This is a genomic window from Streptomyces marianii, from assembly GCF_005795905.1.
Taxonomy (GTDB): domain Bacteria; phylum Actinomycetota; class Actinomycetes; order Streptomycetales; family Streptomycetaceae; genus Streptomyces; species Streptomyces marianii.
The window spans coordinates 7,314,070-7,429,412 of sequence record NZ_VAWE01000001.1; the positions used below are offsets into that span (position 1 = coordinate 7,314,070).

Sequence of the window (115,343 nt, forward strand, 5' to 3'; positions counted from 1 at the left end):
GCGACCCGGCTGCTGGAGGCCGGAGTCCCCACGTACGTCGACAAGCCCCTCGCGTACGAACTCGACGACTCGCAGCGGCTGGTGGAGCTCTCCGAACGGACCCGCACCAGTCTCGCGGTCGGCTTCAACCGGCGCTTCGCCCCCGGGTACGCCCAGTGCCTGGAGCACCCGCGCGATCTCATCCTCATGCGGAAGAACCGGGTCGGCCTCCCCGAGGACCCCCGCACCCTCGTGCTCGACGACTTCATCCACGTCGTCGACACCCTGCGCTTCCTGCTCCCCGGGCCGGTCGAGCACACCGGCGTACGGGCCCGGGTCCGCGACGGGCGCATGCACCACGTGGTGCTGCAGCTGTCGGGGGACGGGTTCACCGCCGTCGGCATGATGAACCGGATGAGCGGCTCCGCCGAGGAGATCCTCGAGGTCTCCGGACAGGACACCAAGCGTGAGGTACTCAACCTCGCGGAGGTCGTCGACCACAAGGGCCAGCCGTCGGTGCGGCGGCGCGGCGACTGGGTGCCGGTCGCCCGGCAGCGCGGTATCGAGCAGGTCGTGCTCACCTTCCTCGACGCCGTCCGCGCGGAGAAGTTCCTCAGCGCCCAGGACGCACTGGCGACCCATGAGCTGTGTGAGCGGGTGGTGCGGGAGGCACTGGAGCAGGCCTTCTGAGGGCGCGCAGCCCCTCGGCCGCGCAGAACGCCCCCAGCGCGGCCAGCGCGCCGTACACCGCCCAGTCCCCGAACCGGGCGTACGGCGTCGTGGCCCGGGCGAGCGGGATCTCGTAGACGGCCGCGGCGCTCTCGTCCGTACCGAGTCGGGGGCCCAGCCGCTCCCCCTCCGGCCCGTACACCGCGCTCACGCCCGTCAGGGTGGCGTGCACCATCGGCCGCCCCGTCTCCGCAGCCCTCAGCGCCGCCAGCGAGGCGTGCTGAGCGGGCGCCCAGCTGTCCTGGAACGTGGAGGTCGCGGACTGCGCCACGAGGAGTTCGGCGCCGCTCCTCGCGAGCCTTCTGCTCATGTCGGGGAACGCCGACTCGAAGCACACCAGCGGCCCCACCCGCAGCCCTGCCCGGCCCTCGTCGCCCGGCAGCACCATCACCACCTGCTCGCGGCCGCGCATCCGGTCCTCGCCCGCGGCCCTGCCCACCGACGTGGCCCAGCCGAGGATGGTGCGGAACGGCACGTACTCGCCGAACGGCACGAGCCGCATCTTGTCGTAGCGGTCGCCGGTCGGGCCGCCGGGACCCACCAGCACGCTGCTCTTGTAGATGCCCGGCCGGTCCGAGCGCCGGGCGTCGACGTTCACCAGCACCTCGGCGCCCACCTCGCGGGACAGCGCGGCGAGCCGCGCCGCGAGGTCGCGCCGCGCCGCCAGATCCGCGCCGACACTGCTCTCGCCCCACACCACGAGGTCCAGCCGCTGTCCCGCCAGCTGCCGGGTGAGCTCCTCACTGCGGGCGAATCGCCGCTCCGCCCCGCCCAGGCCGTTGAGGACCCCCGGCTGGACGACTGCCACACGGATCACCCCGCCCGGCCGGTCCGGTCGCGGTGCCCACAGCCATACCGCGCCCACCGCCAGCGCGCAGGCCGAGACGGCCGCGACCGCCGGGATCCGCGCGTGCGGAACGGCCACCAGCACGGCCACCGCGCTGTTCACCGCCACCACGAGCAGCGTCACCAGCCAGACGCCGCCCACCGAGGCCAGTCGCAGCGCCGGCTGGACCTGCCACTGGCTCGCCCCCAGCAGTCCCCACGGCCCGCCCAGCCCCTCCCAGGACCTGACCAGTTCGATCGCCAGCCAGCCCGAGGGGACGACGACGACCGCCACCGCCGCCCGCCGGGGGGAGGGACGGCCGCCCAGTGCCGTCCGGACCAGAAGTCCCCACGGGGCCCACAGCAGCCCGAGCAGAGCCGCCAGGACCACGATGAAGACATGCAGGTTCGGCATCAACCAGTGGTGCACGGCGATCATGAAGCCGGTGCCGCCGAGCCAGCCGTCCAGAGCGGCCCGGCGGGCCGTGGGAGCGGTACGGACGAGCAGCAGCCACGGTACGAGCGCCACGTAGGCGAACCACCACAACCCGGGGTCGGGGAACGCGAGGGCGGGCAGCGCGCCCGCCGTCACCCCGGCCGCGCCGCGCCACCACGGCGACGACAGCAGCCGCGTCAGCTGCTCCCGCCGGCCCACCGGAATCCGCATGCGGCGCCTCCACGAGAGCGATGTCTGTCTCCAGTGTGAGGGAGCGGCCCGCGGCCGGGACAGGCCACGTCGATCATTCGGCCGCGCGGAGGAACGCGGCACGCCGCCACTTCTCGTGCACGGTGACCGAGCTCAGCCGCCAGCCGTCGTCCCCGCGTGCCAGCTCGAACGAGTAGCGGCCGCCGGCCACGAAGTCGTCGCCCGACTCCAGCCGCATCGGATTGACGTAGTCCGCCTGCACGTCCGCCCGGTCTCCCGGGCAGCCGTCCACGTCCCGCAGACGTACTCGCCGGTTCACGATCAGATGCTGGCGCACGGGGAACAGCCGCATCTTCTTCGCGAGCCAGCCCGCCACCTCGGCCGCGGGTCCCTCGACGCCTCCGGCGCCGCGGTAGTCGGCACGCCCGTCGCGGGTGAACAGTGCCCGGTAGGCGGGCCAGTCGGCGTCGTCCACGGCCACCGCGTACCGGGTGACGACTTCGTCGATGGCCAGCCGGTCCATCACGGTCGCGAGATCCACGCGCTGCGTCATCGGCCAAGTGTCGGGCAGCGGGGGCGTGGCGCCAAGAGGCCCGGCACGGTCAGGAGCGGGGAGGCGGGACCGGTTCGCCCCGGCGCACCGCGCCCGGGGCACGGGCGGCGGGATGGTCGGCGAGGGCGGCGGACTCCAGTCGCCAGGGGACGCTCGTCACCATCACACCGGGCGTGAACAGCAGCCGGCTCTTCAGCCACAGTGCGGACTGGTTGTGCAGCACGTTCTCCCACCAGTGGCCCACGACGTACTCGGGGATGAACACCGCGACGACATCCCTCGGGCTCTCGCGCCGGATCGACCGCACGTACAGCAGTACCGGGCCGGTGATCTCCCGGTAGGGCGAGTCCAGGACCTTCAGCGGGACATCGATCCCGGCCTCCTCCCACTGCCGCTTCAGCTCCGCTGCGGACTCCCGGTCGACGGCAACGGTCAGCGCCTCCAGCCGGTCCGGACGGGTGGCCCGGGCGTACGCGAGCGCCCGCAGCGTGGCCTTGTGCAGCCGGGAGACCAGAACCACCGTCAGGACCCGGGAGGGTGGCGCGAGCTCCTTGCGAGGGTCGGTGACCGCCAGTTCGGCCGCCGTCGTGTCGTAGTGCCTGCGGATGCCCCGCATCGTCACCCACAGCACCGCGGCCGCGAGGACGGCCAGCCAGGCTCCCTCGGTGAACTTGGTCAGCAGCACGATCACCAGCACCAGTGCCGTGATGACCGCGCCGGTCCCGTTGACGACCCGGGACGTGCGGTGACGGCGGCGCAGCCGGGGATCCGTCTCCGTGCGCAGTTCACGGCCCCAGTGCAGGACCATGCCGGTCTGACAGAGCGTGAAGGAGGTGAACACACCGAGGATGTAGAGGTGGATGAGACTCGTGACGTTCGCGCGGTAGGCCCACAGCAGTACGCCTGCCACGACCGCGAGCGCCAGGATGCCGTTGGAGAAGGCGAGCCGGTCACCCCGGTTGTGCAACTGGCGGGGCAGGTAGCGGTGCTGCGCGAGGATCGAGGCGAGCAGCGGGAAGCCGTTGAAGGCGGTGTTGGCGGCGAGGATCAGGACGAGCGCGGTGGCGGCCTGGACGTAGAAGAAGCCGAAGCTGCCCTCCCCGCCGAACACGGCGGCGGCCAGTTGCGCGATGACGGTGCGCTGGGTGTAGTTCTCGCAGTCTGGCAGGCCCGTCAGCCGGCAGGGGTCGTCGGTGACGCGGACGTCGGCGACGATCGCGAGCGTGGTGACGCCGACGAACATCGTCACGGCGATGAGCCCCATCGCGGCCATGGTGGCGGCCGCGTTGCGCGACTTCGGCCTGCGGAACGCGGGCACGCCGTTCGAGATCGCCTCCACGCCGGTCAGCGCGGTGCAGCCGCTGGTGAAGGCCCGCAGGACCAGCATCACCAGGGCGAGACCGACCAGGTTCGCCTCCGCCGGGACCGGCTCGATCCCGTACTGCGCGGTCGCCGCCACCGGAGGATCGCCGAGGAGGTAGCGGAGCAGTCCCGTCCCGCACATCAGGAGCACCCCGGCGACGAACAGATACGTCGGCGCGGCGAACGCCCGGCCCGACTCGCGCACTCCGCGCAGGTTGACCGCGGTCAGCAGCCCGACGAAGACCAGTGCCATCGGCACGCGGTACCCGGCCAGCGCCGGCACCGCCGAGATGACGTTGTCGACACCGGAGGCCACGGACACGGCCACGGTCATCACATAGTCGACCAGCAGCGCCGCGGCGACCACGAGTCCGGCCGAGGACCCGAGGTTGGTCGAGGCGACCTCGTAGGACCCGCCGCCGCTCGGGTAGGCGTGCACCACCTGGCGGTAGGACAGCACGACCACGGTCATCAGGAACACGACAGCGGCCGCGATCCACGGGGTGAAGTGCAGGTACGCCAGCCCGCCCAGAGTGAGGACCAGCAGGATCTCCTGCGTCGCGTAGGCCACCGAGGAGAGCGGGTCCGAGGCGAAGATCGGCAGCGCCAGCCGCTTGGGCAGCAGCGTCTCGCCGAGTTCCTCGCTCCGCAGCGCGCGGCCCAGGACCAGCCGCTTGAGGAACGCCGTCACGTTGGACACGGCGCGAGGTTATGCGCGGGACCCGCCACGGCCCCGCCCCGCCGCGCCGTGGCGCGGCGGGGCGGGGGTGTCATGAGCCCGCCCGAGGGAGCGGCGGGGGCGCGCGAGGTGCGCCGCCGGACGCCGTCGCCGTCCCCGGAGGACCGCCGGGTGTCAGCCCGCGGACTCGCCCGCGTGGGGGCTCAGTACGTCGGTGCCGACCAGGATGAAGATCGGGCAACAGCGGTGTGCTCCACTGCCCCCCTGATCACCTCCGTCCAGGACTCGAGCGCTTTCCGAGCCCGGGCCTCACGGAACTCCAGCAACGCGATCAACGACGGCACCGCACACCTACAGGGCACAGCCAACCCACGGGCAGGGACACGGGTCATCTTCGGGCAACTCGTGAGACCAACCGCCAAGACCACCTGCCTCGCAGCGTGACGACTCACAAAATGTGCGCCAGAACCCCACGTACACAGGTGATGGAACGGCCACCGACCCACACCTCTGCATCCTGGGCCTCGATGGTGACCATGCCCTGCCGACCAAGACGGCCGCCCTGCCCGGCGCGGTAACGGCGGGGGGCGGCGCCGGTGCGGATGAGCCACTGGGCGATACCGGCGTGCAGACTTCCGGTCACCGGATCCTCCGGTACGCCCGCGGGCATGGCGAAGGCTCGGACCTCGAACGCGACGGGTGAGCCCTCGGGGTAGGCCCCGACCACGCCGAGCATCAGGTCGCCCATCCGACGGTCGTCCGGATCCAGTGCCAGGACTTCCCCGGCTGTGGCCAGTTGCACGGCAGCCCAGCCCGGCCCGTTGTCCACCCACTGATGGGCGACGATCCGCTCCCGGCTGATCGCGAGCCCCCGTGCGATCCGGTCGAGATGCGTGGAGTCCAGTGGACCGTCGCGCTTGAGGTCCGGCGCACGGAAACTCAGGCCGGTGCCGGACCGCCGAACCTCGATCAGCCCGAGCGGACACTCCTGGACGAGCTTCCCCGGCGACCTCGGGACACCGCCCGCCTCCAGCCACGCGTGGGCGGAGCCGAGCGTCGGGTGGCCGGCGAACGGAATCTCGCCGCCCGGGGTGAAGATGCGCAGCCCGTAGTCGGCCTCACCGGAGGAGGGCGGTACCACGAAGGTCGTCTCGGAGAGATTGGTCCAGTTCGCGAGCCGGGCCATGTCTTCGTCGCTGATCCCCTCACCGTCGAGGACAACCGCGACGGGATTACCGAGAAGGGGCCCGTCGGCGAACACGTCGACCTGGGAGAATGCCCGGGTGCGGGGACTGGCCGGGGCCGAGGTCACCGGCCCTCCACCAGGATCAGGTCCATATGGGTGCCATCACGCAGCGGGACGATGTCCCGGTACTCGGGAGACGTGTACCACTGCCGGGCCTGGTCGGCCGTCGGGAACACCATGACCGACAGGTGTGTGGGCCGCCAGTCGCCTTCCAGCACCTCGAACTCACCGCCTCGGATCATGAACTCGCCGCCGTACAGTTCCAGCGTCCGGAGCACCTTCGCCCGGTATTCCGCCATGCGTTCCTCGTCGCCGATGACTCCGACGTTGCCGATCAGCAATGCGGTCATACGCTCACTCCGTCGTCTCCAAGGGGCTAGCAGGTGAAGTCGGTGACGGTACCGATGCCGAGGCGCCGGGCAGCCCGTACGACGGCGAAGCCGGACGCGACGTCCTGGGCGGCCATCCCCAGCGACTTGTAGAGCGTGCGCTCGGCCGGATCCGTACGGCCGGGGTGCTTGCCGAGCAGCACCTCGCCGATCTCGGGCAGTGGCCGGTCGGCCGGTACCAGGCCCGCCTCGACCGGGGCGGCAAGTTCCGAGGACTCGCGCAGAGCACCTTCCCTGCTGTCCACGAACACCGTGCAGGACGCCACCGCCGCCGCGTCGAGTTCGCGCTTGCCGGGCACCGAGGAACCGACCGCGTTGACATGGGTTCCCTCGGCCAGGTGCCCGGCGCTGACCACGGGCTCCGCCGTGTCCACCGTCGTGCACACCAGGTCCGCGCCGTGCAGCGCCTCGGCAGGGGATCCCCTCAGCTCCACGTCGATGCCGGCCTCCGTACGCGCCCATGCGACGAACTCCTCGGCGCGCGTCGCGCCCCGGTTCCACAGCCGTACCCGGCGCAGCTCCCTGACCTCACGGAGCGCGAGAAGGTGACTGCGGGCTTGGGTGCCGGCACCGATCAGAGCCAGGTCACCGGCATCGGGCAGGGCCAGCGCGTCGGTTGCGACGGCGGACGCGGCAGCCGTACGCAGCGCGGTCACCGCCGCCCCCTCCAGCATGGCCAGCGGCTGACCGGTCTCGGGGTCGAACACCACCACCACACCCACGTGCGTCGGCAGTCCGCGCGCCGCGTTGCCAGGAGCGTGCAGCACGGCCTTCAGCCCGTATCCGGAGTCGGACTCGCCGATGACATGACAGGGCATGGCGGCGAACAGTGACGTGTCACGTCCGGACGACAGGACCGTGCGCACGGGCTGGACGACTTCGCCCCCGCTGTAGCGGCGCATCACGTCGGCCACCACCCGGTACGCCTCAGCCACCGGTAACGCCTCTCGTACCTGGTCTCCACTCAGCAGCAACATGGAGTCGCCTCCTGGCTCGTCTCGTGCGTCATGGCGCTCATGCCGTCCGCGCTTCCGTTTCGGCCCGAACGAACACCGACCAGACCATCAGGATCGGTCGGGTGTCGGAGATGAATTCCAGGCCGTGCAACTCGGCCGACGGAACGGTGGTGAGCGCGAGGTCGGCGGTGCCGTCGGTGACCGCCTGGGCGGCGGCACTGGTCGAGGTGGAGTGGATCACCTTGTAGGTGGTGTGCCTGCGGGGCAGCAGCTGGCTGATGATCGGTTCGGGCGCGGGATGGGTCGCGATGGTGGGGGAGTCCGGCACCGCTGCGTTGGGCGGCACGGCAATGCCGTACAGCGGTGTGTCCATGACGAACACGTGGGTCAGTGCCAGGCCGGGGTCCATGTAGAACTGGTTGACGGCACTGTAGGCGTTGGCCACGATCACGTGCGTGACCTGGCCGTCACGGAGCGCGGCTCCCGCTTCCTCATACGTGTCGAAGAGGTGGATGGGGGGTTGGGACCTGTCGGATCCGGAGAGGCGTATGAAGTGTCTTGCGGCGGCCTCGCTGCTAGTGCCCTGCGGTCCGAGGGTGCCCACAGCGGACACCAGGTCCGAGTCACGCAGGAGTGCCGTGAAGCTCAACAGCGTCATGCTTTGCTCCCTGCGGGCTGGCGATGTGGTGGGGCGGGGGTGCCGTCGGCTTCCGGGACGTTCACGGGAAGGCGCCATTCGGGATGGGCTCCGTCGGCATGCCGCGTGACCGCGTCGTAGAGGTCGGCGAGTCGGCGGGTGACCTCACCGACGGCGCCGTTTCCGATGACTCGGCCCGCGAGACCGACCACAGGGACCACGCCGTTGCCTGTGGAGGAGAGGAAGACCTCGTCAGCGGTGAACACGTCCGACGGGCTGAGCTCACGCTCAAGGACCTCCGTACCGGATTCCCGGCACAGCGTGATCAAGGTGTCCCTGGTGATGCCGGGCAGGATGTCGCTCGTACCGGGCGGCGTGAGGACCCGCCCGGCGGCCACGGCGAAGACGTTCGCGGTGGTCGCCTCGGCCACGTGTCCTGAGCCGTCCAGGAGCAGTGCGTCGTCGTAGCCGGCGGCACGGGCCTGGTCGGAGGCCAGCGCGCTGGTCACATAGCCACCTGTGATCTTGTGCTGGGTGGGCAGGCTGTCGCGGGGCGGACGCCGCCACGTGCTGAGTCCACAGCGTGCCTCCTTCGCGATCCCGTAGGACGGGAAGCCGAACGTGGTGATGGACAGCCCGTCGGAGACGCCCGCCAGCGAGACGCCGGGAGGCGTGTCGGGCAGCAGGGCGAGCTTGTGCGCCAGCGGCCGTATGTAGACGTCGGCGTCGTGGTTGTTGCGCCCGATCAGCTCAACGGTGATGGCGATGAGGTCCTCGACCTCGGTGGGGATGTCGGTGATGCGCAGGACCCGGCAGGCACGCAGCATGCGTTCGTAGTGCTCGCGCACCCTGAACAGCTGCAGAGACCCCCGGTCGGAACGGTAGGCGCGGATGCCCTCGAAGGTGCCGGTGCCGTAGTGCAGAGCCTGGGTGGACAGGGGCAGCCGGGGCTCGGCCGCATGGACGAACTCGCCTCGGTCGTAGGCCCACGTCCCGAGTCCCATCCTCGGCGCCGGGCGCCGCTGCGAGCCGGTTGCGGTGTGGTCCGGGTGTCGGGTGGTCATCGAGCCCTCGCCGCCGCGATGCGCTCGGCCGATGTGTTCTCGATCGAGGACTCTGCACGCAGGTCCACGACCCGGGCGGCCTTCCAGCTCACCATGGCACCGGTACTCGTGATGGGGCCGGGAGAACCGGACGTGACCGTCAGAGGGGTGTCCAGCTCCCGGCGGCAGTCCTCTACGGCGTCTTCGAGGGCGTCCGAGTGGTCACCTTCGGGGCCGGCCTGCAAGGTCAGTGACAGGATGTCTGTGCCGAGGGCGTCCTGATCCACGGTGATCTGGTAGTCCAGGCAGCCTCGGAACCGACGCAGCAGCAAGTCTTCGAGGTCGTATCCATCGACGAGACGCCCGTTGAGGCGGAGCCGGTCACGTACCCGTCCGACGGCCTCCAGCGCCGGGGCCGGCACGGTGGCTTCGGGGTCGGGGTCGGTCATCCGGACCAGGTCGCCGGTGCGGTACCTGATGAGGGGTTTGGCTCCCGTGTAAAGGTTCGTCACGACAAGTTCGCCACATCGAACGCCGTCCGCGTCCGGGGCCACGGGCTCGGTGCCCTCGGGTTCGATCACCTCGTAGTGGTTGATCAGGGGGGCGGTGCGCAGCGCACCGTCCGCGGTGGCCGCGGCGAGCACCGACGCCTCCTGCGAGGCATAGAGGCAGTTACGTGCCTCGGCACCCCACACCTGGCCGATGTTCCGCAGCAGACTGGGGGACATCAGCTCGCCCGTGAGCATCAGTATGTCGAGCGAGAAGTCCCGCTTGGGGTCGAACCCCGCTGCCACCGCTTTCTGAGCAAGGCTCATGGCCATGCCCGGAGTGCAGAACAGCCCGGTCAAGGGCAGGGAACGCATGAGCTCCAGCGCGCGGTCGAAACCGACGAGCGGAGAGTGCGGCCACATCTTGGCAACCCCGTGGCCCAGGTTACGGCAGACATCGCCGAAGGTGTCCCCGGTCGCGTGGAGTTCGGTGGGACCCGAGACCCCGATGACCTGGTGGTGCCCGTACCGGGCAAGAACATCGCGATAATACGCGGTGAGAACGCTGTTGTTGTGGATGGAGTCGGAGTTCGTGCGCGGGCACGGCGTCGCCACTCCGGTCGTGCCGGTGGTCTCATAGAAGATCCAGGCCTGGGAGACCGGCAGGGACAGAATGTCGAGCTGGGCCTTCCTCAGGTCCTCCTTGGTGGTGAACGGGAGGATCCGCAGGTCGTCGATACCCAGTGCGGAGACCTCATCGTCGGTGAGATCCGCCAGTCTCTCCCGGTAGAAGGGGGATTTGGCCCGTACGTACGTCACGACTTGGCGCAGTCGCCGCGTCTGATGGGCTTTCAGCCTCGCCGCATCCCACTCCCCTGCGACAAAGGCGTCGAAGTGGTCGCGCAGCTCACGTGTGAGAGCCCCTGCTTCGGGATCGTATTCGGTGAACACCCGGGTCTCCAGTCGCTCGATTCGTAAGGAGTGGTTCACGCGTCGTTCAGATCGACTACCACCCAGTCGGAGATGCGCCGCCACAGCTCCACCGAGGCACGGTGAAAACTGTTGACCTGATACTTTTCCAGGGCTGCCGCATCGGGCAATACGCCGATCACGGCGAAATCGTAGGAGATGTCACGATCGACTGTGTTCCAACCCGTGCGCCAGGCAAGAAGCTCGGGAACGTGGCGTCCGACATCTCTCGCATACTTCTCGGCCTCAATGACCGCCGGTGAGCCCCGCTCGAAACCGTCTTTGAGTTTGAAGAGAGCTATATGAGTGATCATCGACACCTTCACGCAGGCTGGAGTGTGCGGTTTGGTCCCTTTGGGGCAAGGCCTTAACGGCAGCTGCCGCAGCTTCCCCTTGCGGTGATCATGCCGACACAACCGGTGTCAATCAATCGCATGTTGTCGATGGTGTGGATCGAGGAATTGAATGCCCCGTGCAACACGCCGCTCCGGTCACCGATATGGCGATGCGGCTCAGGGGGGACGCAAGGTGGGGCGGAGGAATCGTGCGTCGGCGGCTCACGTGAGGTGCCGACGGAGCCCGGCACGGTGGGTTGATACGCACCACCGTGCGCGACAACATGCCTGAGCGTGTGGCAGGCATGCTTCTTGCGGGTGCGACGTTGCGGCGCCGCGACTCACATCGCGCGCAGCGCTGGGATCTGACTCCTCGACGACAGCGGGGGCACCCTGCCGAGTGGTGCAGCCGTATGGACCGCGCGGCTCCGATCAGAGCCGTGGTGGCGGCTGCCGGCCGGCTCGCCCTGCCGCGTGCGTGAAGCTCGTCGGCGTCAGCGCCCCGATCCGGCGCGGAGGCGGCTGCATCGCCCGGCCGACCTGCAGAGACATGAACTCCGCGCCGCTACACCACTCGACAGGACGCCATCGCGGCAGAGTTCACAGGGAGGCGACCGGGCCGTCCGGTTGTTGCCAGCGCTGTGCGACCATCTCGCGGCTCAAGTCCTCCGTCTCCTGTTCGGAGAAGCGTTCGAAGCCGTCTTCGGTGATCACCGCAACGACCGGGAAGATCCGGCGGCTCAGGTCCGGGCCACCGGTGGCCGAGTCGTCGTCGGCGGCGTCATAGAGAGCCTGGAGCGCGGCGAGGGCCGCGTCACGGCGGGACATACCCGGGCGGTAAAGCTTCTTCAACGAGCCCCGGGCGTGGGGCGATCCGGAGCCCTCGGCGTAGAAGTCGCGCTTCTCGTACGGACCGCCGGTGACGTCGAAACTGAAGATGCGGCCGCGCTTCCCCTCGGGGGCGGACGGCTCGTATCCGGCGAGCAGCGGAACCACGGCGAGCCCCTGCATGGCCTGCCCGAGGTTCTGCCGGACCATCGTGGCCAACCTGGTCGCCTTGGCGTTGAGGGTCATGGGGATGCCCTCGATCTTCTCGAAATGCGTCAACTCGACCTGATACAGCTTCACCAGGTCGATCGCGAGTCCCACGGTGCCGGCGAACGCGACCGCGGTGTAGTCGTCCGTAGGGTGGACCTTCTCCAGGTCGCGCTGGGCGATGAGGTGCCCCATCGTGGCCCTGCGGTCACCGGCGATCAACACTCCGTCGCCGTAGGTGAGCGCTAATACCGTGGTGCCGTGCGGCACTTGGTCCGGCGCGGCCCGAACTCCCTCGGGCAGGACAGGGTGCAGGCTGAGCAGCTCCGGCCGGTGGGCGCGGACGAACTCGGTGAAGGAACTTCCAGGGGCGAAGAACTCCGCGCCCAGGCGGCCATCGGACTCGTACCCAGTCATGCTTCGCCTCCCGAAACCCAGCGGTCGATCAACTACTACCATGAGCGGCTCGTCTGGCGCACCGGCGTCACCGACGACCTACGGACCGGCCGCGCGCAGAACCCGGACGCCTCCGCCCGCTCTCCGCCGCACGAGCGGCCACCGCCGGCCGAGGCGTGGAGCCGGCGCCCGCCCGACGCGACCACCGGGCCCTGACGAAAAGCGGGACCGAACGGCATTGGCCCGGGCACCCGTCAGCAGAATTCATGCGGGGATCGAGGATCACATAAGGCGTTCCTGTGCATCGATAAAGCACGTTTGGAGATCGACTCCGGATGTCGGATAGTAGGTGCACCAGCCCCTAATTCCATGTTCGGCATGTGTTGGTCCTCTGGAAAGGGAGACCATGGCTACGTTGCTCGATTATTTCCACTCCGCGCTCTTTCAGATGGTCGACAATCCGGAACTCCGACTCCAGCGCAGCACTTCGGAGTCGGAGCAGAAAGGAATCGAGCTGTGACGGTCACCACAGGGACGTTGCACGGGAGGTTGCTGGAGTACGCCGCCCAGGCCCCGGAGACACCGGCGATCTACTCCGACGCGGGCGTGATGACCTACGGGGAGCTTGACCGGCGATCCGCGCTTCTGGCCGAGCAGCTGGTGGTGGAAGGCGCGGGGCCTGGAGTACCGGTCGGCATCTGCGCGGAGCGGACTTCGGACCTGTTCGTCGCCATTCTCGCGACCCTCCGCTCGGGCGCCTGCTATCTGCCGCTCGACCCCAAGTACCCGGACGAGCGACTGGCCTTCATGGTGGCGGACAGTGGCACTCGCCTGCTCCTGTCCACACCCGCGTCGGCGGACCGCTGCCCGGCCGGCCCCAAGGTGCTGGTGCTGGGAGGATCCGTCACCGTGGAGCCGCGGTCCGGCTCGACGCGGGCCCCCGCCGTCATGGCTCCGGCCGACACCGCGTATGTGATCTACACCTCTGGTTCCACGGGCCGGCCCAAGGGCGTACCGATCAGACACAGCAGCTGCGCGGCCATGCTGTCCGAGGCCGACCGGATCTTCGCGGAGTGCGATCTGAGTGGTGTGGCCGCCGTGAGCTCGATCTGTTTCGACCTGGCTGTCATGGAGATCTTCGTGCCGCTCTCCCGGGGCGGCGGTGTGGTGTTGCTGGAGAGCGCGGTCCACCTTTTCGAGAGTCCGCATCTGCACCGGGTGACACACATCAACACCGTGCCGTCCGTCATGGGGAGCCTGCTCGACGGAGGCAGCATGCCGGACGGGCTGCGGTCCGTGGTCCTCGGGGGCGAGGTGGTACGCCGCCAGCTCGTCGACCGGGTGTACGCCGAGTCGAAGGTGGAGCGGGTCTTCAACGGGTACGGCCCCACGGAGGGCACCGTCTTCTGTACCTTCAAAACGGTCCCGCGCGACGAGACCGGCGAGCCGTCCATAGGCAGGCCCAGTTCCACCGCCCGGATCTACGTCCTGGACGACGGACTGCGTCCCCTGCCGGAAGGGGAGCCGGGAGAGATCTACCTCGGCGGCGACGGCCTGGCCCGGGGCTACCTCAACCGGCCGCTGCTGACCGCAGAACGTTTCGTACCGGATCCGCAGCTGGTCGGCGAACGCATGTACCGCACCGGTGACATAGGCCGTTTCCTGCCCGGCGGGGAACTGGAGTTCATCGGCCGTGCGGACCACCAGGTGAAGGTGCGCGGGTACCGCATCGAACTGGAGGAGGCCGAGTCCTGGCTGTCCGGGTGCCCTGAGGTGCGGGCGGCGGCGGTCGCGGTCCACGCGCGCGAAGGGCAGCCGAACGCGGGTTCACTGGTGGCCTACGTCGTGCCGGACGAGCCCCGGGCGGTGGACGCCGAAGGCAAGGACGTCTGGTTGGACGAAGCCCTCCAGGCCCGTATCACCAAGAGGCTGGGGGCGTCGCTGCCCGACCACATGGTGCCCGAGAAGGTGGTGTTCCTCGCCGAGCTTCCGGTGTCACCCAACGGCAAGCTCGACCGGGCGGCGTTGCCCGAGCCGCCCGCGGCGGTCGCGTCCGCGACGAAGGAGCCCGCGAGCACCCCGACCGAGGCGGCTCTCGTCGAGCTGTGGGCGCAACTTCTCGAACGCGATCCGAAGACGATCGGTATCCACGACACGTTCTTCGACCTCGGTGGGGACTCGCTGCTGCTGATCCGCCTGGCCAAGCAGATGACCAGGCGGTTCGGGAGGAGGGTCGGGGTGGCGGATCTCTTCCGGTTCCGTGAGATCACCGCACTCGCCGACTGGCTGGACAGCGGTGACGATGCCGAGTCCACAGCGATCACCGAGGCGAAGCGTCGTGCGACGAACCGGCGCGCCTTCGTACGCGGCCGGGGCCGGCAGTCGGCCCGCTGAGCCCATCCCGTGCACGACCCCCGGCACGCACAGGAGGTTTTCACGCCGATGACAGTGATGTCGTTTGAGCACCGTATCCACAGGGCGAGCAGCCGCGACCTTCTCGAGGATTCCGTCCGCCGCCCGGAGCGGGTCCGGGAGACAGGCCGGTGAGCGCCGGCTCCTCCTCGGTCCGGGCCGGCCGGAGCGGCAGAACGCAACCGGCCGACGCCAGCGTCGACCTGGGCGACCCCGCCACGTTCGCTGAGCACGATCTCTCCGAGTTCTGGCGAGGGCTGAGAGACACCCGCCCCGTCCACTGGAACCCGCCCACGGGAAAACGCCGCGGATTCTGGGTCCTGTCACGCCATGAGGACATCATGGCCGTGCATCGCGACGACGAGACCTTCACCTCTGAGCGGGGCAACGTACTCGTGACCCTGCTGGAGGGCGGCGACGCGGGGGCGGGCAAGATGCTCGCGGTCACCGACGGCCCACGGCACGAGCAGTTGCGCAAGGTCCTGCTGAGGTCCCTGGGACCACGTGTACTCCAACCCGTTGCGGACGCCGTGCGGGCGAACACTCGTCAGTTGGTCCGGGAGGCGGTCTGTCGTGACGAGTGCGACTTCGCCCTCGAGATCGCCAGCCGTATCCCCATGACCACCATCTGCAATCTGCTGGGCGTACCCGAGAGTGACCGCGACTTCCTCCTGAAGCAGACGAAGACCGCGCTGAGCGCCGATGACGACGGAGTGGACGAGACGGAGTCGGCGATGGCGCGCAACGAGATCCTGCTCTACTTCCTGGACCTGGTGGAGGAACGGCGAAGCGCCCCTGGTGAGGATCTGATCAGCACGCTGGCCGCCAGCACGGTCGACGGGGCCGGACTGAGCGACGAGGACGTCGTGCTCAACTGCTACAGCCTGATCATCGGTGGCGACGAGACCAGTCGGCTGACCATGATCGACAGTGTGTCTTCGCTCGCCGCGCACCCGAAGCAGTGGCAGCGGTTGAAGAACGGCCTCTGTTCGATCGATACGGCGGTGGATGAGGTACTGCGTTGGGCGTCCCCGTCGATGCACTTCGGTAGGAGCGCCGTGCGGGACACGGAGATCCACGGCGTCCGTATCGCGAAGGGCGACATCGTCACCCTGTGGCATATCTCCGCCAACCATGATGAACGGGTCTTCGACCGACCCGAGGTGTTCGACTTGGGACGCCGGCCCAACAAACACATCTCCTTCGGCTATGGCCCGCATTTCTGCGTCGGCTCCTATCTTGCCAAGATCGAGATATCTGAACTCCTGATGGCGCTGCGAGACTTTGCCCTGGACGTCGAACAGACCGGCGACGCGCTGAGGGTCCACTCGAACCTTCTGAACGGCTATCACAGCCTGCCGGTGCGATTGCGGCCGGACCATTCTGGACTGGCACGCGACAACGACGCGAACGAGGTGAAGCGATGACGGGCAATCCGTTCGACACGGATGACGGTGGCTGGCAGGTGGTCACCAACGATCAGGGGCACCATGCTCTTTGGCGCCCGTTCCTGGAACTCCCGGCCGGCTGGAATCTGGTCTTCTCGGGTACCGGCCGGGAGGACGCACTGCATTACATCGAGCGGAACTGGACGGTCCTCGGCCCGGTGGGGAGCTGAAATGTCTCAAGAGCGTGTAGCGCGAGACGTGCATGCTGTAACAGAGTTTCTGCTTTCTCGTGTCGTTGAACTGCTGGACGTGTCCAGAAACGAAGTGAATCGCTGGGTACCGGTCCACCGTTACGGACTGGACTCGATGAAGTCAGTGGCTCTTGCGGCGTCGCTGTCCGAATTCCTCGGCTGGCAGGTTCCGGCCACCTGGATCTGGCAGTACCCGACCGTCGACGAGCTCGCCCGTGCGCTTGTCGACGGCCCTCGTGCGGCCGAGCCCGCCCCGAGCAACGATCGCCGGGTGGGATCGCACGAACCCATCGCGATCGTGGGCATCGGCTGCCGGTTCCCGGGCGGACCGGACCCGTCCTCGTTCTGGCGCCTGCTGGTCGAGGGCGGCGACGCTGTCGGACCGGTACCGGCCGCGCGGCGCGAACTCCTGAACGACAAGGTGCGCTGGGGCGGATTCATCGACGGGATCGACCAGTTCGATCCGCTGTTCTTCGGCATCTCACCCCGCGAGGCCGTCCAGATGGACCCGCAGCAGCGCCTGATACTGGAGCTGTCCTGGGAGGCGCTGGAGGACGCGGGCATCGCGGCCCACAGCCTCGTCGGCAGCGACACCGGAGTGTTCATGGCCTCCTGCTGGGGCGACTACGCCGCATTGGCGCACTATCGCGGTCCCGACGCCCAGATCACCCCGCACACCGCGACCGGTATGCACGACGGCATCATCGCCAACCGCGTCTCGTACGTCCTCGGCCTGCAGGGCCCGAGTATGGCCATCGACGCCGCCTGCGCCGGATCGCTCGTCTCGGTGCACGTGGGATGCCAGTCGATCTGGTTGGGCGAGAGCGATCTGGTGCTCGCCGGCGGCGTGAACCTGAGCTTCGTCTCCGACTACTACACCGCCATGGACGCGATGGGCGCGCTCGCTCCGGACGGCCGCTGCAAGTCGTTCGACGCCCGCGCCGACGGCTACGTCCGCGGTGAGGGCGCCGGCGTCGTCGTACTCGCCCCGCTGAGCGTGGCGCTGGAGCGCGACCTGCCGGTGTACTGCCTGATCAAGGGCAGCTCCTCCAACAACGACGGTCTGAGCAACGGCATGACCGCGCCGAACCCCCAGGCACAGGAGAAGATGCTCCGCACCGCGTACCGACGGGCGGGTATCGCACCGCACCTCGTGGACTACATCGAGTGCCACGGCTCCGCGACCCCTCTCGGCGACCCGATCGAGGCCAACGCCATCGGCGCGGTCCTGGGCGGTGACCGCGCGGATCCGCTACGGCTCGGTTCCGTCAAGTCCAACGTGGGGCACCTGGAGGCGGCGGCCGGCATCGTCGGCCTGGTCAAACTGGCGATGTCGATGCGGAACGGCGTGCTGCCGCCGAGCCTGCACTACACCGCCCCGAACGCGCAGATCATGTTCGACGAGTACAACCTCACCGTCCAGGACCGGCTGACACCGTGGCCGCGCCGGTCCGACGCGCGCCGGGGCGGCGTCAGCTCGTTCGGATTCGGCGGCGCGATCTGTCACGTCGCCGTCGAGGAACTGCCGCGCCCCGAGAGCTCGCTCCTCCTGCTGGCCGCGGACTCCCGGGAGGCCCTGGCCGCGCAGGTCGAGGCGCTGCGTGACGAGAACGGCCTGCGCGCGGTCTGCAGCCGGGCACCTGGCGACGGCGCCTTCCGGCTCGCGGCCACCGCCCGCGACATGGCCGAACTCAGGACACGGCTGGACGCCTTCGCCGACGGCGCGACGGCTGCCGGGCTGAGCGTCGGGGAGAAGACCGGACGCAAGCCGCGGGTGGCGTTCCTGTTCTCCGGCAACGGTTCGCAGTGGGTGGGCATGGGCAGGCAACTGCTCGCCGGCATGCCCGTGTTCCGCCGGTCCATGATGCGCTCCGACAAGCGGATGCGGGAGTTGCTGGGCTTCTCGCTCGTCGACCAGATGCTGTCCACTGACGGCCGCATCGACGACATGGACGTCTTCCAGCCGTTGCTGTTCTCCATACAGGTCGCGCTCGCCGACGCCTGGCGCTCGCTGGGTGTGGAGCCGGACGTCGTCGTGGGACAGAGCGTCGGCGAGTTCGCCGCCTCCCACATCGCCGGCGCGCTCGACTTCGACGACGCCTCCCGCCTGGCCGCCCGGCACGGCCGGCTCCTCCAGCAACTGGCAGTCGGACGCGGCGACGGCATCGTGGTCGCGACCGCCGCGGACGAAGTCAGGCAGTACCTGACGGGCCGACTCACCGTCTCCGGCTACAACGGCCTCAACTCCACCCTGGTCACCGGCACACCGCAGGAGATCGACGACCTCGTCCAGCTGCTGAACGAGAAGGGCGTCACGAACCACCGGGTGCGGATGGGCCACGCCCCGCACTCGCCACTGGTCGACCACGTCCTCGCCCCATTGAGGGCCGAACTGGACGGCATCAGGCCCCGGACCACACGCATCCCGATGATCTCGACGGTCACCGGCGAAACGGTCGACGGCGCGGAGCTCGGGCCGGACTACTGGGCGGACAACCTGCGCCAGGAGATCCGGGTGGTCGACGCCCTGACGCACCTGCGCGACCACGACGTCGACGCGGTGATCGAACTCAGCCCGCATCCAGTCCTGCTCAAGTCGGTGTCGGAAATCCTCCCGGTGACGACGCTGCCCTCGCTCCGGCGCGGTGCCGACGAAGCCGAGACCCTGCTCGGCTCGCTCGGCACCCTGTTCACCGCGGGACTTCCCGTCGCGGCCCATCCGTTCCTCGCGGGTGACCGTGGGCGGCACGTCGCGCCGAGCCGGGGTGACGTCGCTGCCGACGAGCAGGTGCATCTCGTCCCCGTCTCGGCGCACACGGAGGCCGCTCTGGCCGACACCTGCCGAGAGTTGTCCAACCATGTCGAACGTGACGCGGGCCTGCGGGTCGGCGACCTCGCCTACACGCTCGCGACCAGGCGTACCCACCACGGCCGGCGGACGGCGCTGTTCGCCCGCAACCGTCAGGACGTCCTGGAAGGACTTGCCCGGGTCGCCACCGGTCAGTCGCATCCCGATGTCGTCACCGGCACGGTCTCCGGCAACGTCGACCGGCGGGTGGCGCTGATGTTCTCCGGCGGTGGCACGCAGTGGGTCGGCATGGGCCGGGAACTCATGCGCTCGCACGCCGGGTTCCGCGCTTCGATGGAGGCCTGCGACGCCGCCGTGCGCAGGGCCGGCGGCTGCTCGGTGCTCGACGAGCTCGCCGCCCCGGCCGACGAGTCCAGGTTCGAGGAGATGGACTTGCAGCAGCCCGTGCTGTTCGCCTTGCAGGTCTCGCTGGCGAAGGTCTGGCTCGAGTTCGGCATCCAGCCGACCGCGGTCGTCGGGCACAGCCTGGGCGAGGTCGCTGCCGCATGCGTGGCCGGCGCGCTGTCGTTGGACGACGCCGCCCGCGTCGTGGTCGCCCGCTCGCACCTGCTCGAACGGAAAGCGGACCGTGGCGCCATGATCTCGGTCGATCTGCCGGAGGAGGAGCTGCTGCCGAGGCTCGCCCCGTATGCCGAGCACGCGGCGATCGCCGTGGTCAACAGCCCCACCAGCGCGGCGGTCTCCGGCTCGCCCGAGGCCGTACGCGCCCTGGAGGCCGACCTTCAGCGGGACGGGGTCTCGACCAGGAACATCAGGGTCGAGCGGCCGGTGCACAGCCCCGGCATGGATCCGCTGATCGAGCCGCTGCGCGAAAGCATCGACGGCATCACCCCCCTGGCCAACACCATTGAGTTCCGTTCCACGGCCCTGGCCGGGACCGTGAACCCGGTCACCGACGTCGACTACTGGGTGCACAACCTGCGCAACCAGGTCCGGTTTGCCGAGACGATCGGTGCGCTGGTCGATGAAGGCGTCAGCACCTTCATCGAGATCGGCCCGCACGAGACGCTCCCCGGCGCGGTCGAGGAGATCGCGCTGACCCGGGGCGCCCAGGTGCACGCGATCAACTCCCTGCGGCGCGGCGAGAGCGACGTACGCTGCCTGCTGGGGGCCGTCGCGTCGCTGTACGTCAGGGGCCTGCCGCTGACCTTCGACTCGTGGTTCGCCGACGACGTCGAGGTCGTGGAAACCCCGCTGGTGCAGTGGCAGAGGGATCGCTACTGGCTGGACACCGCACCGCGCCGCGAAGTCGCGCCGGCCCCGGCCGCCGAGACCGTGGCCGACGTCGACGTCAAGCCGGTGGAGCATCAGCCGGCCGCGGTCAGGCCAGTGGGGGAGGTCGTCCTCGCCGAGCTCGCCGACGCGCTGGGCGTCCCGGTGAGCAGGCTCGACGAGAACGCCGGCCTGCGCGACTTCGGCCTGGACTCGATGCTGGCGATCCGCCTCGTCAACAGGTTGCAGGCACTGTACGGGCAGCGCGTGTCGCCGGTGGTCTTCCTGGACGGTCGACCGATATCCGAGGTCGTCGCCCACTGCGTCGGGGTTGCCGGTGGGGCGACGTCGGCCGTGGCGGCCCAGCCGGCCCCGACGCCGGTACCTGAGCCGGTTTCCGCGCCGACGCCCAGGGCCAGGTCGTCACAGACGTTCCTCGACGACCTGTCCGAGCTCGACGCCGAGGAGCTGGTGGACGAACTGAGCGCGCGCGGGCTGCTCGACCCCATCGACGCACCGGCGTCGGAGCAGCTGCGTGCCGACGGTCTCGGTCTGGAACTGGCGCCGACGTCACACGGCCAGGCCTCGCTGTGGTTCATGCAACAGGTCGACCCGGACGCGGTGCCATACAACTTCATGGTGGCCGCCCGGATCCGGACCCCGGTCGACGAACAATTGCTCGACAACACCATACGGGCCGTCATGGAGCGGCATCCCGCGCTGCGCACGGTCTTCGTCGAGGCCGGCGGCCGGCCGTACCAAGTCGTCCTGGACGAACCGGTGTACGAGTTCATCGTGGTGGACAGCTCTGACCGGGACGACGAAGAGGCCCGCGAGAAACTGGCCGAGTACGGGCACCTGCCCCTCGACCTGGACAACGGGCCGTTGGTGCGCGTCGTGCTGATGACCCGTGGGCCGGCGGACCACTACCTGCTTGTGCTCGTGCACCACATCGCGTCGGACGCGGCGTCGGCAGATGTGATGATCCGTGAGATCCAGGAGTTCTACGAGGGCGCCGACTCCGCCGCGAGCAATCCGGTTCCCCCGTACACGGACTTTGTCGAGTGGGAGCGGGAGTGGCTGGCCGGCCCGGCGGCCGACGCGGCACTGGACTGGTGGTCGCGGCAGCTGGCCGACCCGCCCGCCCACGTCGACCTGTCCACCGTGGAGCGCCCTCCCGGTGTCACCTACGAGGGCCGGGACCTCACATTCCACTGGAGCGCCGAGGAAACGCGTCGGCTCAAGGAGTTCGCGCTGCGCGAGGGAGTGTCGATCAGCACCGTCGTGCTGGCCGGCTTCTTCGCCACGCTCAACCGGGTGGCCGGCGTCAAGGATTCCGTACTGGCCACCGCCATCGCCCAACGCGGCGAGCCCGGCTGGGAGTCAGCCATCGGCTACTACCTCAATACGGTGCTGGTGCGGGCGAAACCTGCCGGCGAGCGCAGTTTCCGGGACCTGCTGGGTGAGGTCCACGCGTTCTCGCTCGGCCTGCTCGAGCACATGAACTACCCGCTCGACCGGCTGGCATCCGTCCTGAAGCCGCTCAGAGCCGAGGGCCGACCGCCGTGGTTCGACATCGCGGTGAACTGGCTGTCGTCGGACGCCTTTCCCCGCGCCACCAGGCTCTTCCACGGCCGGGGCGACACCCTCGCACCCGACAGCGCGCTGCCGCTCGAACCGCTGCCGGTGCGCAGGCACATCGCCAAGTTCGACCTGGAGATCTCGATGGCCGACATCGGCGGCGAGGCGTTCGGTCACGTCCAGTACAAGCCCAGCTATCTGGAGAAGGAGACCGTGTCGGAGCTCCTCGCGCTCTACCGCACTGTGCTCTTCGACTCGATGGCCCAGCCCGACCTGGCACTGAAGGACATCGCGCCGAGCACCACACCTGAGGAAGCAGGCCAGTGACGGAAACCTCGTACTTCACCAGACCCCTCAAAGCAGGAGCCTTCCATGTCCGACAGCCCTGAGCAGGACTACGACCCGGGTGACGTGGCCATCATCGGTATGTCCCTGCGGGCGCCCGGGGCCCGCACCAAGGAACAGTTCTGGCACAACCTCATACACGGCAGGGAATCCGTGTCGATCCTCGACAAGGACGACATCCACGTCGACGAGACCTTGATCCACAGTCCGTTCTACGTCCCGGCCTGCGGCGTGCTCGACACCTACGACAAGTTCGATCCGTCGGTGTTCGGCATCAGCGACCGGATGGCCGCCGCGATGACCCCGGAGAACCGGCTGTTCCTGGAGAGCGCGTGGGAGTCGCTGGAGGACGGCGGGTACGACCCGGATCGCGTCGAGGGCGAGGTCGGCATCTACGGTGCCAACAACGCGCAGACCGCCGCGCTCTACAGTTCCCCGCCGGACCGGGTGTCCGTCGGCCCCGAGGCGATGGAAGCCGGCGCGGCGTGGTCCCCGGACACCATGACGTCCAACGCCCTGTACTACATGGGGCTGAGAGGTGAGGCCGTGACCCTCGCGGCCGTCTGCGCCGGCTTCCACTATTCGGTGCACATGGCCTGCCAGTCGCTGCTGCTCGGCCAGATCGACATGGCGATCGCCGGTGGCGCGATGGTCCGCCTGCCGCACCCCCGCGGTCATCTGTGGGAGGAGAACCGCATCCTGTCAAAGGACGGACACTGCCGTCCGTTCGACGCCAACGGCACCGGCACCGTGCTGTCCAGCGGTGTTGTCACCGTGCTGCTCAAGCCGCTGGCGGAGGCCGTCAAGGACCGCGACCACATCTATACCGTGGTCAAGGGTTCGGCCGTCAACAACAACGGTGTCAGCGCGGTGGCCTACGGTATGGCACAGCCTGAGCGGCTGAGCGCGTGCATCGCCAACGCCATGCAGGTCGGCGGCGTCACTCCGGACACGGTGTCCATGTACGAGGCCAATGCTCTCGGTCTGCCGATGACCGACGAACTCGAGGTGCACGCGGCGAACATGGCGTTCGGCAAGACGACCGGCACCACCTCGATCGGCGGGGTCAAGGGCAATGTGGGCCATGGCGGTGTGGTGTCGGGCGGCTTCGGCGCGATCAAGGCCGCGATGGCCCTGTACCACAAGAAGCTGCCGGCGACGATCAACCTGACCGAGGTCAACGAGGACATCGGCTTCCCCGGCACCCCGTTCGTGCCACAGTCCGGGACGGCGGACTGGGAGACGGAGTCCGGCATCCGCCGTGCGGGCATCACCTCGATCGGCGGCGGTGGATACAACGCCCACCTGGTGCTGGAGGAGCCGCCGAACGCCGCCGAGCGCGGTCCCGAGTCCGAGGGCAGGCCACGACTGGCCACGCTGTCCGCCCTGGACGACGAAGCGCTGGCCGCTCAGCGCGCACGGCTGAAGGACTGGCTGGTCGCCCATCCCGAGCTGCGGCTGGACGACATCTGCTTCAGCCTCAACCTGGGCCGCAAGGTGATGGACCGCCGCTGGGCGGCCGTGGTCCGCAGCCGTGCGGAGCTGATCGCGGCGCTGTCCGACGACGCCCCCCGCGGACTGGCCACCGAGACCGCAGCCGCGCCGCAGGCGAACGTGGACTCCTTCCAGCGCAACGACAACGGGATCCTGCCGTCCGGAAACGATGGACAGGCGCTGTCCGAGCTGGCCGCCGCCTGGGTGACCGGCCAGCGGGTGGACTTCGCCTCCCTGCACCCGGAGGAGGCAAGCCACCGCGTGCCGCTGCCCACGTACCCCTTCCGGCCGCGCCGGTTCTGGCGTACGAACTGGTGACCCTGAGCGGACCACATGCACGCCATCGGGCGTCATGAGGACCAGCTCGCTTCCTCGCACCACCTGTGGCACACGCCGCCGATGCCCGCCCGCCGTGCCGCCGGCGGGCGGGCGCCGACGCCGGTTGCGGACATGGCGACACCAGGCGCGGGCGTCGAGCCCTGTCCGGACCACCTCCAAGCCGGGACCCGCCTGTGGCATCGGTCCATCTGATGGACAACCCGTGCTGAACCGATACCCGACCAGCGACCGCCGGGAGCGCAAGTGAACATCTATATTTCAGGACGAGGGGGATTCGCGGTGGAGGTCGCGGACGCCCTCCTGGACGCAGGCCACAAGATGGTCGGCGCAGCCGCCCCCCGCCTGCGCAGGGGGCATTCCGACGAGAGCAACGCGATGTCCTGGGACCGCCTGCGCGCCTGGGCGTATCCCAGGGACGTCCAGTGGACGGACGCGGCCGAGCTACGCGCGATGCACATCCCGGACGGAGTGGACATCATCGTCGCCGCGCATTCGCACGCTTTCATCGGCCGCCGGACCCGTGCCAGGGCCGCCGTCGCCACCATCGGCTATCACCCGAGCCTGCTGCCGTTGCACCGCGGCCGGGACGCCATTCGCTGGACGATCCGCGACGGTGACAAGGTGACGGGCGGCAGCGTCTACCACCTCACCGAGCGTACGGACGCCGGCCCCCTCGCCGCCCAGGAGCACCTGCTCGTGCCCCCGGGCTCGACCGCGCAGAGCCTGTGGCGCGAGCACCTTGCCCCGCTCGGTGTGCGGTTGCTGCTGCGGGTGGTCGCCGACCTCGCCGAGGGCAGGCGGATCGAGGTCCCGCAGGACGAGAAGCTGGCGACCTGGGAGCCGGCGATGGACTCGGCACCGCTGTTCAAGCCCGAACTCATCGCGCTGCCCGGAGCAACGCCCGTCGACAGCAACAAGTGGGCACTCTACGCACAGTGAAGTCCCGCACCCCGCTCAGGCGGTTGCCGGAGTGTAGAGCTGCTGGGCTGTCATGCGAAGGGCTGTCACGAAGTTGCGCGCACGCTGGGTCGGTACGGTGCTCCGCAGCATCTGCACGCCTATGGACAGGTGAGGGATGTCGTCGGTGATGGCCACCAAGGCGATCCGGCTGCCGTCCGGTGTATCCATCGACTGGGGCCTGTGATGGGTCAGCATGAATCCGAGCCCGGCCCCCGCCAAAGCACGCATGGCCTCCGTTCCAGTTGTATAAATAACTCTGGGCATGGGGACATCTGCTTTTATGAAGGCACTCTCCACATACGCCTGAATTCCGGTGGAGGAAGGTACGTCGGCCATCAGGATCGGATACTTCGCCAGATCGGCCAACGAGACCGTACCCGAATCGGCCAACGGATGACTCTGCGCGACGAGCGCGTACAGCGCGGGCGTGACTACTTCCGTGAACCTGGTCTCCTCCGACGAGGTGATGCTGTAGGTGACTGCTAATTCGCAGGTGCCGTCCAGTAACAGGTCTATGGGTGAGTGGACGTCGTGGACTTTTACCGTCAGTCGGGGTTGGCAATCGGCGATTCGGGAGATGGTCCGCAACATCAAGAATGAGGTGATCGAGTAATATGATGCGATGTCGAGGCGCCCCTCGGACTCGTCCTGGAGCCTGCTGCTGTAGCGATTCAGGGCGTAGGCCTGCCTGAGGATCGCCCGCGCGTCGTCAATGAGCAACTTCCCGGCCGAGGTCAGACTGACTCCCTTGGCGTGGTGGCGCACGAGTAATTGGTTCGCCAGCTGTCTTTCCAGTCGCTGGATCGCGGCGGACACCGCGGACTGGGACGCATGCAGGCGCTCGGCGGCTTCGGAAATGTTTCCCGTCTCGGCAATGGTGACGAAGTAGAGAAGTTGGGTGAGGCTGAATTCCGGCCGATCCCCCATGCGAGTGATCCTTTCTTTTCCAAGTGGAGCTTGGACCACTGCTTTCCGTGACGAGAAAGACAGGAGTCCGATACGCGTGAACATTCAAATGCCAGCCCTGCCTGGTTGTCTACCGGCGGTATATCCGCACGGGTGAATTTGGCCGGTATCCGCCCCTGCGGGGCGGAGGGGCGGCATGACGACTTCGCTCCTGTTTAGAGGTAGGTACCAGTTTTTCACGGTATCGCAACACAAATAGCCGTGATCTTCTGGATAATGACAAAAGGGGGCGGCTGTTCGTTCTTGGTTGCTGGCCGTTTAGCGAGGATTGGACGGATTGAAATTCTCTCGTTCCGTATGCGGATCGGCCGGGTTCGGCGGATTGGCCGGATTTCGACGCTCGTTCGGTCGTCGCCTGGTCAGCCAGGAACTGCCGACCACGGTCCGGTGGACGGGAAACGCCCCTGAAACCGCTGCCGCGCGGGTAGTCGATCACTTGCGCGGCAGCGGCTTCAGGGGCGGTCGATCTCGGCGGCCTTGACCCAGCGCCCCGTGTTCGGCGATGGTCGGCCGGTCTTCTTCAGGCCGTGCTCGCCCCACGGCCTGCCATGGCGACGATTACAGCTCCGAGTACACAACCGGCGCCGGCTGCGAGATAGGCGAGGTGGTAGCCGCTGAGCCGGTCATCGCTGGTCGCCGCGATCAGGACCATGACCGCCACTCCGATGCTGGCGCCGATCTGCTGGGCCACGACGTTCACCGCCCCGGCGACCGCGTGCCGTTCCGGCTCGATGCCGCTGAGCGCGGCGGACGTCATCGCGGGGAAGTTCAGTCCTTGGCCGATACCGCTGAGCACCATGCCGGGCAGCACATGCAGCAGATAGTCACCCTCGTGCGGTGTAGTTATCCACAGCGCGGTTCCCGCGCCGATCAGGACCAGCCCGACAGTCATCAGCGTGCGCGGTGCGTACTTGGTGAGCAGACGTCCGGTGACGAAGTTGGCGGTGAGGAACACGCACGCCGACATCGGCACCAGCGCCAGACCGGACTCGAGCGGAGAATAGTTCAGCATCCCCTGCATATACAGCGGCGCGAAGAACAGCATCCCGACCGAGGCCATGTACTGGAGGAACGCCGCCAGGCTCGCGCTTCGGACCGATGTCACCCGGAAGAGGTCGAGCGGAAGTGCCGGGTCCGCGGTGCGGCCCTCGCGCACGACGAAAAGCAGCAGGAACACCACTGCGAGGCAGAGTGAGGCCCCCGCCAACATGCCGCCCGTGCTCGCGCCGACGACCAGCAGGGCGAGGCCGATCGTGCCCAAGATCGCACCGGGCAGGTCCAGCCTGCCGCCGCGCCCGACACCCGCGGGCAGCCCGGCGCGCGTCACCGCCAGCACGGTCACTCCCACCACCACCGAGAACCACAGCACCGACCGCCAGCCGAGGAACTGGGTCAGCACACCGCCCAGCAGCACCCCGCCACTGAAGCTCGCCGCGCCGACGGCCGCGTACACGCCGAGCGCCCGGTTGCGTGCCGGACCGGCCGGAAACACCTCGGTCAGCAGGGCCAGTGCGGCCGGACCCGACAAGGCCGCGCCGATGCCTTGGACCGCCCGCGCACCGAGCAGCCACCCGATGTCAGGCGCCACAGCCCCGACCAACGCGGCCACCGTGAACAGGGCTATACCGAATTCGAACACCCGTCGACGGCCGAAAACATCGGCTAGCCGGCCGCCCACGAGCAGAAAACCGGCGAATGTCACGGCGTAGGCAATCATGACCCACTGGAGCGTGGTGTCGTCCAGGTTAAAACGTTTTCCGACCGCCGGAAGAGCGGCATTGAGCACCCCGAGACCACTCACATCCAGCGCGAGCGCTCCGGCCAGCACTCCAAGGGCCAGTCCCGCCCGGCGGCGTGGCATCACCTCGGTACTGGTCATGCGGCCCTCCCGAGGAAATGGCGTGCGGAATATTCGGATAAGGCGGCATCGGTACCCGTCACGAGCCGCTCCGTTGTGCAGTGAGTGTGATCTTCATATCGAGTCACTTTGCAGTGTCACTCGCCCGCTGTCCAGTGCCTCGTGATCCGGTTTCTGCCGGTTCGCATTGCTTCTTGATGAGCCCGTTAAATATTCGGAAATTCGATGCGACGGATCGACTTCTGTGATGCTCCCGAACCGGCTTTCGATCTGATTGGGGTTTTCTCAGCGAAATGATCTTCGCGAAGAGGCTTGCACCGCGCCGATCGGGCATGCGCGTGCTGGCGGCGGACAGCCGTGAGGCGGTTGCGGCCTTGGAGCGGTGGACGGGGTGGCGGTCGGCGATGACGTGGACCTTGCGGCTGGCCTGGCGGGCGAGCCGGTCGAGGAAGGCGGTGAACACCCTGGCGGTGAACTTCTCGGTGAACACGGTGAAGTACACGGTGCCCCGCCCGGCGATCGCGGACATGATGTTCACCTTGAACCGCCGGCCGCTGACCTTCACGACCGGGGTCTGCCCTTTCGGGGCCCAGGAGGTGCCGGGGGGGGCGGTGTCCGAACGAAGTCCGCACTGGTCCGCCCAGGCCACGACCGCGTCCTCCTCCTTCGTCCGGGCGACGATCCTCGGGTACTCGCCCTCCAGCCACGCATCCACTTTCGCCTGGTCCTGCCGGTACGAGCGCCGGTCCGGGCGCTGCGGGGAGAAGCCCTGCCGGCGCAGCCACTTGCCCACACCGTGCTCGGTCATCACCACCCCGGTGACCATCCGGACCAGCTCGGCCACCAGCGGCCGCGTCCACAGCGGGCCTCCGATCAGCAGCTCCTCCGGGATGTAGTCGGCCATCGCCTGGAACACCACGGCCCGCTCCTCGGGGCCGATCCGCTCTCCCGGCCCCGGACGGCCAGTCCGCCGCACCGCCGGGGCCTCCCGACCACCCGCTTGATACGCACGCCACCAGGTCCCCACCGACCGCTCGGCGACCTGGCACATCCCTGCCGCCTGCCGGTACCCCTTCACCTGCCCCGACTCCAGCGCGGCCACAACCCGCAGCCGCACCACTTCCCGCCCCGCGGGCGTCACCCGCCGCAAATCCCCAGCCCCAGTCACACCCTCACCAGCGAACCAGGCAACACCACAGCTCCTCCTCAACATATCGTGTGAATGAGAGGTCCTGATTCTGCGCGACGTGACACGGCACCGCCGTGTATCCATCCCCTTGTCCGACACTCCGAGAAGGAGAGCCGATTTCATGCAGGCTGTCGACCCCGACCTGTGGATCCGCCGCTTTCACCCGGCGTTACCCGCGCCCGCCCGACTCGTCTGCCTGCCGCACGCCGGTGGTGCGGCAAGCTATTACACGCCGATGTCAAAGATGCTCTCGCCGGGCGTCGAAGTGCTCGCCATACAGTATCCGGGCCGACAGGAACGGCTGTCGGAAAGGCGCCGGGAGACGGTCGCCGAGCTGGCCGACGAAATCACCGAAGTGCTCCGGCCGCTGACAGGCCAACCGTTGTATCTGTTCGGCCACAGCCTCGGCGCGACCGTGGCCTTCGAGGTCGCGCGGCGCATGGAAGCGGACGGCATCGAGCTTGCGCACCTGTTCGTGTCGTCGCGGCGGGCACCCGACCTCAATCGCAACGAGCGTGTCTACGAGCGCGGCGACCAAGAACTCATCAAGCAGATAAGGTCGTTGTCCGGCACCGCGCCCGACGTCTTCGACGACCCGGACATGACCGCGATGGTGCTCCCTGCGATCCGCAGTGACTACAAGGCCGCGGAGACCTACATGTACCAACCGGGACCGAAACTGACCTGCCCGGTGACGGCGCTGATCGGCGACGCGGACCCGATGGTGTCGGCCGAGGAAGCCACCGCCTGGAGCCAGCACACCGGGGGCGCCTTCGAGTTGCGGATCTGGCCGGGCGGGCACTTCTATCTGGACGCGCATGCCACGGACGTCATCGCAAAGATCACGGCCGCCATGGTGGCAACGTGAACATTCACCGGGTAGTCGGGGTGTGACGGTCGTTCTCGCTGCGTGATGTGGGGCGTCGGGCACGGGGCAGGGCTTCGGCTTGGTCGCGTGACGCGCGGTTCGTGGTGGTCCGTCAGGTGAGTGGCGGGGCCGGAACGTGACAGGCACGGCTTCCAAGATCATGGAGTTCTCTACGCCCCGTGATCCGAGTGGAAGACCGTGCCTGCCGACGCATCATCGCTGATCCCGCCTGCCCTTGGCCAACTGCGTGAGAAGCCGCAGGTCCGACCTGCTGAGGTCCCGGGCCTGCTGGAGCGGCTGGCCGAGGTGCCGGACCCGCGTGATCCGCGCGGGGTGCGCCACCGCCCGTCCGTCGTGCGCGCGCTCACCGCGTGCGCGGTGCTGGCCGGAGCGACCTCGCTGCTGGCGGTCGGCGAGTGGATCGCCGATGCCCCGGCTCACGTGCTCCAGCAGGTCGGTGCCCGGTGAAACACCGAAGCCGGTAGCGGCGCTTGAAGGCCCACGTCCCTTCGCGCTGCGTCCGGCATCCGCGCGGCACGCGTCCTCGGGGTGCGAGGCCGGCCCTCTCGCCCTCGGATCCACCACGATGATGGCCGGTGTGGTGGCATGCAACGTCATCATCGTGAGCTCCGGCAGTCCTACTGCCCGCCGGAGCTCATCGGCCGGGTCACGGCCACCGCGATGTTCGTCAACTTCTGCACGATCCCCGTGGGAGCGCTGCTCGGCGGCGCGATGAACACCCTCCTGGGCCTGCGGCCGACGATGTGGCTGGTCTGCCTCGGCCTCTGTGCCACCACCGGCATCCTGCTCTCTGCACCGCTGCGGGGTCTGCGGGACCTCCCGGTCTCCCAGCGGGTTCCGGCCGCCTGACGGGGCCACACCTCCGGAACCCGCCGGTCGCCATCCCGGCCGATGTCAGCGCCTGCTGGACACCCCGTAGTACTGGAGGTCCTGCACCCCGATCGTGCTCCGCACCGGATAGCGGGTGCTGACGGTGCTGACGGTGTCCGCTCCACGGCGGACCACGGCCTCGGTGCGGCCGGGGCCGAGCGGCAGGGCCCGAACGTACGGTCCGGCGGGAGCCGCGTAGACGTGCGGCACCGTGCCCACGCGCGCGGAGACCGTGGCGGGCGCGGTGAGGAAGGTGAGCAGTTCCACCTGGTCGCTCGCCGGCGCGGTACCGGGGCGGGGGCGCATCAGCAGGCGGTGGGGCACGCTTCCGGCGGCGGACGTGAACTGTACGCGGGAGGTGACGTACAAGGTGTCACGGACGATTCGGGGCCAGGTCCCCGTCTTGAAGCGGGTGAGGTAGTAGGAGGAGATGTCCAGGTAGGTGTGGCCGTTGTGCAGTGAGGGGGCGAACTGGCTGCCCTCCGAGTAGTCGTTCCAGGTGGTGAGCTGCACCCAGTCCGCCCCGTCGGAGATCGCGTGGTTCCACGTCGAGCGCAGGGTGGTGGTGTTTCCCGCCTCGTCGTACACGCCCTGGTTGGGCCGAGCGTCCTGGACGGACACGGCCTGCATCCACTTCTTGCCCAGGGAGTGGGCGAGTCGGATGTCCTCGGGGACACCGTCCTGCTGGGTGTGGCTGCGATTGCCCCAGGACGAGAACACCTCACTGATCGGTGCGAACCGCTCCGCGTTCGCGCGGAAGTCCAGGAAGACCGGCACGAGCGCGGTGCCGATGCCGTGCTCTCCCAGCCGGGCGATGACCTGGCTCCACCAGGCGGGGTCCTGAGCCTCGGCCTTGAACGGCGAAACCACCAGGCGTCCGTCCGCCAGGCGGTACGCGGACGGGGAGGCGGCGAGCACGGCCAGTTGGTCGGCGAGGGTGCGCGGATCCGTGTCCAGGGAGGCCATGTCCGGCATCAGCACGATGCGGAATCCCGGGTCGACGCGCTGGGCAGCGCGCAGGAGCAGCTCGACCCGCTCGCGGTTGGTGCCGGACAGGGAGAGGATGTCGACGGTGAATCCGTCGATGCCGGCGTCCCGGGCCGTCCGCACCTCCCTTTCCAGGTTGCCCAGCTGCCAGTCGCCGCCGCTCGGCTGCACGGGCAGCGGCCGGTCCCGCAGCAGGCCGCCGTAGGCCGAGTGCTTGCCCTTCTCGCCATGGGGCGTGAGGTAGTTACGGGCGTAGTAGTCGCGTGCTGCGGGCTCATTGTCGAGCGAGAGCGGGTAGGGCGGGAAGTAGTGCGCGAAGACCAGATGCGGACTCCCGCGCAGCACCTCGGTGGCCGGGAGGTCGAAGGGAAGCGCCGGGCTCGGCCGCCTGGAGGGTGCAGGAGTGAGCTCGGGGTCGGGGGCAGGCTCGGTCGGCCCCCGGCTCGGCTCAGCGGAGGGGGGCGGGACGGGGGACGGGAGCGTCTCCCGGTCGGGGGTCGGCTCGGTGGCGGCCGGGCTCGGTCGCGCGGCGCGCGGCGCGGTGGCCTCCCGGCCGCCGGCCAGCCCGACGCCGGCACCGGCGCCGAGACAGATGAGTAACAGGCCCAGCAGGGCTCCGATCACTGCGCGTCGTCGTCGACCGGACGGTCTTCGGTGGTGGTGGCGGCGCGCGGGACGATCCGGGTGTTCCGTCATGGGTGTCCTCCCGCAGGTGGGCCGCGGGGTGCGGCCCGGACTGGGACAAGCATGGCCTGTCGGCAGGGTGGAGCACTACAGAACGAGCTGCGGTGGCAGACTCGCGCCGTCGACTCAGTGCGTCGTGGCGCCGAGCCGGTCGGCGTCCTCGTGCGTCTCGACGTAGGTGTCGAGGGAGTCCTGCCGCATGGCCTGCCACAGCTCTGCGCCCGCGCTGTCGTCCAGGAGGACCACGGACTGTCCGGATATGGTGTCCGTCCCCTTGGCGGGGGCGTTCATGAACACTATGGAGCCGGGGCGTACGTTCCGGTTGTCCCACAGCAGCGTGCGCAGGTCGCCGTCGCTGAGCCGGTCGTCGACGCTCACGGCGGCGGTGAGGTCGTCAAGCACTTCGGTGGCCTTGGCGGGGTTGGAGAAGGTCGAGGGGCGCATGACCTTCCCGAGCAGGGTGCGCAGGAAGTACTGCTGGCGGTGCGTGCGGTCGAAGTCGCCACGGGGCAGGTGCTTCCGCTCGCGCACGTAGGTGAGGGCCTCGGTGCCGTTCATATGGCGGCTCGCACCGTCCACCACGAGGTCCACTCCGCCCACCGAGTCGGTGAGCTTCTTGAAGCCCTCCCAGTCGATGACGGCGAGGTGGTCGACGCGCACCTTGGTCAGCCGCTGCACCGTGTCGATGAGCAGGGGCGGTCCGCCCCAGGAGAAGGCGGCGTTGAGCTTGGACTTGCCGTGCCCGGGGACGTCCACCCACGCGTCGCGGGGCAGTGAGACGACGTACGTGCCGGAATGGTCCTCCGGGAGATGGACCAGCATCATCGTGTCGCTGCGCTGAGCCCCGTACTTCCACTGGGGGGCTTTGGCGTCCCGGCCCGTGGTCGGCAGATCGGAGCGGCTGTCCACCCCGACGAGGAGGAAGGTCCGGCCGCCGTGCGACGGCGCGGGTTGCTCGGCCTCGGGGATCTTCGTCGGGAAGACGCCGGAGATGCGGTCGACCTTCCCGGTGTAGTGATCGACCGTCCACCAGGCGATCCCGCCCACCATGAGCAGGCCCACGGCGAGCAGTGTCACCGCCCCGATGAGCACCCGGCGTGCGCGGCTCCGGCGCTTCGTGCGGCGCCGGGACGGTGTCCCGCCGACCTCGCCGGCTCCGGTGCCGCCCACGGCACCGGAGCCGGCGTCGTCCGAAGACCCGCCGGCCGGGAGCACGTCTGTCGCTTTGCTCCGGTCCGTCATCGCGGCATCAGCCGCCCTTCTGTCCCCCATCACGCACCCCCGTGTCGCCGGGATGCGTCCCCTTCCCCGTCGGGCGCACACTGTAGCCAGTACGTTCGATGTTCGTACAGAGTTCCACCGAGACTGGCACCCGGCGCGGCCCGCACGTTCGACATGCGGTTTCATATGGCCCAGTACCTGTCGGTCACGTTCACGTAAACGCGCCCATGCGTGCACAAGTTTGCCGTACCGTTCGCCATCGTGTCGCATGTTCGACGGATAGACGTTCGTGACACCGGTGGCTCGCGCCACCGAACGTGCCTGGGGGGGTACATGTGGGATGTTCAGACCGCTGATTCCGACCGATCGAGCGAGGCCCGGTGTCGGGCGCGCTCCTCGCTGTGGATGGGACGCAAGTCCCGGTGGTATCTGCCCGTTTCGGTGACCACCGACCTCGTCGGCGCCGGTGTGCCGGTGGGACTGATGTTCCTCGTCACCCACCAGCCGTGGGCCGTGCCGAGCGGCATCGTCGCGGGGCTCGCCTGGGCGGGCGTCCAGGCGTTCCGCTCGCGTTACGCGGCCCGGGCCATCGGCGAGGACCGGGGCACACTGCCGGTGCTCCACGACTGGTTCATCCTGCTGGGGGTCCTCGCGGTGGGGCACGCCGCGACAGGGGTGCGCCTGCGCGCGGCGCTGTGCCTGGCGGCACTGCTTCCCGCCCTGCTGCTGACCCTGGTGTGCCGCAAGGCGGTGCACCGTCATCTCGCGGCGAGGCGCCGCGGCGCGCAGGCGGTGGTCAAGGTGCTGGTGGTGGGCGAACCCACCGCGGCCGACGGTGTGACCGCGCACCTCGCCGCCCGTACCGACCACCCGTATGTGGCGGTGGGTGCCGTACCCGTGGGTGGCGGCGAGTTCGTCTCGGGAATCCGGACCGGACAGCGGCTGACCGCGACCGCGCCCCAGTGCGCGACGGAGGACGCCGAGTTGGTCGTCAGCGCGGTGCACCGGCTCGGCGCCGATCTGGTGCTGGTCGTCCCGGGCACCGCCCTGTCCGGAGAGCGGCTGCGCCGCCTCTCCTGGGGCCTGCATGACGCAGGGATCGAGCTGGTTCTGGCACCCGGCCTGGTGGAGGTGTCCGTCAAACGACTGGAGACCGGGTCGGCCGGCGGTATGTCGCTGCTGCGCGTGGCCCCGCCGACGAAGGACGGCGTGCAGCCGGTGCTCAAACAGATCCTCGACCGCAGCGCAGCCCTGCTGGGCCTGCTCGTCCTGGCTCCGCTGCTGCTGCTGATCGCGGCGGCGGTGCGGCTGTCTTCGCCGGGTCCGGTGTTCTACCTCCATGAGCGCATCGGCCTGGGCGGGCGCCCGTTCGTGATGTGGAAGTTCCGCAGCATGCGGGTCGGCGCCGACAGCCAGAAGGCCGCGCTGGCCCAGGAGAACGAGCACGACGGCCTGATGTTCAAGATGCGCCGCGATCCCCGGGTCACCCGGGTCGGGCACTGGCTGCGCCGTACCTCGCTCGACGAACTGCCCCAGTTGGTCAACGTCCTGAAGGGTGACATGTCCCTGGTGGGCCCACGGCCGCCGCTCGCCGACGAGGCGGCCCACTACACGCCGGTCGAGTGGCGGCGGCTGAGCGTCCGGCCGGGGATGACCGGACTGTGGCAGATCAGCGGACGCTCCGACCTGTCCTGGGACGAGACCGTCCAACTCGATCTGAGCTACGTCGACAACTGGTCGTTCACCAGTGACGTCGACGTCATGGCCCGCACGTTCCGCGCCGTCGTCGACGGTCGCGGGGCGTACTGAGGGCGGCTCCCGTGACCGCACAGCCCCCCGGCGCGCACGGTGGCGCGCCGGGGTCAGGGAACCGGCCGGAGCCGTCAGTGCCCGGGTCGGCCTGCGGTGCCGTCCTCGAGGCCGCCGCGCCAGTGCGCGTAGGTCGCCGCGATGCCGTCGCGCAGCGGGATCGCCGGCCTCCAGCCCAGCCCGGACAGCCGGGACACGTCGAGCAGCTTGCGCGGGGTGCCGTCGGGGCGGCCGGTGTCCCAGGCGATCCGGCCGGTGAAGCCGGTGACCTCGGCGACCGTCCCGGCCAGTTCGCGGATGGTCAGATCACTGCCGTAGCCGATGTTGACCGGCTCGTCACCGTCGTACGAGCGCAGCAGCACCGCGCAGGCGGCGGCCAGGTCGTCCACATGCAGGAACTCCCGGCGCGGCGTGCCGCTGCCCCACAGCACGACCTCGTCGCGCCCCTCGGCCGCCGCCTCGTGGAAGCGCCGGATCAGAGCCGGCAGCACGTGCGAGGTCTCCAGGTCGAAGTTGTCACCCGGCCCGTAGAGGTTGGTCGGCATCGCGCTGATGTACGCGGCGCCGTACTGGCGCCGGTACGACTGCACCTGCACGATCCCCGCGATCTTCGCGAGGGCGTAGGCCTCGTTGGTGGGCTCCAGCGGACCGGTCAGCAGCGCGTCCTCGGTGATCGGCTGCGGGGCGTGCTTGGGGTAGATGCAGGACGACCCCAGGAAGAGCAGGCGCTCGACGCCGGCGGCATGGGCGCCGGCTATCACGCTGAGCTGGATCTGGAGGTTCTCCTCCAGGAACTGCACCGGCTGTGTGCTGTTGGCCATGATGCCGCCGACCTTGGCGGCGGCGAGCACCACCGCGTCGGGGCGCAGCGCGGCCAGTTCGGCTGCGGTGCGCGCGGCGTCGCGCAGATCGAGTTCGGCACGGGTACGAGTGAGCACCTCGTGCCCGTCGGCGGCGAACCGGCGGGCCACGGCGGAGCCCACCAGGCCACGGTGGCCGGCGACGAAGACACGGGCACGTTCGGGCAGCAGCGATGCGGTCATGGGCCGGATCATGCCAGGCGTTGCGTGGTCCGTACGACCCCGTCGTCAAACCAGACGAACTTACCCGCAGCTCACGAGATTCCAGAGATGCCCGGATTTCACGACATACGGCCCGTGCACGGCGGGCGCAAGAACCGGATCCGCCCCCGTGGCGGGTCCGGCACGGAGGGGAACATCACATGACCAAGACCGCGCTGATCACCGGCGTGACCGGCCAGGACGGCTCGTACCTGGCGGAGCTGCTGCTGTCGAAGGGCTACCGGGTACACGGCCTGGTGCGCAGGTCGTCCAGCTTCAACACCGAGCGGATCGACCACATCTACCAGGGCCCGCAGGAGGCCGAGCGCAGCTTCGTGCTGCACCACGCCGACCTGTCGGACGGGGTGGCGCTGGTGAACCTGCTGCGCGAGATCCAGCCGGACGAGGTGTACAACCTGGGCGCGCAGTCCCATGTGCGGGTCTCCTTCGACGCACCGCTGTACACCGGCGACGTGACCGGCCTGGGTGCGCTGCGGCTGCTGGAGGCGATCCGGGCGAGCGGGGTGGACACCCGGATATACCAGGCGTCGTCCTCGGAGATGTTCGGCTCGACACCGCCCCCGCAGAACGAGGACACCCCCTTCCACCCGCGCAGCCCGTACGGGGCCGCGAAGGTCTTCGCGTACTGGACCACGGTCAACTACCGTGAGGCATACGGGATGTTCGCGGTGAACGGCATCCTGTTCAACCACGAGTCCCCGCGCCGCGGCGAGACCTTTGTGACCCGCAAGATCACCCGCGCCGTGGCGCGGATCAAGGCCGGCCTCCAGGACCGCCTCTACCTCGGCAACCTGGACGCGGTGCGCGACTGGGGATACGCGCCCGACTACGTCGAGGCGATGTGGCGGATGCTCCAGCACGGCGAGCCGACGGACTACGTGGTCGCCACCGGGGTCCCGGCCACGGTGCGGCAGTTCGTGGAGACCGCGTTCGCCCATGCCGGCCTGGACTGGAACGAGTACGTCCGCTACGACCCCAAGTACGAGCGCCCCAGCGAGGTCGACGCGCTGATCGGCGACGCGTCCAAAGCGCGCGAGCTGCTCGGCTGGAAGCCCACCGTCCTCGTGGAGGAACTCGCGCGGATCATGGTCGAAGCGGATGTCCGGCAGGTGGCGGACCAGCTGGCGGGCGCCTCGGTGCGCATCGACCGCTGACCGCTGACCTCCGGGCGCTCCGGGCGGGACGCCCGCCACGTCACGCCGCCCGCTGATAACGGTTGTGGAACACCGGTCCACGAAGACGGCGTCAACACGTTTAAATTGTCAAACAGATGCGTCAAATGCGTTCCGCGAAGTGTCATGCACTCGTAGAGTTCGCGCACCAACACGTTCGTACGGCCCGCCCCGACCCAGGGGGAAATAGGCGGGCACGTCAAAAGGCAGAGAGTCCGCGAGCGGGCTCAGAAGCCGGGGGGTACATGCACAGAAGAACAAGAGGGCGGATCAGCGTCGCCCTCGCACTGTCAGTGGCGGCAGCGGGAGGCCTCGGCCTGATCACGATCCTTCCGCGGTCCGCATCCGCGATCACCTCGCCCGTCGCCTTCACCGCCGACGACCTGCCGACCTGGCAGACCAACGGCATCGTCTGGACCCTGGCCGAGGCGAACGGCACCGTGTTCGCGGGTGGCACCTTCTCCCAGGTGCGCCCGCCGGACGGGGAAAGCGGAACCGCGCAGAACGCGCTGAACTTCGTCGCGCTCGACGCGGCGACCGGCGACCCCACGTCCTGCAAGCTGTCCTTCGCCGTTGGCAGCGGAACCGCGACCGTGCGGGCCCTCGCGGTCTCACCGGACAAGAAGACGCTGTACGCGGGCGGCTACTTCGGCTCGGTCAACAACGTCCCGGTCAGCAGCCTCGCCGCCATCGACATCGCCACCTGCACGCCCAAGGCGGACTTCCGCCCGAGCGTCCCCGCCACCGTGCGGGCGCTCGCGGTCACCGGCGACACCGTCTACCTGGGCGGCGACTTCACCTCCGTCGGCGGGGCCAGGCACGAGCGCTACGCGGCCGTGGACGCCACCAGCGGCGCGGTCAAGCCGTTCCAGGCCGATGTCGACGAGCCCGGCCGGGCCGTCGCGGTCACCCCTGACGGCAAGAACGTGATCCTCGGCGGTGACTTCTTCGCCGTCAACGGCGCGAACTCGCACGCCCTGGCCGTCGTCGACGCGACCACCGGCGCCAACGTCCGCACCTACCCCGGTTTCATCGAGAGCCGATCGGTGGTCAAGGCGCTCGACACCGACGCCACCGGCTTCTACACCGGCAACGAGGGCACCGGCGGCGGTGTCTTCGACGGCCGTATCGCGCTGGACCTGTCCACGATGAACCAGCGCTGGCGGGACACCTGCCTCGGCGCCACCCAGGCCGTCGAATCGTACGAGGGCGTGCTGTACAGCGCGTCGCACGCACACGACTGCTCCAGTGTCGGGGAGTTCCCCGACGGCCGCCGCCGTCACCTGCTCGCGGAGCCGACCACCGGCACCAACAAGCTGGGCTGGTTCCCGGACACCAACGACGGTCTGGCCGAGGGCATCGGCCCGCGCGCCATGGTGGTCTCCGAGACCTCGGACAACAAATACATGTGGGTCGGCGGCGAGTTCACCACCGTCAACGGCGCGGCGGCCCAGGGCCTGACCCGTTTCGCGTCCTCCCCGGACATCGGGGCGCCGACGGTGCCTGCGGTCAGCGCCGAGGCCCTGTCGCCCACCGAGGCCCGGGTCCGCTGGCGTTCGAGCTACGACCTGGACGACAGCAGGCTGACGTACAAGGTCTACCGCAACAACGGATCCTCGCCCGTGTACACGGTCGAGGGCGACTCCGTCGAGTGGTCCCGCCCGCAGCTCTCGTTCACCGACAAGAACGTCACCCCCGGCTCCACCTACAGCTACCGGGTGACCGCCACCGACGCCGCGGGCAACGCCTCCGGGCTGTCGTCCACGGTCACGGTGACGGTGCCGACCTCCGCCCAGAACTACCCGGCGCAGGTGCTGGGTGACGGCGCCAACCTGTACTGGCGCTACGACGAGTCCGCCAGCCCGTTCATCGGGGACAGCTCGTCGGGTGACCAGAACGGCGTCCAGGTCAACGGGCCCTCGCTGCGCCAGACTCCGGCCGCCGTGACGGGCACGTCCACCGCGATCGGGTTCAACGGCAGCAACGAGTGGGTCTACAGCGAGAAGCGGACCACGGTGCCGAGCCAGTACTCGATCGAGACCTGGTTCAAGACGACCACCACTCGGGGCGGCAAGCTGGTCGGGTTCGGCGACCGGACCACCGGGACCAGCGGCAACTACGACAAGCACGTCTACATGCGCAACAACGGTCAGCTGATCTTCGGCGTCTGGACGGGTACGGCCCGCACCATCACCACCCCGGACAGCTACAACGACGGTGCCTGGCACCACGTCGTCGCCACCCAGGGCGCCTCCGGGATGGCCCTGTACGTGGACGGCGTCCAGGTCGGCACGCTCGCCGAGACCAGCAACCAGAGCTACAGCGGCTACTGGCGCACCGGCGGGGACAACCTCAACGGTTGGCCGAACCGGCCCACCAGCTACCACTTCGCCGGCCAGATGGACGAGACGGCCATCTACCCGTCGGTGCTGAGCGCGTCCCAGGTGCAGAAGCACCACGCCCTCGCCTCGGCCGCGGCCGACACCGTGCAGACGGTCAAGGCGGCGGACGACACGTATGTCAACGCCGGTGCCGCCAGCACCAACTACGGCACCTCCACCTCCCTGGCGGTGCGCGGCAGCGCGGCGTACGAGACGTATCTGCGCTTCGACCTGCCGGCAGCCCCGGCCGGGACCGTGCTCAAGAGCGCGCGGCTCACGGTGAAGACCACCACGTTGAGCAGCGCGGGCAGCACGGACGAGGTCTCCGTGCGGCCGTTCACCGGAAGTTGGACGGAGTCGGGCACCACCTACGCCTCCAAGCCGGCCGTCTCCGGAACCGCGATCGGCACGCTGACCGGGATGACCGAGCTGTCGTCGCTCTACTCGACGGCGCTCGACACCGGGGCGCTCTCGCCGGCTCTGGGCGGCAGCTACGACCTGGCGCTCACGAGCACCGGAACGGACGCCCTGTGGCTGTGGTCCGGTGAGGCGTCGGCCGCGGAGAACACCCCGCAGCTGGTGCTGACCTTCGGGGCGCCGTAACCTCGCCGCCCCTTCGTGCGGGCCCGCACCTCCGTGTGGGCCCGCACACCCTCCGGGCCCGCACCTCCGTGTGGGCCCGCCTCCATACCCCGGGGCCCGCCGGCCCCGCAGGAGCCACCATGCACACTCGTATTCCCCGGCCTGTCCGGCGCGGCGCGGTCGGCGTCGTCGCTCTCACCGCGCTGCTCGCCCTCGCCGGTTGCAGCTCGGACGGCGACGCGGAGGCGAAGGCCAAGCCCACCCAGAGCACCTCCGGCAAGAAGGCCACCGCCACAACCGACTCACAGGCGAGCACGCCCTCCGAGGGCCCGTCGGCCCCGGCCTCCAAGGGCCCGGTCCTGCCCGACGCGAAACTCAGCCCGGCGACCGGCAGTTTCACCGCCAACGAGAAGAAGTACCTGAGCGGCCGAGTACCCGTGGACATGGACCCGGCCGCCGTACTCCAGACCGGCCAGGAGACCTGCCAGCGCATCGAGCGGACCGCCGCCCACGACAAGAACGCCGCGATCGGCGCGATCATCTCCGGGGACCTGCCGGAGGCGGACGCCGCGATCAAGCAGCTGTGCCCGAAGCAGCAGCCCCTGCTGGACGCCGCCGCGACCGGGTTCGCCGACGGCACCCGGAAGAACCCGGAGCCCGGCACCTACCAGGCTCTCACCACCGCCGCGGGTTGCACCTGGCAGGCGATGGGAGAGGAAGGCAAGGTGCTGGCGGCCGGCCCCGGCACGGGCGCCGGGAAGAAGGTGACGGCGGAGATCCCGGCCGGGACCCGCACGTTCGTCTCGACCGGTTGCTACGCCTGGCTTCCCGCGTAAGCACCGTCTGTCCAGGCGACTCCCCCCGGCTGAGCCGGGGGGAGTCGCCGCCTGTTCTGCCGCTCACCCGGCCACCGTGAACGGCCGCCCCACGCCCGCGTCGGCCGGCCCGGCGGTGAGCAGTTCGACGAAGCCCCCGGAAGGACCCCGAAGCCCCGGAGGGCCCTCACCCGTCCTGGGACCGCTCGTACACGTCGAGCAGCGTGCCGAGGACCGCTCCCATGGAGAACGTCTCGGCCGTCAGTTCGCGGGCCGACGCGGACGCGTTCTCGCGTACGGACGGCTCCAGCAGGTCGAGCACCGCGGGAGCGATACCGTCGGGACCGGTCACCACACGGCCTGCTCCGGAGCGGTCCACATCGCGGGCCAGGCCGTTGGAGTCGGTCACCACGACCGGGGTGCCCACGGCCATCGCCTCCAGAACCGACATCGGGAACGGCTCGTCGACCGAAGGCAGCACGTAGACGTGTGCCCGGCGCAGCTCCTCGGTCATCTGCGTCCCGGTCAGCGGTCCCGGGCAGCTCACCTTCCCGGCGAGTCCCAGCTCGTCGATCCGCCGCCGCACGGACGCGAGTTCGCCTTCGTCGGGCCCGGCCACCACGATGCTCGCGTCCGGGTGCCGGGCGAGGATCGCGGGTGCCGCATCCACCAGGTCGGCGGGGCGTTTGCGGGCCTGCAGGCGGGCCGCGTACAGGACGCGCGGTGGGCCCTGCGGGGCAGGTCCGTCGGGCTGCGCGGGGACTCCGTTGACCAGGCGGACGGCGCGGTCGAGCCCGGCTCCGCCCACCACCGCGTTCAGGTCGCGGAGTTCACGGCTGGTGAGGTGCAGCACCGCGTGGGCACCGGTCAGCACCCGGCGCAGGGCGACCGCGTCGAGCAGCCGGGCCGACAGCCGCTCGCTCGGGTCGACCATGCCGTGCGTCTGGAGGACCAGTGGCCGCCCGGCGCGCAGCGCGGCGAGCGCGACCGGGAGCGTCACCAGGTCCCGCGCCAGATGCACATGGACGACATCGGCCGCACGTACGAGGCGGTGCGCCCCGGCGAGGAGCGAGGGCGAGGTCAGGCCGCTGAATCCCAGCGGCAGTATCCTGCGCGCCCTGTACAGCCGGGCGGGCACGCCCTCGATCTCCTCGGGCAGCGGCGCCGGGAAGCCGTCGGCAAGCGCGGTGACGCGTGCGTCGTGTCCGCGTTCCCGCAACCCCTTGCAGAGGTTGAGGGCCACCCGCACCGGGCCTCCGAAGGCATGGGTGGTGCTGTGCAGGGTGACCGCGTGCAGCACTCTCATACCGGCTCCTCGACGGGCCTGCGTTGGTGGTCGGCGGTGTGCATGGTCAGTTCCGGCAGGTCCTTGTGGAGCACCGCTCCGGCGCCGACCACAGCACAGCGGCCGACCTTCACCCCGGCCAGCACCGTGGCGCGGGTGGCGATCCACGCGCCGTCGTCCACCGTGATCGGCCCGTTGCGGTACCGGAAGTCGGCGGCCCGGTGGTCGTGGCTGCCGGTGCACAGCAGTGCCTCCTGGGACACGCACACATGCGAGCCGATGGCGACCGGCTCCAGGTTGAGGATCCAGGCCCCCTCGCCGATCCAGGTGTGGTCGCCGACGGCCAGCTTCCACGGCCACAGCACGCGCACGCGGTGCCGGATGAGCACTCCGGTCCCGATCCGGGCACCGAAGGCACGCAGCAGAGCCGTCCTGACCCTGGCCGGGGTGAACCACGCCATGAAGACCGTGTTCATCACCGCGAACCAGAGCGCCTGAACGATTCTGCTACGTCCCTTGTCGTATCCGGCCAGTGTGAAGGCCGGGAGGTCACGCATCGATCCACCCCCAACGGCGTCCCCGGGACGCCACTCGGCCACAACTGTAGTAGCTGGGTGTTCATCGCAGGCAGCGCGTCCGTAGACTGCGGCGGGGATCTCTATCGGGGGCGGGGGCGGTGACGCCATGACGCAGCACAAGGACCGGGGCGCCGTGGCGGCGCCTGCGGCATACGGCCGGGACGCGGACGAGCCGGGTGCGCGGGAGTACTCCGCCATGCCGTCGTTCTCACCGCGCACCCTGCTCTCGCGCGCACTGTCGATCCCGCTGGTGCTGGGGTTCGCGGTGTTCCTCCCGCTGCTGGTGCTCGTACAGCCGGGCACCGGCCTGTACGACTCCGCGTTGTGGACGCAGTTCGCGCTCACGGTGTACTCGAGCCTGCGGCTGTCGGCGATGATCCTCACAAGCCGGCGCAAGCTGCTCGCGGGGTCGTTCTGGCTGTTCGTCTACATGGCGATGGGCGTGGCACCGCTCGTCCAGACCGTGCTCGGACGCACACCGACCCCGGTGGTCGGGGCGCGCACCGAACTGACGGAGGCCATCGCGCTCGTGCTGATCGGCTGCGTCGCCTTCGACATCGGCTCGCTGCTGGCCCGCCAGCGGCCGGGCCGCGAGCGGGACGACGGGCTGCGCACGGCGCTGGTGCACCGCCGCCGCCTGTACCTGCTGACCATCGCCGCCTTCGCCGGCTCGGCCCTCCTCATGGTCAAACTGGGCGGTCCCGCGGTGTTCTTCACCAGCCGGCAGGAGATCATCAGCAGCGTCCAGGACGCAGGTCTCTCCCAGGCGGACTCGCAGGCGGGCCAGGCCATCGTGCGCGGCTTCGGCACCGTGCCCGCCCTGATCGCCTGGCTGGCGTACACACGGTGGCTGGTGACCTCGCGGCGCGCGCGCCGCTCCGGCATGACCATCGCCACGTGGGTGGCGTTGACGGGGCTGAACGGTGTGGTCAACAACCCGATCTCCAACCCGCGCTTCTGGTTCCTGACCGTCCTCTTCTCGCTGCTGTTCACCGTCTTCCCCGTGAGCGCCGCGTTCTACCGCGTCGCACTGAGTCTGGGCGTGATCGTGGCCCTGATCGTGTTCCCGTTCTCGGACCGGTTCCGCTACGACGACGACAACTACCGCCCGCTGGAGACCACGTCCCCGCTGGAACCGCTGACCATCAAGGACTACGACCAGGTCGGCATGTTCGCCAACACCGTCACATACGTGCGGTCGGGGCGTGGCCACACCTACGGCCGCCAGCTCGCGGGTTCGGTGCTCTTCGCGGTGCCCCGATCCGTTTGGCCGGACAAGCCGATGGACACCGGCGTGATCGTCGGCGAGTGGATGGGAGCCGTCAACACCAACCTCTCGTCACCGGTGTGGGCCGAACTGTGGATCGACTTCGGACCGGTCGGCATGGTGGCGGGGTTCGTGGCCCTGGGCTACACCGCTGCGCGGGTCGACCGCCGCCACGCGCGGCGAGCGGTGCGCCGGTCGCCACCGGGCAGCCTGATCGCGCTGACGGTGCCGCTGGTCGCCGGGTACTCCTTCATCCTGCTGCGCGGGCCGCTGCTGCAGGCCTCTGGGCGGGTGGCGATCGCGGCCTGCTGCATCGCGCTGATCACCACGTTCCGGCAGGACCGGGCGGCCGGGTTGCGCTGACCGGGGCGACGGGCGCCATCCGGTTATGGCTCCGCTCATGATCCGCCGGACACGCCCTAGTAGTGTGTGAGGGTCAAAGCACGACTGGACGACGCGACCGGGAAGCGCGCAGCATCGTCGGTCTTCTGTCCCTGGATCAGGAATCGGGAAATCTCTGTGCCCACCTCCCCGGTGAGAATTCACCGCCACTCCGCCGCCTACTGGCAGGTCACCTTCGACAACCCGCCCCTGAACCTGATCGACCCGGAGGTCATGGCCGGCCTGCGGGATCTTCTGACCCGGCTGGAGAGTGACCGGGATGTGAAGGTTGTCGTCTTCGGCAGCGCTGATGACGAGTTCTTCCTGGCGCACTACGACGCGGTCCGGGCAGCCGAGATGCCCACCGACACCGGTCCCACCGGCCTGCCGCCCTGGCCGGACGTCGTGGTGCGCCTGGCACGGGCTCCCTTCGTCAGCATCGCCTGCCTGCGCGGCCGCGCACGGGGCGCGGGAAGCGAGTTCGCCCTGGCGTGCGATCTGCGTTTCGCCAGTATCGAGAAGGCGGTTCTGGGCCAGCCGGAAGTGGGATCGGGAGTGGTCCCGGGAGGCGGCGCGATGGAGATCCTGCCCGCCCTGGTCGGACGCTCACGCGCTCTGGAGATCGTCTTGGGCTCCGAGGACTTCGACGCCGCGACAGCAGAGCGGTACGGGTGGGTGAACCGGGCCCTGCCCGACGCCGAACTCGACGCCTTCGTCGACGGCTTCGCCTCACGGATCGCGCGCTTCGACCAGAACGCGCTGTCCACCGCCAAGGACATCATCAACCGCCGGTCGGCGCTCCGGCTGGAGGACATCGTGGAGTCCGGTCAGGCGCTGCGCACGGCCGCGGTCTCGCCGAACGGACGCGCGAGGCTGGCCGAGTTGCTCGCCCGCGGCATGCAGCAACGCGGACCGTTCGAATTCGACTTCGGCGCCGAACTCGGACGGGACGACAGTGCGTCAGGAGACCCGGCTCAGTGAGGCGTCCCGGGAGTGTGAACACGGAGGTTCATGCTGCGAGTGTGAGTGTACGCGCTCTCTGCTATTACTGTTCGAATTCGGCTGGTGAGAGCTATCAAGGCTCCGGCGCACGGGCGCCGGCCCTCGCCATCCGCCCGTGTGCCGCACGGCGGCCCTGCGGCTGCCGACCGACCGTGCCGCACTGGCCGTGACCAGGTGGTGTCGTTTCCGGTCAGTTTCCCGTTGGTTCGTCTTCGCGCCTGCTCACCTGTGATGATGTGGGGCGGGGGAGTCATCAGTGGGGTCTTGAGGTCCGGGGGGATCGATGAGCAGCACAGCTACCGGCACATCGGCGCTGACACAGTTGAAATCCGCGCAGAAGAGCGCGAAAGGGGTGTCGCTGTACTCGCGGTTCGTGAACCGGCCCGCAGGGCGGTATCTCGCTGCCGGTTCCCACCGGCTGGGACTCACGCCCAACCAGGTCACCTTGATCAGTGCGGCCTTCAGCTTCGCGGCGGTCCTGGCGGTGGCGTTCGCCCGGCCCACCTGGGCGGTGGGTCTGCTGGTGTGGCTCGGGCTTGCGGTCGGGTTCGCCTTCGACTCGGCTGACGGGCAGCTGGCGCGGCTGCGCGGCGGTGGGAGTGCTGCGGGCGAATGGCTTGATCATGTGGTCGACTGCGCCAAGCTCACCGCGCTGCACACTGCGGTGCTGATCGCGTTCTACCGGTACCCCGGGCACTTCGGGACCTCGGCCGACGGCTGGCTGCTGGTGCCGCTGGGCTTCCAGCTCGCCGCCGTCGTCACGTTCTTCGGGGGCCTGCTCACCGAGCAGCTCAAGCCCAAGGCGGCACCGGGGCAGACAACCGCGCCGTCCACTGTGCGGGCGGTGGCGCTGCTGCCCGTGGACCACGGTGTGTTCTGCCTGGTCTTCCTGCTGCTCGGCGGTGGCGGAGTGTTCCGCTGGGCCTACACCGGGCTCGCCGCCGCCGCCGTGCTCTTCCTCGTCGCCTTCCTCGTCAAATGGTTTCGGGAGCTGTCAGCAGTTCGTCGCTGAGGCGCGGCGGCCCACCGAGGGCGTCGATGGCACGGCGCAGTTGGGTGCTCGACGTGTGGACGGTGTACGGGAAGTAGACGACATCCACGCCCACCGCGGCGAAGTCGCGCTCCAGGCGTTCGCCCTTCGGTGTGTCACGCCAGTCGTCGCCCTTGAACAGCACGTCGAAGCGCACCTGCTTCCAGGCCTCGACCTTGTCCGGCACGGTCTCGACGAACGCGGCGTCCACGTACTGGATGCTGCGCACGATCTCCAGCCGTTCGACCAGCGGGATCATGGGTCGCCTGCCCTTGGCCATCTCGGCCATCTCGTCCGAGACGACCCCGGCCACCAGGTAGTCGCACTGGGCGCGGGCGTGGCGCAGGATGTTCAGGTGCCCGATGTGGAAGAGATCGTAGGCGCCGGGTGCGTAGCCCACGCGGTACCGCTCGCTCGATGGCACAAATGCCCCCCTTGTTCGTTGGTGTCCCCCCGCGCGCACCCGTTGACAGGAGCGCGCAGAATTTGACGATAGCGTTCATGCTGGGTGCGGGGAGAGTGAACAATCGGGTGCGACCTGGTTCACCTCCGAGCACCACGCGGGGTCAGGGGGTCCCGTGGGGTGTGAACATACTGGGGAGGCCACCGAGGCGGGTGGCCGGGGGGAAGGTTTCGTCGCGTGACACAGACCAATGGCGAGGACGGCGGGCGGCGGCTGCTGCTGGTGTCCACCAACTACGCGCCCGAGCACACCGGCATCGGCCCCTACGCGACCGGCATCGCCGAGCACTGGGCGAGCCGCGGGCATGACACCCATGTGCTCACGGGCCTTCCGCACTATCCGTCCTGGCAGCTCGACCCCGCCTACCGCAAGGTGTGGCGGGCCACCGAGCGGCGTGCAGGTGTCACGGTGCACCGCCGCCGGCACAGCATCCCGCCACGGCAGACCGCCCTGCGTCGCGGCGTGTTCGAGGGCTCGATTCTCGCCCACGGCCTGGTCGCACCTCCCCGCACCGGCCGGCTCGACGCGGTGCTCGCCCAGTTGCCCAGTCTCGCCGGGGGAGTGCTCGGCGCTCGGATCGCCGCCCGGCATCGGGCCCCGTACGTGCCCGTCGTACAGGACCTGATGGGCGCCGCCGCGGCGCAGTCCGGTATCAAGGGCGGCGGTGGCCGGGCCGCTGAGCTGGCCGAGCTCGCGGAGGCGTGGGTGCTGCGGCGGGCCACTCTCGTCGGCGTCATCCACGAGACGTTCGTGGACCGGGTACGGGCGATGGGAGTGGACCCCGGCCGTATCCGCCTGGTGCCCAACTGGTCGCACATACAGGCGCCGTCGGCGCCCCGGGCGCTTACCCGGGAGCGCCTCGGCTGGCGGCCCGAGCAGACGGTCGTCCTGCACTCCGGCAACATGGGCCTCAAGCAGGGGCTTGAGGTGCTGGTGGAGGCGGCCCGCCGCGATCCGGCCACCCGGATACTGCTGATGGGCGACGGCAACCAGCGTGAGCACCTCGCCCAGTTGGCCGGCGGGCTGCCCAATCTGGAATTCATGCCTCCGGTTCCTGACGCGGACTTCCCGGATGTGCTCGCCGCCGCCGATGTGCTCGCCGTCACCCAGCGGGCCTCGGTGCTCGACATGAGCGTGCCGTCCAAGCTGACTTCGTACCTCGCGGCCGGCCGCCCCGTGGTCGCGTCCGTCGCCGCGGAGGGCGGTACGGCCCGCGAGGTACTGCGCTCCGGTGCCGGAGTGCTCGTGGAACCAGAGGATCCGGATCAGTTTCTGTCCGCGGTGCGTAAACTCGCTCAGGATCCGTTGACGGCGAACGAGCTGGGTGCGGCAGGACCGCGCCATGTGGCGGCCCATCTGTCACGGGAAGCGGGTCTCGCGCGGATCGACGCGCTGATCGACGAGGCAATGGGGGGCCCTGGAAGGTGAGCCAGACACATGTCACGATCCGGGCGGAGGACGAGCCGGAGCAGTTGCGCGAGCAGTTCCGCCAGCTGCTGCGCTACCGCTGGCTGATCGCAGGCGGGGTCGGGGTGGGTTTGCTGGCCGGCGCATGGCTCGGCGTCACCGGCGCCGACAGCTACGCGGCCACCACCGATGTCGTCCTGCGCGCCCCCTCCAGTGACCCCTTCGCGCCGACCCTGTCGATCGACAAGGCGATCAACATGGGTTCGGAACGGCAGACGGCGCTCAGCCGCAAGGTCGCCGAGCGCGCCGCGAAGAAGCTGGGCATGGGCCAGGACGAGGTCGAGGGGCTCCAGAGTGGGCTCCAGGTCACCACTCCGCCGCAGACCCTGGTGCTGCACTTCACCTACAACGCCTCCGACCCGCAGGAGGCGGCCCGCCGCGCCAACGCGCTGACCGAGGCGTATGTCAGTCTGAGCAAGGAGCAGTGGGAGTCCTACCGCACGGTGATGGTCAAGAGCCTCCAGGACCAGCTGGATCCCATCGCCCTGCGCAACGACAAGCTCTCCAAGGACATCAAAGGGCTGTCCGACGGCTCCCGCGCCGACTCGCTCTACGCGCAGCAGGCCAACCTGCTCAATCGCATCACCGAGCTGAGCTCCAAGATCACCAGTCTGAAGGCGCTCGACATGACGCCCGGCAACGTGATCCGCGACGCGGTCCCGCCCGCGGCGCCCGACGGGCCGGGCCTGCCGCTGGCGCTCGGCCTCGGCGGGCTGGTCGGCGTCGGCCTCGGACTGCTCGTCGCCTGGGTACGGCTGGTCTTCGACCCCGCACCGCGTTCGGCCGGCGACGTGGCCCGCGCGGTGCGCGGCCCCGTGCTGGGCGCGTTGCCGCGCGGTTCCGCCGGTGCCCTGGAGGTCGGCCGTACGGACTCCCGGGCGGCCGAGGAGTACCGCTCGATCGCCTTCCGACTCGCTTACGACGAGAAGTTCGCCGACCGGCGGCGGGTGCTGGTCGTCGCCCCGCGCGGCTCCATGGAGGCGAGCGCCGCCGTGGCGGCCAACCTCGCCGCGTCCTTCGCGGAGACCGGCAAGCGCGTGCTGCTCGTCGAGGCCGATCTGCGCACCCCGTCACTTTCCGAACTCCTCGACGTGTCCACCGCGTCCCGGCCCCGCTGGAGCCGCGGAGAAGGTTACGGCGGTGGCGAGTACGGTGATCTCACCGAAGGGGAGTGGCCCGGCCGGGGCCAGCTCGTGGTCGACGCGGGCGAGTCCGGGGCCTTCGGCCTCATCCCCGGCGAACGGGTACGCAACGTCCCGCGCGCGCTGACCTCCGCCCGGGTCACTCAGCTGATCGCCGAGGCCGACGACCCCGACGCCACCGTGGTGGTCGTCGCACCGCCCGTGCTCGCCTACGCGGACGCCCTCGCGCTCGTCGACCGCGTCGACGGCGTGCTCATCGTCTGCGATCCACGCACCGTGCACCGAGCCGACCTCATCCGCATCCGTGAGCTGATCGTCGGCGCGGGCGGCACCGTGCTCGGCGCGGTGACGCACACCGAGCCGCGCCGGGGCGGAACCGATTCCCCTCCGCAGTCCGGCAGCCACCGGCGCCGGAAGGTTTCGGCTCCGGCTGACCGGGCGGCGCCGCCAGGGCGCCGCCCCGAGCCCGAACTCGACCCGCACACCAACCCCAGCGCCACGATGGCTCTGCGCACCGTCCGTTCCGGAGACCTGTGACCGCGCCCGGGGCGTCCGGCCAGGCACCGGACCAGCCGGAGGCGCCGGATCGGGAGTCCGATCCGCCGGGGACGTCCGAGTCGTCCCGGCAGCCGCCCGTGCCGCGGCGTGCGACCGCGGTGGTCGCCTCAGTGCTCGATCAGGCGGCGTCCAGTCTCACCAACATCGCCGTCCTGGTCATCGCCGCCCGGGTCTCCACCGCGCAGGGGTTCGCCGCCTTCTCGATGGTCTACCTGACCTTCACGGTGCTGCTCGGCCTCAACACCGCTTACGTCGGCCAGGTCGTGGTCCTCACCCGAGGCGAGGCAGCCGCCACCGGTGCCGCGTGCCGGTCAGGGGTCTCGTTCACCGCGCTCGCCGCCGTCGCGGGCGGTGCCCTGCTCGCCGCCGCCGGGGTGGCGACCGCCGTCGCCGGTGGGAGCTGGGCCGGACATGGCGGGGCCTTCCTCGCGCTGGGGCTCGTCCTGCCGCTGGTGCTGGTCCAGGACACCCTCAGGTATACGTTCTCGACCCTGCGACGCCCCGGCCTGGCGCTGGCCGCCGACACTCTGCGCCTGTTGTGCGTGGTGCCCGCGCTGCTGATCCAGCCGCAGCACACCGCGCCGGGGCTGCTCGTCGCCGTCTGGGGCCTGTCGGCCGTGCCCGCGCTGCTGCTCGGACTGCGCCTGCTGTGGCCACGGGTGCGCGGCGCCCGGACCGATCTGCGGCCGTATCTGCGCAGGGGCCACCTCGGGCAGCGTTTCGCGGTGGAGTTCGCCGTGGGCAACGCCTCAAGCCAGCTCGCCGTGCTGGGCCTCGGTCTGTTCGCGGCTCCGTTGGCGGTCGGCGCGCTGCGCGGGGCGTCCACCCTCTTCGGTCCGCTCAACGTGCTCTTCAACTCGGTGAACGCGTTCGGGCCGCCGCTGCTGAACCGCTTCGGGGGCCCCCGGGCCACCGCCCGCGCCGCGGCCGTGCTCGGCCTGCTGCTTTGCGCCGCCGGCCTCGCCTGGGGTCTGGTACTCCACGACCTGCCCGACGGTGCGGGGCGCCAGTTGCTCGGCGCCACCTGGCAGTCGGCGTCCAGCCTGCTGCCCGCCACGGGCGCCCAGTACGCGGTGATGGGCCTGGGCACCTGTGCTCTGGTGACCCTCCGGGTGCTCAGCCCGCGTGCCACCCTGTCGGTGCAGGTGGTGTTCTCGCTGCTTTCGGTCGTCCTCATGCTCGGCGGGTACCTGCTGAGCGGCTCCGCGCTGGGTGCGGCCTGGGGGCTGGCCGCGGGCTCCGCCCTGAAGGCGGTAGCGGCCTGGACCCGGGTCGTCCGGCTGCCCGCGGTGGAATGACCCACCGGCGTGCTGGCACCGGCTAACCTCGCGCTTTCACGAGCGGGTCTGTCCGAGGCGTGACCAAAAGAGCGAGGAGTGCCTCTGACCTGGGGCGACAGGGCTTGTCCAGGGTCCATGTCGTCGTCAGGAAAGCTGCACTCCTCAGGTGAAGAAGCGTACCGGGCTGTACCCACGTGTCCGCGTCGAGGGCGATGGTCGCGGGGCCGTCTCGCACTCCGGCGCCGTGCTACGTGTCGAGACGGCCCGCAAGGCAGGGCTGGACGCGGCGCTGTCGGCGGCTCTGACGCCGTGGCGCAAGGAGCGGGCGGTCCATGATCGCGGCAAGATCCTGCTGGACGTCGCGCTCGCGGTGGCCCTGGGCGGGGACTGCCTGGCAGATGTCGCGGTGCTGCGGGCCGAGCCGGCCGTGTTCGGGCCGGTCGCCTCCGACCCGACGGTCTCCCGCCTGGTCGACACCCTGGCTGCGGCCGGACCCAAGGCGCTGACGGCGATCCGCCGGGCAAGGGCCGAAGTCCGCGCACGGGCCTGGCGGTTGGCCCGCGAGGCGGCCCCGGACGTGGGCGGCGAGGTGATCGTGGACATCGACGGCGTGCTGGTCCCGGCACGATCCGAGAAAGAGCACGCCGCCAAGACCTGGAAGAAGACGTTCGGGCACCACCCGCTGTTCGCGTTCGTCGACCACGGCCGTGAGGGGTCCGGGGAACCGGTCGCCGGCCTGTTGAGACCGGGGAACGCGGGCAGCAACACCGCCGCCGACCACATCGAGGCCGCCCGCCTGGCGTTGGCCCAGCTGCCGAAGAAGTACCGGCGTGGACGCCGCACACTGATCCGAACCGACTCCGGCGGCGGCACCCACAAGTTCCTCAACTGGCTTACTGCACACGGAAGGTGGCTTTCGTACTCGGTGGGGATGACCATCACCGACGCCATCCACGCCGCTGTGCTCCGGGTCCCGGCCTCGGCTTGGACTCCGGCTGTCGAGCCGGGCGGCGAGGTCCGCGACGGCGCCTGGGTGGCCGAACTCGCAGGGGACGTCCTCAAGGGTTGGTCGAAGGGCATGCGGCTGATCGTCCGCAAGGAACGGCCGCACCCGGCGCGCAGTTGCGCTTCACCGACGCCGACGGGCTGCGGCTGACCTGCTTCGCTACCAACACCACCCACGCCCCGATCGCCCAGTTGGAGCTGCGGCACCGCCAGCGGGCCCGCGCCGAGGACCGGATCCGTGCCGCCCGCGATACCGGCCCGCGCAACCTGCCCCTCCACGACGCCGCGCAGAACCAGGTCTGGCTGGAGATCGTGCAGCTCGCCTCGACCTGCTCGCCTGGATGCCCATGCTCGCCCTGGCCGGGCCCGCCCGTCGGTGGGAACCCAAGCGTCTGCGGCTACGGCTGTTCTCCGCCGCCGCCCAGCTCGTCACCACCGGCCGCCGCCGCGTGCTCCGCCTCGCCCGCCACTGGCCCTGGACCAATGTGATCACAGGCGCCCTCGAACGGCTGCAAGCCCTACCGAACCCGGGCTGACAGCACCGAAGCCCTGTCCCGACGAGCACCCGACCACCCCCGGAGCCGTGGAATCCGGCGCCCACCCGGCGCGACAGCCGTGCGCTCGCCATGCCCACGCGCAGAAACACCGCGCCCGGACAAGCAAAAACGGCCCGTCAGTCAAGCTGACGAGCCGTCATGCAGGATTGAGGTTAGCGAGGTTAGCGGTCCACGGACCTCATCCCAGCCTCGTCATAGCGTTCTCCGGACGGCTCGGGGAGCTCAGCGTCGATGCGGGCCATATCGTCCTTGGTCAGTTCGACATCAACCGCGCCGGCGTTCTGCTCGAGGTAGCTGCGGCGCTTGGTGCCCGGGATCGGAACCACGTCGTCTCCCTGAGCCAGAACCCAGGCGATCGCCAGCTGCGCCGGTGTCACGTCCTTCTCTGCCGCGATCTCCTTCACCTTGGCCGCCAGCCGCAGGTTGGCCTCGAGGTTGCCGCCGGCGAAGCGGGGACCACTGCGTCGGAAGTCGCCCTCGTCCAGTTCGTCGAGGGAGGAAAACCGGCCGGCGAGAAAGCCACGGCCCAGCGGTGAGTAGGGGACGAAACCGATACCGAGTTCCCGGCAGGTGGGCAGAACCTCGGCCTCCGGATCCCGCGTCCACAGGGAGTACTCGGTCTCTACGGCAGTGATCGGGTGGACGGCGTGGGCGCGCCGGATGGTGTCCGCGCTCGCCTCGCTGAGCCCAATGTGACGCACCTTGCCCTCGGCGACCAGCTCCGCCATGGCGCCGACGGTCTCCTCGATCGGCACGTGGGGGTCGACCCGGTGCTGGTAGTAGAGGTCGATGTAGTCGGTTCCCAGGCGCGTGAGCGAGCCGTGGACGGAGCTCTTGACGTGCTCGGGCGAACCGTCCTGTCGGCCCACCGTGCTCATGTCGCCCGGCACCGCGTCGTCCATCCGGTTGTTGAACTTGGTGGCGATCACGAACTCGTCGCGGCGGCCTCTGATCGCCTCGCCGACCAGTGACTCGTTGGTGAGCGGGCCGTAGACCTGCGCGGTGTCGAGGAAGTTGATGCCGAGGTCGAGTGCGTGGCGGATGGTCGCGATGCCCTCGTCGCGGTCGGCGGAACCGTAGTAGGCCGACATGCCCATGCAACCAAGCCCAAGGGCCGATACCCGCAGATCTCGCAACCGACGCTGTCGCATGTGCGGCGCCCTGGCCTTCCGTGAGCTTGTGCGTTTGCTCTGTAACGTTCGGCACCCGGGGGTGGATGCCCATGCGTGTTCACGATAACTGAACGCCTCCACCAAGACACTGGACTTCAAGGGGGCCGCCTCATATTCAACGATCTACGGCGTCCAACTCGATGTGACCCTCAGCTTCGCCCCGGCCGGAGAGTCTTGGCCGCCCCTGTCGCATTTAGACGCCGGCGTGCCCGACGACGATGCGGCGGGAGGACCGGTGGCGGCGTATCTCGCGCCCAGCCCGCTTGTCGCCCTCCGGCGTCGTCCTTGGGCCTCTTCGGCAGGGCGATGACCTGACCGGGGAACTTGTCGGCCAGGGCCCGGCAACCCTCGTCGTCCTCGGCTTTCACCTTCGGATGGAGGCGAAGTTGCTCGGCAATGCTCTCGGCACGCGCGGCGGTCTGGTCGTGCACGCGCCTCGGCAGGTCGGCGCCGTTCCAGGGGTGCGGCACTGGTGGCCGCCTGGTCATCGCGTTGCTGCCGTCAGGGCTGTGGCGAGGACTGCGAGGGGGCCGTCCGACGTGTCGCTGTGGAGGACCTCGGTGCGGTGCACCAATCGTGGTGCGCAGACGGGGACCGGACTGAGACCGGGTATGCCGTCGATCGCCTGCGTGGGGAGCAGCGCGAGTCCGTGTCCTGCGGCGGCGAGGGCGAGGAGCCCGCGTATGTCGGTCCCTTCGTAGCGCAGGGACGGGCGATAGCCGTTGGTTCCGCTCGCGGTGCGCAACTGTGCGAGAGGGACTGCGGTGTCGGGTGCGTCGATCCATCGGGCGTCGGCGAGGTCGGCCAGGTCGAGGTTGGCCCGGTCGGCCAGCGGGTGCTGAGCCGGCAGCGCGACGGCCAGCGGTCCCTCGGTGACGGCCATCGTGGTGAGCGGGCCGATGTCGGGGAGGTGGAGCGGGTCGTTGGGGGCCGCCATGCCGTCGATCAAGCCGAGGTCCAGGGTGCCGGTCGCGAGTTCGCGGGTGACGGCTTCGCGGCCAAGGACCCGCACCGCCACCTCCAGGAGGGGCTGCGTCCGGCGGATGCCGGCGAGAGGGACGGTGAGCCGTGACGTCATGGCCAGCGGTGAGACACCGAGGGTGATGCGGGCGGCTGGTGCCGCAATCAGACGCGTGATGTCCGCGCGGGCGGCGTCCAGCCGCAGCAGCAGCGGCCCGGCATGCTCCAGTAGCCGGACGCCTGCGACCGTCGGAGAGACCGGACGCCGTTGCAGCAGGAGTGTTCCGAGGTCGTTCTCGAGCGCGGCGATGTGCTGGGACACCGCCGACTGTGTGTAGCCGAGCTCACGAGCCGCCTCGGAGAAGGAACCGCAGCGCGCCACGGCCACGAAGGTGCGGAGGAGGTGCGGATCCATGTCCATCAGTATTGCTTATCGAACCATGAATCTTCATCGTTGGTGCTGAACTCGATGGCTGGGGCAGGATGTGCGCATGCCTCAACCCGGGAACTTCTGGACAGCCCGTCTCGCCCTGGTGGGCGACCGCTCGCCCGGCGTGCGAGCCCACGCCCGTATCCCTGAACTCCTCGACGCCCTGGTCCAGCGCGACCAGCTCGCCCTGGACGCCTACTGGATTCCGACCCGGGAGGCGGAATCCGGCGGCTCCCTCGCCGGGTTCGATGCCGTCTGGCTGGTGCCGGGCAGCCCGTATGACAGCGAAGCCGGGGCGATCGCGGCCGTCCGCACCGCCCGTGAGGCGGGGATCCCGTTTCTGGGTACCTGCGGTGGTTTCCAGCACGCGGTCCTGGAGTTCGCGCGTGACGTTTGCGGGCTCGTCGGCCTTGAACATGCGGAGAACCAGCCGGAGGCCGAGGACTTGCTGATCGTTCCACTGGCGTGCTCCCTGGTCGGTCACGAGGGCGCGGTCACGGTAGAGGCGGGATCACTGGCGGAGCGTGTCCTGGGAGCCGAGCGGACCCTGGAGCGGTACCACTGCTCGTACGGACTCGGCACGCCCTATCTGGATGCGTTGCGCGCGCACGGTCTGCGCTTCAGCGGCACCGATGACGCAGGTGACGTGCGTATCGCCGAACTGCCGGGCCACCCGTTCTTCCTCGCGACCCTGTTCCAGCCCGAGCTCGCGGGCGACGGAACCCGGGTCCACCCGATCATCCGGGCGCTGGCGGCCGCGGCGGTCGAGCACGCCGCCAAGAGCTCGGCGCCCACGCACACGTGAGACGAGCGACTGCCCCTCGGGGATGGCGTGGCGCCGGTTCCCGGGCGGGCCGAGTGCGAGAGAGGGCACTGCGGAGACAGCCCTTCGCCGCGCCACCAGGGATCAGTTCCCCGGAAGACCGGGGGTGGTCCTGGCCGGCGCCGGAAGTGCGGCAGGAACCGGCAGAGTACGCGGTGGCCAGCCGTGGTGGGGTCGGCAACCCGACAGCGGCTACGCGCTCGTCTCGTCCGGGTCTGCGTCTGCACGTTCCACCGCACCGGCAAGCAGAGCTATCTGCTGATACGTGCAGCAATCCGCCATCTCGGTGCCGAGCTCCGCATGGCACCGCTCGCACGCCAGATTCGGGCCGTCCAGTCCAGCCGGCCCGCAACAGCCCGAGCGTCGCCCCTTGCCGAGAACCGGTTCCAGACCTCGCGCGTCTCCGGGGTACAGGACGAACGCGGCAGGGACAACCCCGGACATATCGATGCCCAGCGCCGCGTACTTACTCAAAGAGGCCTCCGGCTCGACCGCATACGTGCCCGGGGCCAGGCGAGGGGGGCATTCCTGCCCTTCGGGCATGCGGAAAGGCATCGGCGCGTCGTTCGCATCGGGCAGGGCGACCTCTCGCACAGCCCGACTCACGTGAGATCGGCAATGACGGCAGCGGAACACAATCACAGCACCATCCTCACATCCACAGGTCCGGGTGAGCCCCACCTGACATCGGAAACCGCCGACAAGGCGGCAGCCAAACTCTCGAAGCGTCCCGGATTCCATCGGCGCCGACGGAGATGCTGCGTAAGCGGCCTCCTCGCCAACGAGTTCTCGTCGCATCACTCGCTCTTGCGATGGGATCGGCTTTCGCGGCCTGGTACGCCGCTGGATGCTCTGACCCCAGGCTGCGAGGCGACAACCAGGGCTCTGTGCCGGGCAGCCGACAGGGACCAAGGGGGGCCTGCGCGGTCGGGTCTGCCCGGCGAGAGCCCATGTGGCCTGCGACGTAGCCGGTCGGGCAGCCATCGTGGTAGTCGTGTTCCCCAGGTCGGCGGCGCCGCTTCGACCTGGCTGGCGAGTGTTGTTGGCCCTTGCCGGTGGTGGTGGGTGGAAGAGGGGGACGCGTGGGGCGTGGGGAACGGGCGACGCTCGCGAAGGGAGCGCGACTGTATGAGGCGGCGCGGGCAGTTGCCGGCGACCATGACAGGGCGGTCGGGGCGGTACGGGAGGCTCTGAAGCCGATCCATGACGCCGAGGTGCGTCGGGAGCTCGAGGCCATCCCCGTCGCCCGACTGCAGGAAGCCACCGAAGCGCGGCTGCGCCTGGGCATCGTGGAGAGGAGCGGACTGCGCACGGTAGGCCGTGTACTTCAGGCGGGGCCGTACCGGTTGCGGCAGATACCCGGTGTCGGGCAGGTCACGGTCGACCAGCTCCTCGCCGCCGCTCGAAGACTGGCCGACGCCGCGCACGAGAGCGTCGCCGTCCACATCGACGTGGACCGGCCGGAGCCACGGACCACCGCCCTGGTCACAGCCCTGCACGTGCTGGTGGAGGCCGGCCCGGACGCCCGGCGCGCGGTCGACAGGGCCGCCGTCCTCTCGGCGCGACTCGGTCCGCTGCTGGCTGACGCTCAGCTGGTCGCCGGACGGTTCCGGACACTGCTCGCGGGCCAGGAGAAGAGGGCCCGGGCGCTGGCGGCCGTCGCGGAGATCCGGTCGCTGCTGGACGAGGCGGATCAGGCCGGGGTGCCCGGGCTGTTCGCCCAGGCGTCGGTGGATCTGCTGCGGGGACCTTCGAGCGACGTCGCGGCCTGGGTCGACTTCGAACTCCGCTCCGCCGAGTACTACAGCCTGCTGGCGGGGATCTCCGGGCGGGTGACCGACTCGGCCGCCTCCGAGGGCTTCGTCCCGGACGAGATCGCCGAGCGGGTGCGGACCCAGCGCCTCGACGACTCTCACCGGCGGGTCTCCCTGCGCGGCTACCAGGCGTTCGGTGCGCGCTTCGCCCTCGCTCAGCGCAAGGTGGTCCTCGGTGACGAGATGGGTCTCGGCAAGACCATCCAGGCGATAGCCGCGCTGACGCACCTGGCTGCCGAGGGGCAGAGCCACTTCATGGTCGTCTGCCCGGCGAGCGTGCTGGTGAACTGGACGCGGGAGATCGAAGCCCGCAGCACCTTGCGCGCCGCGCTTCTCCACGGCCCCGACCGGCACCTCGCGTTCGCCGACTGGAAGGGACGCGGCGGGGTCGCGGTGACCACCTTCGAAGCGCTGCGCGGGTTCCCCACCCCGGGCGGCGGAGAAGTCGGGATGCTCGTGGTCGACGAGGCGCACTGTGTGAAGAACCCGAAGGCCCTGCGGTCCCAGGCGGTCGCCCAATGGGCGGAGCGCTGCGACCGTGCCCTCTTCATGACCGGTACCCCGATGGAGAACCGGGTCGCCGAGTTCCGCAACCTGGTCCGGATGCTCGCCCCCGGCCTCGCTGAATCCATGGACGAGTGGGACGCATTGGCCACATCCGCTGCCTTCCGCAAGGCCGTCGCCCCGGTCTACCTGCGACGCAACCAGAAGGATGTGCTGAGGGAGCTCCCCAGCCTCCAGCAGACGGATGAGTGGGAGGAGTTGAGCGCCTCGGACGAGGACGCCTACTTCGAAGCCGTGCGCGCCGGCAATTTCATGGCGATGCGCAGGGCCGCATACATGCGTCCCGAGAAGTCGGCCAAGCTGGGACGGCTCCAAGAGATCGTGCAGGAGGCCCGGGAGAACGGTCAGAAGACGGTGGTCTTCTCCCACTTCAAGGACGTGCTGGGCGTGGTGAAGCAGGCGCTCGCCGACCAACTCTCCGACGGCCCGGCGGTGTTCGGCCCGCTCACCGGAAGCGTCCCGGCTGGACAGCGGCAGCGGCTCGTCGACGACTTCGCGGCAGCCTCGGGTCCCGCGGTGCTGCTGGCGCAGATCCAGGCGGCCGGTGTCGGTCTCAACATGCAGGCCGCCTCCGTCGTCATCATCTGCGAACCCCAGATCAAGCCGACCATCGAGCACCAGGCGGTGGCCCGTGCCCACCGCATGGGCCAGGTCAGGCCGGTACAGGTGCACCGCCTCCTCGCCACCGGCGGGGTGGACGAACGCGTGCGCGAGATGCTCGAGAGGAAGACGCGCCTGTTCGACGCGTATGTCCGCCGCAGCGCTGTGGCGGAGGCCACCCCGGACGCGGTCGACGCATCGGACGCCGAGACGGCGCGCCGGATCGTCGAGGAGGAACAGGCCCGCCTGGGCCTTACGGGCGGAGCGCCCCTGCGCCCTGAGTAGCCGGACCGGATGGCCGCCGCCGTGTCGAACCGTCACGCCCCCTCCTCGCCACGACACCGGCGGCACCGCCGACCGCGGGAGACCCGCGTGTTCACACGTGGGTGGAGTCAGGGCGTGTGTGCCGTCCACCGAGGCGTGTCGGGGGTCTGGTCGGCGATGGAGGAATCGACGTTGCTTTTGCGGATGGGAGGTTCTGGTGTGCTGCGCTGAACTCACCACAGGGGAAGTCCCCGGCGATGGTCCGCACCCGGATCGGTCCGGCGTCCCGCGGTGTGATAAGCCGCCGACGGGGTCCACGCGGCCGGACGGACCCGCGCATGCGGTCGACTGCGGCGGGTCGATGGCTCATGAGGAGCGGCGCCCCGGGCGGGCCCGCGCCCCCGCCGCTTGATCAGCAGCTGGACCATCTGAAACGGGTACGAGGGGTTCGGCGGCGCCCTGCCGCTGCTGGGCACGACGGAGGCGGCCCGCCCGAACATCTCCATGTCAATCTGGCGCACCCTCGCTCACTCACCGCGTCTACGCCTGCGAGTCCTCCTTCAGCCCCGACATCGTCTGGACCCGCCTCGACCGCGTCGACTTCACCCGCGCCGCCCGCCTCGACCCGACCGCCGACAACCTGGTCGGCGACGTCACCGGCCGGTACGAGCCCCGTGAACCGTTCACCTTCGCCCTCGGGGGGCGTGAGGCGGCTCACGCTTCCAGCTCGCGAAGCCGTGGCCCGGCGTCCGGGAGGGCGGTCAGGGTACGAGGCTGTCGAGGTCGATGTCGAGGGGGATGGGGACGGAGACCTTCAACCGGTTGCGGTGGATGCCGGTGGCCACGTAGGTGCTGGTCATGGAGTCGAGTTCGTAGGTGTGGACGGTGGGGGCGCCGGTCTCGTCCTCGACGCGCCAGAAGTGGGGGATCCTGGCCTGTGCGTACTTGAAGGGCTTCAGGGACCGGTCGCGGTCCGCCGACTCCTCCGAGACGACCTCGATGACCAGAGCGACGTCCTCGGGCGCGTACCAGGTCCGGTCGGGGTCGTACGGGGCGGTGGTGAGCAGGATGTCGGGCTCGGGGCGGCTTTTCTTGTCGAGCCGGACGGTCATCTCACGCTCGGCGTCGAACCCGTCGGGGGCGGCCTGGCGCAGGGCGAAGGTCAGGTTCTCCACCAGCCGGGTGTGCCAGGACCGCTGCGGCGACATCATGAAGATCAGGGCTCCGTCGATGAGTTCGGTGTGCCGCGGTGCCTGGGCGAGGCCGTCGAGGTCATCGGCTTCCCAGCCGCTGATCCTGGGCGGGATCATCCAGTCGGGGAGTTCGGCGGTCACGGCTTCCTCCAGGCGCCTCGAAGAGGTCAGGGGCCTTTATCCCGGATCGCGGACGCGGGCCTAACGCTGGTGTCAGCGTAGTCGAGCGACCGGACCTCTCACTCGGCCCGTGTGAGTCCGACGCGCAGGACACTGGTGATCATCTCGGCGTGGATCCGGACGACGTGGTCCGTGGACGAGCCGCTGCGGCGGAGTGGTGCACGTCAGCTTGAGCGTCGGGTCGAGGTCGGCCGACACCAGGCTCGCGATGTCGTCGAGGTCGCAGTCGTAGCCCCGTCCTTTCCTCACAGGGCAGGGGGGCCGCAAGTGGTGCCCTGGCGTACGGCGGTGCCGCGGCTGGTTCCCGGGTTCCGCCGAGCCGTGCGGAGCGTCAGCTGGTGCTGGACGCGACCTGCCACGTGCGGGCCGCCCGCGCCCTCGACCGGCTCGCTCGGGACCTGGTCGACAGCTCGGAGTTCACCCCGATCGCCCTGGACGCGGATGCCTGGCCCCACAGCCGGCCCTCAGCCCCACTGTTCGCGAGCCCTGCACCTGTCCGGCTGTATGGAGGGCGTCCAGTTCTGGTTCCCGAACGCCGTCGACGCCGGCTCGGCCACCGCTGCCCGCGCCCTCTACCTCCTGCACCTGTCCCGGGCCGAGGTCACCGTCGCCCACCACTGGCAAGAGCAGACCACCAGCCCCACTGCTGACCTCGCAGTCGTGGTGTCGTCAGGGTGCCTCCGGTGCCGGTGAGGCATCCGTTGATGATGTCGCTACGGTTTTGGATCCGACGGAGGCCGTGTCGTAGCCGGCGGATGAGTGATCGGGTCGGTGAAGGCGGTGTTTGCCTGGGTGATCCTGCGGAGGATGGGCCAGATGCCTTCGAAGGCATGGAGGTTGGGCGCGTAGGGCGGCAGACGGTAGGCGATGATCCATTCCTGTGCGTCGGTGAAGGCCCGCATGCGGCGGTCTCACCATCGCCTTCAACCCGGCCTGGCCTACGCCGAGCAACATCTGCACGGACGCCGAGCTGATCACCGAACTCCTCGCCCCCGCCCTGTTCGGCCACCACCGGCCCCGGCAGGTCACCGAGGTCGAGCACCACCTCGCGCACGCCGCCTTCGCCGCCCTCGCCCACGTCTCCGGCCCCTCGCTGGGTGCCTGGCCGACTGCCGGTACGTGCACGAGCCGCGGACCGACGAAGGCCGGCTCACGGACCACTCCGCCCTCACGGTCGCCCTGGCGCTCACCGCCGGGGCGCCGCTGGACGTGACCGACCCGGCCGCCGCGGAGCTCACGGCGCCGGCGCTGTTCTGACCCTGCTGCAGAATCCACCCGAGGAGGACGGCGTGAAGGTTGACACCTGGGACTACGTGACGCGGCTGCGGAAGTGGCTCGACGCGGACGCGGTCCCGACGTCGGTGGAGGACGCCCGGCTCCTGAGCGTGCTCAAGATTTCTGAGGAGCTGGGGGAGGTCGCTGAGGCTGAGGCCCTTCACGGGGCGCTTGGCGCCAACCTGTGCGAGGGCGCGTCCCACGACTGGGGAGACGTCACGAAGGAGCTCGCGGACGTCATCGTGACGGCCATGGTCGCCCTGGACACCGTGAGCGGGGATGGCGCGACCGTGGTGGAGCAGCAGCTCCAGGGCCGCGTGGAGGAGGAGATCACGGCGGCCGGGGACATCCGGCTCCTCCAGGTCCTCGCGATCAGCGGCGACATGGGCACCATCGCCACCGCCGTGTACGGCGCACTGGGCACCGGCCCGCGCGGTGAGGCAGTCGAGGTGACACACACATGGGAGGACGTGGAAGCGCGCCTCGACCGGCTCATCCTCACGGCCGCCGCCGCGCTGGACGACCTCACCGGCGATGCCTGGGACACGGTCGACGAGCGGCTGCGTTTCCTCGTGGCGAGGGTCGCGGCCTAGGTCGGACATGAACCTCAGCTGACCCGCTCCACCCTCTGTACGGAAGGGCCCGCACTGTACGGAAGGGCCCGCACGGCCTTAGGTTCTAGTGGTCGTCGCAACACCCCAGCTCAAGGGGTGCGATGGACTTCGAGATCCGCAAGGTGCGGACCGCGCAGGGGCCTGTGAAGCTGCGCCGGGAGCGGGAGGCATACTCCCGGCTCGTGCAGCAGGGATACAGCAACACGGAAGCCTGCCGGATCGTCGGTGTTGACCGGCGAACCGGCAACAAGTGGCGTAACGGCCGCAGCGCCGACCGTCGGCAGAAGGCGGCACCACCGATTTCCGCGGTGGCGCCGCCTTCCGGCACGTCCAGGTACCTGCGCGAGGAGGAGCGGATCCACATCGCCGACCGGTTGCGGGAGAAGGCCACGGTGCGGGCGATCGCCGCGGAGCTGGGCCGCAGCCCGTCCACGGTCAGCCGGGAGATCCGCCGCAACCGAACGGACGGCGCACGCGGCCGGTGGCACTACCGCCCTCACGCAGCCCAGGCCCGCGCCGATGCACGCCGGCCCCGCCCCAAGAGCCGCAAGATCAGCGAGAACCCCGAGCTTCGGGCCGCTGTCCAGGCAATGCTGGACGAGAAGTGGAGCCCGGAGCAGATATGCCACGCTCTGCGGGCACAGTTCCCCGACCGGCCGGAGATGCACGTGGTCCACGAGACCGTCTACCAGGCCCTCTACGTCCAGGGCAGAGGCCAGCTGCGGCGCGAGCTCGCAGGCGCCCTGCGCTCCGGGCGGGCCCGCCGCAGGCCGCAGAGGCAGGCGAACTGCCGCCAGCCGCGTTTCACCACCCCGATGGTCATGATCAGCGAACGGCCCGCTGAGATCGAGGACCGGGCCGTGCCCGGTCACTGGGAGGGCGACCTGATCATCGGCAAGGACGGCAAGTCCGCGATCGGCACCCTGGTCGAACGCGCCACCCGCTACGTCATGCTCCTGCACCTGCCCGGCGACCACGGCGCCGAGAGCGTCCTGACCTCCCTGACATCCACCGTCCAGACCCTGCCCGCCCACCTGAAGCGGTCCCTGACCTGGGACCAGGGCAGTGAGATGGCCCGGCACGGCGAGTTCACCCTCGCCACCGACATCCCGGTCTACTTCTGCGACCCCGCCAGCCCCTGGCAGCGCGGCTCGAACGAGAACACCAACGGCCTGCTGCGGCAGTACTTCCCCAAGGGCACCGACCTGTCGGTCCACACCCCCGCGCACCTGGCCGCCGTCGCCGACCAGCTCAACCGCCGCCCACGCAAAACACTCGGCTGGGAAACCCCAGCCGAGCGCCTGCATAAACTGCTCACGGCCTGATCAACACAACCACGTGTTGCGACGACCGCTAGAAACCGCCGGCAGTGCGGGCCCTTCCGTGTCATCCCCTACTTCGCGGACGCACACGCCCTAGGGGGCGTATCCCGCCTCCCCGGTGGGAGACAAGTGGGAGATGATCATGGCGTGGTGCTGCAATCAGACGCTAGGAAATGCCAGATGGCGCTACCTGTGCGGCCCTGGTTCAGCCGCCGGATTCGCCCGCGTGCGGGCTCAGTACGTCGGTGCCGACCAGGATGAAGATCAGGATGCCGAGGATGATCCGGTAGATGACGAACGGCATGAAGGACTTCGTGGTGATGAACTTCATGAACCACGCGATCACCGCGTAGCCGACGGCGAAGGCGATGACCGTCGCGAAGACGGTCGGGCCCCACGACACATGGCCTTCACCCGCGTCCTTCAGCTCGAAGACGCCCGAGGCGAGCACGGCCGGGATCGCCAGCAGGAACGAGTAACGGGCAGCCGCCTCGCGGGTGTAGCCCATCAGCAGGCCACCGCTGATCGTGGCGCCGGAGCGGGAGACGCCCGGGATCAGGGCCATGGCCTGGCACACGCCGAAGATCAGGCCGTCCTTGACGGACAGGTCCCGCAGCGACTTCCGCTCCCGCACGACGCGGTGCTTGCCGCCCGTCTCGTCCCGGGCCGCCAGGCGGTCGGCCACACCGAGGACGATGCCCATGACGATGAGCATCGTGGCGGTCAGCCGCAGGTCGCGGAACGGCCCCTCGATCTGGTCCTTGAGCGTGACGCCGAGCACGCCGATCGGGATGGATCCGACGATCACCAGCCAGCCCATCTGGGCGTCGTGGTCCCGGCGCATCGCCTTGTCCGTCAGCGAGCGGAACCAGGCGCTGACGATGCGGGCGATGTCCTTGCGGAAGTAGATGAGCACCGCCGTCTCGGTGCCGATCTGGGTGATCGCGGTGAACGCCGCACCCGGGTCGTGCCAGCCCGCGAAGGCCGCGGTCAGGCGCAGATGCGCGCTGGAGGAGATGGGGAGGAACTCCGTCAGCCCCTGGACGAGCCCGAGGATGAGTGATTCGAACCACGACATGAAAGCTAAGCCGTCCAAGTACTGGTCAGGTCGGAAGGTACGGGTACGGGCCGCGATCATGCGCCCATCGCGTGGCAGCGTAGCGTCCGACGGTTTCGCGGTGGCGGGCGGGCTGCCCCGCCGGAGGCAGCGCGGGCTTGGACCGGCCGGAACGCTCGGCCGGGGGACGGCTCCGCTCGGCCCTCCGCGGGTCCCGACGCCGTCCGCCCGCGTGCACACGCCGGCGTCAGCGCGTCCGGTGGGACCTCGTCCCCGCCCCGCGCGCAGACCACCACCGGCCTGAGGCCCTCGCCGCGCTCGTGCTCCGGCAGGTTCGGCGGACGGCCGGGGCAACGCCGGTCGTCCCGCGCCATCAGCGTCAGCAGCACGGGTGGAGCTCGCGTCCGGCCTTCGCCGGGCACAGCGGGTCCCGTCTTCGGGGGGCTGCCCGCGCAAGGCGGTGCCACGCGACCCGCGCGGGCCGTGACGCACGGACTTCTTCCGGGGGCGGACGAGCGAGCGGGTGCTCGGCGACCGGTCCCGGGACGACGCGGGCGGCGATGCCCGCCCAGCGGCGGGTAACGGGGCCGCCGCGGTCGCGGTCGCGGTCGAGGGTGACCCGTGCCGGTCTGTCAGGCGCCGCGCGACAGGCGGTGGCGCTTGCGCCAGGCGACGGTGGCGCCGGCCAGGGCCGAGACGACGATGAAGCCCGTCGCGGCAAGGAAGACGGGCGATGTCGGCGAGGCCGCGGTGCTGCCGGCGATCACGTACGCCGCGGTGTTCGGGACCGAGCCGAGGCCGGTGGCCAGCACGAAGGGGACATAGCCCATGCGGGACACGGCGGCGCAGTAGTTGGTGGCGGCGAACGGGATGCCGGGGAAAAGCCGCAGCGCGAGCATCGAGCGGAACCCGTGCCGGCTCAACTGGCCGTCGGCTGCCTCGAGCAGGCGGCCGCGCAGCAGCGGCCGCAGCGCCTCCTGGCCGAGGAACCGCCCCAGGGTGAAGGCGATGCCCGCGCCCAGGACCGTGCCGGCGATCGCGGCCGCCAGACCGGCCTGCGAACCGAAGAGGGCTCCCGCGGCCAGGTTCAGCAGGGGGCGCGGGACGAACGCAGCGGTGCACAGCCCGTACGCCGCGGCGAAGAGCGCCACCGCGGTCGCGCCGCCGACCTGGGGCGGCCAGCCCGCCACCAGCAGGCGCTGCGGCTCGTACGCCATGACCGCCGACGCCGCGGCCGCCAGGACGGCGACGAGCAGGGCCAGGCGGGACCAGGGGGAGAGAAGGACGCGGCCGAATCGGAGAGCGAAGCCGCCGCGCGGCCCGGAGACGGGGTCGAGCATCCGGGGAGACTAACCGAACGCGCGGTGTGATCGCCGTAAGGTGTGGCACATGACGCTTCCGGTGCCGCGCAGCGCCCTCGCCGACACGGTGCTCGAACGGCTCACCGTGACCTACCCGGCGGCCGCCGACCCGGTCCGGGCCCGGGAGGCTGCCGCGTACATGAAGGATGTCGCGCCCTTCCTCGGGATCCGCACGCCCGAACGCCGCGCGCTGTCCCGAACGGTCCTCGACGGCACGCCCGCGCCCACGGAGGCCGACTGCACGGCCGTCGCCCTGCGCTGCTGGGAGCTGCCCGAGCGCGAGTACCACTACTTCGCCGCCGACTACCTGCGGCGACACGTCGGACGCTGCTCCGCGGAGTTCATCCCGGTGGCGCGCCGGCTGATCACCACCGTCTCCTGGTGGGACACCGTGGACACCCTCGCCGCGCACGTCGTCGGCCCGCTCGTCGCCGCGGACCCCGCGCTGGTCCGCGTGATGGACCGCTGGATCGACGACGACGACCTCTGGGTCGCCCGGACGGCCCTGCTCCACCAGCTGCGCCACAAGGAGGCCACGGACGAGGAGCGGCTGTTCCGGTACTGCCTTCGCCGGTCCGGCCACCCGGACTTCTTCATCCGCAAGGCCGTCGGCTGGAGCCTGCGCGAGTACGCCAAGACCGCCCCGGACGCCGTACGCGCCTTCGTCGACTCCGCCCGCGGCCGGCTCGCGCCGCTCTCCGAGCGGGAAGCGCTGAAGAACCTCTGACGTCCGGCGGAGCCCGCCACGGCCCGCCGTGGCGGGCTGTGGAAAACCATTCGACGGGCGCCGGCGACGTCGGAGATCATCGACGCATGTTCCGGCAGACCTTCCCCGCAGCGCCGTCCGCAGTCGCGGACGCGCCGAAGGCTGCCCGCTTCCCCGCCTCCACGGCATTCCCCGCGGCCCTCGCCGTCGCGGCCGCCTTCGTCGCGGCCGCCGCATCGGCAGCCGCCGACGGCGCCCGACGCTGACTCTCCCCGGATCGTCCGGCGGACCCCGCAGGGGGAGGGTCGGTACGGCCCAGGGGTCCCCCTCCGCGACGCGGAGTCCAACGTTCGAGTTCCGGGAAGGAACTGCGACAGCCATGCCCAAGACGGCATACGTGCGCACCAAGCCGCACCTCAACATCGGCACCATGGGCCACGTGGACCACGGCAAGACCACCCTGACCGCGGCCATCACCAAGGTCCTCAGCGAGCGCGGGACCGGCACCTTCGTGCCGTTCGACAGGATCGACCGCGCCCCGGAGGAGGCCGCCCGCGGCATCACCATCAACATCGCGCACGTCGAGTACGAGACCGACACCCGGCACTACGCCCACGTCGACATGCCCGGGCACGCCGACTACGTGAAGAACATGGTCACCGGTGCCGCCCAGCTGGACGGCGCCATCCTCGTCGTCTCCGCGCTGGACGGGATCATGCCGCAGACCGCGGAGCACGTCCTGTTGGCCCGTCAGGTCGGCGTCGACCACATCGTCGTGGCCCTGAACAAGGCCGACGCGGGCGACCCCGAGCTGACCGACCTCGTCGAACTGGAGGTGCGCGAGCTGCTGACCGCGCACGGATACGGCGGGGACTCGGTGCCGGTCGTGCGGGTTTCCGGCCTCAGGGCGCTGGAAGGGGACCCGCGCTGGACGGCCGCCGTGGAGGCGCTGCTCGACGCCGTCGACACCTATGTGCCGATGCCGGTCCGCTACACGGACGCGCCGTTCCTCCTTCCGGTGGAGAACGTCCTCACCATCACCGGCCGGGGCACGGTCGTCACCGGGGCGGTCGAGCGGGGCAGCGTCCGCGTCGGCGACCAGGTCGAGGTGCTCGGGGCCGACACGGCCACGGTCGTCACCGGTCTGGAGACCTTCGGCAAGCCCATGGACTCCGCGGAGGCCGGGGACAACGTGGCCCTGCTGCTGCGGGGCGTTCCGCGCGACGCGGTCCGCCGCGGCCACGTGGTGGCCGCTCCCGGCAGTGTGACGCCGAGCCGTCGGTTCACCGCACAGGTGTATGTGCTGTCCGGCCGTGAGGGAGGCCGGACGACACCGATCACCACCGGCTACCGGCCGCAGTTCTACATCCGGACCGCGGACGTCGTCGGGGACGTGGACCTGGGCGGGGCGGCGGTCGCCCGGCCGGGCGACACGGTCGACATGACCGTCGAGCTGGGCCGTGACGTGCCGTTGGAGCCCGGCCTGGGCTTCGCGGTCCGCGAGGGCGGCCGGACCGTGGGCGCGGGTACCGTCACCGGTCTGGTCTGACGCGATCGGGATCCGCCGTGCGTCACCACGGGCGGCGGAGCTGACGCGATCGGGATCCGCCGCCCGTCACCACGGGCGGCGGATCCGCCCCGTACACGTCACACTGCATCCATGGCGGACATGGATCACAGAGGTGCGGAGCGGGGTACCGACGGGGGAGCACCGTCGGGGCGACGGGGGACCGCGCTCGTGCTGGGTGGGGGCGGGCTCGCCGGCATCGGCTGGGAGATCGGCGTCCTGCACGGTCTCGCCGAGGCCGGGGCGGACGTCTGCGCGGCCGATCTGGTCGTCGGTACGTCGGCGGGATCCGTGGTCGGCGTCCAGCTCTCCTCCGGACTGCTCACCCTTCCGGAGCTGTATGAGCGTCAGCTCGCCGACCCGGAGGGGGAGGTTCCCGCCGGCATGGGGCCCGCCGTGCTCGCCCGCTACGTCTGGGGGGTGCTGCGCTCACGGGACGCCGAGGCGTACGGCGCGCGCATGGGACGGCTCGCGCTGTCCGCCCGCACCGAGCCGGAGGAGGCACGCCGCGCCGTCTTCGCCGCACGGCTCCTCACCCACGAATGGCCCGCGGCGCGCCGTCTCGTCGTCACCGCGGTGGACGCCGTCACCGGGGAGTTCCACGCGTTCGACCGGGAGAGCGGGGTCGGCCTGCTCGACGCCGTCGGCGCCAGTTGCGCCGTGCCGGGAGTCTGGCCGCCCGTCACCATCGACGGGCGGCGCTTCATCGACGGCGGGGTGCGCTCGTCCACGAACGCGGATCTCGCGGCCGGGTACGGCACCGTCGTCATCGTCGCGCCCATCTCGGTCGGCGGCGGCCCCGTGCCGTCCGCACGTGCCCAGGCCGCCCGGCTCGCCGCGGCCGGGGCGCGCGTCGTGCTGATCACCCCGGACCGCGCGGCCCGGAGGGCGTTCGGGCGCAACGTGCTCGACCCCGCGCGCCGGGCGCCCGCCGCCCGTGCAGGCCGCGCCCAGGCGGTTGCGCACGCGGACGCCGTACGGGCGGTCCTGCCGGTCTGAACCCCCGCCGACCGCCGAGTACCGGGCCCTTTCCGGCCCCATTCCGGCCCCGAGACCCTCCGGCGTTCGCGGGGGCGTCCATGGGCGGACAATGGGCAGGGTGGACGATCCCATTCCCGTCGAGCGCGCCGTGGACAACGGCACCGCCAGACTCCTTCCCGACATCGACCGGCCCCGCGCCTGGCTGCTCACCGTGGAGGGAGCGCCCCAGTCCTACGTCGACCTGGACGATCCCACGCATCTGGAGTTCGAGTACGCACGGCGGCTCGCGCACGTCCTCGACGGGACCGGAGAAGAGGGCGCACCGCTGGACGTCCTGCACCTCGGCGGCGGTGCCCTCACCCTGCCCCGGTACGTCGCGGCCACCCGCCCCGGCTCACGGCAGGACGTGGTGGAGGCGGACTGCCGACTGCTGGCACTGGTCGCGGAACGACTTCCGCTGCCGCCTGGCTCGGGGATATCCGTGCACGCCGCGGACGCACGCGCGTGGCTGGAGCGGGCGCCCGAGAACTCGGCGGACGTCCTGATCGCCGATGTCTTCGGCGGCTCGCGCGTACCGGCGCACCTCACCTCCCGGGAGTACGCCGGGGCCGCCTGCCGTGCCCTCCGACCCGACGGGGTCTACGCGGCGAACCTCGCCGACAGCGCCCCGTTCGGATTCCTCCGCTCCCAACTGGCCACCTTCGCGGACGTGTTCCCGGAGCTCGCCCTGGTCGCCGAGCCGGGAGTGCTGCGCGGACGCCGCTTCGGCAACGCGGTCCTGCTGGCCTCGCACACGCCGATCGACGTCGCCGCCCTGGCGCGCCGCACGGCGTCGGACGTCTTTCCCGCCCGCGTGGAGTACGGCGACGGCCTGCGGAGCTTCATCGGAGCCGCCCGGCCCGTGGGCGACGAGGACGCGACGGGGTCGCCCGAGCCGCCGGCGGGATCGTTCGGCATCGGCTGACCGGCGCCGTGGAGCCCGGAGGCGGACGCCCGGCCGCTGCCTGGGGGAGCGGCGGTGCGGCTCACGGATCCTCCGCCGCCGGCGTGGCCGGGGCCGGGGCCGGGTACATGGTTTCTTGCGTGTGGAGCTCGGTGGCCGTTCCGGCGGCCGGTGCCGGGCCGGGGCCGTGGCCGGCCACATGCTTCGTACGGCGCGTCAGATTCCGTACGTCCGGGACCAGCAGCACCAGCGCCGTCACGAGGACGATCAGCACCGCGCAGCCCCACAGGGCGGTCTCCCGGCCGAAGAAGCTCTCCGCCGGTCCGGCCAGGGCCGTCGACAGCGGCAGCATGGCGGTCGAACCGAACCAGTCGTACGCACAGACCCGGGACAGCTTCTCCTCCGGGATCTCCTGGTGCAGTGCGGTCATCCACGCGACGCCGAACACCTCGATCGCGGCACCGCTGACGAACATGACCACGATCAGGGCACCGATCTGCACCGGCACGGCGAGCGCCGCCGAGGGGAGCGCCAGCGGGAACACGCACAGCGTGCCGACGAGCAGCATCCGCCGGGGCTTCCAGCGCATCATCAGCAGCGCCCCGCCCAGCGTGCCCGCGCCGAACGCCGCCAGCGCCAGACCCCACGGGCGTGCTCCGCCCAGCGACTCCTCGGCGACCAGCGGCCCGTACACGGCGTCGGCGGCACCCACGACGGCGACCACGACCGAGAACTGCGCCACGATCGACCACAGCCAGGGGCGGCCGGTCACCTCGCGCCAGCCGTCCCGCAGATCGGCGAGCAGTCCGTCGCCGGGAGCCCGTTCCGGGATGTGACCGACGTCGAGGAACGCGCGGAGCGCGCCGGCGACCGCGAAGGCGGCCGCGTCGACGGCGAGTACCCAGCCCGGGCCGACGGCGGCGATCATGGCCCCGCCGAGTGCCGCGCCGCCGATGCCCGCACCGTGCATCGCCATCCGGAAGAGCGCGAACGCCCGGCCGGCGTGCTCGCCGTCGACCGTGGACATCAGCATGCCCTCGGCGGCGGGGTTGAAGAACGCCTGCCCCGTGCCGCAGAGCGCGGTGAGCAGCATCATCTGCCACAGCTGCGGATCACCGGCCAGCACCAGCGCGGCGAACGCCGCCTGCGACACACAGTTGAGCGCGTTGGCGGCCACCATCACCCGGTGCCGTGGCAGCCGGTCCGCGATGGCCCCGCCGATGAGCAGGAACAGCACGAGCGGGAGGGTGCGGGCCGCAGCGACCAGGCCCACGTCGCCGCCGTCGCCGCCGGACTCCAGTACCGCGAACGCCGCCGCGATCAGCGCGCCGTGCGTGCCCAGGTTCGTGACGATCGCGGCGGCGGTCAGCAGCGAGTAGTTGCGGCCGACCCACTCGGGACGGCGGCGGGGGAGCGGCGTACGAGAAGTCACCCGGGGACTATCGCCGCCGCCGCCTCCGCTTGCCAAACGGGTTTCAGGACGACGGGAGCTCCGCGAGCCGCACGGTGCCCAGGATCCGCTGGATCGTCGCGTCCGGGATCTCGCCGGTCACACCCTTGTTGGCGTACAGGACCCAGGAGGCGAAGTCACCCTTGGCGTTCTTGAAGGAGAAGGCGATCGCCTTGCCGTCGCTGTCGCACTTGTTCTCCTTCTTCACCCCGATCGCGGTCGCCGTCGCGACATGGCCGCTGAGCCCCGACTTGGTCGTGTACGGCTGCGCCTTGGTGACCTTGACGGTGCCCTTGGGCTCCGTCTGGGCGTAGGCGGCCCAGACCCAGTTGCCGGCTTCGTTGTACGCGGCCTCGGCGGTGTCCTTCGCGCCCTGGCCGCCCTTGGTGCCCGTCGCGCCCAGTCCGGTGTCCTCGGCCTTGCCGTCGAGGTCGGAGTCGACCGAGCACCACTTGCTCTTGAAGTAGGCCGGCGCGGTCATCACGACGACGGGCGATCCGTCGCCCTTCTTCTCGTCCTCGAAGCCGGTGGCCACGCCCGTGCCGGCGACCTCCCAGCCCTCCGGCACGTCGAACTGCGTGCCGTGCTTGGGGTTGGTGACGACCTTCCAGCCCGGGACCGTCGGCTCGGCACCGCCTGAGCCGTCGCGCGGGTTGTCGGTGGGGGAGGGGGCCTCGGTGGCCTGTGACGACGATGCGGCGGGCTTGCCGCCGCCCGAGGCCTCCGGGCCCTCGTCGTCGTCCTGCAGTACCAGTGCGCCGGTGATCACGGCCGCGGCGACCACGGCCGTGGCGGCGACGATCGCGAGGACGACCGTCTTCTTCCTGTCCGGGGAGGGGCCGCCGGACGGCGGCGGTCCGGGGACGGTGTACTGCGGCGCGGTCGGCTGCTGGTACGGACCGGGCTGCTGGTAACCCTGCTGCGGGTACCCGGGCTGCTGCGGGTAGCCCGGTTGCTGGTACGGGTTCGGCTGCTGGTACCCCGGCTGCGTGTAGGGGTTCTGGTCCTGCGGGTTCTGCTCGCCCCCGGGCGGCTGCTGTCCTGGCCACATGGCGAGTAACCATAGAGGTGCGGCGTGTTCGGTGGCACGTCCGCCCCTGTGAGGGGATGGCGAAGCTCTGCTACTCGTGGGTAACATCCGGTGTATGAGTGCAGACCAGATGTCCGTCGGTGAGCTGCTCGCCGCCACGGTCCCCATGGCCGGGACCCTGAACCTGGAGTTCCTGGAGACCTCCGCCGAGCGTGCCGTCGTCCGGTTGCCGGACCAGGCCGACTACCACAACCACGTCGGCGGGCCGCACGCCGGGGCGATGTTCACGCTCGCCGAGTCCGCCAGCGGCGCGATCGTGCTCGCCGCCTTCGGAGAGCAGCTGACCCGTGCCGTGCCGCTCGCGGTGACGGCCGAGATCGCCTACAGGAAGCTCGCCAAGGGCGTCGTCACCGCCACCGCGACCCTCGGGCGCCCCGTGGCGGAGGTCGTCGCGGAACTGGACGCCGGGGGGCGCCCCGAGTTCCCGGTGACCGTCGCGATCACCCGTGACTCGGACGACGCGGTTACCGGTGAGATGACGGTCGTCTGGACGCTGCGCCCGAACGGCTGACACGCCCCCGGGCGCGGCCGTCCGCGAGCCGCCCGCGGCGAAGGCGGCGGGTCGCCGCGCCCTTCTCGGACGCCGGACTCCGCAGCGGCGACCGTGGCCGGATGCGGGGACGCCCCTCCGCTCCGGGTAGGCTGCCCGGCGTGCGCCGCAGGGGGCGCACGCCGGGCAGCCCGAGCCCGTTCGCACACGGGCACGGGCATCCGCTCCTCGACCACGGGCCGGCGCCCGGGACGACGGGAGGATCCTGCGTTGCACGTCCAGGAGTGGCTCGAGACCGTGCCGGCGGTGGCCGTCTACGTCCTGGTGGGCGCGGTCATCGGACTCGAGAGCCTCGGGATTCCGCTACCGGGCGAGATCGTCCTCGTCAGCTCGGCCCTCCTCGCCTCCCAGCACGGCGACATCAACCCCTGGGTCCTCGGCACCTGCGCCACGGCCGGTGCGATCATCGGCGACTCGATCGGCTACGCCATCGGACGCAGGGGCGGACGGCCCCTGCTGGCCTGGTGCGGCGGCAAGTTCCCCAAGCACTTCAGCGAGGCCAACATCGCGCTGGCCGAGCGGTCCTTCCAGAAATGGGGCATGTGGGCCGTCTTCTTCGGCCGTTTCGTCGCCCTGCTGCGGATCTTCGCCGGCCCCCTCGCCGGCGTGCTCCGCATGCCGTACTGGAAGTTCCTGATCGCCAACGTCTTCGGCGGCATCCTCTGGGCAGGCGGCACGACGGCCGTCGTGTACTCGGTCGGCATCGTCGCCGAGGCGTGGCTGAAGCGCTTCTCCTGGCTGGGGCTCGTCCTCGCCGTGGCCTTCGGCCTGACCTCGATGCTCGTACTGAAGAGCCGGGCGAAGAAGGCCGCCGCGCGCGCCGGGGCGGCCCGGGCCGACGACGCCGCGGCGACCGCCCCGGAGGACGGCGCGGCCGCGGCATCGCCTACGGTGCAGGTGGGCGCGGCACGGAAGTAGCAGCGGTGAGGAGAAGACGATGGCTGAGCGCGAGCGGGCACTGATCTCGGCGGTCGGCGGCAAGGAACCGCGGATCGCCCCGGAGGCGTTCACCGCGCCGACGTCCGTGGTGATCGGGGACGTCACCATGGAGGCGGGCGCGAGCGTCTGGTACCACACCGTGCTGCGCGCCGACTGCGGGCCGATCGTCCTCGGGGCCGACAGCAACATCCAGGACAACTGCACCGTCCACGTCGACCCCGGGTTCCCGGTGACCGTCGGCGCACGCGTCTCCGTCGGTCACAACGCCGTGCTCCACGGCTGCACCGTCGAGGACGACGTCCTCGTGGGCATGGGCGCGACCGTCCTCAACGGCGCCCACATCGGCGCCGGGTCCCTCGTCGCGGCGCAGGCGCTGGTGCCGCAGGGCATGCGCGTGCCGCCGGGGTCCCTCGTCGCCGGCGTCCCCGCCAAGGTCAAGCGCGAGCTCACGGACGAGGAGCGCGAGGGCATCAACCTCAACGCGGCGATGTACCTGGAGCTGGCGAAGGGCCACCGGGCGGCGCTCGACGGCTGACGGCGAGGGCGACGGAGCCTCGGCTCCCCGGCCGTCCGCTCCCGCACTCGTCCGGCCGGCGGGGGAAGGAAACCCCGGGCGGACGCAGCGGGCGACGGAACGGCCGAAGAAGCCGGGTGGCGAGCGGTACGGCACACGGCGAGCCGCTCTGCCGGCCCCGCGACGGAGTCGCGCACCCCGGGAATCCCGTTCGGGCATTCCCCGCCGCCGCAGGGGTACCCGGATGCGCGCAAGACCCGACCGACCTTCGAAACACCCGGAAGGCGCAGTCATGACCACCCCGAAGGAACCGCCCCCGGACGGGCCCGAACCGGTGCCGAGCGGGCCCGATCCCGTACCGCGTGACCCCCAGCCGTCCGAGCCGTCGCCGGAGCCGGCGCCGCCCGCCGACCCCGAACCGGGCACGCGTCCGACCCCCGAGCCGCCGGACTGACGGCCGCCCCTCGACCGCCCGTGTGCACACCGTCACGGATTGCGAACCCTGGGTGAGGGGCGCAGGGTTGGACATGCCAGTCCACCCCCCACGCTGAAGGGACAACCGACATGGGCAAGGCAAAGGCCAAGGCGAAGCAGGCCAAGGGCAAGATGAAGGAAACCGCCGGCAAGGCCATGGGCGACCGCCAGATGCAGGTCGAGGGCCGTGGCGAGCAGATGGCGGGCAAGGCCCATGAGGCCGCGCACGACACCGGCGAGCGGATGAAGAAGTCCGGCCGCTGAGTCGGCCCACGCCGCTCATGCCCGGGGCGGCCGCACCGCACGCCGTGCCGGTGCGGCCGCCCCGGTGCGTCCCCGGTCCCCCGACGCGGCGACGACCCGCACACCGGCCTCAGCCCCCGTTCCGCCCCACGCTTCGGCGGATCCGGACCTTCACGTCATCGAGCCACCTGCGGCTCGACAGGCGCTCGCGGCCGTGCCGGTCCAGTTCCTCGATGAGGCGTTCGGAGCGCTTCTCCACGTCCAGTTCGTCGAGGATCCGGTCCGCCTCCGCGAGCAGGGCCCCGTGCAGCTGCCAGTTCGTGTGGTCCTCGCGGAGGTCGTCGAGCAGCATCGCGGCGACGCGGTCCCGGCAGGCGCGCCCCTCGGCGAGCTCCTCCGACAGCCGGGCCTCGGCGTCCGCCCCGGTGACCGACATCTGTGTGGTGATCAGTGCCGTGAAGGCCGCGATGGCAGCGGACAGGTGACCGAACAGATCCTGCAGCCCCTTGGTCGCGGCCGGCGGGAAGATCGTCCCTCGGGGCTGGGTCTTCGCCAGGTCCGTCAGCGTCCGGCAGGAGACCCGCAGGATCACGGCGCAGATCTCCAGCGCGTCCAGCCCGGTTCTGAGGACGACGCGGGAGAGCACCGGCTCCTTGACCCGCGGGTTGAACCGCAGACTCTCCTCCGCCTGCCGCAGCGCGGCGTCGACCTGCACGATGTCGTGGTCGAGCCGGCGGGCCTCGTGCAGCCTGGCCGCCGCCCGTGCCACGGGCGTGTGCTCGCCGAGTTCCTCGGCGATGTGCCCCAGCAGCCCCCGCATCCGCTCCGACAGGTCGCTGATCGCGGCGCTGGCGTCGCTCACCCAGACGGGCGGCACGAAGAGCACGTTGAAGAGCAGCCCCACCACGGCACCGATCAACGTCTCCAGTACCCGGTCCCAGCCCGTCTCGGTCACCTGCGTCACGCCGAGGACGAGCATGGCGCTGATCGCCACTTCGGGCACGAACTCGCCGACCTTCACGAACCGCCCGATCACCAGCGACGCGAGGATCACCAGCCCCAGACTCCACCAGCTCAGCCCCACCAGGGCGCTGAAGCCGATCGCGATCAGCACGCCCGCCACGACCGAGTTCACCCTCCGGATGCCGGTGGTGAGCGTCGAGTAGAGGGTGACCTGGACGACGAGGAGTGCTGTGAGCGGCGCGGTCAGGGGTAGTGCCTCGCCGCTCAGCTGAAGGGCGATGACGTAGGAGACGACCGCGGCGGCGGTGGACCGCACCGTCTGGACGACCGCCGGTTCCCGATGACGCCTCACCAGATCACGGAGCGGTTCGCTGGTTGCTGCCACCCTGCTCCTTTCCCCTCGTCCCCTCGTCACGGATACGCAGGTTCCCCCACCCCAGACTGCCGTCTGGGCCGCCCCTCGCAATTCCGCGCGCCGTGCGGCGTGGGGCGAAGATCACAGCACGCGCCCCGGGCCGCTCGCATCCGGGCCCACTAACGTGTCCTGGTGCCGAAAAACCGAAACACGTTCTCCCCGCCGGCGGCCTGGTGGCGGCGGCTGCTGTCGCGGGCCGTGCACGGCGGCTGGGCCTGGGCGCGGGAAGCGGGTGCGGTGACCGCGGAGCGGCCCGGGCCACTGCGTTTCCGCAGGATCGGCACCGGCACCCGGCTGGCGTTCCCGCAGGGAACGGTGTTCGGTGAGGCGTGGATCGAGCTCGGCGAGCACTGCATCATCGCGGAGCAGGTGACGCTGACCGCGGGCATGATGCCCGGCCTCGATCTCGGACCCGATCCGATCCTCACCCTCGGCAACGGCGTGGTGCTCGGCCGCGGCAGTCACGTCATCGCCGACACGGCGGTGACCATCGGCTCGGACACGTACTGCGGACCGTACGTCTACATCACCTCGACCAATCACAGCTACGACGACCCGCACACGCCCGTCGGCAAGCAGTGGCCGCGCGCCGAGCCCGTGGAGATCGGGCCCGGCTGCTGGCTCGGCACGGGCGCGGTGATCCTGCCCGGAGCCCGGCTCGGCCGCAACGTGGTGGTCGCCGCCGGGGCCGTCGTCCGCGGTGAGGTGCCCGACCACGCGGTGGTCGCGGGGGCGCCGGCCAAGGTGGTCCGCAGCTGGGACCCGGTCCAGGGCTGGCAGCCACCGCTGAGGACCCCCGCGCCCCTGCCGATCCCGGAGGGTGTCACTCCGGAGCAGCTGGTCGCCCTCGCCGAGCTCGAGGAGCGCTGACCGGTCCGCCGTCCGGCGGGACCGGTCCGCCGGACGCGCCGTTCAGCCCGTCGCCAGGAGGACCGTGCCGACGAGCGCGAGCCCGGCGCCGGCGGCCTGCACCGCGCGCAGCCGCTCCTTGAGCACGCCGCGCGCCGCCAGGGCCGTGACCACGGGGTACAGCGAGGCGAGCACCGCCGCGACCGCTACCGGGCCCCGCTGTGCGGCGATCGAGTACGTACCGTTCGCGGCGACGTCCGCCAGGCCGACGAAGGCGAGGGCCGGCAGCGAGCGGACGATCAGACCCCGCCCGCCGTCCTCCGGCAGTGCGCGGCCGCCCCGCTTCACCGACGCGTGCAGCGCCGCGCCACCCACCAGGACGTTCGTGACGCGCTGGACGAAGAGCGCCAGGAAGAGGCCGGTGATCGTGGTCGACGCCTCGGCGATGAGCGCCATGACGGAGCCGAAGCCGAACGCGGCGAGCAGGGTCAGCAGGACCGCCTGGCGCTGTACGGGCGCGCCCCGCAGCTCCGGGCCGCCCGCGAGCAGGACGCCCACGACGGCCACGCCGATTCCGGCGAACTGGAGCAGACCGGGCCGCTCGCCGAGGAGCAGGCCCACCGAGACGGGCACGACGACCCCGAGCGACCCCAGTGGGGAGACCACCCCCATGGGGCCGAGTGCCAGCGCCTTGTAGAAGCTCAGCATCGCGACCGGCCCGACGACGCCGGCGGCCACCGCGTACCAGAGCCGGGGGCCCGTCTCGCTCCAGCCGCCGGTCGCCGCGACGATCGCGCCGAGAACGGCCACGGCGACCGTCTGCGAGACGACCACGACGGTCAGTGCGGGCGTGCGTCGCGTCAGCAGTCCGCCGCCGAAGTCGGCCAGCCCCCACAGGAGGCTGGTGGCCAGGGCGAACAGTGCTGTCATCAATGCCTCGCAGTACAGTTCGGTGAACGATCGGGTGCACCACACCGTAGTGCAATACATTGAACTTATCCATTTAATATATTGGACGGAATGTGTCGGACCTCGACCAGCTCACACAGTCACTCGCCCGCAACCTCAAACGCTGGCGCGGCGAGCGGGGTTTCACGCTCGACGCCCTCGCCGCCCGCTCGGGGGTCAGCCGCGGCATGATCATCCAGATCGAGCAGGCGCGCACCAACCCGAGCGTGGGCACGACGGTCAAGCTCGCCGACGCGCTCGGAGTCGGCATCGCCACGCTCCTCGACTACGAGAGCGGCCCCCAGGTCCAGCTCGTGCCGCGCGAGCAGGCCGTCCGGATGTGGTCCACCCCCGGCGGCAGCTCGACCACCCTGCTCGTCGGCGCGGAGGCGCGCGGCCCGCTGGAGCTGTGGGCCTGGACGCTGATGCCGGGCGAGGAGAGCGCCTCCGATCCCCATCCCGACGGCACGGTGGAACTCCTGCACGTCACCTCGGGGGAGCTCACCCTCGTGGTCGACGGAGAGCCGTATGCCGTGCCCGCCGGCACCTCGGCCACCTACGAGGCGAACGTGCCGCACGTCTACCGCAACGCGGGCACCCGGACGGTGGAGATGACCATGGCGGTCTCCATCCCGCCCGTCCGCTGAGACGCCCGGCGGCGGGAACCCCGTCCGCTGTCGGCCTGCCCGTATGCGTGCACCCACCGGCGACCCCGACGACCGGGCCCGCTCCCGACCGTAGCGGCGTATGACGTGGCTGGTGGCCCGGTCCGGGTGGGTGAGCCGGGTCAGCCGGTCGCGGGTCAGGACGCGGTGCACGGTGGAGGGCACCAGGTGCAGCAGGTGGGCGATGCGGGCCGGGCCCCACCGGCGCAGGACGCGGACCTTGATGATCCGGCGTTCGGTGCGGGTCGGGGTCCGGCGCGGGCTGTGGTGCGGGCGGGAGGACCGGTCGGCAAGGCCCGCTTCCCCGTGAACGCGATAGCGGTCGGCCCACCGCTGGGCCGTGGTCGGCGAGACCTGGAAACGCTCGGCGGCCCGCCGCAGCGGCGGGGCGGGTCGGGCCCTCGCCGCGTGACCGGTGCCCTCCAGGGTCCGGGTCGACGTGAACGACGCCGTGCGCGGACGACTCGGCGCCTGCAGGACTCCCGGGCCGGACCGCGTCAGTCCAGCAGCGGGATCTCGATCGCCGGGCAGCGGTCCATGACCATCTCCAGGCCCGCGGCACGGGTCCGCTCGTACGCCGCCTCGTCGATGACGCCCAGCTGGAACCACACGGCCCTCGCGCCCTTGGCCACGGCCTCGTCGGCCACGTGGCCCGCCAGTCCGCTGTTCACGAAGACGTCCACCACGTCGACGTCGAACGGAACGTCGGCCAGCGACGCGTACCCCCGCTCGCCGTGTACCGTCTCGGCCTTCGGGTGCACGGGCACGATGCGCTTGCCGTAGCGCTGGAGCACCGCGGCCACCCCGTGGGCGGCACGGGACGTGTTGTTCGACAGCCCCACCACGGCCCAGGTGTCACCCGTCCGCGTGAGGATCTTCCGGATCGTCTCTGCGTCTGCGTACATGCCCGGGACAACCGGGCCCCCGGGCCCGCCATTCCCGCCCGCCGCCCGGGTGGGCCGGAGAGCGGCATAGGGTGGCGGGATGCGGGAGCAGTACCTGACGGTCGCCGATGAGGGCGCGCACGAGACCGAGATCAACCGATCGCGCTTCATCTGCACGCTCGCCCCGGCGGCGACCGAGCGGGATGCGCAGGACTTCGTCGCACGCGTCCGCGGGGAGCATCCGACCGCCACCCACAACTGCTTCGCGTACGTCATCGGCGCCGACGCCGCCGTCCAGAAGGCGAGCGACGACGGCGAGCCCGGCGGTACGGCCGGCGTTCCGATGCTGCAGATGCTGCTCCGTCGTGACATCCGCTACGCCGTGGCCGTCGTGACGCGCTACTACGGGGGCGTCAAGCTCGGCGCCGGCGGGCTCATCCGCGCCTACGGCGGTGCGGTCGGCGAGGCCCTGGACGTACTCGGCACCGTGACCAGGCGGCGTTTCCGGCTCGCCACCGTCACCGTCGACCACCAGCGCGCCGGCAAGGTCGAGAACGATCTGCGCGCGACCGGCCGCGAGGTCCGGGGCGTGCGGTACGGGGAGGCCGTGACGATCGAGATCGGCCTGCCGGACTCGGACGTGGACGCCTTCCGCGCCTGGCTCGCGGACGCCACCGCGGGGACGGCGGGGCTGGAGCTCGGCGGAGAGGCGTACGGAGACGTCTGAACGGCATGAGACGTCCGAAGCCGGGCAGCGCGGCCCGGATCGAGGGGATCACTCCCGGAAACGGGTGAAAACCGAGCCCTCCGGGGAAGCGGGCGGCCGCCGCCGCTAACGTGGTCGGTGCTTCCGGCGGACCTCGCGCCCGCCGGGTGCCGGCTTTCGGGCCGGGGAGGGGACACGATCAGGTCGGAGCCGTTTTCTTGAGATTTCTGCACACGTCGGACTGGCACCTGGGGCGCTCGTTCCACCGGGTGAGCCTGCTCGGCGCACAGGGGGCGTTCCTCGACCACCTGGTCGCGACGGCGCGCGAACACGACGTGGACGCCGTGCTCGTGGCGGGTGACGTCTACGACAGGGCCGTACCGCCCCTGGCCGCCGTGGAGTTGTTCGACGGCGTACTGCACCGGCTCGCCGACGCGGGCGTGCCCACCGTGATGATCTCCGGCAACCACGACTCGGCCCGCCGGCTGGGAGTCGCCTCCGGGCTGATCGAGCGCGCCGGGATCCATCTGCGCACCGACCCGGCGGGCTGCGCCACCCCGGTGGTGCTGGGGGACACGCACGGCGACGTCGCGTTCTACGGACTGCCCTATCTGGAACCGGCCCTCGTACGGGACGAGTTCCGCGCGAAGACGGCGGGCCACGAGGCCGTTCTCGGGGCGGCTGTGGACCGGGTGAGGGCGGACCTCGCGGAGCGGGCTCCGGGCACCCGCTCCGTCGTCCTCGCGCACGCCTTCGTCGCGGGCGGCGAACCGAGCGACAGCGAGCGGGACATCACCGTCGGCGGCGTCGCGGCCGTCCCCTCCGGACTCTTCGACGGCCTCGACTACACGGCCCTGGGCCATCTGCACGGCTGCCAGACGCTCAACGAGCGGGTGCGGTACTCCGGTTCCCCGCTCGCCTACTCGTTCTCCGAGGCCCACCACCGCAAGACCATGTGGCTCGTCGAGCTGGGCCCGGCCGGCGAGATCGCGGCGGAACGGCTGGACTGCCCGGTGCCCCGGCCGCTCGCCCGCATCGAGGGCCGGCTCGAGGAGCTCCTGGCGGATCCGGCGCTGGCACGCCACGAGGATTCCTGGGTCGAGGCGACCGTCACCGACCCGGTGCGGCCCGCCGAGCCCATGGCGCGGCTCGCCGGGCGCTTCCCCCACACCCTGAGCCTCGTCTTCGCTCCCGAGCGCAGCGGCCAGGACGCCGTCGCCTCCTACGCCGAGCGGCTGCGCGACCGTGACGACCACCAGATCGCGGAGGACTTCGTGACCCATGTCCGCGGAGGCAGTGGCCCCGACGAGCGCGAACGGGCCGTGCTCCGCGGGGCCTTCGACGACGTAAGGGTGGACACGTCCGTCCGCGAGGTGGCCGGGTGAGGCTGCACCGGCTGGAGATCACCGCCTTCGGGCCCTTCGGCGCACGGCAGCGGGTCGACTTCGACGCGCTGTCCTCCGCCGGTCTCTTCCTGCTCCACGGGCCGACCGGGGCGGGGAAGACGTCCGTCCTGGACGCGGTCTGCTACGCCCTCTACGGCGCTGTCCCCGGTGCCCGGCAGAGCCCCGGTACCTCGCTGCGCAGCGATCACGCTTCCGTCGGCACGTACACCGAGGTGTGCCTGGACCTGACCGTGGGCGGCCGCCGGCTGGAGATCACCCGGCAGCCCGCACAGCCCCGCCCCAAGAAGAAGGGCACCGGCTTCACCACCGAGAAGGCCCAGAGCCGGCTGCGCGAGTACGACGCGGGGCGCGGCGAATGGAAGGCGCTCAGCCGCTCCCACCAGGAGATCGGCGAGGAGATCGCCCAGCTCGTGGGCATGAGCCGGGACCAGTTCTGCCAGGTCGTCCTGCTGCCGCAGGGCGATTTCGCGCGCTTTCTGAGGGCGGACGCCGAAGCGCGCGGAAAACTGCTCGGCCGGCTGTTCGACACTCGCCGCTTCGCCCTGGTCGAGGAGCGCCTGGCCGATTTGCGCCGCACCGCCGAGCAGCAGGTGCGCGACGGGGACGAGCGGCTGCTGGCCCTGGCCCACCGGATGCGGCAGGCGGCCGGGAGCGCGGCCGGGGACTGGCCCGCCCCCGCGCACCGGCCGGGGGAACCCGGCCTGGCCGGCGCCGTGCTGCAGTGGGCCGCCGTGGCCCGCTCGGGCGCCCGGGAGTCCCTCGCCGTCGCGGCTTCGGCCCGGTCCGCGGCCGAGACCCGACAGTCCGACGCCCGGCGCGCCCTGGACGCCGAACGGGAGCTGGCCGCACTTCAGCAGCGTCACGCCGACGCCGTGCGTCGGGCCGGGGAGCTGGAGGACCGGCGTCCCGCGCTCGAACGCGTGAGAGCGCGACTGGAGCAGGCCCGAAAGGCCGAACTGGTCGGACCCGCACTCCGGTTGCGCGAGGAGGCGGAACGGGAGCACCGGGCCGCCGACACGGCCTGGCAGCAGGTGAGGGCCGCCCTTCCCGCGGCGCTGGTGGACGCCGGAGCGGAAGAGCTCTCCGGGGCGGAGCGCGAACTGCGCCAGGAACTGGGCGGCCTGGACGCCGCGCGGCGCGCGGAGCGGCGCAGTGCCGACATCACCCGTGAACGCGAGGAACTGGACCGCCGGGCCCGGCACGACGACGGACTCCTCCAGGAGGCCGAGGGCTGGCTCGCCGACTGGGACTCGGTGCGCCGCGCGCTCCAGGGCAGGATCGAGGCCGCGCAGGACGCCGCCACCCGGGCCGAACACCTCGCAGGACGGCTGGAACCCGCCCGCCGCCGCGTGTCCGCCGCCCGTGAACGCGACCGCCTCGCCGCCTTGGCGGAGGTCGTCGAGGACGGCCTCCGCACCGCTCGCGAGCGGGCCTACTCGGCCCGCGAGACCTGGCTCGACCTCAAGGAGCGCCGCCTGCGCGGCATCGCCGCCGAACTCGCCTCGGGGCTGGAGCCCGGGCGACCCTGCGCCGTCTGCGGTTCCGCGGAGCACCCTGCACCGGCCGAGGCCGGCTCGGAGCACGTGGACCGCGCGGCCGAGGACACGGCGTACGGGGCGTACGCCGCCGCCGACGGGGACCGGGCCGAGGCGGAGCGGCAACTGGCCGTGCTGCGCGGGTCGTTCACGGCTGCGAGAGACGCGGCGCGTGAGTCCGGTTCCGCGGACGTGCGTGAGAGCGGAGGGCCCCGCACGGTGCCGTCCCGGCCGGAACCCGGCATTCCGTCGCCGTCCGCGGCCCCCGACGACCTGCGCCACAGCGGGCGGCGGAACGGTTCCGGCGACCGGACCACGGCCGGCGAGACAGCCCCGGCACCGGACGGCCGCCGCGCCGAGGACGTCCTGTCGGACACCGATCCCGCCCCGGCCCGGGCCGCGGCGGAGGGGCCGCCGCCCCACCCCGTGGCCGTCGCCGACCACGACGGCGAAGTCCACGGGACCGCCGCCGGGGACGACGCCGCCCCGGCCGTCGCGGACCTGGAATCCGTCGTCGCCCGGCTGGAGCGCGAGCACCGGGACGCCCACGCGCTGGCGGCCGGTACGCACGCCGTCCGCGAGGAACTGGCCCGGGCCGAACGGGAGTACGGCGAGCGGCTGGCGGCACGGCAGGAGGCGGAACGGCGCGCCGTCGCGCGGACGTCGCGGCGGGAAGCGCTCCTGAACGAGCAGGCCGCGCTGGACGCCGAGGTGTCCCGGGCCGTCGGCGGCTCCGGGACGGTCGCCGAGCGGACCGCGCTGCTGGAACGCCGTATCGTGCTGCTGTCCGGGGCGGCCGAGGCCGTTCGCGCGGCGGATACCGCGGCCCTCCGGCTGAAGGAGGCCGACGACCGGCTCTCCGACGCGGCGTTCCGGGCAGGGTACGACACCCCCGCCGAGGCCGCCGCCGCGCTCCTCGCCGACGCGGAACAGCACGAACTCCAGCGGAGGCTCGACGCCTGGCAGGCCGAGGAAGCCGCGGTGGCCGACCGCCTCGCCGAACCGGAGCCCCGCTCCGCCGCGGGGCTGCCGCCTGCCGCGCCCGAGGCCGCGCTCCACGCGTCCGACGCCGCCGAGAGTGCGCTGCGCGACGCGGTCTCGGCCCTCGACTCCGCCCGCGAACGCTGCGCGGAGCTCGACCGGCTCTCCCGGCGGGCCGCGGACGAAGCCCGGGGGCTCGGTCCACTGCGCGACGAGTACGAGCGCGTCGCCCGGTTGGCCGGCCTCACTGCGGGCACCTCCGCCGACAACGAACACCGGATGCGACTGGAGTCGTACGTCCTGGCGGCCCGGCTGGAACAGGTCGCGGCGGCGGCCAGCGTAAGGCTGCAGCGCATGTCCGCGGGCCGCTACACGCTGGTGCACTCGGACGCCCGGGCCGGAGGCAAGCGCTCCGGGCTCGGTCTGCACGTCGTCGACGCGTGGACCGGCAAGGAGCGGGACACGGCGACGCTGTCCGGCGGCGAGACGTTCTTCGCCTCCCTCGCCCTCGCCCTCGGCCTCGCGGACGTCGTCACCGAGGAGGCCGGGGGTGTGCGCCTGGACACCCTCTTCATCGATGAGGGCTTCGGCAGCCTCGACGACCAGACCCTCGACGAAGTGCTCGACGTCCTCGACTCACTGCGCGAACGCGACCGCAGTGTGGGCATCGTCAGCCACGTCGGCGATCTGCGCCGGCGGATCCCCGCCCAGCTCGAGGTCGTCAAGGAGCGCGACGGGTCGGCCGTGCGGCTGCGCTCGGCCCCGGTCGGCGGCTGAGCGTCCGCCGGGGGAGGGGCGAGGAGTGCGAAAGCGCTCGTCGTCACCGAGCAGAGTGCGCCGATCCGGCCGGGACCTCCTCGGGACGGTCAAGGAGCGGGCGGCGGACTTCGGTGGTGGCGGGGGCGCGGCGGGCCGCCGCGCTGACGGTACACGTGGCCGGGGACGACCGGGGTCGCTGAGGCGAGGCGGCCCGATGCACCCGGCCGACGCGCGGTCACCGGACCCTCGCCCCTCGGCGGACGCCGTGCGGTGCCGCGCGCTCGGCGGCACTGCACGGCCGGAACGCCCTCGCCGAGGGCGCCTCGGCCTCCGCGGCCAGGACACTCGCCACGGCTCTCGCGGAGCACTGAGCCTCCGCCAACTTGAAGTCGCAGGTCGAAGGGCTGGCGTGGCCGGCTCTCGCGGGTGCTTGTGCTGGTCGGGAATGGCTGTCTGCGATGTAGATCGTTTGCCAGCGACTCGTGGGTCTCGCGCAGCGGGGTGTCGCCCGCTGGTACCCAAAAGACCGGGGGCGGCCGGGGTAGTTCCGGCCGCCCCCGCTGAACGCCGCGAAGGAGGTGGGTCAGACGCGCCCGAAGAAGAGGCTTCCTGGAGCGTCCGGGTCGCTGGAGAGGAAGTGCTCACGGATCGCGCGGATGAACTCGTACCGGGAGATGGCGCCGTCCCCGTCGGTGTCCAGCTTGGTGAACGCGTCCATGGCGTCGGGTGCTTCGCTCTTCCAGACGTCCCTCAGGAAGCGGGCGAATTCGTCCTTGGTGATCTCGTTGTCGCCGTCGACGTCGATGACGTCGAAGATCGCGTGGCCACCGCCGTCGGTGATGTTGAGCCGGCTGGTGTCGATGACTGCGAGGCGGTTGGCCGTGACGAACTGGTCCTTCGTGAGCCGGTCGCCGTCCACGCCCGCGTGGCGCAGCAGTTCCAGCCAGTAGATCTGGCAGAAGCTCTGGAGGGCCCTGGCCCGCCGGTCGTCACGGCTGAGGCCGTAGGCCTGGATGTAGCGGTCGCCGAGCTTCTGGTAATCCGACCAGTCCACGTAGCCGTCGTGGTTGGCGTCCATGGCATCGAAATTGCGCTCGAGCTTGGTGGTGATGAGGTCCTGCATCGTGGTGGTCATGAGCCGACCTTTCATGATCGTGCCTTGGGGACTTCTCCAGGATGGGCGGGAACGCACGCAAAGCACGCCGATCTGCGCGTATGGCACCCGATCTGGTGATCGTCTTCCTGTGGCTGCCGCATCATGTACTGCGGTCGGCTGATCAGAGTCGGCCGATTACCTGATCTTGACCTGCTTACTTTGGTCATAGGCGTCAGACTGTCGGGCATACGGTCTTGGGAAGCGGTCATTTCGCCGGTTTGGGCTTGCTGCGGGCGGACAGCCCTCTACGATCCGCTGCATGCTGGATCCCGAGTTGTTGGAACGGATCACCGCGCGGCGGGCGGAGCTCGACGAACTCGAGGAACAGCTGGCCAAGCAGCTGGCGGAGGTGCGGGCCGAGCGGGACGAGCTCGCCGTTGCCGAGCGGGTTCTTGAACGGATGAGCGAACAGCTCGCCGGCGAGCGCGTTCCGGCCGCACCGGCACCCGGACAGGTGGGCGGACGAGCGGTGATGCTGATCCCGCACCGAACATCGGACATGGAGCAGACCATGCTCCCGCCGGACTATCAGCGCATCCTCGCCGCCGTGCGGCAGGCTGCCGGACCGGTCATGGCCCGCGAGGTCGGCGAGGCGGTAGGAGTGGATGTCAGCGTGCGGTCCTAGCTGGAACCGCTACGCAGCAAGCTGGGCAGACTCGTCGACCGCGGCTGGCTGCGCAAACTGCCCGACGGCCGGTTCACCACCCGCCTGTGACGAGCAGCACCGCCACTCGGAGCGGCTCACGCGCGTAACCGGGGTGCCCCCGGCGGCCGTTGGATCTGTGTGACGAAAACCAAGAAGTACGCCGAGGACACCCGCCCGATTGTCTACCAGTGCCATCTGTCGCTGTCCACGCGGACCGTCAACCACCTCGCTGATCTCCTGCGGCGCCACCTGAAAGTAATCCGATCCAGATGGCGGATCCTGCCGCCCGGGAAAATCGCGGTGATCGTCCTGGCCGTGCTGCGCCACGACCAGCGCTTGGCCGACATGGCCGGCGGCAACGATGTGTCCGAGTCCACCGTTCGCCGCTGGCGCGACGAGCTGATCGGAATACTCGCCGCCCAGGCACCGCGCCTGGACCGCGCCCTGAAGAAGGTTGCCAAACAGAACGGGGAGGTGGTCCTGATCGACGGCACCCTCATCCGTACCCAGCGTCGCACCGGCAAGGCCGACCGACGGAACTACTCCGGCAAGCACCGAACTCATGGCCTGCACTTCCTCGCCCTGACCGACGAGAACGGGCGCCTGATCTGGATATCCGCCGCGCGGCCTGGTCGCACCCACGACAACACCGCCGCCCGCCACGACCACATCCTGGCCCACCTGCGCGCCGCCGGCCTCGGGGCGCTGGCTGACCTCGGCTTCCGCGGCCTGGACAACGACATCTTCGACCCCGTGATCGTCACCGGCTACGCTGCCAGCCGCACCCACAAGCTCACCCCAGGCGAGAAGGAAGCCAACCGCGTCCTCGCCGTGGGACGCGCGCCGGTCGAGCATGGCTTCGCCCACCTCAAGAACTGGCGGATCCTCGCCAAGCTCCGCACCGACCCCGCCCACGCCACCCAGCTCCTGCGAGCCCTGCTCGTCTTGACGAACCTCGAAGTCAACCGCTGACAGATGATCTCCGCGGTGGACTCCCGCCCACGATCAGCATGAGCACCCCGAGGAACGGTCACACCAGCTCTTTGACCTGCGATTTCAAGTTGGCGGAGGCTCACTCGGTTGACCGTGAACACCGTCGCCCCCGCCCCGTCGACACGGACCACCTCACGGGCGAGGCGTACGAGGAGGTCGCCGCGCGCTTCCCGGCAGGCCGGTGGGCACGCCGGACGACCCCGTACGGCTCAGCTCCCGGCCGGCGAACGCACGAGGCCGAGCGGGTCACGGGACGGGCCATCGACTCGGAAGGCGGCTTCCGGCGGTCATGACGGGTGCGGCGGGTCCCCGGACACCGCCGCACCACCCGGTCCGCACCCCCGCCGCACGGGCGGACCGCCCGGCGGCCCGTACGGCGGGGGAGCGGAGGGCTCCTGCCTCAGAGCTTCGACAGTTCGTCCACCAGATCGTCCAGCCCCAGCGGGCCCTGCGACAGCGCCGCCATGTGCCATGCCTTCGCGTCGAAGGCGTCCCCGCGCGCGGCCCGGGCCCGTTCCCTGCCCAGCAGCCAGGCCCGCTCGCCCAGCTTGTATCCGATGGCCTGTGCGGGCATGGAGAGATAGCGCGTCAGCTCGCTCTCGACGAAGTCGGCGGGCCGTCCGCTGTGCCGGCCGAAGAACTCCTCGGCCAGCTCCGGCGTCCAGCGCTCGCCGGGGTGGAACGGCGATTCCCCGGGGATGTCCAGCTCCAGGTGCATGCCGATGTCGACGATGACCCGGCATGCCCGCATCATCTGGGCGTCGAGGTAGCCGAGCCTGCGCTCGGGGTCGGGCAGGAAGCCGAGTTCGTCCATCAGACGCTCGGCGTACAGCGCCCAGCCCTCCGCGTTGGCGCTCACCCCGCCGACGGTCGCCTGGTAGCGCGACAGCCGGTCGGCGACGTGGACCCACTGCGCGATCTGCAGGTGGTGACCCGGTACGCCCTCGTGGTACCAGGTCGATACCAGGTCGTACACGGGGAAGCGGGTCTCGCCCGTGGTCGGCAGCCAGGTCCTGCCGGGGCGTGAGAAGTCCTCGGACGGGCCGGTGTAGTAGGGAGCCGCCGCGCTGCCGGGAGGCGCGATCCGGGACTCCACCACCCGTACCCGGTCGGCGAGTTCGAAGTGCGTGCCGTCCAGCGCGTCGATCGCCTCGTCCATGAGCTTCTGCAGCCATTCGCGGACTTCCTCGACGCCCTCGATGTGGGTGCCGTGCACGTCGAGGTGGGCCAGCGCCTCCCAGGGGCCCGCACCCGGAAGGATCTTGTCCGCCTCGGTCTTCATCTCGCCGAGCAGCCGGTGGTACTCCGCCCAGCCGTACGCGTAGGCCTCGTCGAGGTCGAGTTCCGTGCCGTTGAAGAAGCGGACCCAGCGGGCGTAGCGCTCCCGGCCCACGGTGTCGGCCGATCCCTCGATCGCGGGCGCGTACACCTCGCGCATCCAGTCGCGGAGCGACCGGAAGGCCGAAGTGGCGAGGAGGGCGGCGCTGTCGAGCTCGGCCCGCAGTTCGTCCGGGCCGGCCGCGACGAAGTCCTCGAACCAGCCGCGCCCGTCCGGCCCGCCCGTCCACGTTTCGAGCTGTGTGATGAAGGCGGCCGTGGGGCGCGGACCGCCTGGAAGTTTGCGCTCCAGGCCGAGGGCCAGCGAGGCGCGATAGCCCTCGAGGGCGTCCGGGACGGCCCGCAGACGCTCCGCGACCGCCGTCCAGTCCTCCTTGGACGCCGTCGGCATCACGGTGAAGACGTTGCGCACGCTGTGCGCGGGGGAGCGCAGATTGCTGACGGTGCGCAGACCCTCCTCGGCGTCGTGCACGGCGAGTTCGGCGGTGAGCCTTTCACGCAGCAGACGGCCGCAGCGCCGCTCCGCGTCCGAGCCGGCGCCGGGAAGCTTCTCCGCCTCGTCGAGCCGGACGAGCGTCGCGCGGGCGAGTTCGGCCACGGCCTCCTGGCCGGCCGGGGAGAAGTCGGGGAGGCGGCCCGCACTCTCCGGGACTCCCAGGTAGGTACCGGTGATCGGGTCGAGGGCGATGAGTGCGTCGACGTAGGCGTCGGCGACCTGGCGGGGCAGCGCGCTGCTCGGTGTCTCTGGCATGCGCTCATCCTGATACGGGCGAGGGCCCGGCGTCATCACCGATCGATCTCACGGGAACTCAGTCGGCTGACAAATGAGCATGCCCGGGGGGCTCCTGAGCGGGTGGGAGGAGGGGGCCGCACTCCCATTGCTGGAAGATCAGACGGGTTTCCACACGGGCGACTTCACGCCGCGACGTGAACTCGTCGAGCACCAGCCGCTGCAGGTCCGCCGTGTCGGTCACGGCGACGTGGACCAGATAGTCGTCGGGCCCGGTCAGATGGAAGAGCGCACGTGACTCGGGCAGGGCCCGGATCCGCTCGACGAACGGACCGATCAGTTCCCTGCGGTGCGGGCGCACCTGGACCATGAGGAGTGCCTCGAGTCCTCTGCCGAGTTTGGCTGGATCGAGCCGTAGCTGGTGCCCGAGGATGATCCCGCTGCGGCGCAGCCGGCCCACCCGGTCCAGGCATGTCGAAGGAGCGACGCCCACCTCCGCGGCCACCTCCCGGTAGGTGGTCCGGGCGTCGTTCTGCAGGATGCGCAGTATGTGCAAATCGACCGGGTCCAGAGCGACAGAATCGGCCATGGCCCGAACGTAACACGGAGCGATGGTGCTACCGCCCGGTAATTGTTCACAGTGCGCGCCATGGAAACCGCCGCCTCGAACGCCCCCGCACCCACCCGGGCGCTCGCCACCGAAGCCGTGCACGCCGGACGCGAGGATCTCGTGGAGCAGGGCCTGCACGCCGCACCGATCGACCTTTCCACCACCTACCCCTCGCACGACATCGAGGCGGAGGCGGCGCGTATCGACGCCTTCGCCGCCACCGGCGGGCGACTGGACGGGCCGCCCGTGTACGCCCGGCTCGACAACCCGACGACAGCCCGCTTCGAGACCGCGCTGGCCCGTCTCGAGGGCACGGACAGCGCGGTGGCCTTCGCCAGCGGTATGGCCGCCCTCACCGCGGTGCTGCTGGTCAGGGCTTCGATGGGGCTGCGCCATGTGGTGGCGGTCCGGCCGCTGTACGGCTGCAGCGACCATCTGCTGGAGAGCGGACTGCTCGGTACCGAGGTGACCTGGACCGACCCGGCGGGCGTCGCCGCCGCGATCCGTCCCGACACGGGGCTCGTGATGGTCGAGACCCCCGCCAACCCGACGTTGGCCGAGGCCGACATCGCGGCGCTCGCGCACTCCTGCGGCTCGGTCCCGCTGCTCGTGGACAACACCTTCGCCACGCCGGTGCTGCAGCGGCCCGTGGAACAGGGCGCCAGGATCGTGCTGCACAGCGCGACCAAGTACCTCGGCGGCCACGGCGACGTGATGGGAGGCGTCGTCGCCTGCGACGAGGAGTTCGCCGCCGCACTGCGTCAGGTGCGCTTCGCGACCGGCGGAGTACTGCACCCGATGGCCGGCTATCTGCTGCTCCGCGGGCTGTCCACGCTTCCGGTGCGGGTCCGGGCCGCGTCGGTCACCGCCGCCGACCTCGCCCGCCGGCTCGCCGCGGACCCCCGTGTCGCCCGGGTCCACTACCCGTCGGTCGGTGGCGCCATGGTCTCCTTCGAGGTGTACGGGAACCCGCGCGACGTGATCGCCGGCGTCCGGCTCATCACGCCCGCCGTCAGTCTCGGCAGCGTCGACACGCTGATCCAGCACCCGGCCTCCATCAGCCACCGGATCGTGGCCGAGGGAGACCGGCGTGCCGCGGGTGTCGGCGACCGGCTGCTGCGGATGTCGGTGGGACTCGAGGACGTCGAGGACCTCTGGGCCGACCTGTGCCAGGCGCTCAGCGCTCGGCGCGCCCCTGTTCGGACCGCTGGGGAGCACGCTCCCGCCCCTGGGGCAGCGCACGCGGTGCCTCGTGCGGAAGCCCCGAGCGCACCGGAGTCGCATCCAGCCGTGCGGTGATCACGAGGGTGCCCTCCTCTATCTGGTAGTCGAGCGGGAGGCCGAGCCCGCGCATGGCCGCGACCATGCCGGTGTTGGACGACTGCGTCACGGCGTACACGCTCGCGCACCCCGCCTCGACGGCCATCGCCACCAGCCGGCGCAGCAGTTCGGCACCGATGCCGCGGCGCTGCCAGTCGTCCTCGACGAGGAGCGCGACCTCCGTCTCGTCACCGTCCCAGAGCAGATGCCCGAGGGCGACGATGCGGCCGGACGCCGTCTCCACGGCGAGGGTGCGGCCGAACCTCGGGCTGAGGAGATGGTTCAGATAGCGGTCCGCGTCGCCGACGGGCCCGTGGTAGCGCAGCCCCAGGGTCCGTGCGGAGCACCGGTCGTGCATCGCGCGGGAGGCGGCGACGTCGCCCTGGTCCGCGCGGCGGACGGTGATCTCGTTGCCCTCCGGGAGCGTCAGCACGTCCTGACTGCGCGGGATGCGCGGGCCGAGGCGGGCGTCGAGCTCGACGAGGGCGCGGGCCCGGGCGAACTCGGTCGGGGTGAACGGCAGATAGGCACGTTCGACCGTGATCGTGCCGCCGTTCGGGTCGCGCAGCCGTATCACCGTCTCGTCCAGGACGCCCTCCTCGGGTACCGGTTCACCGATCGGCCGGCCTCCGAGGGACTCGGCGGGAAGTGAGTGGATGGTGCACCGGCCGAGCAACTGCCGGAGTGCGAGCGGAAGCTCGGCCGCGTCGAGGGCGGTGCGGGTGGCCAGCCCCAGCAGTCGGGTGGGGGTGTCGACCAGGTCGTGGGCGTCGGCGCGCTCGATCCAGGTACTGCCGCCGCCCGCGGCCGATACCGCGTGGGTGATCTCCCGGGCCTGGAGGGCGGCGGGCGCCCGCAGGAGGAACTCGTCGACCGTGCCGTCCGCCAGGGGGTGCGTCTGCAGCGTCAGGATGTCCACCCCGTGGCGCGCCAGGGCCGTGCACAGGGCGGCGAGACTGCCCGGCTCGTCCCGGACGGTCGTCCGCATCCGCCACAGCCCGGTCTCGCGGGGAGCCGGTTCCCGTGCGCCGACCGGGTCGGTGGCGCCGAACGAGCCGGCGGTCCCGGAGCCGCCGGCTCCGGGACCGCCGGTATCGGCGGTCGGGGGCGCATGGCTGTGGCGGCGTGCCCACCAGGTGTGGAACGCCGCCGTGGCGGTGAGCGCGACGGCCGAGACGACGAGCAGGTAGGGTCCGTCGGGTCCATGGGCGATCATGTTCGCTATGGCGTCGGCCACGGCGACGGCGGTGAACAGGGCGGCCAGTTCGACCAGATCCCGCCGCCAGTGGTGGCGGCGAGCGCTCTTCGCGGAATGCACGTCAGTCATGCCATCACTGTGACCGAGTGGTGTTGCCTGATCACGAACGCTTTGTGACTGATGGGTTAAGGCCGGTTCTTGCATGCTATGGCCCGCTTTCTCCCGAATCTGTCGTTGAAGGATCACGGCGATGACGCAAGGCGGCCAACAGCGGGCCCGCCTGGGCGACCAGCCGGAGGCCCCGCGCGGCCGGCTCGTGGAGGCCGGCGGGCACCTCGGAACGGGCCGCCGCCACGGCGGCCCCCGCACCGCTCCGCGCAGTCGACGGCCACGGAAAGCACGCCCCGAGCCCCGCGGCGGATCACCGCCGTCCAGCAGGCCGGGCGAGGCCGCCCCCAGCGCCGACCACGTCGTCGCGTACGCACCGGTCGCGGAGGCCGATCGGGCCGAGTCCGCCAGCCGGTTCGGCTCGACCGTACCAAGCGCGACGGGCTCCGCAACGTCATGTCCCAGCCGACCTGCGCCGAGTTGGCCACGGGCCGCGAGCACGGGAAGGACGTCGACGGCCGGGAGCCGGTCCTCGGCGTGACGGGCACCGAGACCGTGGCCGGGCGCCGGGCGGAGGGCTGGGAAGGAACGGCGGGAGCCCGGTCGGCACGGCGTCCGCGGCACCCGCCGACGTCCGGGTTGATGTCCCGGCCCCGCCCGGCGATGTCGTCCGACCACCCGCCACTTCGCCCACACCAGAGGAAGCGCATCCCGCCCGGCGCCCAGCGGGAGAGGTGCGGAACGTGCCGTGCACGGGCTCACCGGCGCGCCGCGGGTCCTCGGGATCGGCCACCGTCATCGGTAGTGGAACTTTCCGCGCTCCGGAGGGCCGGCGGAGGCGCCCCGCACACCAGTTGGAACTTCAACAACGCGGCGCAGCGTCGACGGCGTCGCGAAGTTGCCTGTAGCGAAGGTCGAACTCGTACACCTCCGCGTCCTTCTCAGGGTAGACGCCATGCACGAAAGCCCTCGACATGACGCCTTTCTGGGCACGCTCGCACACCGCGTTGTCCTGCTGCGCCACCAGCTCGTTGAATCTGACGACGGGACCGGGGTCGAAGTCCTCGCTGCTCACACTGTCTGGGTGGAACAGATAATCCGTGACGATCCTGCTGCTCGTGGGGCCGGTCGGCTGGATCATGCTGGCGATGGCTTCGCATCCACTGACGTCCAGGAACATGGCCGGGAACACGAGGGCGCCGTAGTACGAAGTAGCCGCTTCTCCGGTCATACCCGGGATCGGAAGGAGCTTCGTGTCCGGCTCGTCAGCGACACTGTTCCTCCCGTCGGCCAGGGAGACGCCGCCATCGCCTCTTCCTTCCTCGAAGACGGATCCCGAACGAAAGGCCGGTACCAGGTCCACCAGTTCCGGGTGCACGGTGGGGCAGTGGAGACACTCGTTGTAATTGGAGACCAGGATCTTCCAGTTGGCCTGGACTTCGTGTGTTGTACGGAATCCTCGCCGGAGGGCGGCTATGTCGAACCGCTCGAGATCGAGGACTCCGTCGCTCTTCGCCAGTTCCGAGCGGAGGGACGCCGGTGTGCCTCTGTCGAGATTGACGAAGACGAACCCGTTCCAGGTGTCGACGTGCACCGGCCAGAGGCTGTGGTCCTCGCGTACGACTTCGGTGCGGTCGACGTTCGGAGTGCCCCGCAGTCTTCCGTCGAGCGTGTAGCTCCAAGCGTGGTAGGGACAACTGAAGGCAGACCTCACACGGCCGGAAGCTCCGTCGCACAACCGGGATCCTCTGTGGCGGCACACGTTGTAGAAGGCCCGGAGCACGTCGTCTTCGCCGCGCGCTATGAGAACGCTCTCACCCACGACGTCGACCGTGATCCACTGTCCCGCTTCGAGGAGGTCCTCAGTGCGACCCACGCAGATCCAGGACCTGAAGAATATGGCCTCCCGGTCGAGTTCGAATACCGCCGGGTCATGGTAGTCGGTTCCGGGCAGGGTCGTTCGCACGGTGTTCACCCCTACTCTCGGCCCTCCGGAGCCTTCCGCACGGACCGCGGGCCAGATACTCGAGAGATTGACTAACTAATCAGTCAGGAAACCGGTCCGTGTCGCCGGTTGTCAAGGCTCGTGGCGTCCTTCGCCCTTCCGTCGGCTCGACGATTCCGCCGCCCCGGGTCGGCGCGGGCCCGAGGCGGCGAGTCGCGGCGACGCGAAGTACTTGACACCGACCCTCCCCTTGCGACTAACTGATTAATTAGTCAACATCGTGGGCTCGATCAGGAGGGTCCGTGCGGAGCACCTCACATCCGGCATCGCCCTGCCCGGAACCCGCGTCCAGGCGCGTACTCCGCCCCGGCGTCCACACCGGCGCAGTGGCTCTGGTGACCGGTGGCGGCACCGGTATCGGCCGGGCCACCGCGCTGGACCTCGCGGCTGCCGGAGCGGGTGTCGTCATCTGCGGCCGCCGCGCCGGTCCCCTGGAGGAGACCCGGCAGGCCGTGGCCGAACTCGGCGGTTCCTGCCTGGCGGTACCTGCGGACATCCGGCAGGAGGAGCAGGTCACCGAAGTGGTCAGCCGGGCCTTGGAGACGTACGGGCGCATCGACGTGCTGGTCAACAACGCGGGGGGACAGTTCTCCGCCCCCGCGGAGGAGATCAGCCCCAAGGGCTGGAGGGCCGTGCACCGGCTCTCCGTGGACGCCGCCTGGGCGGTCACCCGGGAAGTGGCCCGACGGGCGATGATCCCCCAGCGTTCCGGGGTGGTCTTCTTCATCGCCTTCTCGCCGCGCCGGGGCATTCCCGGCTTCGCCCACGCCGCGGCGGCGCGGGCGGCGGTGGAGAATCTCGCCGCCGGCCTCAGCCAGGAGTGGAGTCGCTACGGGATCCGCTCCGTTTGCGTAGCGCCCGGCACCATCGCCACCGAAGGTCTCGCCGAGAACTACCCCGAGGCCGACCTGCGGAGCTGGGAACGATCGGTGCCGCTGGGACGGTTCGGCCGCCCGGAGGACATCTCCGGCGTCATCGCCTTCCTCGCCTCTTCCGCGGCCTCGTACGTCACGGGTACCACCGTCGTCGTCGACGGCGGTGCAGACGCCTGGGGTGCCGGGCACCCGGCCCCCATGCGCGTGGAGCCTCCACGCTCATGTGAGGACGCGAACGAGGCGCCCTGACCGTCCGGCATGCCCGAACGCACGCTCGTCCGCGAACGCACGCTCGTCCACGAACGCTGATCCGCTCGCTCTCGACCACGACCCGGGGAGTAACGATGCATCCCGACACCCGCCCCGACGGCGTACCGGGCAGGGACGGAACCCGCGACGCGTCCCATCAGGGCACCGTCGAAACCCTGCTGCACGGTGAGATCGCCGTGCTGACGCTTCGCCGCGAGGCGAAGCTGAACGCCCTCTCCACGCACATGGAAGCGGCCCTGCTCGATGCCTTGGGCGGCGAGCAGGTGGCCAACAGCCGCGCCGTGGTGGTGACCGGAGGGCCAAGCGTCTTCTCCAGTGGCGCCGACACCACCGAACTCCAGGCGATGACCCCGGAGACCATCGCCGCGTACTACCGCTCGACCGGCTCCGTGTACGAGAAGTTCGCCGCCCTTCGCCAGCCGACGGTCGCCGCGATCTCCGGCTTCTGCCTCGGAGGCGGGCTGGAACTCGCCCTGGCCGCCGACATCCGCGTCGCTGACTCGACGGCCGTGTTCGGGCTGCCGGAAGTGGGGATCGGCATCCTGCCCAGCTCCGGCGGCGTGACACGGCTGGTCCGGGCCGTGGGACCGGCGCGGACACGCGATCTGGTGCTGCGATGCCGACGGATGGACGCCGCTGAGGCATACGCCTGGGGCCTGCTGAGCGAGGTCACCCAGCCAGGCGTCGCGTGCCTGGACCGGGCGCTGGAGATCGCCGCGGAGATGGCCGTGCACCCGCCGGCGGCGGCTTCGGTGGCCAAACAGGTGATCGCAGCGGCCACCGACGCACCCCGTGAGAGCGCACTGCTCCTTGAACAACTGGGGTACGCCGCGCTGAACGGGATGGGCTGAGCATCAGCGCCCGCACTCGCGCCGGACTGTCTTGCCGCGGCGCTGTCGCGCACCCGCTCCCGAGCGCGTTGGCGATCGTCGTGCGGATCCCACACCGCCAAGCCCCGGGTTTCGTGGAGATGGCCTGCCTTTGGTCTGATGGATCCGGATTGCTGGGCAACTGACCATCCAGCAGCCTCAGGCGGCCGTGACGCCCTGCACTGTCCGAGTGTCCGGAAATCCCCGCAGGGCGCCGGGCCTCGCCCGTCCTCGGCAGGTCAGCGGCTGCCGTCGAGGATGACGCGTGCGACGAGGGCGGGATCGTCGTTCATCGGTACATGACCGCAGCCGGGCAGGCGGACGAGCCGTGCACCGGGGATGGCCTGCTTGGCCCTGATGCCCTGGCGGTGCAGCAGCAGCCGGTCCCGGGCACCCCAGGCGACCGTGACCGGGACATCGGGCACGTCGGAGGTGAACCGTACCCGGCGTCCGGCGTCGAGCGTCTCACGGAATCCGGCGGCGTCGCGCAGGGCCAGGGTCTCGGCCACGACCGCCTGCGGTGAACGGCGTCCGGGGCGGGCGTAGATGGTGCTGGTGAGCGCAGCCCGTCCGGCGACGGTGCGGGACAGCCGGCCCAGTACCGGCTCGGGCACCAGCCGGGCGCCTCGGCGCATGGCGAGCAGCGTGCCGAAGGCGTAGCGGCGCTCGCCCTCCGTCCAGAATCCGGCGGGCGAGAGGGCGGTGACCGACCGTACGAGCTTCTCCCGGCCGAGTTCCAGCGCGAGGAGCCCGCCGAGCGAATTGCCCGCGACGTGGGGCCGCTCGATGCCGAGCGACTCGCAGAGGGCGCCGAGCACGGGGACGACCGTGGAGAGCTGGTACGACATGCCGTGCGGCAGGGCGGGGGACGTGCCGAAGCCGGGGAGGTCGACCGCGATCACGTCGCGTTCCGCTGCGAGCAGCGGCAGGACCGGCTCCCATGCCTGCCAGTGGTGACCGATGCCGTGCAGGAGCAGCAGCGGTTCACCCGCGCCGAGACGTTCGTACGACACCGACAGCGTGTGGGGCCCGCCGGGGGCGTCGACCGTGAAAGAGACCTTCGAGACCATGCTGCCGCTCCTGACGGTGACTTCATATACGCGTTGTCAGCAACAATTACCGTCCAGTAGCACCCGGGACAAGAGGGTAGCGCGCAGGGATGCGTCTCAACGTGAGGACCGGACCTGGCGTTGGTGCCACGGGCGGCGCCTCTCCGTTCCGCCGTCCGGCGCCGGACGGCTGCCCGCAACCGCTCGCGGCGGCCGCGGATGTGGCCGGCGACGCACGGAGATCGCCTGGACATCACCGGTGCGGTGGGCTGGGATGAGCATGTGGCAGGCGATACGGCGACCGATGTCTTCGAGACGCACCGCTCCATGCTGACGGGAGTGGCCTACCGCATGCTGGGCCGCTTCGCCGACGCTGAGGACGTCGTCCAGGAGGCATGGCTGCGGTGGTCCGCGGCGGATCGTTCCGACGTCCGCGAGCCCCGCGGGTACCTCGTGCGGGTCACCACCCGGCTCGCCGTCGACCGGCTGCGGCAGGCCCAGTCGCGCCGTGAGGCCTATGTGGGGCCCTGGCTGCCCGAGCCCATCGCCACCCATTTCGGGACCACCGTCCCCGACTCCGCCGAGCGCGCCGAACTGACGGAGTCCGTCTCGCTTGCCGTGCTCGTGGTGCTGGAGTCCCTGTCGCCCCTGGAACGCGCGGTCTTCGTCCTGAGGGAGGCCTTCGGCTTCCCCTACGGCGAGATCGCCGCGACCCTCGACCGCAGCGAGGCGGCCGTACGGCAACTCGCGGGGCGCGCCAGGCGCCATGTCGACGAGCGCAAGCCGCGGTACGACGTGGACCCGGCCGAGCGCCGCGATCTGACCGAGCGTTTCCTCGCCGCGGCGTCCGGCGGTGATCTCGAGGCGCTGCTCGGCCTGCTCGCCCCCGATGTCCGGCTCGTCGGCGACAGCGGCGGGAAAGCGAAGGCCCCGCTGCGCGTCATGGAGTCCGCCGACAAGGTGGGGCGCTTCCTGTTCGCCGTGGCCCAGCAGCCCGTCCCCGGCGCCGAGTTCCGGATCCTCGAACTCAACGGTGCCCCGGGCCTGCTGGTACTGGCCGAGGGGAAGCCGGACGCCGTCGTCCAGATCGAGGTCAGGGACGGACGCATCCAGTGCGTCTACATCGTCCGCAACCCCGACAAGCTCACCGCGCTCACGGCGTAGCCCTGCGGCTCCTCGACGCGAGGTACCCGGCCGTGGTGTGGCGGTGGCGGCCTCCCGTGCCGTCACCTCGGCCGTGTGGCCGGCCCGTGGCAGTGCCGCGTGCTCCTTCCCTGGGCGGGAACGTCGCATGAACACTCTGCGGTAACGCTCGATTCCCCTGAGTGACCGGCCCAGGATTGGTCTTGACCAAGGGGGTGGGCCGCCCTATGGTCGCAGAGTTAGTGCAGGAACCTTTAATAAACAAAGGCGCGGAAAGCCGCCGGGGCCACGGCGATTGCGGAGGACAGGGTGGGGACCACGCAGTTGGAACCGGTGCCGGAACCGAAATACTGGCACCTGAAGACCGTGATCGGCGAGGCACTCGACTCCGACTTCGCGGTCGGGGAGATCCTGCCCAACGAACGTGAACTCGCGGCCCGATTCGGCGTTGCTCGGGCCACCCTCCGTCAGGCTCTCGAGCAGTTGGAGCTGGAAGGCAGGCTGCAGCGCCGCCGCGGCGTCGGTACCACCGTCGCCCCGCCCCGTGTGGGGGTGGACGTCTCCACCTCACCGAACGACTGGCCCGGCGCTGCCGGGGATACCTGGCAGGCCGTCGGCTGCAGCCCGGCCGTGCCGCCCGCCGCCGTCGCGCGGGTTCTCGACACGGAGGGCGACGAGCCCGTGCACATCGTGCGCAGGCTCCTCGTCTCGCACGGTCAGCCCGTGGCCACCGAACTCGTCTATGTCCCGGGCACCTCCGTGCCCGATCTCTCCGGGATCGACGCCCCCTCGGGTGCGACCCGCGCCCGAGGGGTTCTGCGCGAGCTGCAGCGTCTGCCCCTCGAGGGCCAGGACCGCGCCGTCGAGCTCGGCTCGGCACGCGCCGACGACGCCAGGGAACTGGACCGCCTCCCCGGCGCGCCCGTCCTCGTCGTCACCACCCGGTACTTCTCGGAGGGCCGCACCGCCATCGCGTCGGTCGCGACCTACCGTGCCGACACCTGCCGGCTGACCTTCGGCGACTCGGGCGACCTGGAGATCCGGCACGACGGCCGGCGCCGCGCCTCCTGAACGCCGCCTGGCTCCGCGACCCGGCACGCTCAATGCCGGGCCGCGACCGCACTCTCGACGGCGAACAGTTGCTCCTCCACATGGTCGAGTGCCAGCCGCAGCGCTCCCGTCGCCACAGCCGCTTCGCCGAGCAGCGAGAGCTCCACGCGAGGCGGTCGCAGACAGTAGCGGGACAGTTCGTCCCGAAGCGGAGCGAGCACACCGTCCAGCCCCGCGGCCCAACCGCCCACCACCACCAGCTCCGGGTCCAGCGCGAGCACCAGCGCCGCCACATCGTGCACCAGCCGCTGGATGAACCGGTCGACGGCCGCCAGTGCCCGCTCGTCACCCGCCCGGGCCTCCGCGAACACCTTGGCCACCGCCTGCTCGTCCAAGGGATGCAGCGGCTCTCCGGTCGTCGACAGGAGCGTCTCCGGCGTGACGTCCCTGCCGAGCAGATGCAGAGCGCCGATCTCGCCGGCCGCGCCGCCGTAGCCCCGGTGCAGCCGCCCGCCGATCAACGAACCCGCGCCGGGGCTGAGCCCCGCGAGAACGAAGACGATGTCGCCTGAATCCGTTCCCGCCCCCTTCCAGTGCTCGGCCACGGCAGCCGCGTTGGCGTCGTTCTCCACCAGAACCGGGCACCGGAACGACCGCCTCAGCCGCTCGCCCAAGGCCAGCCCCGTCCAGCCGGGCAGCGCCGTGCCCAACCGGACCGTGCCGTCCGCCTCGACGATGCCCGGCGTGCCCACCCCGACCGCGCGCAGCGAGCTCCTGGCGACCCCGGTCCGCCTCAGTACATCGGCGACGACGGTGCGGACCCGTTCGAGGCGGTCGTCCGCGCAGGCGGTCTCGCCCACATCCCGGGAGCCGGCCCCGATGATCCGGCCGTCAAGGCCCGAGAGCAGCGCGGCGACCCGATGAGGACCGATCTCCACACCCAGAAGATGCCCGGCCTCGGCACGGAACCGGAATCGGCGTGCCGGCCGGCCCTGCCTGCGGGCCTCGCCCTCGCCGGGTCCGGTCTCCATGACGAGTCCGGAGGCGACGAGCCCTTCGAGGACGCCCTCGACGGTCGGCCGGGACAGACCCGTGATCCGGGTCAGATCGGTGAGCGTGGGGGAGTCCGACCCCCGCAGCGCATCGAGTACCACCGCGGAATTGATCCGCCGCAGCAGCGACGGGTCGCCTCCGGTCAGCCGGCCCACGGTGTGTCCTCCCAGCTCGTACGCGTGTCTGGCGGATCGTACTCAATGGCGGCGGGCGCGGCGAGCACTCTGAGCCATGCCTCAGGGGGTCCCGGAGGACCGGTGTCAGGGGTCAGGCCGGGGCGACGAAACCGGACTCGTACGCCGCGATCACCGCCTGGGTGCGGTCCCGGGCGCCCAACTTCGACAGCACGGCGCTGACATGGGTCTTCACTGTCTCCGTCCCCACCATCAGCTCCGTGGCGATCTCCGCATTGGACATGCCCCGTGTCATCAGCCGCAGCACTGTGCCCTCCCGCTCCGTCAGCCCTGCCTTCTCCATCGCCGCGCGTGCCGCGCTGTTGCCGTATTCGGCCGCGAGGGAGCGCACCGCGGCCGGGAACAACAGAGACTCTCCCTCGGCGACCAGGCGCACCGCGTGCACGATCTCCGCCGGCCGGGCGCGTTTGAGGAGGAAGCCGTCCGCTCCCGCCCGTAGCGCTTCATACACGTACTGGTCGTTCTCGAAGGTCGTGATGATCAGGATCCTCGGCGGCTCTGGTACGCCTCGGAGCACCACGCGTGTCGCCTCGATGCCGTCGAGGAGCGGCATCCGGACATCCATGGCCACGACGTCGGGACGCAGGCTCCGCACCATGGGCAGCACGGCCGCTCCGTCGGCCGCCTCACCGATGACGGTGATGTCGGGCTGTGCTTCGAGGACCGCGCGCAGTCCCGTACGCACCAGGGGCTCGTCGTCGACCAGGAGAACGCTCACGGACATCACGTCAGCGTATTCCGTCCAACGGAAGCTGAACGTGGACCCTCCAGCCCTCTTCGTGCGGGCCTGAGCGCGCTTCTCCACCGAGCAGTGCCGCCCGCTCGCGTATGCCCCGCAGACCGCTGCCGCCTCTCGGCCTACTGACTGTGGCAGAAAGCGGGTTGGTCACCTCCATCTTCAGACTCCGGTCCATGACTGTCACATTCACCTGGACAGGAACCGGACCGCAATGGCGCAGGACGTTCGTCAGCGCCTCCTGGAGGATGCGGTAACCCTCGCGCGACACCGGCCCGGGCACGGTATCCAGGGCCCCCGAGATCGCGGCGTCCACCTGTGCCCCCGAGGCGCGGGCCGACTCCAACAGACGATCGGCTTCTGCAAGCGTGGGCCGCGGACCGTTCCTCCCTCCTGATGCGCGGAGGACCGTCAGTACGCGCTCGAGATCGTCCATGGCGGCACGGCCCGTCTCCTCGATCGCCGCGATTGCGCGTGCGGTGAACTCGCCGTCTCCGGCAGCCCGGGCGGCCCCGGCCTGCACCACGACGATCGTCAGCGCGTGCCCGATCGAGTCGTGCAGCTCCCTGGCGATCCGATTGTGTTCAAGCAGCAGTTCGGTACGGGCTTCGAGCGCGGCCAGCCGCTCGGCCGCGGACGGCCCGAGCAGCCGGCGGGCGACGGCCGTGACCAGTCCGCCCAGCCCCATGATCACCACCGGCAGCGCCAGAAGCGGCAGCGGGGCCAGCGCCCCGTACAGCCAACGCGGTCCGGTGACGGGCGAGAGGAAGTCCTCGCCCGGCGCAGATCCGCCGGCGACCCGGAGCAGATCCACCGTGAGCAGGGGAAGCCGCACCGTGGCGAAGGCCGTTGCCACCGCGAGTACCGCCCGTGTCTCCAGCCACAGCACCGTCCGCAACCGGTCCGTCCAGGACGCGGCCGGACCGACGGTGATGCTGGGATGCGGAGCGTCCCGCTCCTCGCGCACGAGCATATGCCGTGCCTGCAGCCCCTCGGCCGTGCGGACTGAGGGAACGAGCCCGAGCAGCAACGGGAACAGGAACGGAACGAGGACCATCGGTCCGGAAGGGAACGTGAACAGCCACACCGCGTAGGCCAGCACCGGTATGCACAGGTGCAGCCAACGGGTGTATGTGACCGACCGGAAAAGGAGCCGGATGAATCGGGACATGCCGCCATCGTGTCAGCAAGGTGATCGCCTGGCCTCCCCCGTACGGGGGAAGCGAACCCCCGTTCCGGGGGAAGCCGCTGGAGCAGCCTCGGGGCCACGCTGAACCCATGGAAACGATCGACGTTCAGCAACTCACCAAGCACTACGCCGGCGTCCGCGCCGTGGACCGGCTCACGTTCACGGTGTGCCCCGGACGAGTCACGGGATTCCTCGGCCCGAACGGCGCCGGCAAATCCACGACCATGCGTCTCGTCCTCGGACTCGCCCGTCCGACTTCGGGCAGTGCCACCATCGGCGGCCGTGCCTACGGCTCGTTCCACGCACCCCTGCGTCATGTCGGCGCCCTGCTCGATACGCACGCCATACAAGGCTCGCGGACGGCCCGGAACCATCTCCGATCCCTCACCGTCGCCAACGGCATTCCCGATCGACGTGTGGAGGAGGTGCTGGACGAGACGGGACTCACCGAGGCCGCGCACCGCCGGGTCGGGGAGTTCTCGCTTGGCATGCGGCAGCGACTCGGAGTCGCCGCAGCACTGCTCGGCGATCCGGGGGTGGTCATGCTGGACGAGCCGTCCAACGGACTCGACCCGGAAGGCGTCGTCTGGATCCGTGGCCTGCTCCGGCGGCTGGCCGCGGAAGGGAGAACGGTTCTTGTCTCCAGCCATCTGATGAGCGAGACCGCCGAGTTCGCCGACCATCTCGTCGTGCTCGGCCGCGGGCGGCTTCTGGCCGACACGTCGATACGGACGTTCCTCGCCGGGAGCGGTCCGCCGCGGGCACGGTTCCGCGCGCCCCAGCCGGCGAGACTGGTCGCCGCCCTGACCCGACGCGGACACTCCGTCGAGTTGGGCGAGGACGGACGCGTCAGCGTCGGAGGGCTGAGGGCGGAGGACGTGGGCACCATCGCAGCGCGCGAAGGGATACCCGTCCTCGAACTGACGGATGAGCGGATGTCGCTGGAGCAGGCCTATCTCCGCCTCACCGCCGACGACGCGCAATTCGTCAGCCGTGCTCCGTCGACCCGTCAGGAGGTATGAGATGCCGATCATCGCCGTGATCCATTCGGAGTGGATCAAGATCAGATCGCTGCGGTCGTCCGCCGGTTCACTGGTGGCCGTCTTCGGTGTCACGGTCGCCCTCGCCGTACTGGTCAGTACCACGGTCGGTCAGGCCGAGGCGCACAACACGGGCCACGACCCCGTGTTCGGGTCCTTCTACGCCGTGAACTTCGGGCAGATAGCGGCCATCAGCTTCGGAGCGACCGCCGTGTCGTCCGAGTACCACGGCGGCGCCCTGCGTATCTCGCTCTCGGCTGTGCCCGATCGTAAGCGCTTCTACGCCGCCAAGATGACGGTCGTCGGCGCGCTCGCCTTGAGCGTGGGGATCCTGACGACGTTCACCACGTTCCTCTGCGTGCAGTTGTTCATGGGCAGGTACGCGATCGGCCTGGACGAGCCGGGTGCCCTGCGCGCGACGATCGGAGGCGGTGTCTACCTCGCCCTGCTCGCCCTGCTGGCCGCGGGTGCGACGGCCCTTCTACGCAGCGGTACGGCCACGTTGAGCATTCTCATACCCTTCGTCCTCATCGCCTCCTTCGTCGTGGGTGACACGATGGGAAGCGTCGCGGACTACCTGCCGGACCGGGCCGGGCAACTCGTGCTCCACCAGCACCCGGACGGATCCATCGGTCCGTGGACCGGCCTGATGGTGACGGCCGCATGGGCTGCCTCCGCCATGTTCGCCGGACGGTGGGCGACCCTACGCAGGGACGCCTGACAGCCCGCCACATGTCAGTGGGGAAAGGTTTACTGGATCCATGACCATCGCACGGCATCTGGCGACCATCGACCTGTTGCGCTCCCGGCCCTTCCCCGCGCAGGCGGTCCGGTCGGACGTGGGCACCAGTGCCCCGGGTTACCACACGGCCGAGCTGAGCACGAGCGAGGAGTTCTGGGACCAACGGTCGCACATGGAGGTCGTCGGGGAGCAGTACGAAGCCGAGCGAGAGGCGCTCGCCGCCGTGCTCAGCGAACGGTGGGGCCGACCGCAGGTCTTCGGCCTGAGTTCGATGTTGACCAGATCCGTAGAGGAGGAGCACATACCGCAGCCCTGGGGTCTGCTGTGCGCATCGGTGCCGGACGTGCATCTGTGGCACGTCGACGGACAGTGGGTGGTGCTGGGAGTCTCGAAGTGGGACACCGAACTGCCCTACCAGTTGCTGGCTGTCGTCACCGAGATCGATCCGCCCTAGGTGTTGCGAAAGTCCCTCCTGGCCCGCGACGCCTGGCACGCACGCTCGCTGCGTTGCCGGAGTCATCCGAGTACGTCCGGTACGAGGATGATCCTCCGCCTTGCGATCCTTCCCCTCGACCCGGAGGGCCTGGAGAGACCTCGTGCAGCGGACGACGCTGCGTGACAGGCGCCCGCTGCCCGACGCGGCACCGGACACCAGGTCCGCGACGTATCCCCGCCTGCGGAAGCGTGGCGTCCGGGGTTCAGGAGCCGGGTGATGCCGCGGCCGTTCTCAGCCGCGCGTACTCCGCCGCCATGGTCTGCAGCGTCCAGTGGGCGTTGAGCCCGCTGGGATTCGGCAGGGCCCAGATCCGGGTGTCGCCGATCACGCGGTCCTGTGCGCCGATGCGTGCCCTGCGGTCACCGAAGGCCGTGCGGTAGGCCGTTACCCCCGCGACGGCCAGCCAGTGGGGACGATAGTGCTCCACCTTCTCCCTGAGGATCCGGCCGCCCTCGCGGAACTCTTCGTCGGAGAGTTCGTTCGCCCGCGCGGTGGCCCGGGCCGCGACATTGGTGATGCCCAGGCCGTGGGCCAGGAGTTCGTCCTGCTCGGCCGGCTTCAGCTGCCGTGCGGTGAAGCCCGATGCGTGGAGCACGGGCCAGAAGCGGTTTCCGGGCCGGGCGAAGTGGTGACCGGTCGCTGCCGTCATCAGTCCCGGATTGATGCCGCAGAAAAGGACGGACAGACCGTCCGCGATCACATCGGGGACGAGACGATCGCGGGCGGCCTCCAGCTCGGCGGCGGTGATCCGGGGCATGTGCGGGACCGGATCAGAGGATGGAACCCGGCGTGTACGCGGCGGCCTCCGGGCGCTGCTTGGCGATCTCCTCGACACGGGAGACCACCGAGGCGACCTGGTCACCCGCCGCACCGGTGAAGGACAGCTTGTCCGCCATCAGCGCGTCCAGCCCGGCGCGGTCCAGTGGAATGCGGTCGTCGGCGGCGAGCCTGTCCAGCAGCTCGTTCCGCTCGGCACCCTGTTCGCGCATGGCCAGGGCGGAGGCGACCGCGTGCTCCTTGATGGCCTCGTGGGCGACCTCGCGGCCGACACCCGCCCGCACGGCGCCCATCAGCACCTTGGTGGTCGCCAGGAACGGCAGGTACCGGTCGAGCTCGCGGGCCACGACCGCGGGGAAGGCCCCGAACTCGTCGAGCACGGTCAGGAAGGTCTCCAGCAGACCGTCGAACGCGAAGAACGCGTCCGGGAGGGCGATCCGGCGTACGACCGAGCAGGAGACATCGCCCTCGTTCCACTGGTCGCCCGCCAGTTCGCCGGTCATCGAGGCGTAGCCGCGCAGGATGACCATGAGGCCGTTGACGCGCTCGCAGGAGCGGGTGTTCATCTTGTGCGGCATCGCCGAGGAGCCGACCTGGCCCGGCTTGAAGCCCTCGGTGACGAGCTCGTGCCCGGCCATCAGCCTGATCGTCTTCGCCAACGACGACGGCGCGGCGGCGAGTTGCACCAGCGCCGTGACCACGTCGTAGTCCAGCGACCGCGGATAGACCTGACCCACGGAGGTGAAGGCATGAGCGAAGCCGAGATGACCCGCGATGCGCTGCTCCAGCGCCTCGAGCTTCGTGGCGTCCCCTCCGAGCAGGTCCAGCATGTCCTGAGCCGTGCCGACCGGCCCCTTGATGCCGCGCAGCGGGTAGCGGGCGAGGAGCTCCTCCACCCGGGAGTGGGCGACCAGCAGCTCGTCGGTCGTCGTCGCGAACCGCTTGCCCAGCGTCGTGGCCTGTGCCGCGACGTTGTGGGAGCGTCCTGCCATCACCAGCTCGGCGTATTCGGCGGAGAGCTTGCCGAGTCGTGCCAGCACGGCGACCGTCCGGTCCCGCATCAGCTCGAGCGAGAGCCGGATCTGCAGCTGCTCGACGTTCTCGGTGAGGTCGCGGGAGGTCATGCCCTTGTGCACGTGCTCGTGCCCGGCGAGGGCGTTGAACTCCTCGATGCGTGCCTTGACGTCGTGCCGGGTGACCTTCTCCCGCTCGGCGATCGACGCCAGGTCGACGTCGTCGAGGACCCGCTCGTAGTCGGCGAGGGCGGTGTCCGGCACCTCGATCCCGAGGTCCTTCTGCGCACGCAGCACAGCCAGCCAGAGCTGACGCTCCAGCTTCACCTTGTGCTCGGGGGACCACAGCTCGGCGAGCTGCGCGGAGGCGTAGCGGCCGGCCAGGACGTTGGGGATGCGAGGCTTTGCAGTCACGTGTACGAAGTTTACCCGGCATCCGTGAGGGCTGCGGGACGTCCATACAGTCCAGAGAGTGCAGGTCGCGTGTACTCCGACCTGCACTCTCCGGTGGGTCTGTGAGACGAGTGTGAGACGCGGGATCTCGCTCAAGCGGCAGCGCACGGCAGTGCTCACCGACGTCCGGCCGGTCATGGCCAGCATGAAGCGCAACGAGCTGATCCACAGGCTCCTCGCCGAGTGCTGCGAGATCTGCGAGACACGGACGAACCTTGAGGTCCACCACGTCCGCAAGCTCGCCGATCTCAACCGGCCCGGACGTCGGGAAAGGCCCGTATGGGTCCATCTGATGGCGATGCGACGGCGCAAGACCCTCGTGATCTGCCGCCACTGTCATGAAGACATCCACGCGGGACGTCCCACCGCACCACTCCGGAAATGATCACTGGAGAGCCGGATGCCTGGAAATCGGGCCCGTCCGGTTCGGGGAGGGGCCGTCGGAAAAGGACCCGAGCCACGGGCACCTCGTCGGCGGCCTACTTCACTCGAAGCGGCGGGGGCTGGAAACGGAGCGGACGTACTCCGCCACCGCACCAGCCCCCGACCCTACGACTTCTCCGTGATTCGATTGTGATCGGATGAACCTGTTCATGTCAGCCATGTGATCTTGAGTTGCCCTTGGTGTACACGTCAGCCTTGGTCATCGCTATGGATGTGCTGTTGGGTGGGGGCTGGTGTCCGTCGTGAGAACGGGCTGGCGGCGTTGCGCCGTCGGAATTGCCGCAGGGGCTTTGCTCTCGGTCGGTTTGGGGGCTGGGTCCCCGCAGAATGCGTTGGCTGCCGCGGCTTGTGTCGGTGGTGGCGACAGTGACTTCAATGGGGACGGATTGCGGGACACCGTGATCGCCGATCCCCAGGCGACGGTCTCGGGCGTGCCGAAGGCGGGTCAGGTGCACGTCGTCCTCGGGGGTGGAAAGGGCACCGTTCAGGTCCACCAGGACATGCCGAACGTTTCCGATGGTGCCGAGGCGGGGGACCAGTTCGGATTCTCCTTCGCCGTCTACGACGCGGATCAGGACGGGTGCAGCGACCTGGCCGTCGGTATTCCGTATGAGGACGTGGGTGTGGTTCCGGACGCCGGCTTGGTGCACCTGATCTACGGTTCCACGGCTGGCATCGGTCAGGGCAAGCCGTCGAAGGGATTCCGTCAGGGGTCGGACGGTCTTCTCAAGAACACATACGAGGCCGAGGACTGGGTCGGGTACTCGGTCGCCACGACCGTGTCCGCGTCGAACAACGCGTATCTGATCATCGGTATCCCCGGAGAGGACGAGCCGGGCAAGGTCGACATGGGTGAGGTCGCCGCGGTCTACGGGCCGGACCAGAAGGTCGCCTCCATCACGCAGGACAGCGTCGGTGTCTGGGAGGAGGGCGAGTCCTACGATCAGTTCGGGGCCTCGGTCGCCGCGGCGGGGAATCTGTTCGTGGTCGGTGCGCCGGGTGAGTCGATCGACACCGACCGGGCCGCCGGGGTCGTCATGGCGTTCCGTCCGTCGATCAACACCGACGGCATCCCGGCACCGTCGTGGGGCATGGGGCAGAGCCGCTCCGACGGGGCCGAGTCGTCCGCGGAGGCCGGGGACCGGTATGGCACGTCCGTATCGCTGACCTCCTACCGTCCGTCCGGCGCCGCGTCCGCCACCGATTTCATTCTCGCCGTGGGAGCACCCGGCGAGGACCTCGCCGGTGCGGTCGACGCCGGAGTGGTGCAGACCTACCACGGCACTGCGGCGGGCACGGTGAGCCAGCTCGACTGGATCGACCAGAACACCGCCAACGTGGAGGGCGAGGCCGAGGCCGGGGACTTCTTCGGCCAGCGGGTCCGCGTTGTGAACACCTCGCCCAACGCTGTCGGCACGGCGTCCACGATGCGTCTGGCCGTCGGTGTGCCGGGCGAGGAGACCTCCGAGGAGTTCCGGGACAAGGGCGGCGTCCAGATCATGCCGCTGATCGGCGCCCCAGGATCGGGCGACACGTGGATCGATCCCGGCAGCGGCATCCCGTCGGAGCCCGCCAATCAGCAGTTCGCGGGCATCAGCCTCGGTGGCACCAGCACCGCGCTGTACGTGGGTATGCCGTACGGCCCCGCCGGGGGGCGTGCCGTGTACGGATTCCCGTGGAACGTGGCATCGGGCGGCGCCCCGACTCAAACGTGGAAGCCCGGCGAAGGCGGTATCCCGGCCGAGAACGTCGCATTCGGTACGGCCGTCGGATGATCCGGCCCGAAACCCGAAGAGCCGACCCGAACACCATGGAGAGCAGAAACGTGTCCATGCGGATACGGCGCGGCGTACTGCTGCGCGCAGCGGCCGCGGCCGCGACGGCGGGCGCGGTCCTCGCCGCGGGGCTGGCCGGGCCGCCGGCGCCGGACGTGACGCCGAAGGCCCGCAACGCCGCCGCCACCACACCGGCTGAGACCGAGGACCAGGCCCGGTCCCTGGCCCGCACGAGCGGCAAGCGCGTCGAGGTGACCGGCCAGCGCACCGAGCGCCGTGAGATCTTCGCCGAGCCCGACGGCACCTTCACCGCACGGGAGTACACCGAGCCGGTGCGCACGGTGCGCGGCGGCAAGTGGGTCTCCATCGACCCCACGCTGGTCAAGCGCGCGGACGGCTCGGTCGCTCCGAAGGCGACGACGGTCGGTCTGTCCTTCTCCTCCGGAGAGGCGGGCAAGCCGTTCGTCACGATGCAACGAGCGGGCCGTGAGCTGTCGTTGACCTGGCCGTACGGGAAGCTGGCGGCGCCCGCGGTCAAGGGGAACACCGCCACCTATGCTGACGCCCTGCCCGGCGTCGACCTGACCGTGCGCGCCGAGGCCGACGGATTCGGCCACCTGCTGGTCGTCAGGACGCCCGAGGCGGCCGCGAACCCGAAGCTGACCAAGCTCGACCTGGGCCTGAAGGCCGAGGGGTTGAAGATCAAGGAGGACGCCTCGGGCGCGCTGCGCGCCGAGGACGCCGTCGTCGGCGGCACCGTCTTCGAGGCCGGCAAGCCGGCGATGTGGGACTCGGCCGCCGTCAAGGAGGCGTCGGCCAGGTCGCAGGGCGGCAAGGCCGTCGCCAGGTCTCTCGCCGCGAGCGCCGCCGACGCGCCTGCGCCGGCCCGGGTTCCCGAGGCGTCCCTGGAAGGACCGGGGGGCGGCGGCCGTACGGCTCCGCTGGGCATCGAGGTCGGCAAGGGCAAGCTCACGCTCGTGCCGGACCGGAAGATGCTGACCGGTCCGGACACGGTCTTCCCGGTCGTCATCGACCCGATCCAGCGCACCACTTCGCGCACGGCCTGGACGGGCGTGATGTCGGGCATGCCTTCGGAGCAGGACTGGAAGTACGCCGACAGCGCCGGCGTGGGCAAGTGCCCCACCGACTTCAACCCGGTGTCCTGCAACGGGGTCGGCGTTCGGCGGGTGCTGTTCACCATGCCGATGTCGTTCTACAAGAACAAGCAGATCCTGAGCTCGACGTTCTCGGCCCGGGTCGCCCACATCTACAGTGCGACGCCGACCGCCGAACCGATCCGGCTCTACCGCATCGGCGGTGCCAACTATTCCATCACCTCGTCGAGCAACTGGTCGAACACCAGCGACGACTGGGACGCGCATCTGCAGACCGTCGACAAGGCGATCTCACCCACGTCCTGCTCCAGCCAGGCCAACCTCCACTTCGAGAGCGGTGCCACGGGCGCGCTGACCAACCAGGTCAAGTCCGCTGCGTCGGGCGGCTGGTCCTCCATGACGCTCGGCCTGCGCGCCAGCGACGAGGGCCGCTTCGCCGAGTGGAAGCGGATCTGCGGCAACGCCTACCTCTCGGTGAGCTACAACACCCTGCCGGTGGCGATCCAGTCCGCCTGGATGTCGCAGAACCCCGGTGGTGCCTGCAAGTCGGGCTCCTCACGCCCCTACAGCGAGGTCCCGCCGGTCATCTCGACCGAGGCGCGCGACCCCGACCACGGCGGCGCACAGACCGACAAGGTCAAGGTCGAGTTCAAGGTCGAGTGGACCGATGGCGTCGGAAAGGCGCAGTCGTACACCACCAACACCTCCTACCTCTCGCCCATTGCGGGAACCAAATTCATCCACCAGGTCAAATCCACCATCCCGCAGAACACGGTGGTCTCCTGGAGCGCCAGGGCCTACGACGGTGACGGCTGGGGCCCCTCGTCCCCGAAGTGCGAGTTCATCTACGACGCAACCCTGCCCGGGCGCCCGAACGTGCTCTCGGAGGAGTACCCGTCCGACACCGTCTACCACCACGGAGTCGGCACGTACGGCACCTTTACCTTCACACCCAACCCGAACGACTCCATACCCGACACGGACGTGGTGAAGTACCGCTACGCCTTCGATGCGACCGCCTCGCCGGCGACCACGGTAGCGGCTACGAAAGCCGGCGGTCCCGCCTCGGTGAATTGGATGCCGACGAGGGAGGGACTGCACTGGCTCGAGGTCATCGCCGTCGACAAGGCGGAGAACCCGAGCACCGTCCAGCGCTACGAGTTCCGCGTCTCCGAGGGCAAGCCGGTCACCGGCCAGTGGAACCTCGCCGACGAAGCCGGCAGCACGGAGGCGCACGACGAGAGCGGGGTCTACTCCGCGACAACGGGCGGCGGCGTGACCTTCGGCGTCGAGGGTCCCGGCGGAAAGGCCGATGCGGCGGCGCACTTCGACGGCACCGCCGGCGCCTACCTCGACACCGAGGAGACCGTCATCGACTCGGCGAAGGGCTTCAGCGTCAGCGCCTGGGTGCGCCCGACCGACCTGACCCGGGACATGGCGGTCATCAGCCAGGACGGCACGGGTGAGCCCGGTTTCACCCTCGGCTACGACTCCGTCCTCAAGGCCTGGTCGTTCTCGGTCCCCGTGACCGACGTGGACACCATCGGTGCGTGGAAGGCCGTGTCCACCGGAGTGCAGGTGGTACCGAACCAGTGGGTGCTGCTGACCGGCATCTACGACGCCCAGAAGACCGAACTGCAGCTCTTCGTCAACCAGACGCTCAAGGGCACGGCCCAGCGCCCGTCCGTCTGGAAGTCCTACGGCTCGCTGCAGATCGGCCGCTCCACGGCGAAGACCGGCTACCAGAACCACTTCACCGGGGACCTCGCCGAGGTCCGGGTCTTCGACCGGGTGCTGTCCCAGGCGCAGATCGCAGAGCTGATGACGGTGAAGCCGGAGCGCAAGGGGTATTGGCAGCTGGATGCCGCGACCAGTGGAGTATCGCCCGAGACGGGCAAGACGGTCGACGGGAAGACGGTCTTCGGGCCGTCGTTGAACCTCGCGGGGAACGCCTCCATCTACCACCAGGACTGTCCGGACCCCCTGCTGTGCGAGCAGCCGTCACCTCTGGTGGGCGCAGGACACCTGGCCCTCGACGGCGATGGCGACTACGCCAGCACCGCGACTGCTCCGATCACCGGCGCCAGCAGCTTCACCGTGACGGCCCGTGCTCAGCTCACC

94 protein-coding genes and 3 pseudogenes (2 of these 97 only partly in view) are annotated in these 115,343 nt (G+C 70.4%); 55 read left to right on the top strand and 42 right to left on the bottom strand.

Annotation, left to right across the window (positions count from 1 at the left end; translation table 11 throughout):
• Positions 1 to 669, top strand: the 3' portion of a protein-coding gene (locus tag FEF34_RS33160; protein ID WP_138056456.1) for a Gfo/Idh/MocA family protein. 237 nt of this gene lie to the left of the window's left edge; only the last 669 of its 906 coding nucleotides appear in the window; its start codon lies beyond the left edge, outside the window; it ends in the stop codon at positions 667 to 669.
• Here the strand turns inward: FEF34_RS33160 and lnt are convergent.
• From lnt to prcB, 11 genes are all read right to left on the bottom strand, one after another.
• Positions 593 to 2,200, bottom strand: coding sequence for an apolipoprotein N-acyltransferase (gene lnt, locus FEF34_RS33165; RefSeq protein ID WP_138056457.1), 1,608 nt, complete (start codon positions 2,198 to 2,200; stop codon positions 593 to 595). The genes FEF34_RS33160 and lnt overlap by 77 nt on opposite strands.
• Positions 2,201 to 2,273: 73 nt before the next feature.
• Positions 2,274 to 2,732, bottom strand: coding sequence for a nuclear transport factor 2 family protein (locus FEF34_RS33170; RefSeq protein WP_171053183.1), 459 nt, complete (start codon positions 2,730 to 2,732; stop codon positions 2,274 to 2,276).
• A gap of 49 nt (positions 2,733 to 2,781) precedes the next feature.
• Positions 2,782 to 4,794, bottom strand: coding sequence for an APC family permease (locus tag FEF34_RS33175; protein WP_138056458.1), 2,013 nt, complete (start codon positions 4,792 to 4,794; stop codon positions 2,782 to 2,784).
• A 427-nt stretch (positions 4,795 to 5,221) separates the two neighbouring features.
• Entirely contained in the window at positions 5,222 to 6,085 is an 864-nt protein-coding gene (locus FEF34_RS33180; protein WP_138056459.1) for a PhzF family phenazine biosynthesis protein, read from the bottom strand.
• Positions 6,082 to 6,369, bottom strand: coding sequence for a DUF1330 domain-containing protein (locus FEF34_RS33185; RefSeq protein WP_138056460.1), 288 nt, complete (start codon positions 6,367 to 6,369; stop codon positions 6,082 to 6,084). The genes FEF34_RS33180 and FEF34_RS33185 overlap by 4 nt, the downstream gene beginning before the upstream one ends.
• Positions 6,370 to 6,395: 26 nt before the next feature.
• Positions 6,396 to 7,385, bottom strand: a complete 990-nt coding sequence (locus FEF34_RS33190; RefSeq protein WP_138056461.1) for an ornithine cyclodeaminase family protein — start codon at positions 7,383 to 7,385, stop codon at positions 6,396 to 6,398.
• A 37-nt stretch (positions 7,386 to 7,422) separates the two neighbouring features.
• Entirely contained in the window at positions 7,423 to 8,022 is a 600-nt protein-coding gene (locus tag FEF34_RS33195) for a type 2 periplasmic-binding domain-containing protein (RefSeq protein ID WP_138056462.1), read from the bottom strand.
• A complete protein-coding gene (locus FEF34_RS33200) occupies positions 8,019 to 9,065 on the bottom strand; it encodes an aminotransferase class IV (protein ID WP_138056463.1) in 1,047 nt (348 codons plus the stop codon). The genes FEF34_RS33195 and FEF34_RS33200 overlap by 4 nt, the downstream gene beginning before the upstream one ends.
• Entirely contained in the window at positions 9,062 to 10,483 is a 1,422-nt protein-coding gene (locus FEF34_RS33205) for a phenylacetate--CoA ligase family protein (protein ID WP_138056464.1), read from the bottom strand. Before FEF34_RS33205 ends, FEF34_RS33200 begins: the two co-directional genes overlap by 4 nt.
• Before the next feature lie 35 nt (positions 10,484 to 10,518).
• On the bottom strand, positions 10,519 to 10,827 hold the full coding sequence (locus tag FEF34_RS33210; RefSeq protein WP_234042637.1) for a Dabb family protein: 309 nt from the start codon (positions 10,825 to 10,827) through the stop codon (positions 10,519 to 10,521).
• 609 nt (positions 10,828 to 11,436) lie between these two features.
• On the bottom strand, positions 11,437 to 12,288 hold the full coding sequence (gene prcB, locus FEF34_RS33215; protein WP_138056465.1) for a proteasome subunit beta: 852 nt from the start codon (positions 12,286 to 12,288) through the stop codon (positions 11,437 to 11,439).
• A gap of 495 nt (positions 12,289 to 12,783) precedes the next feature.
• Between prcB and FEF34_RS33220 the strand changes: the two genes are divergently transcribed.
• The 6 genes from FEF34_RS33220 (at position 12,784) to FEF34_RS33245 (ending at position 25,097) form a co-directional block, all read left to right on the top strand.
• Complete coding sequence (locus tag FEF34_RS33220) at positions 12,784 to 14,661, top strand: non-ribosomal peptide synthetase (protein WP_234042638.1); 1,878 nt, start codon at positions 12,784 to 12,786, stop codon at positions 14,659 to 14,661.
• A gap of 149 nt (positions 14,662 to 14,810) precedes the next feature.
• Entirely contained in the window at positions 14,811 to 16,106 is a 1,296-nt protein-coding gene (locus tag FEF34_RS33225; RefSeq protein WP_138056466.1) for a cytochrome P450, read from the top strand.
• Entirely contained in the window at positions 16,103 to 16,297 is a 195-nt protein-coding gene (locus FEF34_RS33230) for an MbtH family NRPS accessory protein (protein ID WP_138056467.1), read from the top strand. The genes FEF34_RS33225 and FEF34_RS33230 overlap by 4 nt, the downstream gene beginning before the upstream one ends.
• A gap of 1 nt (position 16,298) precedes the next feature.
• The gene (locus tag FEF34_RS33235; RefSeq protein ID WP_138056468.1) at positions 16,299 to 22,307 is read left to right on the top strand and encodes a type I polyketide synthase; all 6,009 of its coding nucleotides are present in this window, start codon (positions 16,299 to 16,301) and stop codon (positions 22,305 to 22,307) included.
• Positions 22,308 to 22,352: 45 nt separating this feature from the next.
• Positions 22,353 to 24,137 carry a beta-ketoacyl synthase N-terminal-like domain-containing protein gene (locus FEF34_RS33240; protein WP_138056469.1) on the top strand — a complete coding sequence of 595 codons (1,785 nt, stop codon included), beginning with the start codon at positions 22,353 to 22,355 and terminating at the stop codon, positions 24,135 to 24,137.
• A 264-nt stretch (positions 24,138 to 24,401) separates the two neighbouring features.
• Complete coding sequence (locus tag FEF34_RS33245; protein WP_234042640.1) at positions 24,402 to 25,097, top strand: formyltransferase family protein; 696 nt, start codon at positions 24,402 to 24,404, stop codon at positions 25,095 to 25,097.
• Positions 25,098 to 25,112: 15 nt separating this feature from the next.
• Here FEF34_RS33245 and FEF34_RS33250 read toward each other — a convergent pair whose 3' ends face one another.
• From FEF34_RS33250 to FEF34_RS33260, 3 genes are all read right to left on the bottom strand, one after another.
• On the bottom strand, positions 25,113 to 26,045 hold the full coding sequence (locus tag FEF34_RS33250; protein WP_171053184.1) for a LysR family transcriptional regulator: 933 nt from the start codon (positions 26,043 to 26,045) through the stop codon (positions 25,113 to 25,115).
• 559 nt (positions 26,046 to 26,604) lie between these two features.
• Entirely contained in the window at positions 26,605 to 27,963 is a 1,359-nt protein-coding gene (locus tag FEF34_RS33255; protein WP_138056471.1) for an MFS transporter, read from the bottom strand.
• A gap of 103 nt (positions 27,964 to 28,066) precedes the next feature.
• Positions 28,067 to 29,083 carry an IS630 family transposase gene (locus tag FEF34_RS33260; RefSeq protein WP_171053185.1) on the bottom strand — a complete coding sequence of 339 codons (1,017 nt, stop codon included), beginning with the start codon at positions 29,081 to 29,083 and terminating at the stop codon, positions 28,067 to 28,069.
• Positions 29,084 to 29,252: 169 nt separating this feature from the next.
• Here FEF34_RS33260 and FEF34_RS33265 point away from each other — a divergent pair, with 169 nt between their 5' ends.
• From FEF34_RS33265 to FEF34_RS33275, 3 genes are all read left to right on the top strand, one after another.
• Positions 29,253 to 29,999: a thioesterase II family protein gene (locus tag FEF34_RS33265; protein WP_138056473.1), complete on the top strand. Its 747-nt coding sequence runs from the start codon at positions 29,253 to 29,255 to the stop codon at positions 29,997 to 29,999.
• Between the two features lie 198 nt (positions 30,000 to 30,197).
• Complete coding sequence (locus FEF34_RS33270; protein WP_234042641.1) at positions 30,198 to 30,467, top strand: transposase family protein; 270 nt, start codon at positions 30,198 to 30,200, stop codon at positions 30,465 to 30,467.
• 138 nt (positions 30,468 to 30,605) lie between these two features.
• Positions 30,606 to 30,869: an MFS transporter gene (locus FEF34_RS33275; protein ID WP_138056474.1), complete on the top strand. Its 264-nt coding sequence runs from the start codon at positions 30,606 to 30,608 to the stop codon at positions 30,867 to 30,869.
• A gap of 45 nt (positions 30,870 to 30,914) precedes the next feature.
• Here FEF34_RS33275 and FEF34_RS33280 read toward each other — a convergent pair whose 3' ends face one another.
• A complete protein-coding gene (locus FEF34_RS33280; RefSeq protein ID WP_234042642.1) occupies positions 30,915 to 32,501 on the bottom strand; it encodes a glycoside hydrolase family 71 protein in 1,587 nt (528 codons plus the stop codon).
• A gap of 186 nt (positions 32,502 to 32,687) precedes the next feature.
• On the bottom strand, positions 32,688 to 33,803 hold the full coding sequence (locus FEF34_RS33285) for an LCP family protein (protein ID WP_234042643.1): 1,116 nt from the start codon (positions 33,801 to 33,803) through the stop codon (positions 32,688 to 32,690).
• Positions 33,804 to 34,187: 384 nt separating this feature from the next.
• On the opposite strand from FEF34_RS33285, the gene FEF34_RS33290 reads away from it, so the two are divergent.
• Positions 34,188 to 35,591, top strand: coding sequence for an exopolysaccharide biosynthesis polyprenyl glycosylphosphotransferase (locus tag FEF34_RS33290; protein WP_138056477.1), 1,404 nt, complete (start codon positions 34,188 to 34,190; stop codon positions 35,589 to 35,591).
• Positions 35,592 to 35,665: 74 nt separating this feature from the next.
• Here FEF34_RS33290 and FEF34_RS33295 read toward each other — a convergent pair whose 3' ends face one another.
• A complete protein-coding gene (locus FEF34_RS33295; protein WP_138056478.1) occupies positions 35,666 to 36,634 on the bottom strand; it encodes a GDP-L-fucose synthase family protein in 969 nt (322 codons plus the stop codon).
• A 179-nt stretch (positions 36,635 to 36,813) separates the two neighbouring features.
• Here FEF34_RS33295 and gmd point away from each other — a divergent pair, with 179 nt between their 5' ends.
• The 3 genes from gmd to FEF34_RS33310 all read left to right on the top strand — a co-directional run bounded on the left by gmd (position 36,814) and on the right by FEF34_RS33310 (position 41,644).
• On the top strand, positions 36,814 to 37,827 hold the full coding sequence (gmd, locus tag FEF34_RS33300) for a GDP-mannose 4,6-dehydratase (RefSeq protein ID WP_138056479.1): 1,014 nt from the start codon (positions 36,814 to 36,816) through the stop codon (positions 37,825 to 37,827).
• Positions 37,828 to 38,090: 263 nt separating this feature from the next.
• Complete coding sequence (locus FEF34_RS33305) at positions 38,091 to 40,829, top strand: CBM96 family carbohydrate-binding protein (RefSeq protein ID WP_138056480.1); 2,739 nt, start codon at positions 38,091 to 38,093, stop codon at positions 40,827 to 40,829.
• Between the two features lie 119 nt (positions 40,830 to 40,948).
• Positions 40,949 to 41,644: a hypothetical protein gene (locus FEF34_RS33310; protein WP_138056481.1), complete on the top strand. Its 696-nt coding sequence runs from the start codon at positions 40,949 to 40,951 to the stop codon at positions 41,642 to 41,644.
• A 166-nt stretch (positions 41,645 to 41,810) separates the two neighbouring features.
• Here the strand turns inward: FEF34_RS33310 and FEF34_RS33315 are convergent, their stop codons facing one another.
• Positions 41,811 to 42,929 (bottom strand): glycosyltransferase, encoded by a 1,119-nt coding sequence (locus tag FEF34_RS33315; protein WP_138056482.1) that lies wholly within the window; start codon positions 42,927 to 42,929, stop codon positions 41,811 to 41,813.
• The gene (locus FEF34_RS33320) at positions 42,926 to 43,465 is read right to left on the bottom strand and encodes a WcaF family extracellular polysaccharide biosynthesis acetyltransferase (RefSeq protein WP_138056483.1); all 540 of its coding nucleotides are present in this window, start codon (positions 43,463 to 43,465) and stop codon (positions 42,926 to 42,928) included. Before FEF34_RS33320 ends, FEF34_RS33315 begins: the two co-directional genes overlap by 4 nt.
• 217 nt (positions 43,466 to 43,682) lie before the next feature.
• Between FEF34_RS33320 and FEF34_RS33325 the strand changes: the two genes are divergently transcribed.
• From FEF34_RS33325 to FEF34_RS33335, 3 genes are all read left to right on the top strand, one after another.
• Entirely contained in the window at positions 43,683 to 45,116 is a 1,434-nt protein-coding gene (locus FEF34_RS33325; RefSeq protein WP_138057878.1) for a hypothetical protein, read from the top strand.
• Between the two features lie 156 nt (positions 45,117 to 45,272).
• Positions 45,273 to 46,115 carry an enoyl-CoA hydratase/isomerase family protein gene (locus FEF34_RS33330; protein ID WP_199800708.1) on the top strand — a complete coding sequence of 281 codons (843 nt, stop codon included), beginning with the start codon at positions 45,273 to 45,275 and terminating at the stop codon, positions 46,113 to 46,115.
• Positions 46,116 to 46,419: 304 nt separating this feature from the next.
• Positions 46,420 to 47,148 (top strand): CDP-alcohol phosphatidyltransferase family protein, encoded by a 729-nt coding sequence (locus FEF34_RS33335; RefSeq protein WP_138056484.1) that lies wholly within the window; start codon positions 46,420 to 46,422, stop codon positions 47,146 to 47,148.
• Here the strand turns inward: FEF34_RS33335 and FEF34_RS33340 are convergent.
• Positions 47,111 to 47,590, bottom strand: coding sequence for an adenylyltransferase/cytidyltransferase family protein (locus FEF34_RS33340; RefSeq protein ID WP_138056485.1), 480 nt, complete (start codon positions 47,588 to 47,590; stop codon positions 47,111 to 47,113). The genes FEF34_RS33335 and FEF34_RS33340 overlap by 38 nt on opposite strands.
• A 258-nt stretch (positions 47,591 to 47,848) precedes the next feature.
• Here FEF34_RS33340 and FEF34_RS33345 point away from each other — a divergent pair, with 258 nt between their 5' ends.
• From FEF34_RS33345 to FEF34_RS33360, 4 genes and pseudogenes are all read left to right on the top strand, one after another.
• Positions 47,849 to 49,057 carry a glycosyltransferase gene (locus FEF34_RS33345; RefSeq protein ID WP_138057880.1) on the top strand — a complete coding sequence of 403 codons (1,209 nt, stop codon included), beginning with the start codon at positions 47,849 to 47,851 and terminating at the stop codon, positions 49,055 to 49,057.
• The gene (locus FEF34_RS33350; protein ID WP_138056486.1) at positions 49,054 to 50,775 is read left to right on the top strand and encodes a lipopolysaccharide biosynthesis protein; all 1,722 of its coding nucleotides are present in this window, start codon (positions 49,054 to 49,056) and stop codon (positions 50,773 to 50,775) included. Before FEF34_RS33345 ends, FEF34_RS33350 begins: the two co-directional genes overlap by 4 nt.
• Entirely contained in the window at positions 50,772 to 52,094 is a 1,323-nt protein-coding gene (locus FEF34_RS33355; protein ID WP_234042644.1) for an MATE family efflux transporter, read from the top strand. Before FEF34_RS33350 ends, FEF34_RS33355 begins: the two co-directional genes overlap by 4 nt.
• Positions 52,095 to 52,242: 148 nt before the next feature.
• Positions 52,243 to 53,617: pseudogene (locus FEF34_RS33360) on the top strand (IS1380 family transposase).
• Between the two features lie 182 nt (positions 53,618 to 53,799).
• Here the strand turns inward: FEF34_RS33360 and FEF34_RS33365 are convergent.
• A complete protein-coding gene (locus FEF34_RS33365; protein WP_138056487.1) occupies positions 53,800 to 54,789 on the bottom strand; it encodes an aldo/keto reductase in 990 nt (329 codons plus the stop codon).
• Positions 54,790 to 55,294: 505 nt separating this feature from the next.
• Complete coding sequence (locus FEF34_RS33370) at positions 55,295 to 56,185, bottom strand: LysR family transcriptional regulator (protein WP_138056488.1); 891 nt, start codon at positions 56,183 to 56,185, stop codon at positions 55,295 to 55,297.
• A gap of 76 nt (positions 56,186 to 56,261) precedes the next feature.
• Between FEF34_RS33370 and FEF34_RS33375 the strand changes: the two genes are divergently transcribed.
• Together FEF34_RS33375 and FEF34_RS33380 are read left to right on the top strand one after the other, a co-directional pair.
• Positions 56,262 to 57,005: a CTP synthase C-terminal region-related (seleno)protein gene (locus tag FEF34_RS33375; RefSeq protein WP_138056489.1), complete on the top strand. Its 744-nt coding sequence runs from the start codon at positions 56,262 to 56,264 to the stop codon at positions 57,003 to 57,005.
• Positions 57,006 to 58,105: 1,100 nt separating this feature from the next.
• Complete coding sequence (locus tag FEF34_RS33380) at positions 58,106 to 60,286, top strand: DEAD/DEAH box helicase (protein ID WP_171053186.1); 2,181 nt, start codon at positions 58,106 to 58,108, stop codon at positions 60,284 to 60,286.
• Positions 60,287 to 61,026: 740 nt separating this feature from the next.
• Here FEF34_RS33380 and FEF34_RS33385 read toward each other — a convergent pair.
• The gene (locus tag FEF34_RS33385; RefSeq protein ID WP_407698368.1) at positions 61,027 to 61,575 is read right to left on the bottom strand and encodes a Uma2 family endonuclease; all 549 of its coding nucleotides are present in this window, start codon (positions 61,573 to 61,575) and stop codon (positions 61,027 to 61,029) included.
• 504 nt (positions 61,576 to 62,079) lie between these two features.
• Between FEF34_RS33385 and FEF34_RS33390 the strand changes: the two genes are divergently transcribed.
• The 4 genes from FEF34_RS33390 (at position 62,080) to FEF34_RS33410 (ending at position 64,852) form a co-directional block, all read left to right on the top strand.
• Positions 62,080 to 62,331, top strand: coding sequence for a hypothetical protein (locus tag FEF34_RS33390; protein WP_138056492.1), 252 nt, complete (start codon positions 62,080 to 62,082; stop codon positions 62,329 to 62,331).
• 426 nt (positions 62,332 to 62,757) lie between these two features.
• Complete coding sequence (locus FEF34_RS42145; RefSeq protein WP_199800709.1) at positions 62,758 to 62,895, top strand: hypothetical protein; 138 nt, start codon at positions 62,758 to 62,760, stop codon at positions 62,893 to 62,895.
• A gap of 32 nt (positions 62,896 to 62,927) precedes the next feature.
• Positions 62,928 to 63,506, top strand: coding sequence for a MazG-like family protein (locus tag FEF34_RS44025; protein WP_325063658.1), 579 nt, complete (start codon positions 62,928 to 62,930; stop codon positions 63,504 to 63,506).
• 122 nt (positions 63,507 to 63,628) lie between these two features.
• The gene (locus FEF34_RS33410; protein WP_138051393.1) at positions 63,629 to 64,852 is read left to right on the top strand and encodes an IS30 family transposase; all 1,224 of its coding nucleotides are present in this window, start codon (positions 63,629 to 63,631) and stop codon (positions 64,850 to 64,852) included.
• Positions 64,853 to 65,054: 202 nt separating this feature from the next.
• On the opposite strand, the gene FEF34_RS33415 is transcribed toward FEF34_RS33410, so the two are convergent.
• Positions 65,055 to 65,927: an undecaprenyl-diphosphate phosphatase gene (locus tag FEF34_RS33415; RefSeq protein WP_138056493.1), complete on the bottom strand. Its 873-nt coding sequence runs from the start codon at positions 65,925 to 65,927 to the stop codon at positions 65,055 to 65,057.
• 611 nt (positions 65,928 to 66,538) lie between these two features.
• Positions 66,539 to 67,246 (bottom strand): TVP38/TMEM64 family protein, encoded by a 708-nt coding sequence (locus FEF34_RS33420; RefSeq protein WP_138056494.1) that lies wholly within the window; start codon positions 67,244 to 67,246, stop codon positions 66,539 to 66,541.
• 49 nt (positions 67,247 to 67,295) lie between these two features.
• Here FEF34_RS33420 and FEF34_RS33425 point away from each other — a divergent pair, with 49 nt between their 5' ends.
• The 5 genes from FEF34_RS33425 (at position 67,296) to FEF34_RS33440 (ending at position 71,485) form a co-directional block, all read left to right on the top strand.
• Entirely contained in the window at positions 67,296 to 67,994 is a 699-nt protein-coding gene (locus tag FEF34_RS33425; RefSeq protein WP_138056495.1) for a DNA alkylation repair protein, read from the top strand.
• 86 nt (positions 67,995 to 68,080) lie between these two features.
• Positions 68,081 to 68,239 (top strand): hypothetical protein, encoded by a 159-nt coding sequence (locus tag FEF34_RS41605; RefSeq protein WP_171053187.1) that lies wholly within the window; start codon positions 68,081 to 68,083, stop codon positions 68,237 to 68,239.
• Between the two features lie 113 nt (positions 68,240 to 68,352).
• Positions 68,353 to 69,522 carry an elongation factor Tu gene (gene tuf, locus FEF34_RS33430; protein WP_138056496.1) on the top strand — a complete coding sequence of 390 codons (1,170 nt, stop codon included), beginning with the start codon at positions 68,353 to 68,355 and terminating at the stop codon, positions 69,520 to 69,522.
• A gap of 111 nt (positions 69,523 to 69,633) precedes the next feature.
• Positions 69,634 to 70,539 (top strand): patatin-like phospholipase family protein, encoded by a 906-nt coding sequence (locus FEF34_RS33435; RefSeq protein WP_138056497.1) that lies wholly within the window; start codon positions 69,634 to 69,636, stop codon positions 70,537 to 70,539.
• A 100-nt stretch (positions 70,540 to 70,639) separates the two neighbouring features.
• On the top strand, positions 70,640 to 71,485 hold the full coding sequence (locus FEF34_RS33440; protein WP_138056498.1) for a spermidine synthase: 846 nt from the start codon (positions 70,640 to 70,642) through the stop codon (positions 71,483 to 71,485).
• Between the two features lie 61 nt (positions 71,486 to 71,546).
• Here the strand turns inward: FEF34_RS33440 and FEF34_RS33445 are convergent, their stop codons facing one another.
• Together FEF34_RS33445 and FEF34_RS33450 are read right to left on the bottom strand one after the other, a co-directional pair.
• A complete protein-coding gene (locus tag FEF34_RS33445) occupies positions 71,547 to 72,896 on the bottom strand; it encodes an MFS transporter (RefSeq protein ID WP_138056499.1) in 1,350 nt (449 codons plus the stop codon).
• Between the two features lie 43 nt (positions 72,897 to 72,939).
• Positions 72,940 to 73,965 (bottom strand): hypothetical protein, encoded by a 1,026-nt coding sequence (locus tag FEF34_RS33450; protein WP_138056500.1) that lies wholly within the window; start codon positions 73,963 to 73,965, stop codon positions 72,940 to 72,942.
• A 94-nt stretch (positions 73,966 to 74,059) separates the two neighbouring features.
• Between FEF34_RS33450 and FEF34_RS33455 the strand changes: the two genes are divergently transcribed.
• The 5 genes from FEF34_RS33455 (at position 74,060) to FEF34_RS33470 (ending at position 76,745) form a co-directional block, all read left to right on the top strand.
• The gene (locus FEF34_RS33455; protein ID WP_171053188.1) at positions 74,060 to 74,515 is read left to right on the top strand and encodes a DUF4442 domain-containing protein; all 456 of its coding nucleotides are present in this window, start codon (positions 74,060 to 74,062) and stop codon (positions 74,513 to 74,515) included.
• A 249-nt stretch (positions 74,516 to 74,764) separates the two neighbouring features.
• On the top strand, positions 74,765 to 75,472 hold the full coding sequence (locus tag FEF34_RS33460) for a DedA family protein (RefSeq protein WP_138056501.1): 708 nt from the start codon (positions 74,765 to 74,767) through the stop codon (positions 75,470 to 75,472).
• A gap of 19 nt (positions 75,473 to 75,491) precedes the next feature.
• Positions 75,492 to 76,028, top strand: a complete 537-nt coding sequence (locus FEF34_RS33465; protein ID WP_138056502.1) for a gamma carbonic anhydrase family protein — start codon at positions 75,492 to 75,494, stop codon at positions 76,026 to 76,028.
• A 271-nt stretch (positions 76,029 to 76,299) separates the two neighbouring features.
• Positions 76,300 to 76,461 (top strand): hypothetical protein, encoded by a 162-nt coding sequence (locus FEF34_RS41610; protein WP_171053189.1) that lies wholly within the window; start codon positions 76,300 to 76,302, stop codon positions 76,459 to 76,461.
• 110 nt (positions 76,462 to 76,571) lie between these two features.
• Complete coding sequence (locus FEF34_RS33470) at positions 76,572 to 76,745, top strand: CsbD family protein (RefSeq protein ID WP_138056503.1); 174 nt, start codon at positions 76,572 to 76,574, stop codon at positions 76,743 to 76,745.
• A gap of 109 nt (positions 76,746 to 76,854) precedes the next feature.
• Here FEF34_RS33470 and FEF34_RS33475 read toward each other — a convergent pair whose 3' ends face one another.
• Positions 76,855 to 78,072, bottom strand: a complete 1,218-nt coding sequence (locus tag FEF34_RS33475) for an FUSC family protein (RefSeq protein WP_138056504.1) — start codon at positions 78,070 to 78,072, stop codon at positions 76,855 to 76,857.
• Between the two features lie 162 nt (positions 78,073 to 78,234).
• Between FEF34_RS33475 and FEF34_RS33480 the strand changes: the two genes are divergently transcribed.
• Positions 78,235 to 78,972: an acyltransferase gene (locus tag FEF34_RS33480; protein ID WP_138056505.1), complete on the top strand. Its 738-nt coding sequence runs from the start codon at positions 78,235 to 78,237 to the stop codon at positions 78,970 to 78,972.
• 42 nt (positions 78,973 to 79,014) lie between these two features.
• On the opposite strand, the gene FEF34_RS33485 is transcribed toward FEF34_RS33480, so the two are convergent.
• Positions 79,015 to 79,881: a DMT family transporter gene (locus FEF34_RS33485; RefSeq protein WP_138056506.1), complete on the bottom strand. Its 867-nt coding sequence runs from the start codon at positions 79,879 to 79,881 to the stop codon at positions 79,015 to 79,017.
• Between the two features lie 92 nt (positions 79,882 to 79,973).
• Here FEF34_RS33485 and FEF34_RS33490 point away from each other — a divergent pair, with 92 nt between their 5' ends.
• Positions 79,974 to 80,546, top strand: a complete 573-nt coding sequence (locus tag FEF34_RS33490; protein WP_138056507.1) for a helix-turn-helix domain-containing protein — start codon at positions 79,974 to 79,976, stop codon at positions 80,544 to 80,546.
• Positions 80,547 to 80,639: 93 nt separating this feature from the next.
• On the opposite strand, the pseudogene FEF34_RS33495 reads toward FEF34_RS33490, so the two are convergent.
• Both FEF34_RS33495 and FEF34_RS33500 read right to left on the bottom strand, forming a co-directional pair.
• A pseudogene (locus FEF34_RS33495) lies at positions 80,640 to 80,945 on the bottom strand (helix-turn-helix domain-containing protein); the annotation flags it as partial.
• A 116-nt stretch (positions 80,946 to 81,061) separates the two neighbouring features.
• Positions 81,062 to 81,469, bottom strand: a complete 408-nt coding sequence (locus FEF34_RS33500; protein WP_138056508.1) for a CoA-binding protein — start codon at positions 81,467 to 81,469, stop codon at positions 81,062 to 81,064.
• A gap of 79 nt (positions 81,470 to 81,548) precedes the next feature.
• Here FEF34_RS33500 and FEF34_RS33505 point away from each other — a divergent pair, with 79 nt between their 5' ends.
• The 3 genes from FEF34_RS33505 (at position 81,549) to FEF34_RS33515 (ending at position 86,853) form a co-directional block, all read left to right on the top strand.
• Complete coding sequence (locus tag FEF34_RS33505; RefSeq protein ID WP_138056509.1) at positions 81,549 to 82,175, top strand: YigZ family protein; 627 nt, start codon at positions 81,549 to 81,551, stop codon at positions 82,173 to 82,175.
• 197 nt (positions 82,176 to 82,372) lie between these two features.
• Positions 82,373 to 83,539, top strand: a complete 1,167-nt coding sequence (locus FEF34_RS33510; protein ID WP_138056510.1) for an exonuclease SbcCD subunit D — start codon at positions 82,373 to 82,375, stop codon at positions 83,537 to 83,539.
• Entirely contained in the window at positions 83,536 to 86,853 is a 3,318-nt protein-coding gene (locus FEF34_RS33515; RefSeq protein ID WP_138056511.1) for an AAA family ATPase, read from the top strand. The genes FEF34_RS33510 and FEF34_RS33515 overlap by 4 nt, the downstream gene beginning before the upstream one ends.
• 565 nt (positions 86,854 to 87,418) lie before the next feature.
• Here the strand turns inward: FEF34_RS33515 and FEF34_RS33520 are convergent.
• Positions 87,419 to 87,970, bottom strand: a complete 552-nt coding sequence (locus tag FEF34_RS33520; protein WP_138056512.1) for an EF-hand domain-containing protein — start codon at positions 87,968 to 87,970, stop codon at positions 87,419 to 87,421.
• A gap of 280 nt (positions 87,971 to 88,250) precedes the next feature.
• Between FEF34_RS33520 and FEF34_RS33525 the strand changes: the two genes are divergently transcribed.
• The gene (locus tag FEF34_RS33525; protein WP_234042645.1) at positions 88,251 to 88,616 is read left to right on the top strand and encodes a hypothetical protein; all 366 of its coding nucleotides are present in this window, start codon (positions 88,251 to 88,253) and stop codon (positions 88,614 to 88,616) included.
• A 159-nt stretch (positions 88,617 to 88,775) separates the two neighbouring features.
• Positions 88,776 to 89,609 (top strand): transposase family protein, encoded by an 834-nt coding sequence (locus tag FEF34_RS33530; RefSeq protein ID WP_171053190.1) that lies wholly within the window; start codon positions 88,776 to 88,778, stop codon positions 89,607 to 89,609.
• Positions 89,610 to 90,030: 421 nt separating this feature from the next.
• Here FEF34_RS33530 and FEF34_RS33535 read toward each other — a convergent pair whose 3' ends face one another.
• Both FEF34_RS33535 and FEF34_RS33540 read right to left on the bottom strand, forming a co-directional pair.
• A complete protein-coding gene (locus tag FEF34_RS33535; RefSeq protein ID WP_138056513.1) occupies positions 90,031 to 91,719 on the bottom strand; it encodes a DUF885 domain-containing protein in 1,689 nt (562 codons plus the stop codon).
• Between the two features lie 58 nt (positions 91,720 to 91,777).
• Positions 91,778 to 92,287, bottom strand: a complete 510-nt coding sequence (locus FEF34_RS33540; protein WP_138056514.1) for an Lrp/AsnC family transcriptional regulator — start codon at positions 92,285 to 92,287, stop codon at positions 91,778 to 91,780.
• 60 nt (positions 92,288 to 92,347) lie between these two features.
• Here FEF34_RS33540 and FEF34_RS33545 point away from each other — a divergent pair, with 60 nt between their 5' ends.
• Positions 92,348 to 93,607, top strand: a complete 1,260-nt coding sequence (locus FEF34_RS33545) for a trans-sulfuration enzyme family protein (RefSeq protein WP_138056515.1) — start codon at positions 92,348 to 92,350, stop codon at positions 93,605 to 93,607.
• Positions 93,608 to 93,707: 100 nt separating this feature from the next.
• Here the strand turns inward: FEF34_RS33545 and FEF34_RS33550 are convergent.
• Positions 93,708 to 95,030, bottom strand: a pseudogene (locus FEF34_RS33550) (GNAT family N-acetyltransferase); the annotation flags it as partial.
• A 766-nt stretch (positions 95,031 to 95,796) separates the two neighbouring features.
• The gene (locus tag FEF34_RS33565) at positions 95,797 to 96,900 is read right to left on the bottom strand and encodes an aromatic ring-hydroxylating oxygenase subunit alpha (protein WP_138056516.1); all 1,104 of its coding nucleotides are present in this window, start codon (positions 96,898 to 96,900) and stop codon (positions 95,797 to 95,799) included.
• A 365-nt stretch (positions 96,901 to 97,265) separates the two neighbouring features.
• Between FEF34_RS33565 and FEF34_RS33570 the strand changes: the two genes are divergently transcribed.
• Both FEF34_RS33570 and FEF34_RS33575 read left to right on the top strand, forming a co-directional pair.
• On the top strand, positions 97,266 to 98,063 hold the full coding sequence (locus FEF34_RS33570; RefSeq protein WP_234042646.1) for an SDR family NAD(P)-dependent oxidoreductase: 798 nt from the start codon (positions 97,266 to 97,268) through the stop codon (positions 98,061 to 98,063).
• Positions 98,064 to 98,158: 95 nt separating this feature from the next.
• Positions 98,159 to 98,935 carry an enoyl-CoA hydratase/isomerase family protein gene (locus FEF34_RS33575; RefSeq protein ID WP_138056518.1) on the top strand — a complete coding sequence of 259 codons (777 nt, stop codon included), beginning with the start codon at positions 98,159 to 98,161 and terminating at the stop codon, positions 98,933 to 98,935.
• Positions 98,936 to 99,192: 257 nt separating this feature from the next.
• Here the strand turns inward: FEF34_RS33575 and FEF34_RS33580 are convergent, their stop codons facing one another.
• The gene (locus tag FEF34_RS33580; protein WP_138056519.1) at positions 99,193 to 100,023 is read right to left on the bottom strand and encodes an alpha/beta fold hydrolase; all 831 of its coding nucleotides are present in this window, start codon (positions 100,021 to 100,023) and stop codon (positions 99,193 to 99,195) included.
• Between the two features lie 261 nt (positions 100,024 to 100,284).
• Between FEF34_RS33580 and FEF34_RS33585 the strand changes: the two genes are divergently transcribed.
• Positions 100,285 to 101,166, top strand: coding sequence for an RNA polymerase sigma-70 factor (locus FEF34_RS33585; RefSeq protein ID WP_138056520.1), 882 nt, complete (start codon positions 100,285 to 100,287; stop codon positions 101,164 to 101,166).
• Positions 101,167 to 101,454: 288 nt separating this feature from the next.
• A complete protein-coding gene (locus FEF34_RS33590; protein ID WP_138056521.1) occupies positions 101,455 to 102,216 on the top strand; it encodes a GntR family transcriptional regulator in 762 nt (253 codons plus the stop codon).
• Between the two features lie 29 nt (positions 102,217 to 102,245).
• On the opposite strand, the gene FEF34_RS33595 is transcribed toward FEF34_RS33590, so the two are convergent.
• The 3 genes from FEF34_RS33595 to FEF34_RS33605 all read right to left on the bottom strand — a co-directional run bounded on the left by FEF34_RS33595 (position 102,246) and on the right by FEF34_RS33605 (position 105,349).
• A complete protein-coding gene (locus tag FEF34_RS33595) occupies positions 102,246 to 103,403 on the bottom strand; it encodes an ROK family transcriptional regulator (RefSeq protein ID WP_138056522.1) in 1,158 nt (385 codons plus the stop codon).
• A gap of 112 nt (positions 103,404 to 103,515) precedes the next feature.
• The gene (locus FEF34_RS33600; RefSeq protein ID WP_138056523.1) at positions 103,516 to 104,166 is read right to left on the bottom strand and encodes a response regulator transcription factor; all 651 of its coding nucleotides are present in this window, start codon (positions 104,164 to 104,166) and stop codon (positions 103,516 to 103,518) included.
• 4 nt (positions 104,167 to 104,170) lie between these two features.
• Positions 104,171 to 105,349 carry a sensor histidine kinase gene (locus FEF34_RS33605; protein WP_138056524.1) on the bottom strand — a complete coding sequence of 393 codons (1,179 nt, stop codon included), beginning with the start codon at positions 105,347 to 105,349 and terminating at the stop codon, positions 104,171 to 104,173.
• Between the two features lie 107 nt (positions 105,350 to 105,456).
• On the opposite strand from FEF34_RS33605, the gene FEF34_RS33610 reads away from it, so the two are divergent.
• The 3 genes from FEF34_RS33610 to FEF34_RS33620 are packed head-to-tail and all read left to right on the top strand — an operon-like array spanning position 105,457 to position 107,603.
• A complete protein-coding gene (locus FEF34_RS33610; RefSeq protein WP_138056525.1) occupies positions 105,457 to 106,389 on the top strand; it encodes an ATP-binding cassette domain-containing protein in 933 nt (310 codons plus the stop codon).
• Between the two features lies 1 nt (position 106,390).
• On the top strand, positions 106,391 to 107,128 hold the full coding sequence (locus FEF34_RS33615) for an ABC transporter permease (RefSeq protein ID WP_138056526.1): 738 nt from the start codon (positions 106,391 to 106,393) through the stop codon (positions 107,126 to 107,128).
• Between the two features lie 40 nt (positions 107,129 to 107,168).
• The gene (locus FEF34_RS33620; RefSeq protein ID WP_138056527.1) at positions 107,169 to 107,603 is read left to right on the top strand and encodes a hypothetical protein; all 435 of its coding nucleotides are present in this window, start codon (positions 107,169 to 107,171) and stop codon (positions 107,601 to 107,603) included.
• A gap of 244 nt (positions 107,604 to 107,847) precedes the next feature.
• Here FEF34_RS33620 and mug read toward each other — a convergent pair whose 3' ends face one another.
• Together mug and purB are read right to left on the bottom strand one after the other, a co-directional pair.
• Positions 107,848 to 108,402, bottom strand: coding sequence for a G/U mismatch-specific DNA glycosylase (mug, locus tag FEF34_RS33625; protein WP_138056528.1), 555 nt, complete (start codon positions 108,400 to 108,402; stop codon positions 107,848 to 107,850).
• A 13-nt stretch (positions 108,403 to 108,415) separates the two neighbouring features.
• Complete coding sequence (gene purB / locus FEF34_RS33630; protein WP_138056529.1) at positions 108,416 to 109,849, bottom strand: adenylosuccinate lyase; 1,434 nt, start codon at positions 109,847 to 109,849, stop codon at positions 108,416 to 108,418.
• Positions 109,850 to 109,961: 112 nt separating this feature from the next.
• Here purB and FEF34_RS33635 point away from each other — a divergent pair, with 112 nt between their 5' ends.
• From FEF34_RS33635 to FEF34_RS33645, 3 genes are all read left to right on the top strand, one after another.
• Positions 109,962 to 110,273, top strand: coding sequence for an HNH endonuclease (locus tag FEF34_RS33635; protein WP_199800710.1), 312 nt, complete (start codon positions 109,962 to 109,964; stop codon positions 110,271 to 110,273).
• Positions 110,274 to 110,730: 457 nt separating this feature from the next.
• Positions 110,731 to 112,107 carry a VCBS repeat-containing protein gene (locus FEF34_RS33640; RefSeq protein ID WP_234042647.1) on the top strand — a complete coding sequence of 459 codons (1,377 nt, stop codon included), beginning with the start codon at positions 110,731 to 110,733 and terminating at the stop codon, positions 112,105 to 112,107.
• Between the two features lie 35 nt (positions 112,108 to 112,142).
• Positions 112,143 to 115,343, top strand: the 5' portion of a protein-coding gene (locus FEF34_RS33645) for a LamG domain-containing protein (protein ID WP_138056531.1). 447 nt of this gene lie beyond the right edge of the window; only the first 3,201 of its 3,648 coding nucleotides appear in the window; its start codon is at positions 112,143 to 112,145; its stop codon lies off the right edge, out of view.

Bases quoted from the DNA above. Each gene is read 5' to 3' on its own strand.
- lnt (WP_138056457.1), bottom strand. From the start codon at position 2,200: ATGCGGATTCCGGTGGGCCGGCGGGAGCAGCTGACGCGGCTGCTGTCG.
- FEF34_RS33170 (WP_171053183.1), bottom strand. From the start codon at position 2,732: ATGACGCAGCGCGTGGATCTCGCGACCGTGATGGACCGGCTGGCCATC.
- FEF34_RS33185 (WP_138056460.1), bottom strand. From the start codon at position 6,369: ATGACCGCATTGCTGATCGGCAACGTCGGAGTCATCGGCGACGAGGAA.
- FEF34_RS33190 (WP_138056461.1), bottom strand. From the start codon at position 7,385: ATGTTGCTGCTGAGTGGAGACCAGGTACGAGAGGCGTTACCGGTGGCT.
- FEF34_RS33195 (WP_138056462.1), bottom strand. From the start codon at position 8,022: ATGACGCTGTTGAGCTTCACGGCACTCCTGCGTGACTCGGACCTGGTG.
- FEF34_RS33200 (WP_138056463.1), bottom strand. From the start codon at position 9,065: ATGACCACCCGACACCCGGACCACACCGCAACCGGCTCGCAGCGGCGC.
- prcB (WP_138056465.1), bottom strand. From the start codon at position 12,288: ATGACTGGGTACGAGTCCGATGGCCGCCTGGGCGCGGAGTTCTTCGCC.
- FEF34_RS33230 (WP_138056467.1), top strand. From the start codon at position 16,103: ATGACGGGCAATCCGTTCGACACGGATGACGGTGGCTGGCAGGTGGTC.
- FEF34_RS33235 (WP_138056468.1), top strand. From the start codon at position 16,299: ATGTCTCAAGAGCGTGTAGCGCGAGACGTGCATGCTGTAACAGAGTTT.
- FEF34_RS33240 (WP_138056469.1), top strand. From the start codon at position 22,353: ATGTCCGACAGCCCTGAGCAGGACTACGACCCGGGTGACGTGGCCATC.
- FEF34_RS33250 (WP_171053184.1), bottom strand. From the start codon at position 26,045: ATGGGGGATCGGCCGGAATTCAGCCTCACCCAACTTCTCTACTTCGTC.
- FEF34_RS33255 (WP_138056471.1), bottom strand. From the start codon at position 27,963: ATGACCAGTACCGAGGTGATGCCACGCCGCCGGGCGGGACTGGCCCTT.
- FEF34_RS33265 (WP_138056473.1), top strand. From the start codon at position 29,253: ATGCAGGCTGTCGACCCCGACCTGTGGATCCGCCGCTTTCACCCGGCG.
- FEF34_RS33275 (WP_138056474.1), top strand. From the start codon at position 30,606: ATGCAACGTCATCATCGTGAGCTCCGGCAGTCCTACTGCCCGCCGGAG.
- FEF34_RS33285 (WP_234042643.1), bottom strand. From the start codon at position 33,803: ATGACGGACCGGAGCAAAGCGACAGACGTGCTCCCGGCCGGCGGGTCT.
- FEF34_RS33290 (WP_138056477.1), top strand. From the start codon at position 34,188: ATGGGACGCAAGTCCCGGTGGTATCTGCCCGTTTCGGTGACCACCGAC.
- FEF34_RS33295 (WP_138056478.1), bottom strand. From the start codon at position 36,634: ATGACCGCATCGCTGCTGCCCGAACGTGCCCGTGTCTTCGTCGCCGGC.
- gmd (WP_138056479.1), top strand. From the start codon at position 36,814: ATGACCAAGACCGCGCTGATCACCGGCGTGACCGGCCAGGACGGCTCG.
- FEF34_RS33305 (WP_138056480.1), top strand. From the start codon at position 38,091: ATGCACAGAAGAACAAGAGGGCGGATCAGCGTCGCCCTCGCACTGTCA.
- FEF34_RS33310 (WP_138056481.1), top strand. From the start codon at position 40,949: ATGCACACTCGTATTCCCCGGCCTGTCCGGCGCGGCGCGGTCGGCGTC.
- FEF34_RS33315 (WP_138056482.1), bottom strand. From the start codon at position 42,929: ATGAGAGTGCTGCACGCGGTCACCCTGCACAGCACCACCCATGCCTTC.
- FEF34_RS33320 (WP_138056483.1), bottom strand. From the start codon at position 43,465: ATGCGTGACCTCCCGGCCTTCACACTGGCCGGATACGACAAGGGACGT.
- FEF34_RS33325 (WP_138057878.1), top strand. From the start codon at position 43,683: ATGCCGTCGTTCTCACCGCGCACCCTGCTCTCGCGCGCACTGTCGATC.
- FEF34_RS33335 (WP_138056484.1), top strand. From the start codon at position 46,420: ATGAGCAGCACAGCTACCGGCACATCGGCGCTGACACAGTTGAAATCC.
- FEF34_RS33365 (WP_138056487.1), bottom strand. From the start codon at position 54,789: ATGCGACAGCGTCGGTTGCGAGATCTGCGGGTATCGGCCCTTGGGCTT.
- FEF34_RS33370 (WP_138056488.1), bottom strand. From the start codon at position 56,185: ATGGATCCGCACCTCCTCCGCACCTTCGTGGCCGTGGCGCGCTGCGGT.
- FEF34_RS33375 (WP_138056489.1), top strand. From the start codon at position 56,262: ATGCCTCAACCCGGGAACTTCTGGACAGCCCGTCTCGCCCTGGTGGGC.
- FEF34_RS33385 (WP_407698368.1), bottom strand. From the start codon at position 61,575: ATGATCCCGCCCAGGATCAGCGGCTGGGAAGCCGATGACCTCGACGGC.
- FEF34_RS33390 (WP_138056492.1), top strand. From the start codon at position 62,080: ATGCCTGGCCCCACAGCCGGCCCTCAGCCCCACTGTTCGCGAGCCCTG.
- FEF34_RS33410 (WP_138051393.1), top strand. From the start codon at position 63,629: ATGGACTTCGAGATCCGCAAGGTGCGGACCGCGCAGGGGCCTGTGAAG.
- FEF34_RS33415 (WP_138056493.1), bottom strand. From the start codon at position 65,927: ATGTCGTGGTTCGAATCACTCATCCTCGGGCTCGTCCAGGGGCTGACG.
- FEF34_RS33420 (WP_138056494.1), bottom strand. From the start codon at position 67,246: ATGCTCGACCCCGTCTCCGGGCCGCGCGGCGGCTTCGCTCTCCGATTC.
- FEF34_RS33425 (WP_138056495.1), top strand. From the start codon at position 67,296: ATGACGCTTCCGGTGCCGCGCAGCGCCCTCGCCGACACGGTGCTCGAA.
- FEF34_RS41605 (WP_171053187.1), top strand. From the start codon at position 68,081: ATGTTCCGGCAGACCTTCCCCGCAGCGCCGTCCGCAGTCGCGGACGCG.
- tuf (WP_138056496.1), top strand. From the start codon at position 68,353: ATGCCCAAGACGGCATACGTGCGCACCAAGCCGCACCTCAACATCGGC.
- FEF34_RS33435 (WP_138056497.1), top strand. From the start codon at position 69,634: ATGGCGGACATGGATCACAGAGGTGCGGAGCGGGGTACCGACGGGGGA.
- FEF34_RS33450 (WP_138056500.1), bottom strand. From the start codon at position 73,965: ATGTGGCCAGGACAGCAGCCGCCCGGGGGCGAGCAGAACCCGCAGGAC.
- FEF34_RS33455 (WP_171053188.1), top strand. From the start codon at position 74,060: ATGAGTGCAGACCAGATGTCCGTCGGTGAGCTGCTCGCCGCCACGGTC.
- FEF34_RS33465 (WP_138056502.1), top strand. From the start codon at position 75,492: ATGGCTGAGCGCGAGCGGGCACTGATCTCGGCGGTCGGCGGCAAGGAA.
- FEF34_RS41610 (WP_171053189.1), top strand. From the start codon at position 76,300: ATGACCACCCCGAAGGAACCGCCCCCGGACGGGCCCGAACCGGTGCCG.
- FEF34_RS33470 (WP_138056503.1), top strand. From the start codon at position 76,572: ATGGGCAAGGCAAAGGCCAAGGCGAAGCAGGCCAAGGGCAAGATGAAG.
- FEF34_RS33485 (WP_138056506.1), bottom strand. From the start codon at position 79,881: ATGACAGCACTGTTCGCCCTGGCCACCAGCCTCCTGTGGGGGCTGGCC.
- FEF34_RS33500 (WP_138056508.1), bottom strand. From the start codon at position 81,469: ATGTACGCAGACGCAGAGACGATCCGGAAGATCCTCACGCGGACGGGT.
- FEF34_RS33505 (WP_138056509.1), top strand. From the start codon at position 81,549: ATGCGGGAGCAGTACCTGACGGTCGCCGATGAGGGCGCGCACGAGACC.
- FEF34_RS33520 (WP_138056512.1), bottom strand. From the start codon at position 87,970: ATGACCACCACGATGCAGGACCTCATCACCACCAAGCTCGAGCGCAAT.
- FEF34_RS33525 (WP_234042645.1), top strand. From the start codon at position 88,251: ATGCTGGATCCCGAGTTGTTGGAACGGATCACCGCGCGGCGGGCGGAG.
- FEF34_RS33535 (WP_138056513.1), bottom strand. From the start codon at position 91,719: ATGCCAGAGACACCGAGCAGCGCGCTGCCCCGCCAGGTCGCCGACGCC.
- FEF34_RS33540 (WP_138056514.1), bottom strand. From the start codon at position 92,287: ATGGCCGATTCTGTCGCTCTGGACCCGGTCGATTTGCACATACTGCGC.
- FEF34_RS33545 (WP_138056515.1), top strand. From the start codon at position 92,348: ATGGAAACCGCCGCCTCGAACGCCCCCGCACCCACCCGGGCGCTCGCC.
- FEF34_RS33575 (WP_138056518.1), top strand. From the start codon at position 98,159: ATGCATCCCGACACCCGCCCCGACGGCGTACCGGGCAGGGACGGAACC.
- FEF34_RS33580 (WP_138056519.1), bottom strand. From the start codon at position 100,023: ATGGTCTCGAAGGTCTCTTTCACGGTCGACGCCCCCGGCGGGCCCCAC.
- FEF34_RS33600 (WP_138056523.1), bottom strand. From the start codon at position 104,166: ATGTCCGTGAGCGTTCTCCTGGTCGACGACGAGCCCCTGGTGCGTACG.
- FEF34_RS33605 (WP_138056524.1), bottom strand. From the start codon at position 105,349: ATGTCCCGATTCATCCGGCTCCTTTTCCGGTCGGTCACATACACCCGT.
- FEF34_RS33610 (WP_138056525.1), top strand. From the start codon at position 105,457: ATGGAAACGATCGACGTTCAGCAACTCACCAAGCACTACGCCGGCGTC.
- FEF34_RS33615 (WP_138056526.1), top strand. From the start codon at position 106,391: ATGCCGATCATCGCCGTGATCCATTCGGAGTGGATCAAGATCAGATCG.
- FEF34_RS33620 (WP_138056527.1), top strand. From the start codon at position 107,169: ATGACCATCGCACGGCATCTGGCGACCATCGACCTGTTGCGCTCCCGG.
- mug (WP_138056528.1), bottom strand. From the start codon at position 108,402: ATGCCCCGGATCACCGCCGCCGAGCTGGAGGCCGCCCGCGATCGTCTC.